The organism is Corynebacterium marquesiae (assembly GCF_030229635.1).
In the GTDB taxonomy this organism is placed as follows: Bacteria; Actinomycetota; Actinomycetes; order Mycobacteriales; family Mycobacteriaceae; genus Corynebacterium; species Corynebacterium marquesiae.
Map to the genome: position 1 here is coordinate 1 of NZ_JASPII010000002.1, position 114532 is coordinate 114532.

The 114532-nt window shown below is 58.1% G+C and carries 112 protein-coding genes and 2 tRNA genes (1 of these 114 cut by a window edge); 46 read left to right on the forward strand and 68 right to left on the reverse strand.

The genetic code is table 11. From position 1 onward, the window contains the following. The 14 genes from QP971_RS01480 to QP971_RS01545 form a co-directional block, all read left to right on the forward strand. A partial coding sequence (locus QP971_RS01480) for a hypothetical protein (protein WP_284810652.1) occupies positions 1-218 on the forward strand: 218 nt, incomplete at its 5' end. 79 nt (positions 219-297) lie between these two features. Then, on the forward strand, positions 298-1107 hold the full coding sequence (locus QP971_RS01485; protein WP_049378090.1) for a tetratricopeptide repeat protein: 810 nt from the start codon (positions 298-300) through the stop codon (positions 1105-1107). After that, positions 1107-2090, forward strand: coding sequence for an HAD-IIA family hydrolase (locus tag QP971_RS01490; protein WP_284788713.1), 984 nt, complete (start codon positions 1107-1109; stop codon positions 2088-2090). Before QP971_RS01485 ends, QP971_RS01490 begins: the two co-directional genes overlap by 1 nt. Continuing rightward, on the forward strand, positions 2081-2242 hold the full coding sequence (locus QP971_RS01495) for a hypothetical protein (protein ID WP_162837280.1): 162 nt from the start codon (positions 2081-2083) through the stop codon (positions 2240-2242). The genes QP971_RS01490 and QP971_RS01495 overlap by 10 nt, the downstream gene beginning before the upstream one ends. Beyond that, positions 2242-3048, forward strand: a complete 807-nt coding sequence (locus QP971_RS01500) for a TlyA family RNA methyltransferase (RefSeq protein WP_269954268.1) — start codon at positions 2242-2244, stop codon at positions 3046-3048. Before QP971_RS01495 ends, QP971_RS01500 begins: the two co-directional genes overlap by 1 nt. After that, positions 3045-3929 carry an NAD kinase gene (locus QP971_RS01505; RefSeq protein WP_049378093.1) on the forward strand — a complete coding sequence of 295 codons (885 nt, stop codon included), beginning with the start codon at positions 3045-3047 and terminating at the stop codon, positions 3927-3929. The genes QP971_RS01500 and QP971_RS01505 overlap by 4 nt, the downstream gene beginning before the upstream one ends. Continuing rightward, positions 3929-5599, forward strand: coding sequence for a DNA repair protein RecN (gene recN / locus QP971_RS01510; protein ID WP_049378094.1), 1671 nt, complete (start codon positions 3929-3931; stop codon positions 5597-5599). Before QP971_RS01505 ends, recN begins: the two co-directional genes overlap by 1 nt. A gap of 19 nt (positions 5600-5618) precedes the next feature. Further along, positions 5619-6770 carry a putative cytokinetic ring protein SteA gene (steA, locus tag QP971_RS01515; protein ID WP_284810654.1) on the forward strand — a complete coding sequence of 384 codons (1152 nt, stop codon included), beginning with the start codon at positions 5619-5621 and terminating at the stop codon, positions 6768-6770. A 3-nt stretch (positions 6771-6773) separates the two neighbouring features. Beyond that, positions 6774-7676: a copper transporter gene (locus QP971_RS01520; protein WP_284788709.1), complete on the forward strand. Its 903-nt coding sequence runs from the start codon at positions 6774-6776 to the stop codon at positions 7674-7676. Positions 7677-7679: 3 nt separating this feature from the next. Next, positions 7680-8318 (forward strand): NUDIX domain-containing protein, encoded by a 639-nt coding sequence (locus QP971_RS01525; protein WP_284810657.1) that lies wholly within the window; start codon positions 7680-7682, stop codon positions 8316-8318. Next, positions 8315-9205 (forward strand): site-specific tyrosine recombinase XerD, encoded by an 891-nt coding sequence (xerD, locus tag QP971_RS01530; RefSeq protein WP_225746990.1) that lies wholly within the window; start codon positions 8315-8317, stop codon positions 9203-9205. Before QP971_RS01525 ends, xerD begins: the two co-directional genes overlap by 4 nt. Positions 9206-9217: 12 nt before the next feature. Next, positions 9218-10225: a hypothetical protein gene (locus QP971_RS01535; protein WP_049378099.1), complete on the forward strand. Its 1008-nt coding sequence runs from the start codon at positions 9218-9220 to the stop codon at positions 10223-10225. A 127-nt stretch (positions 10226-10352) separates the two neighbouring features. After that, the gene (locus tag QP971_RS01540; RefSeq protein ID WP_049378276.1) at positions 10353-11225 is read left to right on the forward strand and encodes a ParA family protein; all 873 of its coding nucleotides are present in this window, start codon (positions 10353-10355) and stop codon (positions 11223-11225) included. 6 nt (positions 11226-11231) lie between these two features. Next, positions 11232-12029: a segregation and condensation protein A gene (locus tag QP971_RS01545; RefSeq protein WP_049378100.1), complete on the forward strand. Its 798-nt coding sequence runs from the start codon at positions 11232-11234 to the stop codon at positions 12027-12029. Here QP971_RS01545 and QP971_RS01550 read toward each other — a convergent pair. Then, positions 12026-12592, reverse strand: coding sequence for a GNAT family N-acetyltransferase (locus QP971_RS01550; protein ID WP_049378101.1), 567 nt, complete (start codon positions 12590-12592; stop codon positions 12026-12028). The two genes, QP971_RS01545 and QP971_RS01550, sit on opposite strands and share 4 nt — an antisense overlap. A gap of 88 nt (positions 12593-12680) precedes the next feature. Between QP971_RS01550 and scpB the strand changes: the two genes are divergently transcribed. The 5 genes from scpB to QP971_RS01575 all read left to right on the forward strand — a co-directional run bounded on the left by scpB (position 12681) and on the right by QP971_RS01575 (position 18012). After that, a complete protein-coding gene (gene scpB, locus QP971_RS01555) occupies positions 12681-13235 on the forward strand; it encodes an SMC-Scp complex subunit ScpB (protein WP_049378102.1) in 555 nt (184 codons plus the stop codon). 55 nt (positions 13236-13290) lie between these two features. Beyond that, the gene (locus QP971_RS01560; protein WP_284810659.1) at positions 13291-14202 is read left to right on the forward strand and encodes a pseudouridine synthase; all 912 of its coding nucleotides are present in this window, start codon (positions 13291-13293) and stop codon (positions 14200-14202) included. Next, on the forward strand, positions 14202-14897 hold the full coding sequence (cmk, locus tag QP971_RS01565) for a (d)CMP kinase (protein ID WP_049378104.1): 696 nt from the start codon (positions 14202-14204) through the stop codon (positions 14895-14897). The genes QP971_RS01560 and cmk overlap by 1 nt, the downstream gene beginning before the upstream one ends. Further along, a complete protein-coding gene (gene der / locus QP971_RS01570) occupies positions 14890-16470 on the forward strand; it encodes a ribosome biogenesis GTPase Der (protein WP_049378105.1) in 1581 nt (526 codons plus the stop codon). Before cmk ends, der begins: the two co-directional genes overlap by 8 nt. A gap of 156 nt (positions 16471-16626) precedes the next feature. Further along, positions 16627-18012 carry an anaerobic C4-dicarboxylate transporter gene (locus tag QP971_RS01575; protein ID WP_284810660.1) on the forward strand — a complete coding sequence of 462 codons (1386 nt, stop codon included), beginning with the start codon at positions 16627-16629 and terminating at the stop codon, positions 18010-18012. A gap of 2 nt (positions 18013-18014) precedes the next feature. Here QP971_RS01575 and QP971_RS01580 read toward each other — a convergent pair whose 3' ends face one another. Next, positions 18015-18815, reverse strand: coding sequence for a class I SAM-dependent methyltransferase (locus QP971_RS01580; protein WP_284810661.1), 801 nt, complete (start codon positions 18813-18815; stop codon positions 18015-18017). A gap of 127 nt (positions 18816-18942) precedes the next feature. Between QP971_RS01580 and QP971_RS01585 the strand changes: the two genes are divergently transcribed. The 3 genes from QP971_RS01585 to QP971_RS01595 are packed head-to-tail and all read left to right on the forward strand — an operon-like array spanning position 18943 to position 22981. After that, positions 18943-20283 carry an ABC transporter transmembrane domain-containing protein gene (locus tag QP971_RS01585; protein WP_349010344.1) on the forward strand — a complete coding sequence of 447 codons (1341 nt, stop codon included), beginning with the start codon at positions 18943-18945 and terminating at the stop codon, positions 20281-20283. After that, positions 20283-22025, forward strand: coding sequence for an ABC transporter ATP-binding protein (locus QP971_RS01590; protein ID WP_284791933.1), 1743 nt, complete (start codon positions 20283-20285; stop codon positions 22023-22025). The genes QP971_RS01585 and QP971_RS01590 overlap by 1 nt, the downstream gene beginning before the upstream one ends. Continuing rightward, on the forward strand, positions 22001-22981 hold the full coding sequence (locus tag QP971_RS01595; protein ID WP_239274552.1) for a CE1 family esterase: 981 nt from the start codon (positions 22001-22003) through the stop codon (positions 22979-22981). Before QP971_RS01590 ends, QP971_RS01595 begins: the two co-directional genes overlap by 25 nt. Here the strand turns inward: QP971_RS01595 and QP971_RS01600 are convergent. Beyond that, positions 22978-24237 (reverse strand): site-specific DNA-methyltransferase, encoded by a 1260-nt coding sequence (locus QP971_RS01600; RefSeq protein ID WP_284791921.1) that lies wholly within the window; start codon positions 24235-24237, stop codon positions 22978-22980. The two genes, QP971_RS01595 and QP971_RS01600, sit on opposite strands and share 4 nt — an antisense overlap. A gap of 335 nt (positions 24238-24572) precedes the next feature. On the opposite strand from QP971_RS01600, the gene QP971_RS01605 reads away from it, so the two are divergent. Together QP971_RS01605 and QP971_RS01610 are read left to right on the forward strand one after the other, a co-directional pair. Beyond that, the gene (locus QP971_RS01605; protein WP_080970414.1) at positions 24573-24746 is read left to right on the forward strand and encodes an antitoxin; all 174 of its coding nucleotides are present in this window, start codon (positions 24573-24575) and stop codon (positions 24744-24746) included. A gap of 206 nt (positions 24747-24952) precedes the next feature. Further along, the gene (locus QP971_RS01610; protein WP_284810665.1) at positions 24953-26335 is read left to right on the forward strand and encodes a hypothetical protein; all 1383 of its coding nucleotides are present in this window, start codon (positions 24953-24955) and stop codon (positions 26333-26335) included. A gap of 43 nt (positions 26336-26378) precedes the next feature. On the opposite strand, the gene QP971_RS01615 is transcribed toward QP971_RS01610, so the two are convergent. Genes QP971_RS01615 through QP971_RS01630 form a run of 4 tightly spaced genes read right to left on the reverse strand, consistent with a single transcriptional unit; the run spans position 26379 to position 29879 of the window. Beyond that, the gene (locus tag QP971_RS01615; protein ID WP_284791919.1) at positions 26379-26987 is read right to left on the reverse strand and encodes a response regulator transcription factor; all 609 of its coding nucleotides are present in this window, start codon (positions 26985-26987) and stop codon (positions 26379-26381) included. Continuing rightward, on the reverse strand, positions 26980-28125 hold the full coding sequence (locus QP971_RS01620) for a sensor histidine kinase (protein ID WP_284810667.1): 1146 nt from the start codon (positions 28123-28125) through the stop codon (positions 26980-26982). Before QP971_RS01620 ends, QP971_RS01615 begins: the two co-directional genes overlap by 8 nt. Continuing rightward, on the reverse strand, positions 28125-28916 hold the full coding sequence (locus QP971_RS01625) for an ABC transporter permease (RefSeq protein WP_284788677.1): 792 nt from the start codon (positions 28914-28916) through the stop codon (positions 28125-28127). Before QP971_RS01625 ends, QP971_RS01620 begins: the two co-directional genes overlap by 1 nt. A gap of 39 nt (positions 28917-28955) precedes the next feature. Then, positions 28956-29879, reverse strand: a complete 924-nt coding sequence (locus QP971_RS01630) for an ABC transporter ATP-binding protein (RefSeq protein WP_284810668.1) — start codon at positions 29877-29879, stop codon at positions 28956-28958. A 70-nt stretch (positions 29880-29949) separates the two neighbouring features. Here QP971_RS01630 and QP971_RS01635 point away from each other — a divergent pair, with 70 nt between their 5' ends. Continuing rightward, positions 29950-30543 (forward strand): cadmium resistance transporter, encoded by a 594-nt coding sequence (locus QP971_RS01635; RefSeq protein WP_431831070.1) that lies wholly within the window; start codon positions 29950-29952, stop codon positions 30541-30543. Between the two features lie 50 nt (positions 30544-30593). Here the strand turns inward: QP971_RS01635 and QP971_RS01640 are convergent. From QP971_RS01640 to QP971_RS01650, 3 genes are all read right to left on the reverse strand, one after another. After that, positions 30594-30667: transfer RNA gene (locus QP971_RS01640), tRNA-Pro, on the reverse strand. 71 nt (positions 30668-30738) lie between these two features. Beyond that, entirely contained in the window at positions 30739-31128 is a 390-nt protein-coding gene (locus tag QP971_RS01645; protein ID WP_239274287.1) for a YchJ family protein, read from the reverse strand. Then, entirely contained in the window at positions 31128-32285 is a 1158-nt protein-coding gene (locus tag QP971_RS01650) for an alpha/beta hydrolase family protein (protein WP_239274286.1), read from the reverse strand. Before QP971_RS01650 ends, QP971_RS01645 begins: the two co-directional genes overlap by 1 nt. An 87-nt stretch (positions 32286-32372) precedes the next feature. Here QP971_RS01650 and secA2 point away from each other — a divergent pair, with 87 nt between their 5' ends. The 5 genes from secA2 (at position 32373) to QP971_RS01675 (ending at position 37372) form a co-directional block, all read left to right on the forward strand. Next, positions 32373-34664, forward strand: coding sequence for an accessory Sec system translocase SecA2 (secA2, locus tag QP971_RS01655; protein ID WP_284810670.1), 2292 nt, complete (start codon positions 32373-32375; stop codon positions 34662-34664). Between the two features lie 85 nt (positions 34665-34749). Continuing rightward, positions 34750-35184, forward strand: coding sequence for an oxoglutarate dehydrogenase inhibitor Odhl (gene odhI, locus QP971_RS01660; RefSeq protein WP_239274284.1), 435 nt, complete (start codon positions 34750-34752; stop codon positions 35182-35184). A 99-nt stretch (positions 35185-35283) separates the two neighbouring features. After that, positions 35284-36030 carry a transcriptional regulator FtsR gene (gene ftsR, locus QP971_RS01665; RefSeq protein ID WP_269954259.1) on the forward strand — a complete coding sequence of 249 codons (747 nt, stop codon included), beginning with the start codon at positions 35284-35286 and terminating at the stop codon, positions 36028-36030. Positions 36031-36068: 38 nt separating this feature from the next. Further along, a complete protein-coding gene (locus QP971_RS01670) occupies positions 36069-36662 on the forward strand; it encodes a bifunctional nuclease family protein (RefSeq protein WP_284788664.1) in 594 nt (197 codons plus the stop codon). 146 nt (positions 36663-36808) lie between these two features. Next, a complete protein-coding gene (locus QP971_RS01675; RefSeq protein WP_198493025.1) occupies positions 36809-37372 on the forward strand; it encodes a MerR family transcriptional regulator in 564 nt (187 codons plus the stop codon). A 284-nt stretch (positions 37373-37656) separates the two neighbouring features. Here QP971_RS01675 and QP971_RS01680 read toward each other — a convergent pair whose 3' ends face one another. The 4 genes from QP971_RS01680 to gndA all read right to left on the reverse strand — a co-directional run bounded on the left by QP971_RS01680 (position 37657) and on the right by gndA (position 42278). Further along, on the reverse strand, positions 37657-38511 hold the full coding sequence (locus QP971_RS01680) for a hypothetical protein (protein ID WP_284810671.1): 855 nt from the start codon (positions 38509-38511) through the stop codon (positions 37657-37659). Positions 38512-38551: 40 nt separating this feature from the next. After that, positions 38552-39400, reverse strand: a complete 849-nt coding sequence (locus tag QP971_RS01685) for a 3-methyladenine DNA glycosylase (protein ID WP_284810672.1) — start codon at positions 39398-39400, stop codon at positions 38552-38554. A gap of 19 nt (positions 39401-39419) precedes the next feature. Beyond that, positions 39420-40718 carry a DEAD/DEAH box helicase gene (locus QP971_RS01690; RefSeq protein WP_239274278.1) on the reverse strand — a complete coding sequence of 433 codons (1299 nt, stop codon included), beginning with the start codon at positions 40716-40718 and terminating at the stop codon, positions 39420-39422. Positions 40719-40826: 108 nt separating this feature from the next. Beyond that, a complete protein-coding gene (gndA, locus tag QP971_RS01695; RefSeq protein WP_005324746.1) occupies positions 40827-42278 on the reverse strand; it encodes an NADP-dependent phosphogluconate dehydrogenase in 1452 nt (483 codons plus the stop codon). A 59-nt stretch (positions 42279-42337) separates the two neighbouring features. Here gndA and QP971_RS01700 point away from each other — a divergent pair, with 59 nt between their 5' ends. Further along, positions 42338-42784, forward strand: coding sequence for a PaaI family thioesterase (locus QP971_RS01700; protein WP_198493027.1), 447 nt, complete (start codon positions 42338-42340; stop codon positions 42782-42784). Here QP971_RS01700 and QP971_RS01705 read toward each other — a convergent pair. Further along, positions 42781-43947 (reverse strand): saccharopine dehydrogenase family protein, encoded by a 1167-nt coding sequence (locus QP971_RS01705; protein ID WP_284810675.1) that lies wholly within the window; start codon positions 43945-43947, stop codon positions 42781-42783. The two genes, QP971_RS01700 and QP971_RS01705, sit on opposite strands and share 4 nt — an antisense overlap. A gap of 23 nt (positions 43948-43970) precedes the next feature. Further along, the gene (locus tag QP971_RS01710) at positions 43971-45044 is read right to left on the reverse strand and encodes a magnesium and cobalt transport protein CorA (RefSeq protein ID WP_284810676.1); all 1074 of its coding nucleotides are present in this window, start codon (positions 45042-45044) and stop codon (positions 43971-43973) included. A 108-nt stretch (positions 45045-45152) separates the two neighbouring features. Here QP971_RS01710 and QP971_RS01715 point away from each other — a divergent pair, with 108 nt between their 5' ends. Beyond that, a complete protein-coding gene (locus QP971_RS01715) occupies positions 45153-45755 on the forward strand; it encodes a class I SAM-dependent methyltransferase (protein WP_198493029.1) in 603 nt (200 codons plus the stop codon). Here the strand turns inward: QP971_RS01715 and QP971_RS01720 are convergent. The 4 genes from QP971_RS01720 to QP971_RS01735 form a co-directional block, all read right to left on the reverse strand. Then, positions 45752-47287, reverse strand: a complete 1536-nt coding sequence (locus QP971_RS01720) for a bifunctional hydroxymethylpyrimidine kinase/phosphomethylpyrimidine kinase (RefSeq protein ID WP_284810679.1) — start codon at positions 47285-47287, stop codon at positions 45752-45754. The genes QP971_RS01715 and QP971_RS01720 overlap by 4 nt on opposite strands. Next, complete coding sequence (gene thiE, locus QP971_RS01725; RefSeq protein ID WP_284810680.1) at positions 47280-47909, reverse strand: thiamine phosphate synthase; 630 nt, start codon at positions 47907-47909, stop codon at positions 47280-47282. The genes QP971_RS01720 and thiE overlap by 8 nt, the downstream gene beginning before the upstream one ends. After that, on the reverse strand, positions 47910-48722 hold the full coding sequence (gene thiM, locus QP971_RS01730; protein WP_284810681.1) for a hydroxyethylthiazole kinase: 813 nt from the start codon (positions 48720-48722) through the stop codon (positions 47910-47912). Between the two features lie 244 nt (positions 48723-48966). Continuing rightward, the gene (locus QP971_RS01735) at positions 48967-50310 is read right to left on the reverse strand and encodes an NAD(P)/FAD-dependent oxidoreductase (RefSeq protein WP_005324756.1); all 1344 of its coding nucleotides are present in this window, start codon (positions 50308-50310) and stop codon (positions 48967-48969) included. A gap of 233 nt (positions 50311-50543) precedes the next feature. Here QP971_RS01735 and QP971_RS01740 point away from each other — a divergent pair, with 233 nt between their 5' ends. Next, positions 50544-51857: a class I SAM-dependent methyltransferase gene (locus QP971_RS01740; RefSeq protein WP_284810683.1), complete on the forward strand. Its 1314-nt coding sequence runs from the start codon at positions 50544-50546 to the stop codon at positions 51855-51857. A 26-nt stretch (positions 51858-51883) separates the two neighbouring features. Here QP971_RS01740 and QP971_RS01745 read toward each other — a convergent pair whose 3' ends face one another. The 4 genes from QP971_RS01745 to QP971_RS01760 all read right to left on the reverse strand — a co-directional run bounded on the left by QP971_RS01745 (position 51884) and on the right by QP971_RS01760 (position 54608). Continuing rightward, a complete protein-coding gene (locus QP971_RS01745) occupies positions 51884-52792 on the reverse strand; it encodes a Dyp-type peroxidase (protein ID WP_284810685.1) in 909 nt (302 codons plus the stop codon). Between the two features lie 589 nt (positions 52793-53381). Further along, complete coding sequence (locus tag QP971_RS01750) at positions 53382-53546, reverse strand: hypothetical protein (protein WP_204611469.1); 165 nt, start codon at positions 53544-53546, stop codon at positions 53382-53384. 15 nt (positions 53547-53561) lie between these two features. Then, positions 53562-54263: a YceI family protein gene (locus QP971_RS01755; protein ID WP_284810686.1), complete on the reverse strand. Its 702-nt coding sequence runs from the start codon at positions 54261-54263 to the stop codon at positions 53562-53564. Positions 54264-54266: 3 nt separating this feature from the next. Continuing rightward, complete coding sequence (locus QP971_RS01760) at positions 54267-54608, reverse strand: hypothetical protein (RefSeq protein WP_284788148.1); 342 nt, start codon at positions 54606-54608, stop codon at positions 54267-54269. 130 nt (positions 54609-54738) lie between these two features. On the opposite strand from QP971_RS01760, the gene QP971_RS01765 reads away from it, so the two are divergent. Next, complete coding sequence (locus QP971_RS01765) at positions 54739-55122, forward strand: RNA polymerase-binding protein RbpA (RefSeq protein WP_023021567.1); 384 nt, start codon at positions 54739-54741, stop codon at positions 55120-55122. 78 nt (positions 55123-55200) lie between these two features. On the opposite strand, the gene QP971_RS01770 is transcribed toward QP971_RS01765, so the two are convergent. Genes QP971_RS01770 through QP971_RS01780 form a run of 3 tightly spaced genes read right to left on the reverse strand, consistent with a single transcriptional unit; the run spans position 55201 to position 58231 of the window. Next, positions 55201-56094, reverse strand: a complete 894-nt coding sequence (locus QP971_RS01770) for a polyprenol monophosphomannose synthase (protein WP_284788150.1) — start codon at positions 56092-56094, stop codon at positions 55201-55203. 5 nt (positions 56095-56099) lie between these two features. Further along, a complete protein-coding gene (gene lnt / locus QP971_RS01775; RefSeq protein WP_431831071.1) occupies positions 56100-57626 on the reverse strand; it encodes an apolipoprotein N-acyltransferase in 1527 nt (508 codons plus the stop codon). Between the two features lie 2 nt (positions 57627-57628). Further along, positions 57629-58231 carry an FxsA family protein gene (locus tag QP971_RS01780; RefSeq protein ID WP_239274263.1) on the reverse strand — a complete coding sequence of 201 codons (603 nt, stop codon included), beginning with the start codon at positions 58229-58231 and terminating at the stop codon, positions 57629-57631. Between the two features lie 85 nt (positions 58232-58316). Between QP971_RS01780 and QP971_RS01785 the strand changes: the two genes are divergently transcribed. Further along, the gene (locus tag QP971_RS01785) at positions 58317-59102 is read left to right on the forward strand and encodes a precorrin-3B synthase (RefSeq protein WP_284810689.1); all 786 of its coding nucleotides are present in this window, start codon (positions 58317-58319) and stop codon (positions 59100-59102) included. A gap of 14 nt (positions 59103-59116) precedes the next feature. Here the strand turns inward: QP971_RS01785 and QP971_RS01790 are convergent, their stop codons facing one another. The 13 genes from QP971_RS01790 to QP971_RS01850 all read right to left on the reverse strand — a co-directional run bounded on the left by QP971_RS01790 (position 59117) and on the right by QP971_RS01850 (position 74359). Continuing rightward, positions 59117-59863: an SDR family oxidoreductase gene (locus QP971_RS01790; protein ID WP_284810690.1), complete on the reverse strand. Its 747-nt coding sequence runs from the start codon at positions 59861-59863 to the stop codon at positions 59117-59119. Continuing rightward, entirely contained in the window at positions 59863-60990 is a 1128-nt protein-coding gene (locus QP971_RS01795) for a M24 family metallopeptidase (RefSeq protein WP_284810692.1), read from the reverse strand. The genes QP971_RS01790 and QP971_RS01795 overlap by 1 nt, the downstream gene beginning before the upstream one ends. A 32-nt stretch (positions 60991-61022) precedes the next feature. Further along, positions 61023-63839, reverse strand: coding sequence for a DEAD/DEAH box helicase (locus QP971_RS01800; RefSeq protein ID WP_284810693.1), 2817 nt, complete (start codon positions 63837-63839; stop codon positions 61023-61025). 21 nt (positions 63840-63860) lie between these two features. Further along, positions 63861-64955 (reverse strand): twin-arginine translocase subunit TatC, encoded by a 1095-nt coding sequence (gene tatC / locus QP971_RS01805; RefSeq protein ID WP_431831068.1) that lies wholly within the window; start codon positions 64953-64955, stop codon positions 63861-63863. A gap of 108 nt (positions 64956-65063) precedes the next feature. Then, entirely contained in the window at positions 65064-65327 is a 264-nt protein-coding gene (gene tatA, locus QP971_RS01810; protein WP_269954239.1) for a Sec-independent protein translocase subunit TatA, read from the reverse strand. Positions 65328-65424: 97 nt separating this feature from the next. Further along, positions 65425-66381 (reverse strand): helix-turn-helix transcriptional regulator, encoded by a 957-nt coding sequence (locus QP971_RS01815; RefSeq protein WP_284810695.1) that lies wholly within the window; start codon positions 66379-66381, stop codon positions 65425-65427. A gap of 2 nt (positions 66382-66383) precedes the next feature. Next, on the reverse strand, positions 66384-67370 hold the full coding sequence (locus tag QP971_RS01820) for a helix-turn-helix transcriptional regulator (RefSeq protein WP_284810696.1): 987 nt from the start codon (positions 67368-67370) through the stop codon (positions 66384-66386). A gap of 36 nt (positions 67371-67406) precedes the next feature. Then, positions 67407-68786 (reverse strand): Pup--protein ligase, encoded by a 1380-nt coding sequence (gene pafA / locus QP971_RS01825; RefSeq protein ID WP_284791932.1) that lies wholly within the window; start codon positions 68784-68786, stop codon positions 67407-67409. 38 nt (positions 68787-68824) lie between these two features. After that, positions 68825-69016 carry a ubiquitin-like protein Pup gene (locus QP971_RS01830; RefSeq protein WP_239274256.1) on the reverse strand — a complete coding sequence of 64 codons (192 nt, stop codon included), beginning with the start codon at positions 69014-69016 and terminating at the stop codon, positions 68825-68827. A gap of 44 nt (positions 69017-69060) precedes the next feature. After that, a complete protein-coding gene (gene dop / locus QP971_RS01835) occupies positions 69061-70593 on the reverse strand; it encodes a depupylase/deamidase Dop (protein ID WP_284810698.1) in 1533 nt (510 codons plus the stop codon). Beyond that, on the reverse strand, positions 70590-72155 hold the full coding sequence (gene arc / locus QP971_RS01840; protein WP_284810699.1) for a proteasome ATPase: 1566 nt from the start codon (positions 72153-72155) through the stop codon (positions 70590-70592). Before arc ends, dop begins: the two co-directional genes overlap by 4 nt. A gap of 85 nt (positions 72156-72240) precedes the next feature. Then, complete coding sequence (locus tag QP971_RS01845; protein WP_239274252.1) at positions 72241-73077, reverse strand: tRNA (adenine-N1)-methyltransferase; 837 nt, start codon at positions 73075-73077, stop codon at positions 72241-72243. A gap of 28 nt (positions 73078-73105) precedes the next feature. Continuing rightward, entirely contained in the window at positions 73106-74359 is a 1254-nt protein-coding gene (locus tag QP971_RS01850; RefSeq protein WP_284810700.1) for a M18 family aminopeptidase, read from the reverse strand. 46 nt (positions 74360-74405) lie between these two features. Here QP971_RS01850 and QP971_RS01855 point away from each other — a divergent pair, with 46 nt between their 5' ends. Further along, entirely contained in the window at positions 74406-75236 is an 831-nt protein-coding gene (locus tag QP971_RS01855) for a RecB family exonuclease (protein ID WP_239274250.1), read from the forward strand. 12 nt (positions 75237-75248) lie between these two features. On the opposite strand, the gene QP971_RS01860 is transcribed toward QP971_RS01855, so the two are convergent. The 9 genes from QP971_RS01860 to QP971_RS01900 form a co-directional block, all read right to left on the reverse strand. After that, entirely contained in the window at positions 75249-76916 is a 1668-nt protein-coding gene (locus tag QP971_RS01860) for a formate--tetrahydrofolate ligase (protein WP_284810701.1), read from the reverse strand. Between the two features lie 139 nt (positions 76917-77055). Beyond that, positions 77056-78363, reverse strand: coding sequence for an anaerobic C4-dicarboxylate transporter (locus QP971_RS01865; protein WP_239278806.1), 1308 nt, complete (start codon positions 78361-78363; stop codon positions 77056-77058). A gap of 354 nt (positions 78364-78717) precedes the next feature. After that, the gene (gene aspA / locus QP971_RS01870; protein WP_239282871.1) at positions 78718-80277 is read right to left on the reverse strand and encodes an aspartate ammonia-lyase; all 1560 of its coding nucleotides are present in this window, start codon (positions 80275-80277) and stop codon (positions 78718-78720) included. 110 nt (positions 80278-80387) lie between these two features. After that, the gene (gene hisG / locus QP971_RS01875; RefSeq protein ID WP_284788189.1) at positions 80388-81233 is read right to left on the reverse strand and encodes an ATP phosphoribosyltransferase; all 846 of its coding nucleotides are present in this window, start codon (positions 81231-81233) and stop codon (positions 80388-80390) included. Between the two features lie 29 nt (positions 81234-81262). Further along, positions 81263-81526, reverse strand: a complete 264-nt coding sequence (locus QP971_RS01880; protein ID WP_198493055.1) for a phosphoribosyl-ATP diphosphatase — start codon at positions 81524-81526, stop codon at positions 81263-81265. Positions 81527-81578: 52 nt separating this feature from the next. After that, a complete protein-coding gene (locus QP971_RS01885; protein WP_269953202.1) occupies positions 81579-82244 on the reverse strand; it encodes an HAD family hydrolase in 666 nt (221 codons plus the stop codon). Positions 82245-82428: 184 nt separating this feature from the next. Beyond that, on the reverse strand, positions 82429-82812 hold the full coding sequence (locus tag QP971_RS01890) for a hypothetical protein (RefSeq protein ID WP_284788191.1): 384 nt from the start codon (positions 82810-82812) through the stop codon (positions 82429-82431). A 24-nt stretch (positions 82813-82836) separates the two neighbouring features. After that, positions 82837-84075 carry a cysteine--1-D-myo-inosityl 2-amino-2-deoxy-alpha-D-glucopyranoside ligase gene (gene mshC / locus QP971_RS01895; RefSeq protein WP_284788193.1) on the reverse strand — a complete coding sequence of 413 codons (1239 nt, stop codon included), beginning with the start codon at positions 84073-84075 and terminating at the stop codon, positions 82837-82839. 25 nt (positions 84076-84100) lie between these two features. Beyond that, on the reverse strand, positions 84101-84955 hold the full coding sequence (locus QP971_RS01900) for an undecaprenyl-diphosphate phosphatase (protein WP_284810703.1): 855 nt from the start codon (positions 84953-84955) through the stop codon (positions 84101-84103). A 66-nt stretch (positions 84956-85021) separates the two neighbouring features. Between QP971_RS01900 and QP971_RS01905 the strand changes: the two genes are divergently transcribed. Beyond that, a complete protein-coding gene (locus QP971_RS01905; protein ID WP_284810705.1) occupies positions 85022-86068 on the forward strand; it encodes an NHL repeat-containing protein in 1047 nt (348 codons plus the stop codon). A 4-nt stretch (positions 86069-86072) separates the two neighbouring features. Further along, on the forward strand, positions 86073-87188 hold the full coding sequence (locus QP971_RS01910) for a quinone-dependent dihydroorotate dehydrogenase (protein WP_284810707.1): 1116 nt from the start codon (positions 86073-86075) through the stop codon (positions 87186-87188). A 90-nt stretch (positions 87189-87278) separates the two neighbouring features. On the opposite strand, the gene QP971_RS01915 is transcribed toward QP971_RS01910, so the two are convergent. Together QP971_RS01915 and QP971_RS01920 are read right to left on the reverse strand one after the other, a co-directional pair. Further along, positions 87279-87671 carry a hypothetical protein gene (locus QP971_RS01915; protein ID WP_284810709.1) on the reverse strand — a complete coding sequence of 131 codons (393 nt, stop codon included), beginning with the start codon at positions 87669-87671 and terminating at the stop codon, positions 87279-87281. Then, entirely contained in the window at positions 87671-88210 is a 540-nt protein-coding gene (locus QP971_RS01920; protein WP_005324806.1) for a YbhB/YbcL family Raf kinase inhibitor-like protein, read from the reverse strand. The genes QP971_RS01915 and QP971_RS01920 overlap by 1 nt, the downstream gene beginning before the upstream one ends. Before the next feature lie 227 nt (positions 88211-88437). Here QP971_RS01920 and QP971_RS01925 point away from each other — a divergent pair. From QP971_RS01925 to QP971_RS01935, 3 genes are all read left to right on the forward strand, one after another. Then, positions 88438-88523, forward strand: a tRNA-Leu gene (locus QP971_RS01925). 77 nt (positions 88524-88600) lie between these two features. Further along, positions 88601-89317 (forward strand): TVP38/TMEM64 family protein, encoded by a 717-nt coding sequence (locus QP971_RS01930; protein WP_284810711.1) that lies wholly within the window; start codon positions 88601-88603, stop codon positions 89315-89317. A 54-nt stretch (positions 89318-89371) separates the two neighbouring features. After that, on the forward strand, positions 89372-89950 hold the full coding sequence (locus QP971_RS01935) for a MarR family transcriptional regulator (RefSeq protein ID WP_198493063.1): 579 nt from the start codon (positions 89372-89374) through the stop codon (positions 89948-89950). Here the strand turns inward: QP971_RS01935 and QP971_RS01940 are convergent. Then, on the reverse strand, positions 89947-90786 hold the full coding sequence (locus tag QP971_RS01940) for a DUF3097 domain-containing protein (protein WP_200435636.1): 840 nt from the start codon (positions 90784-90786) through the stop codon (positions 89947-89949). The genes QP971_RS01935 and QP971_RS01940 overlap by 4 nt on opposite strands. 33 nt (positions 90787-90819) lie before the next feature. On the opposite strand from QP971_RS01940, the gene QP971_RS01945 reads away from it, so the two are divergent. After that, positions 90820-91593, forward strand: coding sequence for an Rv1486c family protein (locus QP971_RS01945; protein ID WP_284810713.1), 774 nt, complete (start codon positions 90820-90822; stop codon positions 91591-91593). On the opposite strand, the gene QP971_RS01950 is transcribed toward QP971_RS01945, so the two are convergent. From QP971_RS01950 to QP971_RS01960, 3 genes are all read right to left on the reverse strand, one after another. Continuing rightward, positions 91590-92663, reverse strand: a complete 1074-nt coding sequence (locus tag QP971_RS01950; protein ID WP_284810715.1) for a ferrochelatase — start codon at positions 92661-92663, stop codon at positions 91590-91592. The genes QP971_RS01945 and QP971_RS01950 overlap by 4 nt on opposite strands. A 31-nt stretch (positions 92664-92694) precedes the next feature. Then, positions 92695-94149 (reverse strand): NlpC/P60 family protein, encoded by a 1455-nt coding sequence (locus QP971_RS01955; protein ID WP_284810717.1) that lies wholly within the window; start codon positions 94147-94149, stop codon positions 92695-92697. 1718 nt (positions 94150-95867) lie between these two features. Then, entirely contained in the window at positions 95868-96332 is a 465-nt protein-coding gene (locus tag QP971_RS01960; RefSeq protein WP_284810719.1) for an Rv1476 family membrane protein, read from the reverse strand. Positions 96333-96660: 328 nt separating this feature from the next. Between QP971_RS01960 and acnA the strand changes: the two genes are divergently transcribed. Both acnA and QP971_RS01970 read left to right on the forward strand, forming a co-directional pair. Further along, positions 96661-99474, forward strand: a complete 2814-nt coding sequence (gene acnA / locus QP971_RS01965; protein ID WP_269952978.1) for an aconitate hydratase AcnA — start codon at positions 96661-96663, stop codon at positions 99472-99474. Positions 99475-99665: 191 nt separating this feature from the next. Continuing rightward, entirely contained in the window at positions 99666-100241 is a 576-nt protein-coding gene (locus tag QP971_RS01970) for a TetR/AcrR family transcriptional regulator (RefSeq protein ID WP_269952979.1), read from the forward strand. A gap of 77 nt (positions 100242-100318) precedes the next feature. Here QP971_RS01970 and QP971_RS01975 read toward each other — a convergent pair whose 3' ends face one another. The 5 genes from QP971_RS01975 to QP971_RS01995 all read right to left on the reverse strand — a co-directional run bounded on the left by QP971_RS01975 (position 100319) and on the right by QP971_RS01995 (position 104699). Further along, the gene (locus tag QP971_RS01975; RefSeq protein WP_284810720.1) at positions 100319-101455 is read right to left on the reverse strand and encodes an ATP-binding cassette domain-containing protein; all 1137 of its coding nucleotides are present in this window, start codon (positions 101453-101455) and stop codon (positions 100319-100321) included. Next, on the reverse strand, positions 101446-102138 hold the full coding sequence (locus tag QP971_RS01980) for an energy-coupling factor transporter transmembrane component T family protein (RefSeq protein ID WP_284810722.1): 693 nt from the start codon (positions 102136-102138) through the stop codon (positions 101446-101448). The genes QP971_RS01975 and QP971_RS01980 overlap by 10 nt, the downstream gene beginning before the upstream one ends. Further along, positions 102138-102905, reverse strand: a complete 768-nt coding sequence (locus tag QP971_RS01985; RefSeq protein WP_431831069.1) for an ECF transporter S component — start codon at positions 102903-102905, stop codon at positions 102138-102140. Before QP971_RS01985 ends, QP971_RS01980 begins: the two co-directional genes overlap by 1 nt. 126 nt (positions 102906-103031) lie before the next feature. Further along, the gene (locus tag QP971_RS01990; protein ID WP_284810723.1) at positions 103032-104003 is read right to left on the reverse strand and encodes a nucleoside hydrolase; all 972 of its coding nucleotides are present in this window, start codon (positions 104001-104003) and stop codon (positions 103032-103034) included. Between the two features lie 21 nt (positions 104004-104024). After that, positions 104025-104699, reverse strand: coding sequence for an NAD(P)H-binding protein (locus QP971_RS01995; RefSeq protein WP_284810725.1), 675 nt, complete (start codon positions 104697-104699; stop codon positions 104025-104027). 104 nt (positions 104700-104803) lie between these two features. On the opposite strand from QP971_RS01995, the gene QP971_RS02000 reads away from it, so the two are divergent. Together QP971_RS02000 and QP971_RS02005 are read left to right on the forward strand one after the other, a co-directional pair. After that, positions 104804-105073: an ACT domain-containing protein gene (locus QP971_RS02000; protein ID WP_284810726.1), complete on the forward strand. Its 270-nt coding sequence runs from the start codon at positions 104804-104806 to the stop codon at positions 105071-105073. Between the two features lies 1 nt (position 105074). Continuing rightward, on the forward strand, positions 105075-106439 hold the full coding sequence (locus QP971_RS02005; RefSeq protein WP_250408547.1) for a PFL family protein: 1365 nt from the start codon (positions 105075-105077) through the stop codon (positions 106437-106439). Between the two features lie 24 nt (positions 106440-106463). Here QP971_RS02005 and QP971_RS02010 read toward each other — a convergent pair whose 3' ends face one another. The 8 genes from QP971_RS02010 to sufB all read right to left on the reverse strand — a co-directional run. Further along, positions 106464-107786, reverse strand: coding sequence for a DUF2254 domain-containing protein (locus QP971_RS02010; protein ID WP_239273158.1), 1323 nt, complete (start codon positions 107784-107786; stop codon positions 106464-106466). Between the two features lie 6 nt (positions 107787-107792). Further along, the gene (locus QP971_RS02015) at positions 107793-109424 is read right to left on the reverse strand and encodes an ABC-F family ATP-binding cassette domain-containing protein (RefSeq protein ID WP_284810729.1); all 1632 of its coding nucleotides are present in this window, start codon (positions 109422-109424) and stop codon (positions 107793-107795) included. A gap of 114 nt (positions 109425-109538) precedes the next feature. After that, on the reverse strand, positions 109539-109946 hold the full coding sequence (locus QP971_RS02020; protein ID WP_005324830.1) for a metal-sulfur cluster assembly factor: 408 nt from the start codon (positions 109944-109946) through the stop codon (positions 109539-109541). Then, entirely contained in the window at positions 109947-110399 is a 453-nt protein-coding gene (gene sufU / locus QP971_RS02025; RefSeq protein ID WP_005324831.1) for a Fe-S cluster assembly sulfur transfer protein SufU, read from the reverse strand. Next, positions 110396-111643: a cysteine desulfurase gene (locus QP971_RS02030; protein ID WP_284788231.1), complete on the reverse strand. Its 1248-nt coding sequence runs from the start codon at positions 111641-111643 to the stop codon at positions 110396-110398. The genes sufU and QP971_RS02030 overlap by 4 nt, the downstream gene beginning before the upstream one ends. 45 nt (positions 111644-111688) lie before the next feature. Next, positions 111689-112447 carry a Fe-S cluster assembly ATPase SufC gene (sufC, locus tag QP971_RS02035; protein ID WP_198493085.1) on the reverse strand — a complete coding sequence of 253 codons (759 nt, stop codon included), beginning with the start codon at positions 112445-112447 and terminating at the stop codon, positions 111689-111691. Positions 112448-112477: 30 nt separating this feature from the next. Further along, positions 112478-113632, reverse strand: a complete 1155-nt coding sequence (gene sufD / locus QP971_RS02040) for a Fe-S cluster assembly protein SufD (RefSeq protein ID WP_005328395.1) — start codon at positions 113630-113632, stop codon at positions 112478-112480. Positions 113633-113637: 5 nt separating this feature from the next. After that, positions 113638-114532: the 3' portion of a Fe-S cluster assembly protein SufB gene (gene sufB / locus QP971_RS02045; protein ID WP_005324837.1), read on the reverse strand. 545 nt of this gene lie beyond the right edge of the window; the window shows 895 of its 1440 coding nt (coding positions 546-1440); its start codon lies beyond the right edge, outside the window; it ends in the stop codon at positions 113638-113640.

Sequence of the window (114532 nt, forward strand, 5' to 3'; positions counted from 1 at the left end):
CGCATCCTGGTCAAATTTTCTTGGCATATTCCAGATTTTCCCATCTACTCAAACGGAACAAAACCTGGGACACTTCATGGGGCCTGCTATTCGTTGTCTACGGCATTCTAGGCGCGCTGCTTGTTCCTTTTGGTATCACCCGCTTTTTTACGGCGTGTGTTTGGGTTGGTGTAATGAGCAATGTTTGGGTAACGCTGCGGCAGTCCGTAAGGATCTAAATTCCGGCTTTTTGTTTGTGGGTTGTAGAATAGGGCGGGTATTTCTGTGCTAGTTCCAACCAAGAAAGGGTAGGGCTGAATGTCGGAGCGCAATCACAATGGGCGGGGCGGACGTGACCGTAAGCCACGCAATAACAAGGGCCGTGATTTTAAGGGCGGTTCCCGGAAGAAGAAGTCTTTTTCGCCGCAGCGCTCCGGTTACCGTGAGGAACGCATTAACCGTCGCATGAGCGACCCAGACATCCCGGCAGAGGTAGATGTCAACGACCTAGACCCGATGGTGCTGCAGGACCTGAAGTCGCTATCGAAGGAGAACTCCGAGGCCGTCGCTAAGCATATGATCATGGCTGCGACCTGGATGGAGGATGATCCTAAGCTCGCATTGCGGCATGCGCGTGCCGCTAAAGACCGCGCTGGCCGAGTCGCAATTGCCCGTGAAGTCAACGGAATTGCCGCGTATCGCGCCGGCGAGTGGAAAGAAGCTTTGGCTGAGCTGCGTGCCGCGCGCCGCATTTCCGGTGGCCCCGGAATGCTCGCTGTAATGGCTGATTGCGAGCGCGGCTTGGGCCGCCCGGAAAAGGCGCTCGAACTAGGCCGTGCGGAGGAAGCATCGGAACTTGATGAAGAGTCCAAGATTGAGCTGGCCATTGTTTTGGCCGGCGCCCGCCTAGACATGGGTCAAGCTGAGTCCGCGGTTGTCACCATTCAGCGCGCACATCCCGACCGCGATGCCCGCGGGGTAAGCGCGTGCCGTCTCGCTTATGCCTACGGTAATGCTCTGCTAGAAGCAGGCCGGAAGGAAGAGGCTCGGGATTGGTTTGAGCACGCAGTTTCTATTGATGAAGGCGACTGGACCGATGCTGCCGAGCGCCTTGAGGAGTGCAAGTAGTGACAGTCCTAAGCAAGCACGATGCTCTTCTTCTCGATCTCGATGGCACCGTGTGGGAAGGTGGTCGCCCGCTTTCTAACGTGGTGGACGTCATCAACACCTGCGGCGTGCCGGCAGTGTATGTGACCAACAATGCTTCGCGCAGCCCACAGGCAGTGGCGAAGATGCTGGAGGACATCGGTCTCACCGCGGGTACGGAACAGATCGTTACCTCTGCGCAAGCGGTTCTCCAACTAGCAGCGGAAGAGGTCCCAGCTGGGGCGAAGCTGCTTATCATCGGTGCCGATCCCCTCCGTGACTTGGCCCGCGACATGGGCTTTAAGGTAGTCTCCAGCGCCGATGACAAGCCTGCTGCCGTAGTGCAAGGCTTTGACCGCTCGGTTGGCTGGGAGCACTTGACTGAAGGTGCCTTGGCTATCCGCCAGGGAGCCAAGTTCTTTGCTTCGAATCTCGATACCTCTCTGCCAATTGAGAGAGGTCTTGCTGTGGGAAATGGTTCTTTGGTTGCCGCCATCCAGTCAGCCACCGGGGTAGAGCCGGTATCTGCTGGCAAGCCCGAGCCGGCCATGTTTACTTTTGCGGCAAAGCAAATCGGCGCGAAGAAGCCACTTGCTGTGGGCGACCGTCTGGATACTGATATTGCAGGTGGTAACTCTGCTGCAATGGATACCTTCCATGTGCTCACCGGCGTTTCTGGTGAGTTAGAGCTGATCGAGGCACCTGTGGAGGCACGCCCCAACTTCATTGGAGCAGGGATGCACGAGCTGGCCCTTCCTGTCTCCGTTGCTCGTCCCGGAGCACAGGGTGGATTTACGGCGCGGTGCGATGGCCATGACCTTCTGCTTGAGGGCGGCGACGAAAAGTCTACCTCCGTTCAAGCATTGCGCACCGTGTTGGAAGTCGCATGGGCCATGCCGTCACCGCCGCGCTATATTCAGCCGCGTAGCGAACGTGCGGAAAAGGTTGTTGCGCAATGGCGGTAAAGCCACACGACTTTCGAGCCGTCAAGGAGCCGGCAGAGATCGATGCGGAAGTAGCAGAGATCCTTGGAGAAGACGCAGCGGATTTGTCCGCTGAAGTAGATCAGCTTGATCGCGCTCACAATGTGTTGCGCGATGCATTGCAGGAGAATTAATGCCCCCTCAACGTCGTAGGTTAGATGCGGAGCTGGTGCGCCGAAAGATTGCGCGGTCACGTGAGCAGGCACGGGAGATGATTAAGTCCGGCCGTGTCACGGTTGGTGGCTTCAAGGCGCACAAGCCGGCGTCGATTGTAGAGCCCGAGGTTTCCATCAAGGTAGAGGAAGCCGAAGAAGACAAGTGGGCTTCACGTGGCGCTCACAAGCTTTTGGGCGCCTTGGCGGCGTTCGACGTCGACATGAACGGCCGCATCCTCGATGCCGGCGCTTCTACCGGTGGTTTTACGGACGTGTGCCTTGAACACGGTGCGCAGGAAGTGCTGTCTGTCGACGTTGGCTATGGGCAGCTGCTATGGCGCCTGCAAAACGATGATCGCGTAACCGTTTTAGACCGTACGAATATCCGGAATTTAACGCTGGAGCTTACCGACGGCCCCTGCGACGGCATGGTAGGCGACTTGTCCTTCATTTCCCTCCGCTTGGTTTTGCCGGCCATTGTGGATTGTCTGAAGGACGGCGCTTGGTTGTTGCCTATGGTGAAGCCGCAATTTGAAGTGGGCAAAGAGCGCCTCGGAAGCGGTGGAGTGGTTCGTTCGCCGGAGTTGCGTAAAGAAGTTACTAGGGAAGTCGCTGAATTTGCGTTGTCCCTGGGGCTTAGCATGCATGGGGCTGTTGCATCCCCGCTGCCTGGGCCAAGCGGCAATGTGGAGTACTTCCTGTGGCTGAAAAAGGACGGTCAGCCAACAGATCTGGCTAGAGTGGAAGAAATGATTGACCGCGCAGTCGAGGAAGGCCCGCAATGACACGTGAGATCCTGTTGGTGCCTCATGCCAACCGGCAACAGAACTTGGAGGCTACGTCGCGTGCGGCAGAACTCCTACAAAGTGCGGGAATTACTGTTCGAGTGTGCGCGGACGAAAAGGTACTGCCGGGATTAAAGCATGTACCTCACACTGAAGATGCGGCCGCAGGGTGCGAATTGGTGTTGGTTTTAGGCGGCGATGGAACCTTCCTCCGTGCCGCCGACATGGCGCGTGCCGTAGATATTCCGGTGCTGGGCATCAATCTAGGCCACGTGGGGTTTCTGGCTGAGTGGGAGGTCGAATCCCTAGATCAGGCCCTAGTGCGGGTCATAGATAAGAGGTACCGCATTGAGGATCGACTCACCATCGATGTCACTATCTTTGATGAGGAAGGGACCCTTCTTAACCGCAGCTGGGCTTTGAATGAGGCTTCGGTAGAAAACCAAAACCGATCCGGCGTGCTAGATGCAATCTTGGAAGTTGACCGCCGGCCGGTGTCGTCCTTTGGTTGCGATGGGGTGCTAATTTCCACGCCTACTGGGTCGACTGCCTATGCGTTTTCGGCTGGCGGCCCAGTGCTGTGGCCCTCCCTCGATGCGATTTTGGTAGTACCGAATAACGCGCATGCGCTGTTTACCAAGCCATTGGTTGTATCTCCCAATTCTTTAGTAGCCGTCGAATCAACTATGCGTACGACACCGGCGACCGTGATTTTGGACGGTTTTCGTGAGCTCGCAATGCCCCCAGGAGCTCGTGTGGAGGTCGTGCGAGGCGCGCGTCCGGTGCGGTGGGTACGCTTGGATGACCAACCTTTTACTGACCGTCTAGTCTCGAAGCTGCGCCTGCCCGTAGAAGGGTGGCGCGGGCCGAAGGAGAAGTAGTGCTCGTCGATATTTCCATCAATGATCTGGGTGTTATTAGCCAGAGCTCTGCGGAACTATCCGCGGGCCTTACCGTGCTTACCGGTGAAACCGGTGCGGGTAAGACCATGGTGGTTACTGGTTTAAGGCTCTTAGCCGGTGGTCGCGCGGACGCCTCCCGGGTGCGCGATGGCGCGAAAAAGGCCGCAGTAGAGGGGCATTTTTCTTCCGCAAAGGACTCGATCCGTGAGTTGGTGGATTCGGTAGGCGGAGAGCCCGACGAAAACGGAGAATATATCGTTTCGCGCACAGTCTCCGCCGCGGGAAGATCGCGGGCCTATTTAGGCGGCCGCGCAGTACCGGCTGCAACCCTGGGCGAGTTCGCGCGCGAGCTTATCACGGTCCACGGGCAAAATGATCAGCTGCGTTTGCTCGCGCCCGAAGAACAACTGGGCGCGGTAGACCGTGCGGATCCGAAATTGGCCCGTGTGCGGGAGCGCTATACCGAGGCCTTCAAAGAGTGGCGCAGCCTCGCCAAGGACTATAAGCGGCGTACGGAGCAGCGCCGCGAGTTGGCGCAGGAGGTTGACCGCCTGCAATTCGCCGTCGATGAGATCGATGGCATCGCCCCAGAACCCGGCGAGGACGAGGAACTGGTGCAGCTGGTTCGCAAGCTGCAAGACGTCGATGGGCTGCGCGAGTCCGCGGAAATCGCGTTGGCTTCCATCGATGGTACCGAGGAACTGGAAGAGGCCGCCTCGGCACTGCTAGGCCGGGCGGTTTCTGCCTTGGCGGGATCCACCGATAAGGAATTGGCAGCCCTGGGCGAACGGCTCGGTGAGATCTCGTCGCAACTGGGCGATATCTCCGGCGAGCTCGGTGGGTATCTAGCCGGGCTGCCGGCGGATCCACACCTGTTGGAAAAGTCCCTCCAGCGGCAGCAGGAACTGCGCACGTTGACCAGGAAGTACGCGGGGGATATTGATGGAGTCGTAGCTTGGCGCAATGAGGCTGCGGCAAAGCTCGAGTCTATGGATACCTCTACAGAAGCCCTAGAGGAGCTGAAAAAGCAGGTCAAAGACGCTGAATCGGTGATGATTGAGCGGGCAGGGGAGCTGACAAGGGGGCGTCGGAAAGCGGCGAAGGCCCTAGGCGAGCAGGTAACGCAGGAGCTCCACGGCTTGGCCATGCCAAATTCGACCTTGACGGTCGAGCTTACGCAAGCGAAATATTCTAAGTCCGGCGCAGACGCGGCCGAGCTGCAGTTGAATGGTAAGCCGATTGCCTCTGCTGCCTCGGGCGGCGAGCTCTCTCGCGTCATGCTGGCCTTGGAGGTCGTGCTGGCAGACGAGGACGGCGCCACCTTGGTCTTCGATGAGGTCGATGCCGGCGTGGGCGGACGCGCAGCGGTAGAGATCGGCCGCCGCCTGGCGCGCTTGGCCGTGCATAACCAAGTGATTGTGGTAACACACCTGCCACAGGTCGCAGCGTACGCGGATGCGCACCTGCATGTATCGAAGGAGAAATTTACCTCTGGCGTGGCCGAGCTTTCACAGGAGGAGCGCGTAGAGGAATTGGCCCGCATGCTGGCGGGGTTGGACGATACCGAGACCGGGCGCGCGCACGCACAGGAGCTTTTTGACCGCGCGCAGGAAGAAGCATCCGCGCGCCTCGCCCACTCGAAACCATAATCACGCCACAATAGGGTTCATGGCTCTGTTTTCCCGTAACCCCGAGCAGCCTGGTGCACTGCGCGATTGCACTCCAGGCGCTAAGGGGATGAAAAAGTTTAGTGAAGGCGATGTCGCCGTAATTGATGCGGCCAATATCTCTCGCCACGAGGCTCAAACTCTCGTAGACCTTAAGCCCTCCGCCGTCATTAACGTGGCGGAATTTTCTACCGGCACAGTCCCTAATTATGGCCCGCACATGTTGCTTGACGCCGACGTTACCCTCCTTGAAGGCGTGGGGCAGTCCTTTGTTTCCGAGTTCAAAGACGGCAAAAAGGCGCGCATCGGGGAAGACGGCACCGTCTTTAGCGGCGATAAAGCACTCGGCACCGGCCGCGTGGTAACCCGCGAGCGAGCAGAAAAGAACTTCACCGCAGCGCAGGGCGCGCTGATTGACCATATGGAATCCTTCTTTGGCAATTCCATTGATTTCATTAACTCGGAAGGCCCGCTGCTTATCGACGGCCTCGGCGTCCCTGCTTCCGGTTCCGAAATCGCCGGCCGGAAGGTTGTCCTCTTTTCGCCTACCGATAGGCACCGCGAACAGCTCAAGCAGCTGCGCAACTTTATTCGCGAGTATGAGCCGCTGCTGATCGCAGTGGGAACGGCGGCAGATTCCTTGCTGGCCCAAGGGTATAAGCCAGATTTCATTATCGGGGATCCCAATGGCGTGAGCGATGAAGCTCTGCGTTGCGGCGCCCGCGTAATCGTTCCTGCGAACCCGGAAGGGGAGGTAGAAGGCCTCGACCGCATCCAGGACCTCGGCATCGGCGCGATGACTTTCCCCGCAGCAACACACTCAGGTACCGACCTAGGCCTGCTCTTTGCTGATTACCACGGCGCGGGTCTCATCGTGCAGGCCGGCGGCGGGGTAGACCTCGATGATATCTTTGCTGACCGCACCAACCCCTCGGCCGTGCTGTCTCGCCTCAAGGCCGGTACGAAGGTGGTAGACGCCGATGCAGTGATCAATCTCTACAGTGCGCCGTCCTCCAACCTCGGCTGGTTGTGGGCAGTACTGGGAATCCTGGTTGCCATTGCGGCAGTCATCCTCATCGTCGGTTTCGGCGGCAGCCAGGACTTTGCCAGCAACCTTAGCGAAACCTGGTCTAGCCTCTTTGGGGGCGCATAAGGCATGGCAAAGACTGAGCTTGTAGCAGGCTTGGGCTTCGGCGCCGCGGTAGGCGTAGCCTTGGGCGCCCTGGTGATTGCGCCAAACCTGACCACCAGCATGGCAGACGACGACCCAATCCGCGAGGAGCACCGCAAGGTGGTCCAAGACAATAAGATTCTGCAGACCCAGAATGAGGCCAGCGACAAGATCGTGGCCGATTCTGGTGCGGAAATGGTTGACGGGACATTGTCGCAGCGCCCAGTACTCATCGTGACCACCGATGACGCCAATGGCGGAGACGTGGACGCGATTCGGAAGCTCTTGGAGTCTTCCGATGCCACGGAGGCCGGCGAGATTAAGCTGACCAAGGACTTCTTGCGCCCCGAAACTAAGGACAAGCTGCTTCCCATCTTGAAAGATATTGCGCCCAAGAAGGCAGATATCAAGGACTTGGATTCTGCAGGAGCCCTCAGCGGTGAGGTCCTGGGTACTGCGCTGTCTATGGATCCTGAGAGCACGAAACCTTTGGCCTCGGTAGACGAGCGTGCAGACGTGCTCCATAAGCTGCGCGACGAGGGCTTTATTGATTACGAGGACGGCACCATCGTGCCTGCCCAGGCCATCATCGTGGTCTCTGGAAATGGCCTGCGAGGTTACCCGTCAACCGCGCTGGCAGAATTTGCCACCGGGTTGGATGAGGTCAATGGGTCCGTGGTGTTGAGCGGGCGCACCAAGCAGACCCAGGATGATAAGGCGCTAGCCCAAGTGCGTGATCAGGACGCGGAGCTGTCTACGGTCGATAGCACAGAACGGGCAGTGGAGCGCATTGCGGTCATTCTGGCCACCCAGGAACAACTTGATGGTGGCCAGGGTGACTATGGCGCCACCGAAACTGCTGACTCCGCCTTGCCGGGAAAGGAATAGCCCATGGCGCATGATTTCAAGGTGCTTGATTCGCAGCTGCTTGTCGACGCCCCCATTCTCGCCCTCCGCCGCGACGAGGTAGTCATGCCCGGTGGCGTTTCTGCCTCCCGGGAAGTAGTCGAGCACCTAGGTGCTGTGGCCGTCGTGGCAGTGGACTCAGACGAGCGTATTGCGATGGTGTATCAGTACCGCCACAGCGTAGGAAAGCGCCTGTGGGAACTGCCAGCGGGATTACTCGACGTACGCGGTGAGGATGAGTTGACCGGCGCCCAGCGTGAACTGCAGGAGGAGGCCGGCCTGAGCGCGCAGACGTGGTCCGTGTTGACGGACCTTGTGACTTCGCCGGGTTTCTGCGAGGAGGCGGTTCGCGTATTCCTTGCCTCGGAGCTTTCCGACGTCCCCCGTATGGAGGCTACCGGTGACGAAGAAGCCGATATGGAAATCGCCTGGGTGGGCCTCGATGAGGCCGTTGAGAAGGTACTGCGCGGTGACATCGTCAATTCCATCGCCTGCAGCGGTATCTTGGCCGCCTACGCGGTGCTGCGCGGCGGCAAGAGAACCCGCAGCGTGGAGGAGCCGTTCGACCTTCGACCGACCTCAATGAGCTCCCGCCGCACGGGCGCGGACCTAAAACAGCTGTGAGTGCGCTCGAAAGCATTGCGCAGACCTGGCTTAATCATCTAGCAGTCGAGCGCGGCGTTTCCGCCAATACCTTGAGCAACTATCGCCGCGATGTCCGCCGCTACCTTGCCTGGCTGGGGGATAACGGGGTAGAGGATTTGCGGTCGGTGACGCGACCGATGGTAGAGGCTTATCTTAAAGACCTGCGCGCACACATGGCTGTGTCCTCAGCCAACCGAGCGCTCATCGTTGCTCGCGGGCTGCATAAATTTGCCGTGTCAGAGGGCATAGTGGACGTCGATGTCGCGGTTGAGGTAACTCCTCCGTCAACCGGGCAGCATTTGCCTGAGACATTATCGGTAGGCGAGGTCACCGCCCTCATTGAAGCGACTACTACTGAGACCCCAGTAGATGTGCGCGACCGTGCCCTGCTGGAGATGCTCTATGGCACCGGCGCGCGAATCTCGGAAATTATCTCCCTAAACGTTGATGACGTGTCCGCCGCGCAAGAGGTAATACGCCTGCGGGGCAAGGGAGACAAAGAGCGGATTGTGCCAGTGGGCTCGCATGCCCGCCAGGCTCTCGATGCCTACTTGGTGCGGGCTCGTCCAGCGCTGAGCAAAGGGAAGACGCCGGCGCTGTTTCTCAATACCCGCGGTGGGGCTCTATCGCGTCAAAGTGCATGGACTGTGTTGAAGACGGCAGCGCAGCGGGCGCAATTGGGAAAGTCCATTTCTCCGCACACGTTGCGGCATTCTTTTGCGACGCACCTGCTTGAAGGCGGCGCAGATGTGCGCACCGTGCAAGAATTGCTGGGACATTCCTCGGTGACAACAACGCAAATATATACTCACGTCACTGCCGATTCCTTGCGCGAGGTGTGGCGCACTGCGCATCCCCGTGCCTAAGAAAGGACCTATATGTTTTCAACTCGTGTAGCTGGTGCGGTGCTATCTACCGCCTTGTTTTTCCCAGCGGTGGCACACGCCCAGCTGCCGCCGGAAGTAGAGGCTGCTATTGCCGCTCCCATTTCGGTTCCTGCCGGCCAGACCACGACTGTAAGCTTGCCCGTGCCGGCCGAAGCTAGCTACTCCGGCGATGGATGGAGCGTGTCTGCCTCTGGTACCTCCGCTACCATCACCGCCCCAGCAGAAGGCGGCCAAGTCTCGGTTCCTGTCTCCGCCCAAGGCATGAATGCGACCCTGACGCTGGTAGCCGATGGGTCGGTTGCGCAGGAGGACATTCAGGAAGAAATTGATGGCGCGGAAGGCGGACCGGCCCCAGCTCCAGCGCCGGATTCGGGCTCTGATAAGCCGACTGGAGGTGACAATGCTCCAGCAGGAAAAGATGCCGAGAGCGGAGATGGCAAGCCCGCGCCGTCGAAGGAAAATAGCAACTTGCCGGTTGTTCCAGGTGAAAAGCCGGAGCGCAAGCCTGCTGGGGAAGCCAACCTTGAAGGCGCGGAATACGTCAACCTTGAATCCAAAATCGAAGGCAATACTATTACCGCGAAGATGGGCTTCAAGCAGGCCTTTGACCTCTACCAGCAGTTCAAGGACACGCAAGAAAACGACGTCACGCTGCGTTACCTCGATGGCGAGGGCAATATCATCCAAGGCGTAAAGCGTGACGTGGATGCCTCTTCTCGAACCCTCACCTTGACTTATCCGGAGGGCGAGGCGCCTGATAATCCCTTTATCATGCAGTTGCTTCGCAATGACGGTTCTGGGGCCGCACTCATCGTCACCCTACAGGACCCTAACTATCAATCCGCCGCGGAAAACCTCGATGAGCGCCAGCGAAAGGAACCCAAAGAAGAAGACGGCGGCTCACATTTGGGCTGGATTATTGGAGGGGCAGCTGCGGCGGTACTCATCGCGCTCATAGCTCTGGTGGCAATCCGCAAACGCCGTTCCAGTCAACGCTAAACACTTGATATAGACTAAGTCTCGGTACTTTTAACCTGTAACGGGTACGCTTTAATGACAACGTTGTAATCAACCCTAAGCCAAGTGTCATGGTCCGGAACTTGGCGTCAAGGAAGCAGGTGTGACTGTGAGCGAAGAGGGTCTATTTTCTGCCTCTGACGTAGAGGTGGGGCTGACCGGTCGTCCTATCCGTGAGTTACCGGAACCCGCACCCTTGGAAAAACATGGGCCGGCCACCATCATTTCGATGTGTAACCAAAAGGGTGGCGTAGGTAAAACCACCTCAACCATCAATATGGGTGCCTGCTTGGCGGAATACGGCCGTAAAGTCCTCTTGGTTGACCTTGACCCCCAGGGTGCGCTTTCGGCGGGTCTCGGGCTCACGCATGACGATATCGAGGACACCATCTATGACGTGATGCTCGATAGTCACACTTCTATTCATTCCGCTATCCAGCACACTGGGGTACCGGGCTTGGATCTGGTGCCGGCGAATATCGACCTTTCCGCCGCGGAAATTCAGATGGTCAATGAAGTCGGTCGCGAGCACACCCTTGCCCGCGCCTTGCGTCCGGTGCGCCGCGATTATGATTTCATCATTATTGACTGCCAGCCCTCCTTGGGCTTGCTTACCGTCAACGCCCTTGCTTGCTCACAGGGTGTGATCATCCCTATGGAGTGCGAGTTCTTCTCCCTGCGCGGTTTGGCGCTGTTGACCGATACCGTGGAGAAGGTTTCTGATCGCATTAACTTTGACCTTGAGGTCATGGGAATCCTAGTGACCATGTTCGATCGCCGGACCAAGCACGCCCGAGAAGTGATGTCCCGAGTGGTGGATTACTTTGGCGATAAGGTCTTTGACACAGTCATTACCCGGACTGTTCGATTCCCAGAGACTTCGGTAGCCGGAGAGCCGATTACTACCTGGGCACCCAGCTCCCCGGCCACACAGCAGTACCGGAACCTGGCCAAAGAGGTCATCGAGCGCTCGACCGTTTAAGGTATCGTGACCCAGCCGGAGATTACGGGCTTTCGCATTGCACTGCGAAATTTTGAAGGCCCTTTTGACCTGCTATTGCAGCTTATTCAGTCCAAGAAGATGGACGTGACGGAGGTTGCGCTGTCAGAAGTAACGGACGAATTTGTGGCGTATACACGCCAGTTGGGCGCATCTGCTGATCTGGATGAGACCACTGATTTTTTATTGGTGGCAGCCACGCTTTTGGATTTGAAGGCAGCGCGGCTTCTGCCGCGCGGTGATGTCGACGATATTGAAGACTTGGAACTGCTGGAGTCGCGAGACCTCCTTTTTGCCCGTCTGTTGCAGTACAAGGCTTATAAGCAAGCAGCGGACCAATTCTCCGTGTGGCAGCGCGAGGCGCAGCGCAGCTATCCGCGTGCGGTTTCCATCGAGGAGAAGTTTGCGGAACTTTTGCCTCCAGTTTCGCTCGGCCATACGCCGGCCAGTTTTGCCGAGCTAGCGGCGGGCGTGTTCCGTCCCAAGCCGCCGGAGGAGGTGGCAACCGGTCACGTGCACGCTGTAGCAGTATCGGTACCAGAGCAGGCCGGCAAGATTTTGGAAACACTCAAGCTACTCGGCGCAGGTCAATGGACCAGCTTTGGTGCACTAACCCGCGACTGTACGGTTTCTATGCAGGTAGTGGGGCGTTTCTTGGCCCTGTTGGAGTTGTACAAAGCCAAGGCGGTTGATGCACAACAAGAAGAAGCGCTGGGTCAGCTGGACCTATCGTGGACAGGCCTAGATGTTGACCCAGCGGTAGTTGCCGCAGCGAACTGGGACTAACGGCGCTGCTGGATGAATTTCAGCGTCTCGGGGGAGAGCTCGCGGTCTGAGTAGACACGTACGTCTGGTTCCTCGGGGTTGTCCTCGGTTCCTATGCGGCGCCCTTCCCATACCTGTTGGAGCCCTTGCTTTTCGATGACCCGGATGGACGCCGGGTGGTTTGTCGTAACGCGGGCCGTGATGGGGGAGTCGGGATCAACTTGGCGGATACTCTTTAACCCCGCCGAGGTGATCTCTGTGGCAAAGCCTGAACCCCAATGGGCGGGGCGCAGGCGGTATTTGATGTCCCAGAAGTTTCCATCTTCGACGAAGATGGCGCCGCCAACGCCGACGAATTCCGAAGGGTTATGGCGCAAATAGGCGGCCCAAGGCCCGAAGTGGTGGGCATCCCATGACTGGGAGGATGCTTGTGCGAGTGCGCGGGTGGTGCGGATATCGGCGAAGCGCCCGTTGGGGCGGTGGCTCCAGATGCGTCCGTCGCTGTAGACCTTGTGGGTCTCTTCGGTATTTGCGGCGGACAGCGGGATGAGGATGAGTCTGTCGGTGCGAGTGATAGTTTCCATGACAATATGTTACACGCGTCACAGACGGAACCGAAAGTGATTTGGAGAATTTTCAGCAATATTTTCTTCTCCAGTAAACTCGGGCGCTATGGATCTTCCCCTCATCTCGCAGCTGCGTTCCCGTCTTGAGTCCATATTGCTCGTGCTCGACTCCCCAGCCTCTGTGGAGTCATTGGCGCGTGCGCTGGGGGCGGAAAGGGACGTCGTCAGTGATTGCCTGCGTTCTATTCAGCGGGAGTTGGATAGTCGCGGTTCTGGTATTGACCTGCGCGAGACCCAGGAGGGGTGGCGCTTTTATACGCGCACCGACAATGCCGGGGCAGTCGAAGAATTTCTCTTGGATGGCGCCCAAACCAAACTCTCCCGCGCTGCCCTGGAGACTTTGGCGGTAGTGGCCTATCGCCAGCCCGTTACTCGCCAGCAGGTGGCGGCGGTTCGCGGCGTCAACGTTGACGGTGTTATGCGAACCCTTAACCTGCGTGGATTGGTCCGAGAGTTGCCGCAGGATGATTTTGAGGGCTCCGCTCACCGGTACGAGACAACAGAATTGTTCCTCGAGCTATTGGGGATCGATTCTTTGGAGCGCCTGCCAGACTTGGCGCCGCTGTTGCCTGACGTAGAGGCGATCGACGAAGAGTACTAGCGTGGGGTAGGATTGCCCAGGTAATTTCATATCTTCGAGAGAAAAGGACACGTACGTGACTCCTCCCGCTCGCCGTGACGGCACACCGGATAAGAAGCAGCGAGACAGTGACATCATTGTCTCCAATGCTAAGCCGGCCCGTCACCAGCATGTGTCAAAGAAAAAGCAGAAGGCTACCGCAGAATCCGTAGCCCGCGAATTGGGCGCCGATTGGCTGGTCGATGAAGACAAGCCCAAGGGAGAGCGCCTCCAAAAGGTGCTCGCCAAGGCGGGCGTCGCTTCCCGCCGCCACGCAGAAATCCTCATCGATGCCGGCCGAGTTGAGGTCAACGGCAAGATCATCGCCAAACAAGGCGTCAAGGTAAATCCCTCCGTTGATGTCATCCGAGTAGATGGTGTGCGCGTCAATGTCAATGAAAAGCACGAATATTTTGTGCTCAATAAGCCGCGCGGCATGCAGTCCACCATGTCTGATGACCTAGGGCGCCCGTGCGTGGGTGACGTGGTTTCAGAAAAGGTCGCAGCCGGCCAGCGACTCTTTCATGTCGGCCGCCTCGACGCTGATACGGAAGGCCTGCTCATCCTCACTAATGATGGCGAGTTAGCCAACCGCTTGATGCATCCTAAGTACGAGGTGACTAAGACCTACCTCGCCACTGTATTGGGTGAGGCCGATAGGAAGCTCGTGCGACAGCTCAAGGAAGGCATCGAGCTGGAAGACGGACTGGCAAAGGCCGACTTTGCTCAGGTAGTTGATACCAACCAGGGGTATTCGCTGGTGCGTCTCGAGCTGCATGAAGGCCGCAAGCATATCGTGCGCCGCATGTTGAAGGAAGCGGGCTTCCCCGTGCAGCGCTTGGTGCGCACCAAGCTGCATACAGTCCAGCTGGGCGATATGAAGCCTGGCGGCCTGCGTGCCCTCAATTCCAGCGAGCTGACTAGCCTGTACAAGGCGGTGGAGATGTAATGATTTCTAATATGCCGAATGAGGGTCTCATCCTAGCCGTGGATGGCCCATCTGGAACTGGAAAGTCGACCACGTGCCGTGCGCTGGCCAAGCAGCTGGATGCAAAGTACGTCGACACTGGTGCTATGTACCGAGTGGCAACGCTTGCTGTGCTGCGTGAAGGCGTCGACCCTGCTGACACCGCCGCGGTTATTGCGGCTACGGCCAATCTGCCCTTGGGGGTATCCGATGACCCGGACTCCACCGAGGTTCTCCTCGGTGGCGAGGACGTCTCGCGCGTTATTCGAGAAGACGAAGTCACCCGTAATGTTTCCGCCGTATCTGCCATTCCGGAGGTGCGCGAGAATCTGGTTGCGCTGCAGCGCAAGCTTGCCCGCGAGGCTCACCGCGCGATTGTAGAAGGACGCGATATTGGCACTGTGGTGCTTGCCGACGCCCCCGCAAAGGCATTCATGACTGCCTCTGCCGAGGTCCGCGCGCAGCGCCGCCAAGCCCAGAATGAAAAGGCGGGCATCGCTTCGGATTACGAGACGGTACTTGCGGATGTCCAGCGCCGGGACGCTGCGGATTCTTCCCGCAAGACCTCACCACTGCGCCCAGCGGAAGACGCAACCCTAGTCGATACCTCCAATATGAGCCCAGAGGATGTGCTGGAAGCTCTGATTAACGTGGTAAAGGAGTCTGCCAATGACTAATCACGATCCCCAGGAAGAGTCGGAGACTCAGTTTCATTACCCAGCCGGTAAGTTCGATGATGAGGTGGTAGAAGCCTCTCCTGGTTGGGCCGCCGATGATTTCAATACCGAGGAATTCGACTATGACTTCGATGACTCGGAATTCGGAGAGGCCGATTATGGCGACGATGCGCACGCAGAAGAACCTCTGAGCGAAGAGGAGTGGGAAGAACTCTCCCGTGCTTTCGGTGTGGAATCCGATGATCACACCGAGGAAGCATTGTGCACGGTGGCCGTAGTCGGGCGCCCAAATGTAGGTAAGTCCTCCTTGGTTAACCGTTTCCTTGGCCGCCGCGAAGCGGTGGTAGAGGACCACCCAGGCGTTACCCGTGACCGTATCTCCTATGTTGCGGACTGGAATGGCCAGCGCTTTTTGGTGCAGGACACCGGTGGCTGGGATCCCAACGTGAAGGGTATCCATGCGGCGATTGCCCGCCAGGCAGAAGTCGCCATGGAAACTGCCGATGTCATCGTTATGGTGGTTGACACCAAGGTGGGCATCACGGAGACGGATGAGGTTATGGCCCGCCGCTTGCAGAAATCGCCTGTGCCAGTGATTTTGGTATCGAATAAGTTCGATTCCGATAATCAGTACGCAGATATGGCGGAATTTTATGCCTTGGGTTTGGGCGATCCGTGGCCCGTATCCGCCCAGCATGGCCGCGGCGGTGCGGACGTGCTCGATGAGATTCTGCGGGTCTTCCCTGAAGAACCTCGGCAGACCGCGATTACCTCTGGACCTCGCCGCGTCGCATTGGTGGGCAAGCCTAACGTCGGCAAGTCCTCGCTGCTGAATAAGCTCACCAGCGAGGAGCGCTCCGTGGTCGACAACGTCGCGGGAACCACCGTGGATCCGGTGGACTCTCTAGTGCAGCTGGATGAGCAGCTGTGGAAGTTCATTGATACCGCGGGCCTGCGCAAGAAGGTAAAGAATGCGCAGGGGCATGAGTACTATGCGTCCTTGCGCACCCGCGGCGTAATCGATGCTGCTGAGGTCTGCATCATGCTTATCGACGCCTCTGAGGAGATCTCCGAGCAAGACCAGCGCGTGCTCAATATGGTGCTCGAGGCGGGTAAGGCACTGGTGATTGCGTTTAATAAGTGGGACCTCATGGATGAGGATCGCCGCTACTACCTGGACCGCGAGATTGATCAGCAGCTGAGCCACTTGCCGTGGGTTACGCGTGTGAATATCTCCGCGGAAACGGGCCGCGCGCTGCAGAAGCTGGAGCCGGCCATGATTGAGGCACTGGAAAGCTGGGATCAGCGTGTGTCCACGGGCCAGCTGAATAACTGGCTGCGTGAGGCTATCGCGGCTAACCCGCCGCCGATGAAGAATAACCGCCTGCCGCGCGTATTGTTCGCCACGCAGGCCTCGACTCAGCCGCCGACCATCGTCTTGTTTACGACGGGCTTCTTGGACGCGGCGTATCGCCGCTACCTCGAGCGCAAGTTCCGCGAGCGGTTTGGCTTCCACGGAACGCCTATCCGCATCGCCGTGCGAGTGAGGGAGAGGCGCGGAAAGAAGCGGTAGCAGTATGCCCGTTACGCTGGGATTATAGCATCCAGGCGAGCGATTTTTACACCGGACACGGTGTGAGAATTCGCTCGCCTTTCCGTTTATGTCCGGTTATGTGGGGCTGAATAGGATATAACCAGTTAATCATTCTCTCGTGATGGAAGGCTCAGCATGCTAGCCAGCGTAATTGCGCCAGATTCAATTCTGGCCATCGTGCTCCAGGTCATCATCATCCTCAGCGCCCTGCTATTGGGCACTCGCTATGGTGGTATAGGACTTGGTCTTATTTCCGGCATCGGTTTGATGCTCATGGTCTTTGTCTTCGGCCTCGCCCCGGGTGAGCCGCCGGTGTCCGTGATGCTGACCATCATTGCGGTCATTGGTTGCGCGGCCACCTTGCAACAGGCGCGCGGCCTGGAAGTGATGATGCAATTTGCCGAGAAGTTTCTCCGTGCCCACCCAGAGCGCATTACCATCCTCGCGCCGCTGACCACTTGGTTCCTGACGGTACTGTGCGGTACGGGTCACGTGGTGTACACGATGTTTCCGATCATCGAGGATATTGCCCTGAAGAAGGGCATCCGTCCAGAGCGTCCCATGGCCGTGGCATCGACGTCGGCTCAAATGGGTATTACGGCTTCTCCAGTGTCTGTGGCCACCGTATCCCTAGCGTCCATCATCGCGGAAAATGCCGGCGCTATCGATCACGCCTATTCCATTCCGCAGATCCTCATGGTGGCTATGCCCGCCTCGCTTGCCGGTGTCATTCTTGCCTCGCTGTGGTCGCTGCGCCGCGGCAAGGACTTGGACGAGAACCCAGCATTCCAGGAGCGAATGAAGGACCCGGAGTTTGCAGAAAGCATTCACCAGTCCACCGGGTCGCTCATGGATGAGGAATTTTCGCCAGAAGCAAAACGAGCGGTAGTTATCTTCCTCGTGGCTATCGCCAGCGTGGTGGCGCTCGGTGCGTTCGAATTCCTGCGCCCGCTGGTCCCTGGCGATGATGGCGAGTTGAGCCCGCTTTCGATGAACCTGGCTATCCAAATGGTCATGCTTGTTGCCGGCGCAATCATCCTGCTTAGCTGCAAGGCTGACCCGAAGAAGATCGCGTCCACGCCAGTCTTTAAGGCCGGTATGACCGCAGTATTCTCGGTCTTTGGTGTGGCATGGATGGCAGATACCTTCTTCGAAGCCCATATCGATGCCCTGGAGTCCAACCTCGGGTCCGTAGTGGAGGCCGCCCCGTGGGCCTACGCGGTGGTACTGGTCATCGTGTCCAAGCTGGTTAACTCCCAGGCAGCCGCCCTAGTTGCCATCGCTCCGATTGGCCTGCAGCTCGGCATCGATCCCGCCATCATCGTTGGTTTCTACGGCGCAGCATACGGCTACTTCATCTTGCCAACCTACCCTTCCGATCTAGCCTGCATCGGCTTCGACCGCACGGGCACTACCCACATTGGCAAGTTCGTCATCAACCACTCCTTCCTTGTGCCTGGAGCGATTTCGGTCTTCACCTCCTGCGTGGTGGGCTCGCTATTGGCGCAGGTCCTGCTCTAATCCTAATCCCGTACCAGCACGAAGGCATCCGTGCGGTACGGGATGCGTAGTTTTTGCCCCGGTTTAAACCCCATGTGCTCGTAGAGGTACCAATCCAGGTTGTGGGTCATGCGTTCATGGATGGCCTCGCCATTGCGCAGCCAATAGGATCGGGTGTGCATCAGCTGGTGAAGCTGTTCGGGGGTAAGTTCGTGTTCCCAGGTCAAGCGCAATTCACGGTCTAAAACCCACGGTGCGGTGTAGGTGGGGTAAAAACCCGGTTTGTGCACGTCGCCAGAGTGCATTATGCGCGAGAGCCGCAGGATCCAGGGGTCCGCGTTGACATCAAGCGTGTTCCACACCAGGAGAATCTTCCCGCCCGGCGCGAGGACGCGGTCAAGCTCTGCACAGACGGCTGGTACGTCGACCCAGTGCCAGGTTTGGGCGAGGCAGGCGGCGTCTAAGGAGGCGTCGGCAAGCGCGGTGTTTTCGGCCGTAGCACGAAGGACTGGCAGGTGGAGCTGCGCTGCGAGGATTCCAGCCATATCGGCGGAAGGCTCTAGCGCAAAAACCTGAGCATTGGGGAGGGACGCGGTGAGTTTTCCAGTTCCGGCCCCGATATCGGCAACGGTATGGGCGTCAGCGATAAGGGCAGAAACCTCGTCCGGATAGCCGGGGCGCACATCGTGATAGGTGCTCGCGCCGTGACGGAAGGCCTGAGCGGAAGCGGTGCGTTGTGCGGCATCGCGGAAGCCAGGGCCTTGTCTAGTGGAGGGCTTGCGGTAGCTAGGGAAGTGGCTGGGATTGGGGCGGCGAGTCGACATAACCCATCTAACCTACCGCGAATTAGAATGGCTGCCTATGAGGACACTTCCTGCACCATCAGATCCCAGGTGGCTGCTAAAGACTGTCTTTTCTCGTCCATCCCTCACTGTGCCGGCCGCACTCTGCATGGCTGTATCTTTTCTGCTTAACGGATCGACTCCAGTGATAGTGGGACATGCCATTGATGAAGCTGTCTCGGAAGGTGACGTTGACCGACTAGGCATGTGGCTGGTGGTATTGGGAGCAGCTTTTGGTCTTAATGCCATAGCCGCATGGTTCGGACGCGGCCTTAACGCGCGAGCCATGCTAGTAATTGGGCACGATGTTCGCATGGCCATCACGGATAGGATTCAGGATCCGCGGGGCATTGCAGGCGAGCCCCGCAGCGCCGGCGAGCTGCTGGCCATCGCCTCCACGGACGCACGGCGCGTGCAGAATGCCGTAATGATGACGGTCTTTCCCGTCGCTGAGATCACCGCCATTGTGTATGTGGCGATCATGGCTAGCCGTATTAACCTGCCTTTAGGCATCGCTATTTTGTGTGGCGGGCCGTTAATGGTGTGGGGCTCTGTGCGGGCGGCAAAGCCTCTGCGTACGCGTTCCGGAGTCCGCCAAGCGGCGTTGGCGAAGGCCAGTTCCATGGCCACCGATGTGGTCCAGGGCCTGCGGCTCCTTAAGGGCCTGGGTGCAGTAGCCACTGTCAGTAACCGATATTCCACGGTGTCTGGAGCTACCTTCGAACGAACAGTAGAGGCCAATGCTGCCCAAGCGCGACTTAATGCGACTACGGAGATTGTGGGCTCGGTGTATGTCATTGCGGTGGGCATTGGTGCAGGCGTGATGGCCATGCACTCCATGGTGAGCGTAGGTGAACTCATTACGGTTATCGGCCTCACGCAATTCATTATCACCCCGATGACGATGCTGGGCCGAAATATCGCTTCGCGGTGGGCGGCCGCACAGTCAAGCGCAGAGCGTATTATTGCCGTCCTCGCCGCACCCGGGGTAGAGAAAAGTGAACCGCAGGTTCCGGCCCTCGCTCCTGGGGTCAACGTGGTGCCCGAGCCTATTCCAGAGGATCTCATCTTCTTGCCGCGCGAGCGGTTCCTGGTTGTTCCACACGAAACTATGCTTTTTGAGGGGACTGTGCGGGACAATATTCATCCGGATAGCGCAAGGGCACAACGAGCCCTCTTCGTAGCTGCGGGCGAAGATATACCGGGCGGGTTGGACCGCCAGGCGGGAGAAGGCGGCCGAAACCTCTCCGGCGGACAACAACAGCGCGTAGCGCTGGCACGAGCCATTGCGGCGGACGCGGAGATCTTAGTTTTAGCCGATCCAACAACCGCCGTGGACTCGGTGACCGAGCAGGAAATTGCCCAGCGGGTGGCGCATCACCGCGGGCCTAAGCCCACGCTTGTCTTCACCACCTCGCCGGCGTGGGCAGCAGTAGGGGCAGAGCTATGATGCGGTTTCCTACGGCCTCCTGGCCTCAAGTGCGTAAGGAAGTGGGTCGCCAGCTTTCCGGCGTCCCCGGTGCCCGCTGCCAAGCCGCAGCGGCCTTAGCCTTGCTTACCGCAGGGGCCGGCAGCAATGTAGCGATTCCCATCCTGTTGGGAAAGATCGTCGACGCAGTCATTACTCAGGGCGCCATTGTACCCATTGGTATTTCCTTAGTTCTGGTGGCCGCGGTCTCGGCATTGTTTTCCGCGGCAGGGTTCTATGTCCTTTCGCGCCTGAGCGAACGCGTGATCTCCGCTTTGCGCGAAGATATGGTTTCTACCGCTCTCCGCCTGCCTACCCACCGTGTGGAGGAAGCCGGCACTGGGGATTTGGTCTCTCGCTCTACCGATGATGTAGCAGAACTCTCTGCTGCCGTCACCGAGACCGTCCCCGTGCTGGCCAAATCTGCCTTCGCTATCGCAACTACGGGGGTGGCACTAATCAGCCTCAATTGGCAATACCTACTGGTCGTAGGTGCAGTTGCGCCGCTTTATGTATTTGCCGCGCGCCAGTACCTGCAGCGCGCTCCGCAGCGCTATACCGACGAACGCGCTGCCATGGCGGAACGGGCGCGCAGACTCCTGGAGGCAATTCGCGGGCGAAAGACTGTGCGCGCCTTTGGCATGGAAGATCAGATGCACGTTGGGATTGAACGTGCCTCCGCACAGGTGGTGGACAAGGGGTACGCCGCGCGAAGGACAATGATGGTCTTGCAGCTATGGATGACGGTCATCGAGTTAGTTATGCTGGTCTGCGGTTTGCTCATCAGCTTTTGGGTGGTGCAGGCTGGGGCGCTCACCGTTGGCGCAGTCACCGCGGCCATGCTCCTTCTTATTCGCTTGCGGGGCCCGCTTATGGGATTGATGCGAGTAATCGATACCGTTCAATCCGGCTATGCGTCTCTGTCTCGAATAGTTGGGGTGGTCATGGATCCGCCACGGGCGGTGCCAGACTTCGGCGCGCCGACCCCAGGTGGGGTTGCCGAATTAAAAGAAGTGAGCTTCAGCTACGATGACGGCGGCTGGGCTGTGCAAGACGTGAACCTTAAGCTTCCCGCTGGACACACCGTAGCTTTAGTGGGAGCCTCTGGTGCGGGAAAGACCACGGTCGCTGCTCTTCTGGCCGGACTGCGAGTCCCGGCTACCGGAACAGTCTTGGTGGATGGAGTAGAGGTATCGGCCCTTTCTGATTCCGAAAGGGTGGCGCGTTTAGCGATGATTTCCCAAGAGGTTCACGTATTCTCAGGAACCCTGCGCGAAGATTTGTCCTTGGCCGCCCCGCAAGCCTCAGACGCACAAATGGAAGATGCACTACAGCGCGTCGGCGCACAGTGGTATGCGCGGTTAGAGGAGGGCCTAGATACGGTCATTGGAGCTCGGGGAATCCGCCTTGACCCAGTAGCAGCACAGCAGCTTGCGCTGGCGCGAATATTGCTTTTAGATCCCAAGATCGTCATCATGGATGAGGCCACCGCAGAGGCCGGTTCGGTGGGGGCGGAAGCTCTGGAAGAAGTCGCGACAGAGGTCACCCGTAGGCGAACCGCACTGATAGTGGCGCACCGATTAGACCAAGCCGCACGAGCCGATAGCATCGCCGTGATGGCTAACGGGCGGGTGGTGGAGCAAGGCAGTCACCACGAACTGTTAGATTATGGTGGCCGTTATAAGCAACTATGGACCGCATGGCAGAAGGGACGACAGAGATGAACGCGAGGTCGCTACGGGCCCTAGTTGGTGCGGTAGCAGTGAGTTTCCTTGCGGTTGCCGGCGCATCATGTTCGGCCGATTCGCCCGACTCCGCGCCCCAAGCAGGCCCAACTGAGACGAAAAACCTAGGGATTCCAACCTCCGCACCGCTAAGCGGACCCGAACCAGGAAGCTATACCACCGTTAATCTGCCATCGGGCCGTTCCTTTATCCTCAGCGTGCCCAAGGACTACACGGGGGAGAAAAAGTGGCCCATCGTCCTGGCCTTTCCAGGCTGGGGTCAATCTGCCGAAAATCTCCGTGGCTATTCCCGCCTCGATGCCGCTGATGCCATCACTGTTTTCGCAGAAGGTAAAAAGAAGGCTTGGAGCCCAGCTCCTTATGCCAAGACGTCAACCGCAGAAGACAAAAAATTTGTTCGCGACATCATTGATGCCGTTCGAGCAACGTATAGGGTAGATGACTCCCGGATTTTTGCTACCGGCATGTCGAACGGCGGCGGGTTTGCCGCCTACCTGGCCTGTCAGATGCCCGATGTTTTTAAGTCCGTGGCTACCGTTTCCGCTGCCTACTACCAAGATATTCTTAAAGACTGTGCCCATTCCCCCGTGGGGCGATTGGATATTCACGGCACCGTGGATCCCGTGGTGGGTTACTACGGTGGAACGCGCCATAAGACCAAGTACTATTCCGTGGAATCCGTGCTGGAACAAGACCGTAAACGCAATGGTTGCTCTACCAAGGTCGATACGACCCGCCTGGTCAACAATGCACTCGATATGAAGTGGAGCGGCTGTACCGCACCGCTTGAACACATCCGTATCGCCGGAGGCTCACACGTATGGCCCGGTGGTACAGCAGACGCGCACAATGAGGTAGGCAAATTCTTTGCTACCGACCGCGTCCTAGACTTCTTCGGTATTCCCGGTCGCCCGTCCGGTACCGCACAGACTTAGTCCGGTCTATAGACATGAAAGCTAGCGCCTGGAACCTTGCGTACCCTTTCAATGCAAATGTCTGCCACGGTAGAAAAGCCCGCGCGATGCGCAGCGCTACGCGGGGAGGTAGGCTCGGGAATTTGCACAAGGTGAAAAGACCGAGTGCCCCCATCGTCGTTATTGAGTTCTACTACTGCCTGCGCAGTGGTGCCGGATCCCGCAAAAAAGTCTAGGACGCGCGCATCCTTTCCACCCGCAATGGAAATGAGGTGCTTAATCAAGCGCACCGGCTTGGGAAACTCGAAAACGCCCTCTAGCCCCATGATGTCCTCAGCATCGCGGCGGCCGGTACGGGTCACTCCAAAGCGCTCCCCGTCAAGGATAGAGCGTGGGCGCGCTCCCACCTTCTGATAGTTCTTGGTATAGACAAAACCTCGCCGGAAGACGAGCTCATCGAAGCGCTGCTCAACCTTATCTCGGCCCCAGCGCCAACGGGCGACCTTTTCTTTTCCCGCCGGCTGGTGCGGCCAATACTCCTTGCCATCGGGACCGGAGATAGGGAAGTCGAGGGAGGGAAGATATCCAAGGGTTTTAGAGTCCAAACGCACCAAGGAATACTTCCCTTTGTCGTCCTCATGGTTGTATTTGGTGGAAGTATGGCCTTGGAGATCGACATTGAAACCGGGATTGTTAGGAGTACGGGCGTAGCACAGAATATATTCATGCTCTACCACCGCGTACTTAGAATCGTTCTTACCGGTGCCGGCCTTTTTCCAAATCAATTGGCCGGCAAAGCACTCCTCTCCAAAAACTTCATCGAGTACCTTGCGGGTATTGGCTACTTCGTCCTCTCCAATGGATACGAAAATAAAACCATTTGTTGACAATACTTGCCGGGCCAAGATGAGCCGGGGAAGCATCATAGACAACCATTGCGAGTGCCACTCTGCATAGCTCCCCGAGCGCATCTGCCGGCGCAAACGGTAATTGTCGCGGTAGACAAAGTCTTTTCCGGTGTTATAGGGAGGATCTATGTAAATGACGTCAAAGAGCTCTCCGCGGCTGGCAAGTTCCTGAAGTACTGGAAGATTATCTGCGGCAATAATCGCGTTGTCAGCGCCGACAGCTGTACTGAGCGCAGAATCACGCGTGAAATGGCGTGGCAGAGGGGTGCTAGCAGCTGCTCGAGCTGCCTCCTTGCCCGGCCATACTAAGCCAAAGAATTCCATGCCCGTCTCCGGAGTAGATAGTCGCGCTGGGTTAGTGGAAGCCATGGTGCAGTGCCTTCGTCGGAGAATCGTCGATACCGTCTAACGCTATCATTTGCAAGACTTAGGAAAATTGGCCTTTGGCTAAAATACTTCACCGCTTTTCCTTAAGCATAGCTAGGGCCGGGCTAAAGCAGCAGGCCCTATTGGGTGGTCGTTAGGCTGCGGGGGTGTCCACATACCCCTGAGGGCAACTTGGATATGGAGTAGTAAAACTTATTTGGTCTAGTGACCCAAAGAACTTTTCGGTGGCATGTTGGCCCAAGTGTCGGTACGTTGGGGCGTGTTGCCGGACACGGCAGCTATTAGATAAAGCTACAACTAGAAGAAAGGATAACCACATGGGTATCTTCGATAAGGCAAAGGATGCACTGAATTCCGACAAGGGCGAAGAGCTTAGCGACAAGGGCCTGGACAAGGCAGCTGACGCAGCTAAGGGCAAGCTGGGCGAAGACAAGGCTGACCAGATCGACAAGGCTCGTGACGCAGCTGACGGCAAGATCGGTAACGAGTAAATAGCTTCGCCCACTTAAAGGGCGAATGGCTACCTTCTATTTTGGCCCCCCAGCCCGCCAGGGCAGGGGGGCCAAAGCTATATAAAGACCAGCGGCATAAAGCTGGTAAAGGACTATATAGGTGCTCCCGCCTTTTTGTGAGAGACTCAACTTATAAAGTGAACGTATCCCAAGCAATTTTGCATGAGAGCGCTAGGATTATATTTGTGAACAATCTTGAAGGCGCCGTTTCCCATGCGGGCTCCACTAAGCAGCGCTTGTTGGAGCAGAGTGCCCGTATCCTGGCTAAGGGTGGGCGCGACGCTTTAAAGGTTTGTGCTGTGGCGGAGCAGATCGCTGTTCCAGTCGATGAAGCTAAGTCTTTCTTTGAAGATGACCACGACCTTTACATTCAGACCAGCCGGTTCTTGGATGAGCGTCTCCGAGTAGCGGCCTACGATGCACTCAATAAATTGCCGGATGACGCGACCGCGCTTCAGAAACTTCGCGAGTCTGCCAAGGTCTACTTCAACTGGGCAGTTGATAACCCCACTTACTTTGCAGCCTATAACAACTGCGAGACGGTAACGAGCTTTCCCAACTTTGAGGACGGCATCGAAGAGGTGAAAAGCTTTGATGCCTTCCCGCCCACCTTCCGCTGGATGCTTGAGCACATGCGGGAAGCAGCTATTGCAGCACGCGGCGATTTTGAGCACCGCCTGGTAGTGATCCAATCACTTACTTACTTGTCTGAGCTGCAGGGTATTACGCACTTGGCCACGTTCGGCATTATGCGTCATCTCTCGCCTGCGGCGAAGAAGCAGACCTTCAATGCTTGCATTGAGACTTTATTCTCTGGGTTGGAAGATAGCTTGCGTGACGGGGAGATTGCGCCCTTTGAACCGCTAGCACCCGTCGGGGATCCAGCGGAACCGTTTACTACAGCAGCAAAGGACATGCCAAAGTCTACGGCTGAGGAAAAGCGTGCAGCCATCTTCCGTGGTGCGGCCGAAAAGATTGCCTATAACGGTCTTCCTGGCTTGTATCTCGGCTCAGCTGCTGCGCGAGCAGGCGTAGATTTGGCAGACGCGGAGCATCTTTTCGATGGTGTTTCTCACCTGCTGCGTTCTTTGGAAGAGTCTTTGGATGAAGCCAATACGCTAGCGATCATGCGCCAGAACCAGGCCGTGCCAGAAGGATCCCACGGGCTGGATTATATTAAGGCAACCGGCTTCGGATATCTGGAGTATGCGCTGGAAGACCCTGTCGGCTTCGTCGCTCTCATTGAAGTATCAAGCCGCTCGATTGTCCCCGTCTCTTTCGATGAGTCCAGCGATACTGAGCAGCCATTTGATATGAGTAAGGCCTTTACCTTCATCATGAATCTGGCGCGCGATGCCATTTCTGAGTCGAATGGACCTCGATCGCCATGGATTCTTTTTACCCAGATTGCGGTGCTGTGGGCCTGCATCCACGGCCTCTCGCAGTTGAGTACCGTAGGAGCCCTGCGCCATCACTCGGCTAATTTCTACTTCAACCTAGCTTCCAAGGTGATGGACGTGGTTCTTCAGGGCATGGTCAATGTCCTCGAGCTAAAGAAGCCAGAATAGGAAACCAAGCAATAAAGGGGACCCGCAGCGGGCTCCCCTTTTTCTATATCCACCCCCGGGCATGTGCCGTAGTTGCTGCCTCAAAACGGTTCCCAGTTCCTGTTTTGGCGATGAGCGAAGAGACAATATTGCGCACTGTGCCAGTGCTCAGGTGAAGGTGTCCGGCAATCCGGCGGGTGTCGCTTCCCTCCAAGACATGACATGCGATCTCCTTTTCGCGTGCGGTTAGTGGATTGTCGGGCGTGAAAATAGTCTCTTGGGCCAGCGCAGGGTCGATGACCTTTAGACCGGCGTGCACTCGCCTAATGGCTTCGGCAAGTTGTTCGGGTGGGGTGTCCTTGACCACGAAGCCAGCTACGCCCGTTTCCAAAGCACGTTTGACGTAGCCACTGCGACCAAAGGTCGTGACAATCAGGCTGCGGCAACCCGTGCCCTCAAGTTCAGCGGCCGCATCAAGACCGTTCTTACCGGACATTTCAATATCAAGTAGCGCAACGTCGACGCCATGCTTGGCGACGAGCCCCGCAACCTCCGCGCCCGTTGCGCACTCAGCCACAACGCTGATATCTGGCTCTGTATCTAAGAGGGCAACTAGCGCCCCACGCACCAATGATTGGTCCTCAGCAATGAGAACTCGGATGGGATCAGTCATTACCTGAGCCTCCGGCGGTAGTAAGAGGAAGAAAGTCCGTGTCGCCATTCATAGTAACCAGGGCCAGAGTACAGCCATTGCGGTGCGCAAAGAGCAGCTGTCCGCCAGCATCTGTTATACGTTTGCGCAAACCGACAATCCCACCGTGGGCACGAGAAAGACTTTCGTCAGCGTCAAACCCGCAGCCATCGTCCACCACTTGGAGTTGGTGGTCTGTCACCTGGACCCAACAGTGCGCTGCGCCTGAGTGGCGGACCACGTTTGTGCTTAGCTCGCGCAGGGCCCAGGAAAATTCGGCGTCGTAAAGCCCAGCACTTTTGGCCGCAGATGGCAAGTGCGATGCAATGCCTGCAGTCTCGAGTGCCCTTTGGGCTGCGTGGATTTCTCCTTCAAAAGTGGGCATGCGCATCCGGGTTACTGTGGAGCGGACTTCCGCCAAGCCTCTCCGAGAAAGCGTGCTCACCTCCTGGAGCTCCTGCTGCGCCCGTTGCGGATCCGAATCTATTAGACGGCGGGCAAGCTCTGATTTGAGGTTGATAACGGTTAAAGAGTGGCCCAAGAGATCGTGAACATCGGTAGCGATATCCTCGCGTTGGCGTGCCAAGTCCAATTCATGCTCCAATTCAGCGCGGCTATCTTCGCGCTGGGAAAATGTACCTAGCAGCACTAGTAGTATTGGCCAGACGAAGAGGACTATCAGGGCCCAGCCGGTGCTTTCAGGAGCGAAGAACCACGTGGTGGTGGCGAGCACGGTCCCCACGAGCAGGGTAAGCGCTAATGCTCGGCGTAGCGGAAGGTTAAAGCCGAGCAGCGCCGCAAGGTAAGGCACAAACGTGACGGCTATTATCCCGAAGAAACCAATTGATATCGCTGCAATGGCCGCGAGCGACACCCAGTAAAGCCCGATCCGCTGTCCTAACCGCCATCCGCGTGGGTAGTAGCCCACTGCGCCAAAAGAAAAGAAGTAGACAGCACTAAACGCTAAAACGCACGCAGAAGCCCCAATTCGTTCAGTGAGCGTCGTGCCCGGCGCGGCAAAGGTCATCACCAACCCGGGAACGAGGAAGACCAACCATACGCTGGCGAAAAGAGCGCTATTGAGGCTAAAACCGCGCCACGGCTCGCGAAAGGGGTCCATTAACGGCGCGCCTTGTCGCGGGAGCGCAGCACCAGGCAAGCGGTGAGAAAGATGGTCGTCCATACCGCGAAGTTTAACCATGCGGCCCACATGGGGTGCGACACTGTGCCTTCCTCCCCGTTAAGAAACTGCATGCCTTCTGCAAGGGGCCACTGGGCGAGTACAACCGGGCCAAAGAGGGGAGTGAAGCGGCCCAATTCCATTAGCGGCTCGGTAAGTGGAGTGAATACATTGGCGGCAAAGAGGAAGAGGACAACGGAGGTCGAGGCGATTGCGACAGAATTGTCGGTGGGCAAAGCCATGGCCCACACCAAGCCATAAAAGCCAAAGGGAATGGAAACTAGGACGCAGGCGATAATGGCTAAAACCCATTGCTGTGGTTGCATTGCAGCTTGTGTCATGGCACCGGTGATAAACACCGCGGTGATGGGGAGCAGTGCCTGAAAGCCGATTGATGTGAGGTTTGCCCACAGAATCTGCCGTGGGTGTAGGGGAGTAAGTGCTAATTGGCGCGCCCACCCAGTCTTGGTATCTGTCACGGCGGAGCCAGCGGCAGATACGGATCCTGCCACGCCGCCGTAGAGGGCCATGCTAATCATCTCTAAGGCGGCGAAGTTTCCTCCTTTAAAGGAGGCATCGCCAAAATCCATCATGGTGCCAAAGAGCAGGTAGAAAAATACCGGCAAGAACGTGCTGAAAAACAGCGGAGTAAGGTTTCGGCGAAGGCGCAACAAGTTATGGATGGCAAACCCGAAAGTGCGCGCACTGGTTGTTGCTGACTGTGCAGTCATTGCATGTTCCTTTCACGAAGTAGCCAACGGAGAGACGGGTTAGGACTGGGATGATGTCAAAGCAAGAAATGCGTCCTCTAAAGAGTGTGTGCGAATAGTCAGGTCATGGGCCGAGGTGTGATTGAGAAGATAGCTCGCAAGTGCATCGGAGTCACGGGTGGTCATCCGAGCGTAGCCGCCAGACAAGGAAAACTCGGCGACGGTGGGTAGCTCTTTCGCATTTAGAGGTGTGCTGTCGAATTTCGCCTCGACTATGCGCTTGCCCGACTGTTCGCGCAGTTCTGTGGCCTTAGCATCTGCGCGCAGCTTTCCTTCATGCAGGAGAATTATTCTTTCTGCAAAATTATCTGCCTCTTCGAGGAAGTGCGTAGCGAAGACAATGGTGCGTCCCTGGTCTGCTTGTCTGTGCATGGTGGACCAGAATTCACGACGTGTATGAGCATCCATTCCAACAGTCGGCTCATCGAGTAATAAGATTTGGGGATTGCCCACAAGAGCGAGGGCGAATCGCACGCGTTGTTGCTCGCCACCAGAGCATTTTCCTACTGGGCGGTGCAGGATAAGGTCTAGTCCGGCCTGTCTGACAATTTCCTCGACTGGCAGGGGGTCAGGAAAGGTAGAGGAAATCATCTTGAGGGTGTCCAAGACTGTGAGCTCAGGTAGCAGGCCACCGGTTTGCAGCACGGCGCCAATCTGTGCCGCGCGGATCGCAGCGTGCGGTGTGTGTCCGAGCACGGAAATGTTGCCGGAGGTGGGTGTGGTGAGCCCGAGGATGAGATCGAATAGGGTGGTTTTGCCTGCTCCATTGGTGCCTAATAGGCCTACGATCTCGCCTTGGGCGATGCTGAAGGAAATATCGCTGAGCGCATGGACGGGGTGGGAGGACCCCGTGGCAAAGACTTTACTGACCCCGGATACGTCTATAGCCAGGGGTTGTGCAGTAGATGGATCTGTAGTTCTCATACCTGAAAAGTATCCGTAGCCAGAAAAAATAATGAATAGGCTCTGTCATCACATTTTCATGACAAGTGTCATGACGCGATCAGGTAGGAGAGTGCTTACTACTCTCGCAGCCGCTGCTGGACTATTCGTGGCCACCAACATCGATGACATTGTGGTGTTGTCCCTCTTCTTCGCCCGGGGTGCTGGACGCAAGGGCACGGCGCCCGCGATTCTGGCCGGGCAGTATTTGGGGTTTCTCGGCATACTAGCGGCCTCTGCCATTGTCGGATTGGGATTTAATGCCGTTTTACCTGAGGAATTGATTCGCTACTTCGGGCTCATCCCATTGCTTCTGGGCCTCTGGGCAGCGGGGCAAGCATTCCGGGGTGAAGATGACGATGAGGACGTTTCGGGCAAAAGGCTGAGCGCACTTGCTGTAGCCGGGGTGACTTTTGCCAATGGTGGCGACAATATCGGCGTTTATGTACCAGTGTTTACCACCTCTACGCCAGCTGAGGTAGCGATCTATTGCGTGGTCTTCTTAATCCTCGTGGCGCCCCTAGTGTGGGCAGCGCGGTTTGTGGCCACGCGGCCGGGCATTGCAGAAGCACTGGAAGAGTGGGAAAGCGTACTGTTTCCAGCGGTCTTAATTCTTTTAGGAATTGCGATCTTGCTTGTGGTGTAAACGCAGAATAGAAAAAGCCGGCACCGTGAAGGTGCCGGCTGAACTTTCTGTCGGGCTAACAGGATTTGAACCTGCGACCCCTACACCCCCAGTGTAGTGCGCTACCAAACTGCGCCATAGCCCGCCGTCGAACTGTGCGACTCGTCTAGATTACATCAGTAGGATTCTACTGTGAAATCTGGGGCGTAACCTGCGCTAAAACTCGCCGCTGGAGTAGACCCACGCGCCGCCGACACGGCGAAACGAAGAACGTTCGCGTTGTGAGCCAATGGCCGCGCCTTTATAAAAGGCCTCAAACTCCACTACGCCGGAATTATCGAGCAATCCGCCTGCTTGGGTGGCCAGGATATCGAGGCGATAAAACCGGACGGGAGAATCAGCCAAATCGAGTGTTGCAGGGCGAGTATCGGGATCCCACGTACGGAGGAGATAGGCTTCGTCGCCAGTAACAAAGGCGCTAAAGCGAGAGCGCATGAGCGCCTCCGCGGTAGGGGCATTGGTGCCGGCATGGTACTTGCCGCAGCACTCGCCGTAGGTCAGGCCGGCGCCGCACGGGCAGCGGCGCGAGGAATCATAAGCCGCCATTAGAGCGCGTCCACGTCCACGATGGTGACGTTGCCAAGCATGCGCTCAACATCGGTGTCCTTCGCGGCAGAGCGCAGCGTGGTTTCTTCTGACGCAGACAGGTTCCCTTTAAGCTCGATGCGGCGCTCAAAGCTGGCGGGGCCGGTTTGGGTGATGCTCACGTGGACGTCGTCAAGCGCAAGCCTCTTGCCGGCATCCTTGACTGCTTGGGTAGCGGCCGTGGCCAGCGCGGACATAATTAGGCCCTCGGCGGTAAAGCCCTTACCCTTGCCGCCATTCTTCTTCGTGCGGTCGGCACTGAGGCTGTGGTCATTGTGGCGGACGACCACGCCGAATTTGGTGCCGGTTGCCGGCTGCGCAACTGCGGCGTCGGTTCCTACTTCTTCTGGCCGATAGTCAGGAACGATAAACTGCTCGGCCCACGCACCGATGAGATCCGCAGCGCGAGCTGCCGTGCCCTGCTTGGTGAGCAGATGATCGGTCTTGTCCAAGGAAACCAAGGATTTGGGGTAGCGCGTGAGCAGAAAGATATTTTGCGCATTGTCTATGCCCACCGTTTGATCAATGGGCGAGTGCAATACCATCAGTGGCTTCCGGAGCTTGGGCAGGTATTCCTCGGGGTTAGTATCCGCCAAGTCCTCGAGGAACTTGCGGGAAATGATAAGGCCGCGGCCGCCGAGGATGACTTCCACCTCGCCGTTGGCATCGACCTCGCCGATTTTGTCCGCATAGTGCAGCACGGAGTGGGCAGGATCAAAGGGCGCGCCAATGGTGGCTACCGCCTTGAGTGATTTCATGGTGGTGGCCGCCTTCAACGCGGCGGCGCCACCTAGGGAGTGGCCCATGAGTAATTGTGGGGCAGAGTAGTTCTCCGTCAGCCAGGCGGCAGCGGCATGGATATCATCAACGTTTTGGCTAAAGGTAGTATCGCCAAATTCGCCGGCGGACTGGCCAAGGCCGGGAAAATCGAAACGCAAAGTGGCTATGCCGAACTCTGTGAGCTGTTTCGCAGTGCGGGCGGCGCCGGGAGTGTGGCGGGAGCCGGCGAAGCAATGGGCAAAAATGGCATAGGCGATCGGGGGAGAATCCGGGAAGTCGATGGTTCCGGCCATCTCAGTACCCCGGCTCGAAGGCAGCTTAACGTTGACGGATTGCATGAGAACTACAATAACGGGCCTCTTACCCGCAAGCCATACCAGGTTGACTACAGTCGATAAGAGCAATCCAAATAAGGAGGATGAGGTATGGGCGCGTTCGATTGGTTCTGGAAGGCAATGGGCTCGCAAAGCGAGCGTAACGATAAGAAATCCAAGGCCATCGTGGGTTCAGCCGATGAAGCGGCCCGGGCATTGGGCCAGCAGGACGACGCAGCTGTAGCCCAAGCTGCACGCGATGCCGTTGCAGGCGGCGAAATTGCAGATAAGGCACAGTTCCTCGCGGCCTTAGCAGTAGCGTGCGAGCGTACCCTGGGGATGCATCCCTTTAACGTCCAGTCCCAGGCCGTCCTGCGCCTACTTACCGGAGACGTTATCCAGATGGCAACCGGTGAAGGCAAGACTTTGGTAGGCGCCATGGCGGCTACAGGTTTCGCGTTGACTGGCAAACGCGTCCACGTTGTCACTGTCAATAACTATCTCGCCGCCCGCGACGCCGAATGGATGCGCCCTGTCGTGGAGTTCTTTGGCTTAAGCGTTGCCTCGGTAACTGAGAGCATGTCACCGGATGAGCGCCGCGCTGCCTACGCGCAGGATATTATCTACGCACCGGTCAACGAGCTGGGCTTTGACTTGTTGCGCGATAACCAAATTACCGACCGCTCTCACACGGTGCAGGCAGCCGGCGACGTTGCCCTCGTAGATGAAGCCGATTCCGTCCTAGTGGATGAGGCCCTTGTGCCCCTAGTGCTGGCCGGTAATCGGCCAGGTGAGGCCCCCACTGGGCACATCACCAATGTGGTTTCCCGGCTGCGCGAAAAGCTGGACTACTCCATCTCTGAGGACGGCCGCACCGTTCAACTGACCGAGACTGGTGCCCGCCGCGTGGAGCAGGAATTGGGCATTGATTCGCTTTATTCGGAGGAGAATATCGGCACCATCTTGGTGAAGGTCAACCTCGCCCTGCATGCCAAAGCCCTGCTTATCCGGGACATCCACTACATCGTGGTGGATGGCAAGCTACAGCTTATCGACGCCTCCCGGGGCCGCGTTGCCGACCTACAACGCTGGCCCGACGGGCTCCAAGCGGCAGTAGAAGCCAAGGAAGGCCTAGAGGTTTCTGAAGGCGGGCGCATCCTCGACACCATCACGCTGCAAGAACTTATGCGGCGTTATCCACGTGTGTGCGGCATGACTGGTACCGCGGTGGAAGCGACCGATCAGCTGCGGCAGTTCTATGGTCTTCATGTATCCGTGATCGGCCGCAATAAGCCGCTGCAACGCTTTGATGAGCAAGACCGCATTTTCGCGACAGTAGATGATAAATCCGCCGCCATCGTGGAGGAAATTGCCACCATTCATGCCACGGGGCAGCCCATCCTCGTGGGCACGCAGGATGTCGCCGAGTCGGAAGATCTGGCGCATGCTCTCCGCGATCGGGGAATTGAGGTCAATGTGCTCAACGCCAAAAATGATGAGCAGGAGGCACAGATCGTCGCCGAGGCCGGCGATATTGGACGCGTCACCGTCTCTACACAGATGGCCGGACGCGGCACCGATATTAAGCTGGGCGGTGCTCACGAGGCTGACCACGATGCTGTAGCGGAAATGGGGGGCTTGGCGGTTATCGGTACCTCCCGCCACCGCACCGCCCGCTTAGATAACCAGTTGCGCGGCCGTGCAGGCCGACAAGGTGATCCGGGCCTGTCCCTATTCTTCGTCTCCCTTGAAGACGATGTGGTCCAGCAAGGCGGCGACGGAGAGACTGTGCGTGCCCAACCAGCAGAAGACGGACGCATTCAATCCAAGCGAGTTAGCGATTTTGTGGCACACTGCCAGCGAGTGACCGAGGGCCAACTACTCGAAATTCATGCCCAGACCTGGAAGTACAATCAGCTCCTAGCCGATCAGCGCATCATTATTGATGAGCGCCGAGCCAAACTATTGGATACCGATCAAGCTTGGCAGGAACTATCCCAACGCGCTCCGGAGCGCACAGCAGAGCTACGGGAGGTCCCTGAGGAAGCACGCATCAAGGCCGCGCGCGAAATCATGCTCTATCACTTGGACTTGGCCTGGGCCGACCACCTAGAGCTTATGGACGATGTGCGCGAGTCGATCCACCTGCGCGCCATCGCACGAGAGACGCCGATCGATGAGTACCACCGCATTGCGGTGAGGGAGTTTAAGGACTTGGCCCAGCGGGCCGTCGACAAGTCTGTGGAGACTTTCCGCACCGTGCTTATCGACGCCGCTGGGGCGCACCTCGATGACGCTGGCCTTGCTCGTCCGAGTGCTACATGGACCTACATGGTGTCCGATAACCCCCTTGCGGGCAAGGGAAATTCCGTGCTGAGCGGCATCGGAAACATTTTCCGGTGAAATAATTCCCCGCGAAGGGGCCACGGACTCACATGAGTCGCTAGTATTGTTATAAGTAACTCGTAACTAATCCCCGGAGGTAACAATGAGCGAGAACACCGGAACCCCGGAACCACAGGTAGAGACCACATCTGTATTCCGCGCAGACCTGCTCAAGGAGATGGAAAACGGCGCGAATGGCAACGATACTCCCACTGCCGGCACCGACAACCTGGCGGAAGGTCAGGCCCTCCTCGTGGTAAAGCGTGGCCCGAACGCGGGTGCCCGCTTCTTGCTGGATCAGGCGACTACTACCGCCGGCCGCCACCCTGAGGCAGACATCTTCCTCGATGACGTTACGGTGTCCCGCCGCCACGCGGAGTTTCGCAAGAATGATGACGGCAAGTTTGAGGTAGTTGATGTGGGATCTCTGAACGGAACCTACGTTAACCGCGAGCCCCGCAACTCCCAGGTGCTCGAGGTGGGAGACGAAATCCAGATTGGCAAGTTCCGCTTGGTTTTCATCGCTAACCAGAGCTAATTTTTTCACGTAGACTAGCCGCGCTTCCTTATTAGGAGGGGCGGTGTAGTCTGCTTATGGCACGATAAGAACTTTCAGTACCCCTAAGAGATAGACACAGTGAGCGCAGCAGATTCTTCGGCAGCAGCAGTACGCCGCACCAGCCCTAAAGCTAAGAAGCCAAAGACCATGTCCATTGGCGTGGTTTTGGAGACGTTGAATCAGCAATTCCCAGACGTCACGGTGTCTAAGATTCGCTTCCTTGAATCTGAGGGGCTCATCAGTCCACAGCGCACGGCCTCGGGCTACCGCCGCTTCACCCAAGAAGACGTGGACCGGCTGCGGTATATTCTCACCACTCAGCGTGATAACTATACGCCGCTAAAGGTTATTCGTGAGCAGCTAGAAGCCATGGATTCCGGCCAAGTTACCGCGATCGTTTCCGCAGGAAATGCGGACACTCTGCTCTCGCCGCAGCAGTTTAAGGCCCCTGTGGTCACCCGTCTGACAGATGTGGAGGTAGCTACCCAGGCTAGTGCCAGCGAAGATGATGTAGCCTCCTTGGTTAAATATGGCCTCATCCGCCCGGATGCCGCCGGATTTTTCAATACCGACGACGTAGCCATCGTCTCTGCCGCCGTGGCGCTTAAGGCCTTCGGTTTTGGCGCCCGTGAACTTAAGTCCCTGCGCAATAACGCCCGCCGTCAGGCGGATCTGATCTCCCAGGCGGCGGCTCCCGTGGCGCACTCAAACTCTGATACCGCGCATCAGAAGGCGGAGGAAATCTCTCAGCAAATGACCGCTCTCGTGGTCTCCTTGCATGCGACGCTGGTGAAGTCGGATCTGCGCGAGGAATACCACTCCTAATACACACGTCCTCCCGTCTTTGTGGGAGAGTGGTATTTATGAGCGATGTATCCCTAGAGTTTCACGGTATCCACCAAGTCGGCCCCGAAGACGATGTGTGCGCTTTGCTGCGCTGGCCCGAAGAAGAGCGTTTGATTCCCGTGTGGATTTCTCCCATCGAGGGCATGCAACTGGCTGCAGTCTTAGACGGACACCAGCCAAACCGTCCCACCTCGCACGATCTTATCTGCGAGGTGCTAGAGGGCACTGGCGGGGTAGAGGCGATTGAAATTGCCAACTACCACCAGGGAACCTTCATGGTGGATATTAAGGCTCCGAACGGGGAAGTTTATGACTCTCGGTTAATCGATGCACTCGCGGTATCCGAATATTTCAACGTCCCTATTTCAGCCGAAGCAGATCTCCTTGCCCAGGTATCTGTTTATGCCAGCGATGCGGATGTGAAAGAGTACTTCGACCTAGAAATTTCCACCCCCGGCGCAGGCGATAATCTACCGACCAGCGAAAGCAGTGAATCCTCGACCTCAGCATCGGGAAATGCGCAGGCAGATGCCGATTTTGAAGCCATGATGAGGTCTTTGGGTATGGAGGAAAAGGATTTCCTTTCAGGGGATGATGACGAAAAAAGTTAATGACACGCGTGTGACTAATGGTGACAATGGGGTTTGAGAAGTCTAAAGTTGTACTTGACAGTTGAGCAAGCAGCGCTTGACGGGCGTATGCGCTTGGCTTTTAATTGATCTTTAGAACTTCCAACAAACCCCATTGGAGTAATTACGTGAGCATTAACGAGGACTCCCAGTCCGGATCCACCTATGTGCAGGAGTCGCTTTTTGACGTCGGGCCCGACGAAGAAGTGGGCTACCGCGTTCCCATCGCTTGCCAGGTAGCGGGCATCACCTACCGCCAGCTGGACTATTGGGCTCGCACCAACCTGGTCAACCCTTCGATCCGTACAGCGCGCGGCTCGGGTTCCCAGCGCCTGTACTCCTTCAAGGATGTACTGGTACTCAAGATCGTTAAGCGCCTGCTGGACACAGGCATCTCCCTGCAGAATATCCGTTTGGCAGTTGAGTCCCTTCGGGATCGTGGTGTCAATGACTTGGCAAAACTCACCCTCGTATCCGATGGCACTACCGTTTATGAATGCCGTTCCAACGATGAGGTGATTGACTTGCTCGCTGGCGGTCAAGGCGTCTTCGGCATTGCGGTTCCGGGCATCTTGAAGGAACTATCCGGCACCATTTCTTCCTTCCCTTCGGAGCGCATCGAAGACTTCGCCGAAGACAATGTAGTCGGCCTCGACGAGTTGGCTGCTCGTCGCAAGCGCAAGAGCTCCTAAGCTCGTCCACACAGAACCCACCCTGCTTCCCAGCTCACGGGGAAGAAGGGTGGATTTTTGATCTCTATCGCCATAAGAGCACCATGCAAAATAGTACTTTTCCGCGCTGTGTGGCTCGCAGGATTGAGGTCGAGCTCTGACTTAGAGCCCGAGCCGCCTCTGAGCTAATAACTGGTGAAGTACCCGTAGGTTCGCAGTGTAGGAGAGCACTAGTTACTATGGGCCGACAATAAAGACACCGAACGAGTCGTCGTTCGGTGCCGTGAAAAAGAAAGAGGCGCGTATTAGACTCCTGCGGCCTTAGTAATTGCTTCAGAGACCGTGGCCTTATCGGCTGAGTCAACGGAGGTGAAGCTATCAGCTGCGGACTTCAGTGCGGCATCGACATTACCTTCACCGACATGGATGACGCTGAGGGAAACGTCCTTGGAGGCGGCGTCTTCAAGAGCGGACGTGAATTGCGCCTCATCCATGTCTTGCTCGGTGCCAGTAGTTACTACGACTACCCGTGCTTTGTCGCCAGTTCCTGCGGCTTGATCGGCGGCATTCGCGACAGCTGCTACAACGGCGCTGCGCGTTTGCGGAACACCGCCGGTTCCAAAGCCACCGAGCGTGCCGGATACAGCGTTGCCATCGCCAAAGCCTAGGTTTTGGCGGAAACCAACCGCGGCGGTCTCAGAGATAGGAGAGGAGTAGTTCCACAACGAGACTGCCCCGCCGTCCGCGGCTAGGTCAGAAGCAGTGGTGCTCAAGGCTTCGGACACAGGGCCGTACATCGGCGCCATTGCCGAAGAGGTATCCAAGAGTAGGAGCGTATTTGCCGCCATCGTCACATCGGGTTTGGGAGCTGCTGCGGAATTCTTCGCTGGAGCGGAGCTCTTCGGGGAAGAAGAGCTCGTGGGCGCGGCGGACGTGGAAGCACTGGAGGCAGCTGTCGTGCTGGTCTCCGGTGCAGATTCGGTGCTGCTTTCCACTGCGGCGGGTGCGGCGGGTGCGGCGGAGTCTTCGCCGTCGTCGTTGCCCGCGTCGCGCAATAGGAAGACCACCAAGGCGACTATGGCCAGCAGAGCGATAATAGCCACCGCGATAACCCATCCCGCTACTGCGAAGCTATTTTTCCCGTTTGAATGCCGTGCCATGTGGTATTTTCCTCCCAAGCAAACTGCCGTTGTTAGTGGCTCATTCTAGCGGGGCAAGTGCCTGATCTATCACAGCGACAAGCCGGTCTCGCAGCGGCTTGGCTTTCTGTGCCAAGGTTCTCTGGCGAGAGACGTACTCGGCCTTGCCCTCAGGGGTTTCGATAGGCACGACGCCAAGTCCCCAATCACGGCAGTCATAAGGAGATGCCTCCATGTCAAGGATGCGTGCTTCAATCGCCAGATCCAGGCACTCAAGGAAAAGTTTGCCTGGAACTAGTGGTCCCAGCTTCCAGGCCCACTTATATAAATCCATTGTGACGTGTACGCAGCCTGCTTGGTCATTGTCGGGCTGATCTTCACGGTGCAGGACAGTGAGGTTAAGAGGCCGAGCGGGAGGAGTAAAGAACCGGAAGGCATCGTAGTGAGAACACTTAATTGAGTGCTCATCGACAACCCGGTTGGTGCCGTCCGCACCGAGCCGCAAGGGCAGCGAATGACGCGGGGAATCCGTGTGGTAAACCATTGCCCATTCATGCAGACCGAAGCAGTCAAAGTGGGCCGGATTGGTGGCAGAGCGCCGGAGCAGATTGGATATATAGCGAACCGTGTCACCACGACGCTCTAGAAAGCTGGCGAGGTCAACGGTGATGCCTTCTGGGGTGGCGTGGTAATTCCGCCATTCGGCGTGTGGAGGAGCGCCTTTAAGCGCTGTTCCAACACCTGGGTGCCAACGCTTTAGGTGAGAAGGTCGCACGGGGTAGTACTCAAAGAGAAAGTCGAAAACAGGGTGGTAGCTGCCAGGATGCCGGAAGCGCTCCAAGCGGTCGGTGGCTTGCTTTTCATGTTCATGCTGTTGAGCACTCCAGTCCTCAGGGCTCAAGATGCGCATGAGCGTTTACCTCCTTGACTTAGCGGCGACGGCGGCGGGCGACTTTGCCGCCCGAGCGGCGGCGTTGGGAATTGGACTTCTTGACAGGCTGTGCCGGCTTCTGGGGTGCGGCATGCCCTGGTGGGGGAAGGGCGGGGCCATTGGGTTTGCGAGCGCCCGTAACTTCCTTGAGTATTGGAGAGCCTGCAGGATTGTCACGGTGAGAAATATCGTGCTCCGTAGCTGTGACTCCGGCTTTCTTTATGAGCGCGGCTACTTCCTTGCGTTGTTCATCCATGACCAAAGTGACTACGGTACCCGCAGCGCCGCCGCGTGCCGTGCGGCCGGCGCGATGGAGATAGGCTTTGTGCTCTGCGGGCGGATCGACGTGCACGACGAGTGAAACGTCTGCAATATCGATACCGCGGGCGGCAATATCGGTGGCGACCACAACTGGAATGCTGCCATCGGCGAAGCCTTCGATTGCGCGGGTACGCGCGCCTTGGCCTTTATCGCCATGCAATGGATAAGCGTTGATGCCGGAGCGACGCAATTTCTTGACCTGCCTGTCCACGCCGTGCTTGGTGCGCATGAACATGATGGTTTTGCCTTGGCGGGCAGCAATGCGCAGCACCACCTCGTTGCGGGTGGGCCGCTCGCCGACGAAAAAGAGGTGATGGGACATGGAATCCACTGCAGCTTGCACCGGGGCAGTGGAGTGGACCACCGGATCGTGGAGGAATTGCTCCACCAGTTTGTTGACGTCGCCGTCAAGCGTCGCCGAGAACAGCAAGCGCTGGCCTTGAGCCGGAGTCAGGCGCAGAAGCTTGCGTACCTGGGGCAAAAAGCCCATATCGGCCATCTGGTCAGCTTCATCCAGTGCAGTAATCTGGACCGCATCCAAATGCAGTTTGCCCTGGTCAATTAGATCCTGGGCACGGCCAGGGGTAGCGACAAGAACATCAACGGGGCGGGCGAGGGAGCGGATATGGTGATTAATATTTACCCCACCCACGACAGCAAGCACTCTTAAGCCCAGCGTTGCCGCAGGTTCATCAAGGCGCTGATGAATCTGAGTAGCCAACTCGCGGGTCGGGGCGAGGATAAGCGCCCGGGGATGAGCAGGCTTGGAAGCACCGATTCCGGCAAGGCGGGCGAGCAGGGGCAAGCCAAAAGTATAGGTCTTGCCCGACCCGGTAGGGCCGCGGCCGAGTACGTCTTTGCCTGCAAGGGCGTCGGGAATCGCGGCTTTTTGAATAGGAAACGGTTCGGTAATGCCTTCGTTGTGCAGAACGTGTACCAGGCGCTGGGGAAGGCCGAGATCGGCAAAGGTAGTCATCGCTTTCCTATCCTATCGGCAGCGTGGCGGATCGCCGCATTCCACGAGAAAGACCTGCTTGGAAAAGGCGAAAGGGCCCCGAAGGGCCCCGATTACGTCACTGCGAATCTAGTCGGTTTGGGTCAGGCTGCGGTCACCGGACCACTCAATGTGGAAGGTGCCTGGCTTGTCGGTGCGCTTGAAGGTGTGGGCGCCGAAGAAATCGCGCTGGCCCTGAATGAGAGCGGCCGGCAGACGCTCGGCACGCAGGCTGTCGTAGTAGGAGAGAGATGACGCAAAGACCGGTGCCGGCAGTCCCAGCTGGGTAGCGGCGACGACCACGCGGCGCCATGGGTCGATGAGGTCTTCCAGCTCGCCCTTGAAGTAGGGATCGAGGATGAGGGCGGGCAAGTCCGCATTATTGTCATAGGCTGCGCGGATGCGATCCAAGAACTTGGCGCGGATGATGCAGCCGCCGCGCCAGATGGTTGCTAGATCGCGCGGGTCAACGTCCCAACCGAATTCTTCGGACCCAGCCTTAATCTCGTCAAAGCCCTGGGAGTAGGCAATGAGCTTGGCGGCATAGAGCGCGCGGCGCACATCCTCGATGAACTCGGCCTTGTCCACATCGAGCGCCTTGATGGTGCCGGCGGGAAGCTGGCCTTCTTGGGCGGCACTGCGCTGCGCGGTGGAGGAGGACAGCGCGCGGGCGAAGACGGATTCGGCAATACCGGTAATCGGAACGCCGAGTTCCAATCCATTGATGGCAGTCCAGCGACCGGTGCCCTTCTGGCCGGCGGCGTCCACGATGATGTCGACCAGCGGAGCGCCAGTCTCCGGATCCTTTTGGGCCAGAACCTCGGCGGTGATTTCAATGAGGTAGGAATCAAGGTCGCCGGAATTCCATTCGCGGAATACCTCTGCGATCTCGGCCGGCTCCATGCCTGCGCCATAGCGCAGCAGCTGATAAGCCTCGCCGATGACCTGCATATCGGCATACTCGATACCATTGTGGACCATCTTCACAAAGTGGCCGGCGCCGTCCGCACCAATGTGGGTTACGCACGGAGTGCCGTCCACGTTGGCAGCGATGGACTCAAGAATCGGGCCGAGGGTCTCCCACGACTCCTTGGGGCCGCCGGGCATGATGGCCGGACCGTTGAGCGCGCCTTCCTCGCCACCGGAGATTCCGGCACCGACGAAGTGCTTGCCGCGGGCGGCTACGTCCTTCTCGCGGCGAATGGTGTCAGTGAACAAGGCATTGCCGCCGTCGATGATGATATCGCCATCATCCATGGCCTCGGCCAGCTGATCGATGACGGCATCGGTGGCCTTGCCAGCCTTGACCATAATGATTGCCTTGCGCGGGCGCTCCAAGGAAGCCACAAAGTCTTCGATGGTTTCCGAGGGCACGAAGTTGCCTTCCTCACCGTGGGCCTCAATGAGTGCATGAGTCTTTTCAGGGCTGCGGTTATACACCGCTACGGTATTGCCGTTGCGGGCAAAGTTACGGGCCAAATTAGAGCCCATGACCGCCAATCCCACGACGCCAATCTGAGCAAGTTCATTCTTATCAGTCATGCTGCCTATCCTACGTCACTAGGCTGCGAGGCTGGCATCAATGGCTAGGCTGGTGGACTATGTCGGATACGCAGAAACTCAATGACTTGCTCCACCTCGCGCACACGCGAGTGCTCAACGCAGAAGAACTGGAGTCTCTCAATGCCTTAAACGGTGGCCTTGCGGAATTGCTAGGACTGCAGTTCACCCACGTGGGCCCGCGCGAGGTCCGTGCGAAACTGCAGGTGCTGCCGGAGCATCACCAACCTTGGGGAGTAGCCAACGGCGGGTTGTATTGCTCCATCGCAGAAACCGTGGCCTCCATTGCCAGCGTGGCGGCTGCCGACGCCCCCGCAGTCGGCGTCAATAACTCCAGCGACTTCATTCGCTCCACAGGCGAAGGCGAGTTAGAAGCCGTGGCCACGCCGGTGCAGCTGGGCGGCCGCACCCATGTGTGGAGCGTCGAGATGCGGCAAGGCCGCGAGCTTATCGCCCGCACCACCTTGCGCACTATGATTCTGCGCTAGTTCATCCGAGCGGCGGTAAAAGACATGCCGTGGGCGGAAAGCCGCTGCAGATAGGTCTTTCCAAGTCCGGTGGCCGGGGTGAGTACGCCGCCTGCGCGGCTAGTACCGGAGCGCGAATCGAGCAAGCAGAGCGCAGCCTGGCTCAGCATCATTGCGGTGACTTCATAGCCCGGGTCGCCTTGTGCCGACACGGTTGCTCGCCAGCGTTGGCCATCTTCGGTAATGCCGTGGTGGCTGACCTGGAAATGTGCGCCGTTAGGTCCGGGGGTGGGCAAGACCTTTTCCACTAGTGGGCGCAGGCGCGACTGAGTGCCATCAAAAAGTAGCTTGGTGGCGAGCGCCAGCCCATAGGCGCGGGCGCGACCGGGAAGACCGGTGCCAGCCCACCATGCTTCCTTGTAAAACAGGCGTGTGCCCCACGCGCGCCCGAGCAGAGCGTTAGAGCGGCGCACCACGCGGGTATTGAACATGGACATGAAAAATGGTCCTACCCAGCCCACGCCGTCGATTTCTTTGATTTCGAAGTCATTCTGGAGGCCGTCTAAGTGTGGCCCGGCCTTGGGATCCGGGTCCAGTGAGTAAGGATTGTGCAGGTTGCGGGCTACATCTTTATCCGCGTGCGCGGCATGCGAGACCTGCAGGGAAGACTCGATGGTGCCTGGTGAGATTCCGCCTTTGAGCTTGTCGACGACCATCTGCACCCGTGCAAACGGCTTTCCTGCCGCCTGGTAGAGATTGAGCATGCCAATATCCGAAGGGACGGAATCAAAGCCGCAGGAGTGAACGATGCGCGCACCCGTGGATTGGGCGGTGGCGTGGTGGGAATCGATGCTGCGGCGAATAAAGGGAACCTCACCGCAGAGGTCAACATAATCTACGCCATGGCGCGCGCAGGCGGCAACGACGTGGCCGCCATACAGGCTGTAGGGTCCGACCACGGTGATTAGTACCTTGGTATTTTCCACCATGTGCTCCACAGCGTCGGCATCATCGGCGGCGGCGATGGCGATGTCCCAGTGCTGATTGAGTTCATCGCGCAGCGCGGCGAGCACCGGTCGGTTCCGGCCGGCCAGAGTCACAGAGGGCGCGTTAATCGAGGCAAGGTAGCGCGCCACCAATTGGCCGACCAGCCCGGTAGCGCCGTAAACAGTGATATCGCTCATAGTGCACGAGCGTACCGGATGGATTAAAGCCAGTGGTTCTTTCGGAACCAAGCCCACAGGCCCACAACGACCAAGATCATAATGATAATCGCCATGGGGTATCCCAGCGCCCAGTGTAGCTCCGGCATGATGTCGAAGTTCATCCCGTAGATACCCGCCACCAGGGTAGGCGCGGCCCACATACCAACGACCGCGGAAATCGTGCGCATGTCGGAGTTCTGCTGCATGGTTACCTTGGCTACCGAGGCGTCGATAAGCGAAGTAAGACGCTCATCGAAGCTGGAGACCTGGTCCTTGACCACAAGCTCATGGTCGTTGACATCGCGCAGGTAGGAGCGCAATTGTTTGGAAATTAAATCCTTGTGGTCAGAAACCATGGACTTCAGCGCCACTGAGAGCGGGTCAATTGCATGCTTCATCTCCAGCACCTCACGCTTAAACATGTAGATGCGGTCCACATCAAACTTGAGGTTCGGGGTGAAGATTTCTTCTTCCAGCTCATCGACCTCGATACTGATAAGGCGGGAAATCTCCGAGTAGCGGTCCACCATCATATCCAGGATCTTCCAGGCCATGGCCACCGGGCCAAGCTCTACCAAATCCTGCTCATCTTCTACCGTATAAGCCAGGTTGGGCAGTTTTGCGCCGTGGCGCACGGTGATGATGAAGTTGGACCCCATGATCATCTGGATCTCACCCGTGGAAATGATCTGGCGCTTATCCGTGACCTCATCGTGATCGCGGTAGTTCACGGAACGCGCGACCACGAAGAGCTGATCATCGTAACGCTCGAGCTTAGGGCGCTGGTGGGCCATAACGGCGTCTTCCACGATAAGTTCGTGGATGCCGAACTGGGCGGCCACTTTGGTCATTTGGGACTCGTAGGGCTCATGGAGGCCCACCCAAATGAATCCGCGGCCGTATTCCTCTATGGCTTCCAGCGCGGAGCTGGTGGAATACTCCCCGGGAAGCGCCTCGCCATCCACAAAGACGCGGCAATGTTCGATGGCGCGCTCCGGTGGTACCGCCAGGGAAGTGGGCTTACTAGGAGGCTCGGATTTCTTGCGGCCCCTAAAGGGTGAAGGTACGGATGGCATCTTTTCAGCCTCCTTTGCGCGGTAGTGCGGGTATTTTCCCAATGGGCAGGCGGCGATTTTACGCAGCGGGTAAATCTTACACCGAAGTCGGGTAATATAATCGAATCTATGCCTACGTGGAAAGAAGTAACCGAAGCTAATCCCGAGCACTCCCATAACTTTGCCCGCAAATGGAAGGTGCTTGCCGCACAGGGCAAAGACATCAATGGCGAGGCTCGGCTTATCGACGCCATGGTGGAGCGCAACTCCACCATCCTTGATGCCGGCTGTGGCACCGGCCGCGTCGGCGGCGAGCTGCTTCGCCGTGGCCACAGCGTTGTGGGCGTCGACGTAGACCCCATTCTCATCGAGCACGCTGAGCACGATTTCCCAGAGGGGCAATGGTTCGTGGGAGATCTGTGCGAGGAAGAGGTGCCAGAAGGCCCCTTTGATATCGCCGTATCCGCGGGCAATGTCATGGGCTTTCTAGCGAAGGACGGCCGCGAACCCGCGCTGCGCAATATCTATAATTCCCTAAAACCAGGCGGTCGCCTCGTCAGCGGCTTTGGCGAGGGCCGTGGGTGGGAATTTGCTGATTTCCTCGACATGGCGCAGAAGGTGGGCTACCGAGTCGACTTCACTTTCTCCTCGTGGGACATGAAGCTCTTCTCGGAGCATTCCACCTTCCTCGTCGCCGTTCTGTCGCGCCCTGGGTCAGACTTACTGGCCTAAAAGCGCCTATCGGCTTGGTCGAAGAAGTCGACCTCATGGTGGCTGGCGGTGATATAGGCGCGCTCGGCCCGCAGGCGAGTGCGCTCATCCGCCTCGGAGAGAGCTTGTTCGACGATGTCGAGGCTAGCGCGAACCCCGTTGAGGAAGTCCTCGCCGCCGTACATGGACAGCCATGAGTGATAGGGGTGTTCGGGGGAATCAAATTCTGCGAGGTGGAGGCCTACTTCTGCATATAGCCAGTAGCAGGGCAGTACCGCCGCCGCGCCCACCACGTAGTCATCCGTGTGCGTCGAACGGATCAGGAAATCCGTATAGGCGCTAGTTACCCGGGAGGCTGCAGTCGTAATATCGCTCTCGAGCCAGCCGCGGTGCAGCTCCGCCTCTACCGCCAAGCAATCATGCGCTCCCTCAGCCCAGTGCAGTTGCTGTGCCGCTTCTGGGGCTTGGCTGGCGAGGCGAGCCAACGCCTTGGAGTAAGCATTCAGGTACTGGGCATCTTGGTCGAGGTAGAAGCCAAAGGCATCCTTCTCCAACGCTCCCGTGCCCAAGGCCCGAATAAAGGGCAGCGCCTTGATTGCCTCCCAGTGATCCCCGGCTAGGTTCCACAGGCGTTGCGTATGCGGGCCGGTCGCGGGAACGCGGGGCTGGTCGACGTCTGCCGGTTCTACCAGGTTGCCGGATAAGTACGGCTGGGGCAGGGTAGACGCTGCCTGCATGAGACGCTGCGAGCGGTGCAGGTGGTCCACGGGCCCGTGTCCCTTGCCCACGTGAAGCGCATCCGCATGGGCAATGGCCTCGTGCAGCCACTGGGTGGACCACGTTAGAGCTGCCGCGGGGCTATCGCCGGCTCCCAGGCGGGTGGCCAGGGCAGAGGAAAGGGAACAGCCAGTGCCATGCGTATTCTTCGTGTCCACTCGGCTTGCGGCAACGCGGTGCACGGACCCATCCGGATTGACCACCGCATTATCGGCGATGTCACCATCGAGGTGCCCGCCCTTAACGACGACCGCGGTATTAGCAGCCTTCGCCCATTCCTTTGCCGTGGCAATGGCCTCTTCTAGGTCGCTCGCCTCGTTCGTGTGAGTAAGGACTGCCAATTCTTTTAAGTTCGGGGTGATGAGATCCACCTGGGAGCAGAGATCGCGCACGGCCTGTTCTGCTTCCTCTTCCAGCAGGCGATCTCCGCTGGTAGCCACCATGACCGGATCAAGTACCACGGGAACATCGGCCGGCAGGCGGCGCAGGAAGGCTGCGACCTTGGCGGTAATGGCGGCGTCGGCAAGCATGCCAATCTTTACCGCATCAATCTCCACATCGTCGATGACGGAGTCTAGCTGCTCCTGCAGAAAGTCCACCGGTGGTACGTGGACGCTGCGGACACCCTGGGTGTTTTGAGCCACCAACGCCGTCACGACGCTCATACCGTAGCCGCCTGCGGCAGAGATGGATTTCAGATCGGCTTGAATTCCTGCTCCGCCGGTGGGATCAGTACCGGCAATGGATAGTACTCGGGGATAGATGCCTTCAGCCATGGAAAGCCTCCTTAAGGTGGGCGGCGGCTGCTGCGGGGTCCTCGGCCGCCATGATGTCGCTGACTACGCAAATTCCGGCAAACTCGCTGCCCGCCAGCTCGTGCGCATTATGGGTCTTGATTCCGCCGATGGCGACGGACTCGATGCCACGCTCATGTGCGGTGTGAGCGAGTGCTGCGGCCACAGCCGTACCCATGCCGGCTGGGGCGTTTTTCTTCGTAGCAGTCGAATGCACGGGCCCGATGCCGATGACGTCTGGGCGCGCATCGTCCGCAATAGCAGCAAGCTCCTCGTTACTGCCGATGGATAAGCCAATAAGCTGTCCCTTACCCAGCTTCTCTCGGGCCTCGCGAAAAGCCATATCATCCTGCCCAATGTGCAGGTGGCAGCCGAGCTTTGCTGCCACCTCTACGCGGTCATTGATAAATAGTGGGACATCGCCCAGTACGTCAAGCAATTCGCGTGCGGTGCGCTCGATCTGTTCGTCGCTAGCTTCCTTGTCCCGGAGCTGGACAACGGTAACACCGCCGCGTACAGCCTCCTGCACGGTGGGGACCACGTTGTCTCGCCCGCCAGCCAGATCTGGATCGGTGACCAGGTAGAGCGTCCAGTCAATAGCCACTTAAACCTCCTCCACATCAGTGAGCCTGACTAGGCCCTCGATATCCGCGGTCGGAACATCGTAGAGCGCATCCAGCCACGCAACGGCAAAGGAGCCGGGGGCGTGGTGCTTCTCGGCGGCCACGCTTCCCGCCGCACCAACGTGCGCGTGGGCGGCCATGATCGCTTCGAAAGGATCCTCCCACGCGGCCAGATATGCGGCGCAGATAGCACCGAGGGAACAGCCAGTACCGATGACGTTTTGGAGCATCGGGTGCCCTGATTCGAGGTAGACGGCACGCGTTGTAGCGCCGACGTGGACGATAAGGTCTCGCGGGCCGGAAATGGCCACGACGGCGCCGGTATCCCTGGAAAGTGCTACTGCCGAATCTAGGGCGGCTTCTACGCCATCGGTAGATTCGACGCCTCGGCCGCCCCGTCCGGTTCCTGCAAGGGCAATGATTTCTGAGGCATTGCCACGGATTGCGCCCGGGCCAAGTGGCAGCACCTCGCGCATGAAGTCGGTGCGGTGGCTCAGGCCGCCGGCGCCTACCGGATCGAGTACCCAGGGGGTGTGCGCGGAGTTCGCCCCAGTGATGGCCTCGCGCATGCCGCCGTATTGCTCTGAGCTGGGCGTACCGCAATTGATGAGTACGCCGCTGGCTACCTGCGCAAATTCGCGCGATTCCTCTGGCGTATCGACCATTGCCGGGCTAGCCCCGATGGCCAGCAGGGCATTGGCGGTGACGTTGCTGACGACCTTATTGGTCAAACATTGAATAAGCGGCGTGGACTCGCGCACAGCGTCGTGTGCGCGCAGAAAAGCATAATCCACAACTATCCCTTCGCTAGTTCTAACTGAGTGCAGGTTCGATGGGTATTTCTCAGCCGCACCGTGTGTGGCACCCCATGTTGCGTGTCTCAGCCTAACAAAGGTCACGGAAACTATATGCGAAAACCAGCGTCCGGGTATCCAGTTGTGGAATCGCCGGCGCTAATAACGGGTAGTCCGGGAAAATAAAAATCGCCGCCCGCAGCCTGCGTGCAGCAGGTGGGGCGGCGATGCGAGCGAGGAGATATTACTTCTCGTTCTTGTTAATGATATTGCGTGCGATGCGCTGCTGGGTGGTGATTTCCAGATTGCCGCGGTCGCGGGAGAGGATATTGGTTGCCCAGTTAACCAGCACGGCCAAACGGCTGCGCAGACCAATGACGTAGGTCAGGTGCAAGCCGAGCCATGCTACCCAACCTGCAAAGCCACCGAATTCGGTCTTGCCCAGCTTAACGACGGCGTTGAAGCGCTTGACGATGGCCATGGAGCCCTTGTCGAAGTAGTCGAAGGCTTCCTTCTCATTAGCGGTAGATTCCTCATCCACCTTGGCCTGAATGAGCTTAGCGACGTGCGCGCCACCCTGGATTGCAACCTGTGCCAGACCCGGCAGGCGGTTGAGGGAGATCATGTCACCGACCATGTAGACGTTATTGTGCTCGCCTACGGTCAGGTCCTCGTTGACGGAGACGCGACCTGCGCGGTCTGCCTCGACACCAGCCTGCTCTGCAACCATCTTGCCCAGTGGGGAAGCGGCCACACCGGCGGACCAGATCTTGGTAGCACCCGTCAGGGTGGTCTCTTCCTCGGTCTTCATGTCCTTGTAGGTGACGGTGTCCGCGGTTACATCGGTCACCATGGCGTTGAGGTGAACCTGTACGCCTTCCTTTTCCAAGGTGCGCTGCGCCTTGCGGCCTAGGCGCTTGCCAAATGGTGGCAGTACCTGTGGGGCGCCATCGAGCAGGTAGATCTTGGCGGAGGTGGTGCCGTAGTTGGAGTAGACATCGTTGAGGGTACGGTTTGCCAGTTCGGCAATCTGGCCGGTGAGCTCAACGCCGGTTGGGCCGGCACCAACGATGATGAAGGTGAGCAGGCGCTCGCGCTCTGCGGGGTCGTCAGTAAGCTCAGCCTTTTCAAACGCCGAGATGATGCGGGAACGCAGCTCCAAGGCATCGTCCAAGGTCTTCATGCCAGGGGCGAACTCGGCGAAGTGGTCGTTGCCAAAGTAGGACTGACCGGAACCTGCGGCGACAACCAGGGAGTCATAAGCATAGGTGCGGGAGAACTCGTCCTGCTCGGCGGTCACCGTCTGATCCGCCAGATTGATATCAGTTACCTCAGCGTTGACGAAGTGGACGTTGTCCTGATCACGCAGCAGCTGGCGGGTGGAAGGGGCAACCTCACCGGCGGAAATCATGCCGGTAGCTACCTGGTACAGCATCGGCTGGAACAGGTGGTGGTTCTTCTTATCGATGAGGGTGATTTCCACATCGGCGTTCTTCAGCTTCTGAACGGTGTTGAGACCACCGAAGCCGGCGCCTACCACGACGACGTGGTGGCGGCCACCGTTGGGGCGATAAGGGGTATCAGTCATGGATTTAATGCTACCTTCCTTAAGAAAGCTAATGTTTAGTACCCATACAGTCTAAACACTTCAAACAGAACGCGCATACTTAATGACTGATAAACTTCCGCCGCTGCGTTGCAGATTCCGCGGGAAGAACCGGCGCGGCTGTGCGGAGCGCCTAAACCGGGGTGCGCACAAAGCTGACTAAGGTTGTTCCGGATAGTGACTTCCTCCGCCCACCAAGGAGCGCACCTGGCATTATGTCTTTTACCCGCCCTGAGCATTTGAGCTCTATCGATGCAGAATCCTGGCCCAATGTGGCTACGGTTCCCGCGCCTCGTTGGCCTGGAATGAAAGCCCGCCGGGCAGAGGCTGAATTTGCCAAGGCTTGCGATGATGCCGGTCTAGAACTTGACCTCGAAGCCGAAGGAGAACCAGATCTCAAGGTGGGGCATGATGCCTTGTTTGAGCGCATTGCCGCTAGCGGTTGGCTAGGATTTGCGGAAAGTTATATGGCAGGAGAGTGGACCGTCACCTCCTCCTCGCAGCTGGTAAAGGTGCTCGGCCGCCTATTGGGAGCAGGCTACCTCCCCAAGGCCAAAATGCTTGGTACTGGTAAGTCGGAGCCAGGGGAGCTGCCACTGGAATTGGTTCGGCTCTATGCCGGCGATGGATTAAGCCATGTAGGTGGGATTTTTTCCAGTGGCGTACCGACCACCATTAGGGAAACGGTGGAAAGCTATAGCCCCAAGGCCGGCCGCAAGGAGCCGAAGAGCCACTTCGTCGATGTCACGACGCTGAGTGAGCCCACGAGTGTGGATAGGGATGACCTAGGAGATGCGCAGCGTCGCGCGGCGGATTGGCTGCTTGACGTCACCCGTACCGGCGCCGGAACCCATCTGTTGGTATACCCGGCTGCCGGAATGCAGCCGGCGATGCGGGCGACTAAGCGGCGCGCTACGGTAGACGTTTTGACCAGTGATGTGGACCAAATGAGCCATATGCGCGAGGCCCTCGTACTAGAGGGGGCGGACGATTCCATCCATATCGAGCGCATTCCCGGCGTCGTCCCGAACCCCAAGCAGTGGCACGGTCACTATGACGCCATCGTCACCGTAGAAAAGGTAGAACAACTCAGCGCTAGTGAGCGCAAAGAGTACATTCGCGCAGTCGACCGGTTCTTGACGCCTAATGGGCGGGCAGGAATCCAATCCATCGTGGCGACCGAGTCGATGACGGAGGCCGGTAAGGCCTCGCTTCAGGCCTTGCGAGCCTATGTGTGGCCGGGGTTGGACTATCCACGCACCACGGAGATGCACCAGCTAGTAGATAAGAACTCCAATTTGCGCATCGTGTCCGAAACTCACGTGGGCACTCATTATTTGGAGTCCCTGCGTCAGCAGCGTTCCTTTTTCGACGGGCACCTGCGAGAGGCAGCGGCCGCTGGGTTCGACCCAGTCTTCCGCCGCTTGTGGACCTTCCAATTTGCCCTCCGCGAGGCCCTTATGACGCTCGGGATGATTGACTCGGTGCAATTTGGGTTGGCCCACCGCAACCGCGGGGGACGGCGTTAGGCGGCCGGCCGTTAAGCGGGTGGCCCTTAGGCCGGCGGCAGCTCGTCGAAGTTCTTCATCAGATCCGCGCTGGGCACAAAGAAATTGGTGCCTGTAAGCGCGGTGGAGAAGTCCAAGATACGGTCGTAGTTTCCCTCCGGCTTGCCGATGAACATATTGCGCAGGCGCTCCATTACGTTTTCTGGATCCTTGGCATAGCCAATGAAGTAGGTGCCCATCTCACCCGCGGCGAAAGAGCCGAAGACCATGTTCTCGCGGTAAATATCTTCCTCTAAGTCGTTGAGTGCGACGTGGGAATTTGATGGCTTAGTGTCATCGTCCAATTCGATATCGTCGGCTTTGGTGCGCCCGATGACCTTCTCTTGTTCTTCAGTGCTTAGCTCATTCCACTTGGCAAGGTCATGGATATATTTTTGAACGGTGACATAGGAGCCGCGGGGGTAGTCGGCGTCATCGCCAAGCAGCACAGTATCTAATGCCTCTTCGGCAAGGGGATTGGCGGTGCCATCCACAAAGCCCAGCAAGTCGCGCTGATCCAGGTACTTGAAACCTTGGGTCTCATCGATAACCGTTGCGGCTTCACCGAGCTGATCGAGAACCTGGCGGGCCATCTCGTGGCACAGGTCATAGTTATTTGCGCGGAAGTGGAGAAGAATATCACCTGGCGTGGCTGGGGCCTTATGTGCGGCATCGATTGCCTCAAATTCCTTCAGGCGTTCAGGCATAGGTGCGCTGGTCAAACGCGGCCACATGGAAGCTCCGATGCCAACTACGGTATAAAGCTCACCTTCGTTGTAGCGGAAGTTCACGGACTTGAAAAGCCCGGCGAACCCCGTGAGCATATCGCGGGTGGCTTGCTCGCCGCCGTCATTGATTTCAAGGACAAGAAAGAGAGCTGCGCGGGAAGGCTTATCTACTACGTGCTGAATCGTCATGGTGCCGATTTTACGCACCCGGTCGATTCACAGAAGGCTAGTGGGGCGGAAATGCCCCTTGTTGGAGATCGTCTCTGCAACGCGCCGGTAAGCGGTGTACGGGATAGACCACCGGGAGGGACTCGCACCTATCTTTAGAATGACATAATGTACATTATCGGACAACTACTGATATCTAGCGGACCTTCATATGTCGCCCTCAATAGCGCCCGGGCGCTAACACATCTTCCCGGCTCATCTATTGGGCCCCGATTCAGCTTCGTTAAATCTCCACGCGATATTACGGCGCTTTGCTTGGCGACGGCCCGCGGTCTCTACCGCGCCATCCGCCAGCCGCCGGCCGCCAGACTTAGGCGCAGGTATCGATTCCGGCTGTAGCTCATTGGAGTTCGGATTTGCGGCAGCCGACCCCATTTGCCTTTCGGGACTTTTTAGTCCGGGGTCAACCGTTGGCGACGGTGTTTCGCTCGGCGACCGAAAAACCTGATATCGGGCGAAAATAGACCCTACTGGCGGGACTCACTGCACCACTACATAAAGTCACACTGACTTTAATCGAGGAAGTACACCCAACGCCGTGAAGGTCTAATTAGCGGTTCCGGTAAGCGCTCCATAGCTGCCAGATAGTCAACAGCGCCAAAAGGACCGAGATGGCTACAATGACCCACATCTGTTGAACGGCTACGAAAATGGTAAAGCCGATGACCACGATGAGGCGCAGCCACATAAACGGAATAATCTGACGGGAATTCACAGGCTTAAGCCCTCGTTAGTTCTTCTCGAAGGAAATGCGGAGATTTACCTCGCCGTTTTCCTCGACCTTCGCGGCGAGCATCTCTGGGGTCTCCACGCCGTAATCAAGGCGATTAACTGGCACGGTGCCGCCGATGACGATCTGATCGCCATCGCGAAGAACGTCGAAGTCTTGGGAAATCTCGTGCGTTTTATCCTTGATAGTCAGATCTCCGGTGAGCTTGACTTTGCCAATGGAGCCGTCATCCGGGACGTCGGCAAGCGAGGTCGGCTTAGTCAGCTCAAAGGATCCCTCTGGGAAAAGCTGAGTCTCAAAGAGCTTGGACTTCATGTTCTCATCGCGGACCTTCTTATCCGTGGTCAGTTCATCCATATCAACGGTGACCGTGGCGGTTTTCAGGGTGGAATCAGAAATATCCGCCTGGCCGGTTACCTCCGTGGTTGAACCCGATGTGGTGGTCTTTTCCGCAGGTAGAACCTCATTAAAGGTAAAACCAACCGAGGTATGGTTATTAGCGCGGCCCTTGGCTACCTCCCAGGTGCCATCGAGCCCCGTTGATGCGGCCTTTGCGCCGTCGGCGGAAACTGGTTCGGTCTTTACTCCGGCGCCCTTGAGGAGCGAATACACCATCGGGCCAATGGCTACGGCGGTGAGCAACACAATCAGCACCACAAAGATGGTGATGACGAGCTTGCGATTATAAAAAAGCTTTTTCATCTTCTATCGAAGTCCTTCTAGGCGTCGCGCCAGGGCAACAAGCTCTTCGCACAAACCGGCAAGCTCCTGCGCACTAGCGCCTTCCTCCGCGGCGGTATTGATATCTTCTGCGGAACAACGTAGTTCAAAAAGTCCGTCGCGCAAACTCTCTGCCTTTTCTGGAGTAAGGATGACGGCATCGGCGGGAATCCCCGTGCCACTGACGTTGTTTCTTTGCTCATAAGCACGCTGTTTACAGGAGGCGCTGCAAAACTTCCGTGGCCGTCCCCTACCGCCTTGGTCAATGTCCTTCCCACACCATTGGCAGGAACCGACGTTGCGTTCACGACTAGCTGTACGGATCACCTGATACACTTTAGTCCATTTTAGGCGGGCTGGGAACAAAGACGCGTGGGTGTTCGTTATACTTAGTAGCTCTTAGGCGAAGTTTTGCTTCGCACTCAATCAGGGATCTCTTTGAAAAGGATGATGTTGCATGGCAGATCGCGTACTCCGTGGCAGCCGTATGGGCGCAGTCAGCTACGAAACCGACCGCGACCACGACCTCGCACCGCGCCAGATGGTGAAGTACCGCACCGAAGACGGCGAGATTTATGAGGTACCTTTCGCGGATGATGCTGAAATCCCTGAAGAATGGATGTGCAAGAACGGCAAGCTGGGCCACCTGGTAGAAGGTGAAGGTGTTGAGTCTAAGCCCGCTAAGCCACCACGCACCCACTGGGATATGCTGCGTGAGCGCCGCTCCATCGAGGAGCTCGATGAGCTGCTTGAAGAGCGCATTAACCACCTGCGCTCCCGCCGCCGTTCCGCAGCCCGCCTCCTGAAGGAACAGCAGGAGCAGCAGCAAAAGAACTCTTAAAGTTCTACGGTAGCAAAAGGCCCGTACCTCCCTAGTCTGGCTAAGAGACGGTACGGGCCTTATGCGTTGCGGTGGCGCCTACTTCTTCAGTTGCGCAATCTGGTGCTTTGCCAGATGGCCGATCTCGCTGGCGAAGTCAGACACCCAGCCGGCGCCCTTGCGAGCTTGAACGCCTAGGTCATGAATGGAGCCGTCCTTGACTTCTCGGTTGACCAACTTGGATACGGCGTCACTGAAGTCCTGCAGCTGCTCAGCGCGATGAGCAACGCCCCACTTGGTGACCTCGAGCAAGGAATCCTTCACGAAGGAACCATCAAGCTTAGATTCGCCATATTCGCGCTCGGTAAAGGTAATGGGAACCTCGCGGACGTCAAAGCCGGCCTTGACCGCACGGAAGGCCAAATCCACCTGGAAGATGTAGCCGGCCTTGGACAGCTCATCAAAGTCGATGGACTCGAGGAGTTCGCGGCGGAACGCACGGTAACCGGCGGTCATATCGGACAGGCCAGCGCCCAGCGCGACGGAAATGTAGATATTGCCCAAGCGGGACAGGTACTCGCGGGATGCTGGCCAGTTGACGGTCTCGCCACCCGGAATATAGCGGGAGCCGATAACTAGGTCCGCGCCCTTGTCCACCTCTTCTAACAGCAGGTGAAGCTGTTCCGGGGCATGGGAGCCGTCTGCATCCATCTCGCACAGCACTTGGTAGTCGCGCTCCAATCCCCATTCAAAGCCGGCGATATAAGCGCCTAGCAGGCCACCTTTGCCCTCGCGGTGAAGAACGTGGATGTGGTCATCTTGCGCTGCGAACTCATCGGCCTTGGCACCAGTTCCATCGGGAGAGTTATCGTCCACGATCAGGATATGTACCTCCGGGATTGCCGCGCGGACGCGTCCGGTGATAAGAGGCAGATTTTCGATCTCGTTATAAGTCGGGATGATAACCAAGGTCGAGGATTCAAGCGTGCTCACAGTGTTTATGCTCCTACGTATGTATCTGTGCCGGGGCGGCGCGGGGTGCGTCGCAGGCGGTTTGTGCGCAAAGCTACCAGTGCGCAGACTGTTCCAATAATAACCATGAGCCAGTGCAGGGGCGAACCAAACCTGACGGAAAAGGTCTCGCCACTACGCAAGGGCAACTGCTCTACTAAGGCGTCCGGCGTGAAAATCTCCGTGGACTGGCTAACGTGTCCATCTGGGTGAACGATGGCGGATACTCCAGAAGTCGCCGCCACCACCACGGCTCGATCCGTCTCCATGGCACGCAATCGGCTCATGGCCAATTGCTGGTAGGTCATATCGGAATAGCCAAAGGTGGCGTTATTGGTGGGAGTAGTCAGCAGTTCTGCGCCATTCTTCACCGACTCCCTAAAGGCGCTATCGAAGGAGACCTCGTAGCACGTTGCCACGCCAACCGGCACGCCCGCCATGGAGACCACGCCTGGGCCGTCGCCGGGCTGAAAATCGCCGGCGAGGTCCACATAGTCAGAAAACTTGGCAAAGAGATCCCGCATGGGCATAGTTTCGCCGAAAGGTTGTAGGTACTTCTTATAGTGATGGTCTCCCACCGTATGACCAGGAGCGAATACCTGCATTGTATTGCGGGCTCCCACCTCATCCCGCGTAGCGGTGCCAACCAAAACAGGTGCGTCTATCGCATCGACGGCGCCGCTGATCGCCGAGGCTGCCTTGCCGTCACGGAATGGGTTGATATCAGAGGAGTTTTCGGGCCAGATGACTAGGTCAATGTCTTTTTCGCGGGCGGCCAGCTTTTTTGTTTCGGCCACGTGATTGTTGAGGACCGCTTGGCGTTGCCCGGCAAAGTCTAGGCCCATGCGAGGTACGTTTCCTTGGATTGCGGCAACCTTTGCTTCCCCGACAGTGGAATCGTCTCGGTTGATTCCCAAGCCTGCCACCGTCGCGCTTGCGAGGGGAAGAATCGCTGCTAGGAGTGCGGCGCTCTTTGCCTTCCATCCGCGTTGAATCAGCAGCGCAGCGAGACCGCAGCCGCACAGAACAGTGGCTGCGGTAATGAGCGAGGTTCCACCCCACGGCGCCAGGTTGGCTAGCGGTCCGTCGATTTGTCCCCAAGCCAATTTCACCCAAGAGAAACCGCCGAAAGGTACCGAAGAACGCAGCACCTCCACCGCGAGGTAGAAGAACGGGAAGGCAATAAAACCGTATTTCCACCGCGCTACTGCTGCGCCGCCAAGGCCCAGCACAATGGCGTATACCGAAAGCCATACGGCCAAAGCGATGTATGGCCCGCTGCCCACCAATTCGCCGATCCATGGCAGCGTCAGCAGATACAGCACAAGCGAATGTGTTACTGCAAGAAGCGCACCCACACGGGCAGATACGTGCCTAGTTCCCCACGGCAGCAAGCTCGCGTACAGCAAGCCCACGCCCACAACGGCAGCCCACCACCAACCACGGGGCTGTATGGCGGCATACGTGAGCAGACCAGAAAGGCCCGCCACAACGAGACGGGCAAGCGTCAGCATCACTAGCTCTTTCCGTCCTTGGACTCGCCACCGGAGGGTCCGAAGTCATCTGGATCCAGGTTTTCGCTCCAGCGGCGGATCTCTTCCTCATCCAACACCTCATGCAGGCCAGCATCCTGCGTGCTGGGGTGCCCACTTTGTGTTGCTTGGCCACGACCAAAGGAGCCAAAGTCGCCATAAGAGTCGTGCTGCTGCGCCATCGGGGTGGCCTCGTAGATCTTAACGCCCATGTTTTCGATCTTGCGGTACAAGGAGGCGGCCATCACCGTGCGGAAGACGGCGCGGGTCGGCGAGAAAATAAAGAGGGCTCCGAGGATCGTCGTCAAGAAGCCCGGCAAAGAAAGCAACATGCCGCCTACCAAGGTAAGGCCCACATTGCTGGCGGTCTTGCCCACATTGCCGCCGCGAACGACGTATGTACCGTCCCCTGTGCGTTCGACCTGCTTTCCCATCAAGCGGCGCACTTCAATGCCAGCGATGGACATTCCGAAAAACATGGTGACAAAGAGGGCGATAAGCGCCCAGCCAACACCGATCCATTGAGACACGGCCCAGAAGGTCAGGGTCTCTGCGACCATGTAGAGAGCAAAATACATAAACGGCATGGCCTCAGTCTAACGAGGCAGACTGATAAAGTGCTGGCAACACTCATGCGCGAAAGTGCAACCGCGGCAGGTTAAACTAGTGCGCATGTTTACTCCTGCGCGTTTTGAAGACCCCCAGTACGGCACGTGCATCCGCATCCACGCTGCCGGCGGCAGCACCCACGCCCAGGATTGGGTCATTTTGGCGCAGTGTGCCAGTGATGTTGCGGATGGGTATGTCTACATCGACCGGTTCTCTGCAATCGAGCTGCGCGGTATTAAGGATGCGGAGGCGCTCAATCAGCAGCTCCAGGAGTTGCACTTGCGCGCCACGGCGATGCCGATGCTGGCTTCGCCTTTGTCGGCGGTAGCCAAGCAAACGGCCCAGGACATCGCGGCTGAGCTGGGCGCGGTGGAAGGCGGTCCCGGACTGGCAGTTATCGCCCACAACGACGTACCGACCGGCGCGACCGCAGTCAGCCTTAGCATTGACGGGGACGGAGCCCTGCGCCTTGAGCGTTCCCCGCTTGGCGACGCCCCCTCGGCCCCACTGACTCCACGCGCTGCCGCCCATCACTATGCGGAGGCGCTCCAAGACACCGAATCCCTAGAGCATAATGCCTCCGCCCTGGTTGAACCAGGCCCTATTGGCTGGCTGGATGATCATTTGCCTGCGGGCGTAGTTGACCTTGGCGCGGGCGTGCACCGCGGCGCCATCCCTGCCGAGTTTGCGCAACTTGTCGGCCAGTTAGAGGTAGACATCACCGTCACCCCGTGGGGCGGATTAGTCTTTCACAATATTGCCGAGGGTGACGCCGAAGTGGTACTGCGTGTACTCGCCCCACGGGGTTTTATCTTCGACATCAACTCTCCCCTACTACGCGCAGAGTAAAAAGAACGCAAAGTTTAGCGCGGCATGTGCCGCCAGAGGGGGCGCGGTACAAGCCGCATGACCCACGCTAGGCCCTGCAGAGCCCGAGGGATCCACATGGTGCGCGAACGCGGTTTTCCCCGCCGTGCATCTCGGGCAATGCAGTCGACAACTGCCTCAGCCACATCTGCCGGACGCACGGACAGTGGTGCCGGCTTCATTCCTTCGGTCATGCTGCCGATGACAAAGCCAGGGCGCGCGGTAATAAGGCCTACCTGGCTGCCGTGCAGCTTGTCCGCCAGCCCCTGACAAAAGGCATCAAGACCGGCCTTGGTAGATCCGTACACGTAGTTTGCCCGGCGGGCCCTCCAGCCTGCTATCGAGGAAAACGCGACGATATGGCCGCGGTGCATACGCTGGGAAACGAGCGTAAGCAGTGAAATCTGCGCGGCATAATCGATTGTGGCGATGTCGACCGCGTGGGAAGCATCGCGTTCTGCCCGCTGCTGATCGCCTAAGATACCAAAGGCTACGACAGCTAGCTCAAGGGGGCCTGCCAGCTCTATGGCGCGATCGACCACACCGGCATGGGACGGAAAATCTGCGGCGTCAAAATCAAGCAGATGCACGCTGCGCGCACCCGCCGCCCGGAGCCGACTTACTACGCCTTCCATACCGTGGGTGCCACGAGCGGCGAGCACAATATCTTGGCCAGGGGCTACTCTCCTAGCGATTTCTCCGCCAATATCGCTACGGCCGCCTAGAATCAGTACGCCAGCCATTAACGGACGTCACGCGGAGCTAGGTTCAGGGACTCGTAGCCATCGTTGGTTAGCACCACGATGTCTTCCAAACGCATGCCCCACTTGCCTTCCAAGTAGATGCCCGGCTCAATGGAAAATGCCATGCCCTCCTCCAAGGCGAGATCGTTGCCTTCCATGATGAAGGGCTCCTCGTGCGTGGACAGGCCGATGCCATGGCCGGTGCGGTGGACAAAGTAATCGCCCCAGCCGGCTGCCGAGATCGCCTGACGGACGATGGCATCGATGTCTGCGGCGGTGCTGCCGGGGTGGGCTGCAGCTCGGCCGGCGGCTTGGGCGTCGGCAAGCACGGCATAGGCATCCTGAAAATCCTGCGGAGCCTTGGAAATATCCCCGCCCACTACGTAGGTGCGGGTGCAATCGGAGTGGTAGCCGGAAGGCAAAGTGCCGCCGATATCGACGACGACTGGCTCGCCCTCAGCCAACACGCGATCCGAAAAGCTATGGTGCGGGTTGGCGCCATTCGGGCCCGATCCGACAATGACGAAATCGATAACGGAGTGCTCCCGTAAGATGAGCTTTTCGAGTTCATGGGCTACCTCGACCTCAGTACGACCGGCCTGCAAAAGCTGCGGTACCTGCGCGTGGACCGCGTCGATGGCACGGCCAGCCTTGCGCAGCTCAGCAATCTCAGCCTCGTCTTTGCGGGTAAAGAGCTCGGCCAATGCATAAGTGGCCAGTTCATAGCTGGCGCGTGGAAGCAGATCTTGGAAACGCAGCACGTGGTCTGCAGTCAGCGACTGTCCCAGCGCTACCTTGCCTAGTCCGTCGCCTGCACCATGCAGAGCCAACTTGTATGGGTCCTCGCCGTCATTCCAGCCACGCAACTCTACATCCAGCTCACCTACTGGAGCAGCCTTGATATCGGTGATATCGGTATTAGGCGCGGCGATCCATGCAGTGCCCCGCTGCGGCACGACCAAGACCGTCAAGCGTTCGTGGGAAGAAACCCAGGAGCCGGTGAGGTAGGCAAAGTCTGGTCCCGTGCCAATGAGGAGCAGGTCGATGCCCTTGTCTGCAGCTGCCTTTTGGGCGGCGTGCAGGCGCTGGGCGTAGACATCAGCGGAAAAAGTCTGAGTATCAGTCATGCCCCAGAGTCTACTCGTCCGCGCCGCGGATTTTAGGCGCCAATGGCTACGACACCGCGCTGAATTGCGTCGATAGCCCGGCGAGCGTTGCGTTGAATTTCGCCGTCATACCCAGTCTTAGCCACTTGTTGGAGCAAGTCGATAACTTGCCGGCACCAACGGACAAAATCACCGGGGGTGAGCTCGGCCCCGGCTTCATTTGCCGCGGCCATGCAGTAGCCCAACGGCGCCCCAGCCGCCCATTGGTGTACCGCCAATGCGAATCCGGCCTCTGGTTCACGTGTGGGCGGCAGCCGGTGGCGCTGCTCATCAGCGGTAAGTTCGGTATACACGCGCCACGTGGCATTCATAGCGTCAGCCATGCGCTCGGTGGCTGCTTCCGGTTGCCCACTGGTGGCCTTGCGGTTTTCGAAACAGCACAGGGAGGCAACGCCGGCAAGCTCTGCGGGATCGAGTTCATCCCAAATTCCGCGCTTAAGGCATTGGGCGACGAGCAGATCGGATTCGCTGTGAATTTTGGCAAGGCGTTCACCTTCCTCCGTGATCACCGGTGTGCGACCTGCACCGACCCCGGTGAACTCTACGTAATTCATCTCTGCGAGGAGGTCCACAATACGCTCGAAGGTGCGGCCCAATGTATCCGTTGCTTTATTGACCTTGGATTGCAGCTTGTCCCGATCACGCTCGCGCCGTGCAAGCTTTTGTGCCAAGCCCGCCAGCTGTTCGCGGTCAGTAGCCGGCCAATCGTGAGCTGGATGAGCACGCAGTGCGTCGCGCAACTGGCCTACCCGCTTATTTGGCCGAGCGCGGGTTTGGGACTTCATGCGCTTAGGCCGGTCGAAGTGTTCACGGTGCAAGACATCCTGCACATATCGGGTATTGCGGCGCGGGTTCTTGCGCACCGGCTTGGGGATCTTGATGCTACCGACTTGGATCGGTGGGTTATTGATTCCGGCTGCATCGATACGTCCAGACCACCCGGACTCAGTGGTAATCCACGGGCGGGGATCCGCAGTTTGGTTAGCGGGAGTAACAACTGCGGCGAGAATAGGACGCTTCTTGCCGGGCATGGCAATAACATCGCCCAGCTGCAGGCGCCCCAGTACCGCGATAACCTCTTGGTTTCGTTGATTGGCACTATCGATTTTTGATTGCTTTTCTTCAACCGTGAGCTCGCGGCGCAGGCGGACATAGTCCATGAGAACCTCGGCGGGATCTTCCCCGTCTTTAGCAGGTGGTGCAAGCGACGCCACGGCATCATCGAGCTGGTTGCGCAGTTCTCGCACGCGATGCTCGGCGCGTTCAATCTCGCGAGTTTCCTCCACCACGGAGCCATCGGCTTGGAACTGTGCGAAGGACTTTTCCAAAAGGCGGAGAGATTCCTCGAAACCAAGCATTCCCAGCAAATTGATCGCCATATTGTAGCCCGGTGCAAAAGTGGAAATGAGAGGATACGTACGGGTAGAAGCAAGGCCAGCTACTTGACGCGGATCCATGGCGGGGGCCCACTGCACGACTGCATTGCCCAACGTATCGATGCCACGGCGTCCTGCGCGGCCCGTCAGCTGCGTGTACTGGCCTGCGGTGAGATCGACGTGCGCCTCACCATTGAACTTGATGAGCTTTTCTAGCACCACGGTGCGCGCCGGCATGTTGATGCCGAGTGCGAGCGTTTCAGTAGCAAACACGGCGCGGACGAGCCCGCGTACGAATAGGTCTTCCACGATGTGCCGGAAGGCGGGTAGCATACCTGCATGGTGCGCGGCAAAGCCGCGGGACAGGGCTTCGCGCCAGCGCTTAAAGTCTAGGACCTGCAGATCTTCTTCAGGGATACCTTCTACACCCGCATCGACGATATCCTTAATTTCCTGTGCTTCCTCCTGAGAGGTAAGCACCATGCGGCTGCGCAGGCACTGATAAAGAGCGCCGTCGCAGCCCGCGCGCGAGAAAATGAAGGTGATCGCCGGAAGCATGTCCTGCGATTGCAATACCTTCAATACCTCTGGGCGGCCCAAGGGGCGATAACGATCCTGCTTCCGGGCCGCGCCGGAGCGTCCCCTTCCCTTACCGTGGAATTCGCTGCGTCCGCCACCCTTGTGACGGGCACGCGCGCGAAAGCCCTTGCCGGACTTATAGTCTGCGCGACCATCGTCGGTATCACCGGCCTCAAGGCGGTGGATCCTACGCTCGAGCTCGGCGTTGACCTGTCCGCCGGATTCTGGCTCGAAGAGCGGATAAATCTTGCGCCCCAGCATCATCCACTGGTCGAGGGGAACTGGGCGGTGTTCGGAAACGATGACGGTGGTATCGCCGCGCACGGTAGACAGCCAGTCGCCGAATTCTTCCGAATTGGACACGGTGGCAGATAGGCCAATGATGGAGACATGATCCGCGAGGTTGAGAATGACCTCTTCCCACACAGCACCGCGGGAAGCATCGGCCAAAAAGTGGATCTCATCCATGACCACGTGGGTCAAGCGATCGAGGGCCGCGGATTCGGCGTAAATCATATTGCGCAGCACCTCGGTGGTCATGACGACGATCTCTGCATCAGAGTTGATCGATACGTCACCGGTGAGCAGGCCAACGGCCTCTTCACCATGCTCTTCCACCAAGTCGTGGTACTTCTGGTTGCTCAAGGCTTTAATTGGCGTCGTATAAAAGCACTTGGTTCCCCGGCTCAGCGCCAAAGAGACAGCAAATTCGCCCACGATGGTTTTGCCGGCGCCGGTCGGCGCGCAAACCAGTACGCCATGACCGTCCTCCACGGCCTGGCAGCCCTTTACCTGGAACTCATCCAACGGGTATGGCAGGGCTGCGGTAAAAGAATCCAGATGAGTTTCAGTCATGACTCCCCAGGCTACCCGTGCCTAGAGGACATCGTCGAAAAAGCCGCCGCTAGTCGACGAAGTCCCACTGGCGCCGGTGCTCCATGTCTGCCGCGGCTGCTGCTGTGCCTGTTGTACTGGCTGTGAAACGGGCTGAGAGGGGCCCGGTGAAGGGTGTACTCTGCTCGGCGCCTCGACAGGGGTTGGCCCGCCAATGGCTCCTGGTCCAGCGCCAAGCGGCGAAGCAGTCTCATCATCGAGATCCATCCACTCGGGGCGTTCACGCTGCATGCGCTTATCGTGGAGGCGGCAGAACTGGAATGCTATCTCGATGAGCAAGATCAGTGAACCAGCCAGTACCACCATCGAGAAAGGATCCTGGCCCGGGGTGACGAAGGCGGCGAAAATCATCACGACGACAATGATGATGCGACGCTTGTCTTTGACGTGTTCATATTCGAGCACGCCAATAAGGTTCAGAGACACGATAAGCAGTGGGATTTCAAAGCTGATGCCAAAGATGAGCAGCAGGGCCAAGAGAAAGTAGAAATAGCGCTCACCGGTCAGGGCCGCTGTTTGATACTCGGCGCCGATACCCATGAGGAATTCCAAACCCACGGACAAGATGAAATAGGCCAGCACGGCACCCGCAACAAATAGGCCCACCGCGGCACTGACAAAGCTCAACGTGTAGCGGCGCTCGTTCTTATGGAGACCAGGCACAACGAAGGCCCAGACCTGATACAGCCACACCGGAGAAGACAATACGGTGCCGGCCAAAGCGCCTACCTTCAAGCGCAGCAGGAGCATTTCAAACGGGCTGGTGGCCAGTAGTCGGCACTCGCCGTCCGCGCTAAAGGAGGCGCGCTTATCTGGGGGCAGCGCACAATACGGTTCTCGTAGAATTTCGCCCAACGGAGAAAGCCCGAATGGTGCTCGTTGGTACCAAATGAACCCAATGATGGCCCCGACGACAACCGCTAGCACGGAAATAATGATGCGGCGGCGCAGCTCCTGCAGGTGCTCCACCAAGGTCATCTCCCCGGTAGGGTTCTTCTGTTTGCGCGAAAAGCGCAATTTACCCTTCACGCTCTTGCTTGTTTTCTGGGGAGATAGAGGCTGTGACTGTGACGACATCAGTGTGGCTCTTTCAACGCAAAGAAGCGAACACTTCCCTACTGCACGGATTGCGGGTGCATATCCGCGCACTGCAGGGGTGTTCGCGCGACGACAGGTTAGGGGCGTTTACTGCTGAGTATTGGTGTTGCTCTGCTGGCCTGGTTGCATGTCTGGGCGGTTCCAGAACTCCTCATCGGACTGCTGCTTCTGGTTCAGCTGCGCTTGAGACTGAGAACGCTGGGCATCCTCGGAATGCATCTCATTGACCTCAGACTTGAAGATGCGCGCGGAACGGCCAATAGAGCGTGCCAATTCCGGCAACTTCTTTGCACCGAATAGCAAGACGATGACAAGAACGATTAGGCCAATTTCCATAGGTCCTATACTCATGGAGAAACCTCTTTCAACTAGTGCACCAGCATGCCGGAAAGCATCACCGTCGGCTTATTTGCCAGCGAGCAGGCGCAGTAAACGGGCAAGTAACTGGCTACAGAGTATAGCCGCTCAATGCGGTGTTTCCTCGCTCCGCAATGAGGTTTACCACGGATTGAGGAGCCACTACCCGCAACCTATCAGCTTGACCCAAAGCAAAGCGAATAAGCCAATCCACTGATCCCATAGGCATTGTTGCAGCTACTTCCCCATTTCCTAAGTCTTCACCCAAGCGCATATCGTAATACTCAGCCAGCCACGTGAATTCTTGGTTAATTGCTAGTTGCACGGTGTCCCCATCGCCCAAATTAAAGGGTGAAGAGGCATCAAAGTCGAGGTCTTTCAGGTGTGGCTGGGATTTTTCCTCCACGATACGAGCCTTCCTAATGCGGTCGATGCGGAAAGTGCGATGCGCTTGTTTTGCTTCCTCCCAAGCGGCCAAGTAGGGCTCGGAATCAACGATGAAAATGCGGGCTGGATCCACCACCCTCTCGGATTCAGCATTTGAGGAAGCGCTCCAGTAACGCAGCCGTACCCGTTTTCTCTCATTGATTGCTTGGGTCAAAAGCGCCTGGATATCAGTCTCTTCAGGGGCTGGAGTAGACAGCGACTCATAGATGGCGACTGTCTTTTCATCCATGATGCCGCGCAGCTTAGCAGCGGCGGATTCGACCGCATGGGCGTCGATTAGCCCTGGCATCGCCTGCAAAGACTCCAAGGTAAGGAGCAAAGCACCGGCCTCCGTCGGGGTAAGGCGCAGCGCCTGGCTCAAACCCTGATCGTTGTGAATGGTTACCCCATCGCGATAACTAACGGTGAGATCAATGAGATCTTCGGTATTGCGCCCAGTGCCGGAACAAAAGAGCCGATCGAGGGCCTCTTTTAATTCGCCAAGATCCATGCCCAAATCTTTGGCCGCTTCCATGGGCGTCTTGTCGGGGTGATTTTTGAAGTATGGAATCAGGTTTAAAGAGCGCACGAGCGCCTGAAGCTTTAGTGAACCGTCAGCCATGACTAGCCTTCCTCCTGCGATTGTGACGCTTTGTGCAAAAGGGAGATGACTTCTTGGCGGATCCCGGCTGGTTCGAGCACCTGTACCTCTGGGGCATAGCCGGCCGCAGTCCGCACGAGCCAATCCTTATCCACCTTGTGCAACAACACCGTGCCATCGGTTTGTTGCTCGCCGGAATCTAAAAGCTCGCGCGCCTGCCCGTCAGGGATAACGAGGCGCGCATCGACTTTTTCCCCACGCTGCAGTACACGCTCTACCAACACCTGCAGGTTTTCAGTTGGATTGGGATGCTCCGCGGGGTCGTGCGAGCGTTTGATGTCAGAGACGCGGAGGGCGCGAAAGACGCGCGGTTCGTTGCGGTCCACATCGAATCCTACGAGGTAGATGCGGCTGTCCCGGTTGACCACTCCCCAAGGGTCCATTACACGGCGTACCGGCTCAGTAGCCGGATTAGCACGGTAGGAAAACGTAATGCGGAGCTGATTGCGCACCGCAGCGAGCACCGCGGTGATGATTTCTGGGGCGAGTCGCGTGATGTCATTGACCGCCGTGTATACCGGTGCGCCTGCGAGGTTGCGCGAGGCGCCGCTGGCGGCAATTTTGGTCCAACCGGACAAGGAGAAATCACTCAGGCCTCCGGTGGTACCCACTCCCCCTGCAATGCCTAAAACCATGGCCTCCTCAGGGGAAAATTCTACCGGCGGCAGCTGGTAGCTACTCGCGTCGAGGCGATAGCGCGCCCCGTCTTCGCCGCCAGAATGAACAATGGGCACCCCGGCGCGCTGGAGGGTTGCGATATCTCGTGCCAGCGATTTGGCGAAGGCTTCGTCTGATTTATCGCCGTATCCTGCCACGTGACTGCGAATCCAAGCGGCGGTGCGATCCGGGCTACCGCCGGAATTGGCGGCGCCCTGTAGCGCGAAAGAGAGGTTGGTCAGTCTTTCTACCGCTTCATCATGCCGTTTCGGCGCGGGGTTGTGTGCTGCCACGTGGTGTGTTGTCTCCCTGGTGCGGCTCGTTTGCTTCTAGCTGTGGTGTAGACGCATATAGTCTAGCAACGCCTCGACCCGATCATCGTCGGCCACGAAGGGATTAAGTAGCTCCTCGGTGCGCGGCTCTGGGCGGTTGACCTTAAGGCGCGTCCAGTCAACGGTGACGTTGGCCCCAAGGCTACGGGCAGCGGCAAGGAACTGCCCACGCAGCGCGGCGCGGGTGGTCGGTGGTGCTGTGTCCATGGCGCGTTCGATGTCGGCGTCCGAAATCCACCGTTCAATAAGTCCCTTGCGCAGCAAGACATGGTAAAGCCCGCGGTTCGGACGGATATCGTGATAGGTCATATCAATCTGGGCGAGCTTGGGGTGGCCCCAGTGACCACCCAGCCGTGCGCGGTAGCGCTCGAGCAGTCCCAATTTAATGACCCAGTCGATTTCTCGGTCCACGCCGGAGAAGTCTTGAGTCTCAATGGCCTGCAGCATGCGCTGCCAGAGATCCACCACGCGCCGCATTTCTGCCGTGGGAGTGCCGGCGTCCTCCCGCTTGTCCAACCACTGGCTCGCGCGCTGACATAGTTGTTGCTGGACCTCGAGTGCGGTGACGGATCCCCCTCCTGTGAGCGGCAGTTCGGTCGAGCCCGTCATATCACGTGCGATGGCGCGGATATGGTGAATTGGCTTGTCGATGTCGAACTCTGGCAACTCAAATCCAGCCTCCAGCATCTCCAACATGAGCAGCGTGGAGCCAACTTTTAGCGCCATAGTGGGCTCGGCCATGTTGGAGTCCCCCACGATGACGTGCATGCGGCGGAAGCGTTTCGAATCGCCGTGCGGTTCATCCCGGGTATTGATGATGGGACGCGAGCGGGTGGTGGCAGAAGACACGCCTTCCCAGACCTGGTCTGCGCGTTGCGAGAGCAGGAATTGGGCAGGCTTATCGCCCTTAGCGGGCTGGATCATGCCGGCGCCGCAGATGAGCTGGCGGGTAATAAGGAACGGAAGGAGCGCCAGCCCCAAATCCTTGAGCACCATGTGGCGGCTGATGAGGTAGTTTTCGTGGCAGCCAAAAGAATTGCCGGCTGAATCCACATTGTTTTTAAACAGGTACACCGCGCGCGGGTGTCCCTCGGCAGCAAAGGTTCGCTCCGCTTTTTCGCCCAGCCGGTTGACTATCGCATCGCCGGCGCATTCATAGGCTAGAAGCTGGCTTAGGCTATCGCACTCGGCGGTGGCTACCTCGGGATGAGAGCCGACATCGAGGTACAGGCGGCTGGCATTGGTAGAAAAGATATTGGACGAGGAATGCTCCTTGACGATGGGCCGGAAAAGCACGCGCGCCACTTCATCTGGGCTCAAGGCGCGTTCTCCAGGGCCCGCGCTGGTGGTTAAGCCATATTCCGTCTCGATGCCCATGATGCGACGGGCGAAGACAGGATGCTGGTCACTCACCCTTACTGCCCGCCCTTTTGGACATAGGAGCGCACGAATTCCTCGGCGTTGTTTTCGAGCAGGCCATCGATCTCATCGAGCAATTCATCGGTGCCGGTGGTATTGATGCTCAGCTGCGTGGAGGTAAACTCCTCCTCCCGCGTGGAGTCATCGCCGCCGTTACCGCCGGTGACCTGCGACTGGTGGGTTGACATGGTATGAACGTCCTTTCCTTCGCTTCTGGCTCGATGCTTGACTATTAGTTACGGTACTCGGGCTGGATACCGCTGTCAGTTAGTCCCTGAAGAAGATCCTCCACCGTACGTGCGGCGTCGATGATCTCCTCGCACTGGGAGCGGGTCAGGCCGGTGGTCTCATCCATAGGAACCGTGGCCCAGGGTGCCGTTGTTGCCTCACCTACCCGCACCGTGAGGCTTTGCCAGCTCGCGGCAATGATGTCCTCCCCGAATTTCTGCGTCACTCGCCCGCGGAAATACGCCCGGGAGTCCTCTGGCGGAATGGTGGCGGCGTTTTCAATTTCTGCAGCGCTAAAGAGCTGCCGCATCTGGCCCTTGCGCACCAGCGCGTGGTGTAGCGACTTTGCCGGATCGATCTCCGCGTATTGCAGGTCAATGAGCCGCAGCTTTGGGTCTGCCGGATCGATACCGCGGTCGAGGTAGCCCTTAATCAAGCGATACTTCGCCACCCAATCCAACAGGTGCGCGGCCTGAATGGGATCTTCCGCCAAGAGTGCAACTGCCTCGTCCCAAGCCGCGAGAACCTTGTGGTCTGCGTCGGTGCGTGGGGTGACGCGAGCGCGGTATTCGCCGAGGATTTCTAGGGCGGTGAGCTGGCGGGCGTCGGCAAGCTCGAGGCGATGTTGAAGGGAGAGATCGCGGCTGACGCGGGGGACCTCCGCCACGGCATCCTGCAAGCGGAGATCGCTAAAGTCCACACCCTGCTCAATCGCATCGAGCACCAGCGAGGTCATGCCCAGTTTGAGCAGCGTGGAGGTCTGCGACATATTCGCGTCTCCGATGATGACGTGGAGGCGCCCATAGTCCGCGTGCACCGCATGCGGCTCGTCGCGGGTATTGATGATGCCGCGATTGAGGGTGGTCTCCAGAGAAATTTCCTGCTCAATATAGTCAGCGCGCTGGGAGATCTGGAATCCCGGCTCCTCGCCAAACTCGCCGATCCCCATGCGCCCGGCGCCGATGACTACTTGGCGGGCCACGAAAAACGGGATAAGGGCCTGCGCCAGAGTGTCAAAGTCCGTGGCACGGGAGTACTGATAGTTCTCGTGCGAGCCATAAGACGCGCCCTTGCCGTCCACGTTGTTTTTGTAGAAGCGCAAGGCAGGGCACGGGTCGTGGTTGGCAAGGACGGACTTTCCTTGCGCGCTCAGCCCCGCTACGGACGCGGCGGCTTGCAGGAGCGTGGCGTCACCTGCGGCGTCGTAAAGCGTGGCGTCCCAAGCATTAGTGCATTCCGGCGCGGAATATTCTGGGTGGGCGTGGTCCACATAGAAGCGCGCGCCATTGGCCGTGACCACATTGGCCACACCGATGGCGTTGGGATCCACCACGGGCACGGTGTGGTAGCGCTTGAGATCGAATCCGCGGGAATCGCGCAGCGGGTGCTCCTCTGCAAAGTCCCACCGCGAGCGCGCCCCAGTGTGCAGCGCGGCATACGCTACCACCGCGTGCGTGGACGAAATGATGGGCGAATATTCCGGCAGCTCCGGGGTGGCAATGCCGTACTCGGTCTCGGTGCCTACTACGCGACTCATGCGCTCCTCCTTGCAGTCAGTAGCTCCACCCGTTCTACGCGGGCTCCAGCATGGTCTTGGGAGATGATCTTGGTCCACTCCTCCGGGTTGGTAGAGGTGGGCACGTACTCGGATTCGGCGCGCTCGGCCGCGATGGCCTGGAGCAGATGCTGCTTGGCGATGCCCCCACGGCGCCCGCCTATCCCCTTCTCACTGCCCGCACGCTGTTGCAGTTCGTCCTTAATAGCCAGCTTTTTGGCGCGGGAGAGGATATTGGCAATCATCGCGCCGGAGACAAAGTCCCGGTAGTGCAAAATTTCGCGCTCTCCGCTGGAAAAATGCAGCTGCACAAAGGGGCGATCGGCATAGAGCTCATCCACCGCGGCGCCGATGAGTTCCTCTAACGTGCCCTGGTGTGGCACGGATTGTGCAAAGTGGCGGGCAAAGATCTCGCGGGCGCCCTCTTTATTCGGCCGGTTGACCCGGATCTTGATATCCAGCCGGCCGGGACGCATGATGGCGGGATCGATGAGCTCCTCACGGTTGGTCGCGCCGATGACTATCACATTGGATAGGCTTTCTACTCCGTCGAGTTCTGTGAGCAGCTGCGGCACCACCGTGGTTTCCATATCCGAAGATACGCCTGAGCCACGGGTGCGGAAGATTGATTCCATCTCATCAAAAAAGATGACCACCGGCTTATCAGAGCTCAGCTGGGCTAATTCACGAGCGCCCTCGAAGATGAGGCGAATGCGGCGTTCCGTCTCTCCTACATACTTATTGAGTAACTCTGGGCCCTTGATATTGAGGAAGTAGCTCGACCCATCACTGCCCAACTGCTGCGCTAAAGAATGGGCCACGGCCTTGGCAATGAGCGTCTTACCGCACCCCGGAGGGCCATAGAGGAGGACACCCTTAGGCGGCTGTAGCTCGTATTGCTGGTAGAGGTCCGGATGGATAAACGGCAGTTCTACGGAATCGCGGATCTGGGAAATCTGCTCATCGAGCCCGCCGATGTCCTCGTAGCGCACATCAGGGACCTCCTCAAGGGAGAGCTGGGAGACTTCCGTCTTTGCCACCTTTTCCAGCGCGACGGCAGCCTTGGGATCAACCAGCACGATTTCTCCTGCTGCCACGCGGGTTTCTTCGCGCAGTGTCTGCGATAGCAGCACCACTTTTTCCTCGCCAGAGGAATTTGCCACGATGAGGCGTCTATCTCCTAGGCGCTCGACCACGGTGGCGAGCTCGCCGGTGCGCTCGGGTGCACACCCTTCCACCACCACGAAGCCATCGCCCAAGCGAACCTGCTGGCCGGCTACTAGGCTTCCTGGTTCCACATTGGGCGAGACTTTAAGCTGCATCACGCGGCCGTTGGTGTAGACCTCCGCGGTGGTTCCCACCTCGCTGTGGGTAGGCGAATAGCCTAAGAAAACGCCGTAGGTCGATGCCGGCTCAGCCAGCGCGTTAAGCTCCGCAAAAAGCTGTTCCAGCTTCCCACGCGATTCTTTTAATAAGCCCGCCAACTTCTGATTGCGGGCAGCAAGCTGGCTGATCTGCCGCTTATAGTCCGTGGCTTCATCCATGCCCACTACTCTAACGCGACCCAGTCGGCGAAAGAGGGTACTTGCGCTTTAAATTCTGGGTGCTGAGGTGAGCCTATTTCCAACTTTACTTGCGGGCACGGCGCTGCGGGCGCGGCGGAGTGACGCCATCGGCCAAGCGGCGGGTCCAGATAAGGAAGGCGGTATGCGCATTCATACGGTGCTCCGGGCGCGTAGCAAGGCCTTCGACCTTCCATTCGCGCACCAGCGATTCCCACGCCTTAGGCTCGGTAAAGCACTTGAGATCACGGATTCCTTCCATGACCTTCATCAACTGCGGCACCGTTGCTACGTAGGTCATGAACACACCACCGGGGATGAGGAGATCGCGCACGGTCTCCAGGTGCTCCCAGGGCTCGAGCATATCGAGGATTACGCGGTCTACCGGCCCACCCAAGTCCGCGGCGGTGACGTCTCCTAAATCGCCGAGGCGCGGCGACCACCACTCAGGCTGCTCGCCAAAATATTCCTTGACGTTATCGACCGCATACTCGAGGTGGTCATCGCGCACCTCATAGGAATACACATGACCTTCTGGCCCCACGGCGCGCAGGAGGGACATGGACAATGCACCCGAACCGGCGCCGGCCTCGAGCACGCGCGCGCCCATGAAGATATCGCCCTCTACCAAAATCTGCGCCGCATCCTTGGGATAGATCACCGCAGCACCACGTGGCATCGACAGCACGTGGTCCACCATCAAGTGGCGGAAAAGGAGGAAGGAGGAGCCAAGGGTGGACTCGATAACCGAGCCTTCGTCCATGCCCACGATGTCATCATGGTTAATGATGCCCTTGTGGGAGTGGAACTGGCCTCCTTCTTCCAGAATGACCGTGTAATGGCGCCGCTTGGCATCGGTAAGCTGCACGCGGTCGCCATAGGCAAAGGGGCCGGAATAAGCCATGTCTCAAGACTCCTCGAGGTTGCGGTTACTATCCCACCAAGTATGCCTCAAGAGCCTGCGCGAGCCATACTTGGTCCCGCTCGCCTACCATTTCACGCGCCGAGTGCATAGACAGCATGGGCACGCCTACATCGACGGTATCGATGCCCAAACGCGTCGCTGTAATCGGACCAATGGTCGAGCCACAGGGCACATCATTATTGCCCACAAACCGCTGCACCGGCACACCTGCCTTCTCGCATGCTGCTTCCCATAACGCCACCGTGGTGGCATCGGAGGCATAGCGCTGATTGCCATTGATCTTGGTCACTGGTCCCTTGCCGATGATCGGATGGTGCGTGGGATCGTGCTTGCCCACGTAGTTCGGGTGCACCGAATGCGCGGCATCGGCCGAAACACAGCTCGAGCGGGAAAACATCTGGAAGCGTTCCTCCTCGTTGGCACCCAGCGCCCGCGCTGTGCGGGTAAGTACATCCGCTAGGATGGGACCGCCCGCACCGTAGCGCGAGCTGGAGCCCACCTCTTCGTGATCAAAGGCCATCATGACCAAGACATCCTTGCCCTGATAGCCTTGGGCGGCCTTCTTCATCGCCGCTAGCGAGGCGTATACAGAAGACAGGTTATCCATGCGGCCAGCCGCAATGAACTGCTCGCCGGCGCCAAAGACTTCGCCGCGAGCGGCATCGGCCGTAATCAGGTTAAAGGAAGCAATATCCTGCTTGGCGACGCCCACCTTCTCCCCCACTACCTGCACGATGGACGCCTCTGGGTCACCGACGCTCAAAATTGGCTGCATGTTGTGCTGGCGGTCCGGCTTAAACTCATCCTTGCGGTAGAGGTGAATGGCAAGCGACGGCAGGCGCAGCACTGGGCCAGTATTGACCAAGTGGCGCGAGCCGTCCTTGGTGACAATCTGCCCGGCCACGGTCAGCTCTCGGTCAAACCAGGTATGCAGTAGCGCCCCGCCATAGATCTCTACTGCCACCTGTTGCCAGCCGGCCGCGGAAAAGTCCGGCGTGGGTTTAAGAACCAAGCCCGGCGAATCTGTATGGGACCCCACGATGCGGAAACCAGAATTCTTATCCGCGCCCTCTGGCACGTACCACGCCGCTACCGCGCCGCCGCGCACCATAACGTGGCCGCCAGGTGCAGCGGACCACTGCGTTCCCTCATCCTGTACCTCAAATCCCACCTCGCACAACTGGCGGGATACCTCATCGGCAGCGTGGTACGAAGAAGGAGAAGCAGCAATGAAATCTAGGAAATCTGCGGTATAACTCATACCTCCTAGCTTGCCACGAATTGCGCGGCGATAGGCTAGATACACCATGGCTACTTCATCGACACCCCGCCCACTCGCCCTGTCGCCCTCGCGCGCCTCCGACTATAAGCAGTGCCCGCTGCTCTATCGCTTCCGCGCCATTGACAAGTTGCCCGAGCCCAAGACCATCGCGCAGGTCAAAGGAACCCTCGTGCACGCTGTGCTGGAAGAGATGCACAAGCTACCGCGCGACGAGCGGACCTATCCTGCCGCGGTAAAGATGATTAAGCCTTCCTGGGCAGAAATGACCGCCAAAGACGAGGAACTTTTAGAGCTCGTGCCAGAAGAAGACACCTACGACTTCTTCGTCGCTGCCAGGGAACTGCTCAAAGGCTATTTCCAGATGGAAAATCCGCAGGGCTTTGATTGCCAAGAAACAGAGATGTACGTCAACACGGTCCTGCCCAATGGCGTCCCCGTCCGTGGCTTCATCGACCGCGTGGACCGCGCCCCAACCGGCGAGGTCCGAGTCGTGGATTATAAAACCGGCAAGAAGCCACTTCCCCGCTATTCCCACGATGCACAGTTCCAGATGCGCTTTTATGCGCTGGTCTACTGGCGCATTCTAGGCACCATTCCCCACCAGTTGCGCCTGATGTACCTCAAGGTATTGGACTCGATGTTTCTTACGCCTAACCGAGAGGAGCTCGAATACTTCGAGCGCGATCTCGGCGAGCTGTGGGCAAAGATTGAGGCCGACGGGCGCGCCGGGAACTTCCGTCCGAAGCCATCCAAGCTCTGCGGTTGGTGCGCCCACCAGGATCTCTGCCCGGAGTTTGGCGGCACTCCGCCGCAGTACCCGGGCTGGCCGGGTTCCGCGGCAGATACAAAGGACTAGCGCCCCACCTGCCTAGAAAAGGCCCGAAATGGTGCCCTGCTTATCGACATCGATATTATTGGCCGCAGGCTTCTTCGGCAGCCCCGGCATCGTCATGACGTTGCCCGTGAGCACGACGACAAACCCCGAACCGGTGCGCGGCAGCAATTCGCGCACATGCAGCGTATGGCCTTCCGGCGCCCCCAGAGCAGAGGCATCATCGCTGAAGGAATACTGCGTCTTAGAGATGACCACCGGCAGCTTGTCCCAGCCATTGTCTTGGATGTACTTCAGATCCTTGAGCGCCTTTGCCCCGTATTCCACACGGTCTGCGCGATAGATCTCGCGAGCGATGGTCTCGATGGAGGCCTCGATTCCCTCCTGCGGATCGTAAAGCTGCTTGGCTCCGCCCTGCAGGTTCTCCAGCAAGGTCTCTGCCAGCTTGGTAGCGCCCGCGCCACCCTCGGACCAGACATTGGCTTCCTCCAATGCCACCCCGAAGTCTTCGGCCCACTGCCGCATGAACTCGCGTTCTGCCTCGGTATCGGACCAAAATAGGTTGAGCGCAACAACTGGCTTGATCCCGAACTTGCGCAGGTTTTCTACGTGGCGCTCTAGGTTGACTATGCCCGCCTTGAGGGCATCCAGGTTTTCCTCAGTGAGCTTATCCTTGGCCACACCGCCGTTGTATTTCTGCGAGCGGATGGTGGCAACGACCACGGCGCCAGCAACATCTAGGTCGCCAAAGCGCGCCTTGATGTCGACGAACTTTTCTCCGCCGAGGTCGGAGCCGAACCCGGCCTCGCTTAAGACGATATCGCCAAATTGCAGTGCGGTGTGGGTTGCCAACAGGGAGTTGCAGCCGTGCGCAATATTGGCGAACGGACCACCGTGCACCAAGGCCGGCACGCCGCCAAGGGTCTGTACAAGGTTCGGGTTGAGGGCATCACGCATGAGCGCCGCGAGGGCACCTTCCGCATCCAAATCACGGGCGGTAACAGGGCGCTGATCATAGGTGAACCCAATAGTGATATCGCCGAGGCGCTTCTTTAGGTCCTCGAGGTTCGTGGACAAGCACAAGATGGCCATGATTTCGGAGGCCGCGGTAATGGTGAAACCGGTTTCTGCAGGCACACCGTGAGCTGGCCCACCCAGACCGGTCACCACGTTACGCAGGGCACGGTCGTTGACGTCCATGCACCGCTGCCATGTCACGCGCCGCGGGTCGATGCCCAGGGCGTTGCCTTGGTGGATGTGGTTATCAATGATGGCGGCCAGGGTGTTGGTTGCAGAGGTAATGGCATGAAAATCGCCGGTGAAGTGAAGGTTGATGTCTTCCATGGGGACAATCTGTGCATAGCCGCCGCCAGCCGCGCCGCCCTTAATACCCATCACTGGTCCTTGGGAGGGCTCACGCAGGGCAACGATGGCCTTCTTGCCCAACTGATCCAGGGCGTCGGTAAGGCCGATGAGCACGGTGGACTTGCCCTCGCCGGCAGGTGTAGGCGATACGCCGGTGACAAGCACCAGCTTGCCCTGGTTTTCCTTGGAATAGTCCACCTTGGTGATATCGACTTTGGCTTTGGTGCTGCCATAGGGACTCACGGCGTCGGCAGGAATGCCTGCCTTGGCCGCGATCTCCGCGATTGGCTGCAGGTGGTGGGCTTGGGCGATTTCAACATCGGATGGCTGAGTAGTCATGTCCTTAGCCTACCGAGCTCGCGAGTTAAATAACCCGCATTTTTGAAAGAAAGTGAATTGAATCAATCCTCCTGTCCACGCTGCGATCCAAAAAGGCGCCCTGCAGGGGCGCCTTCCGGGTGGACTTGTCGTCTACCTCTTAAAGGATGACGAGGCCGAATGCGTAGCCTAAGAGGACAGAAACCGCGATGCTGACCGTGCCTGGGATAAGGAATGGGTGGTTGAATACAGCCTTGCCGATTCGAGTCGAGCCGGTATCGTCCATCTCCACCGCTGCCAGCAGCGTTGGGTAGGTCGGCAGGATAAATAGAGCCGAGACGGCTGGGAAAGCAGCGACTGCGGTAAGGGGGCTTACGCCCAGAGCCAGGGCTGCTGGCATGAGGGCCTTGGTCGTAGCGGCCTGCGAGTACAGCAGCGCTGCGGCGAAGAACAAGACCACCGCGAGCAGCCACGGCGAAGACTCAATAACGCTACCAGCCATAGACTGAATATCGTCCATGTAGTGGTTGATAAGGCTGGTACCCAACCAAGCAACGCCTAGCACACAAATACATGCGGACATACCGGACTTAAATACCGGCGTATTGAGAACATCCCCCGCCGGGAACTTCGTCATCATGACGATGATGGTGGCCGCGGTAAGCATAACCGTCATAATTGCCTCATTACGTGGCAAGGTTGGTTCTGCGATTAGCCCGACCTGCTCCGAGGTCAGCGTGGCCCATGCCATCACGATGACGATGGCTACCAGGAACACCAGAACAGAAGCCTTGGCACCCTTCGGCGGCTGGAAGTTCTCAGCCCCCAGTGGTTGCTTAACCAAGCCTTGCGCCTTGCGCTCCTGGTACACCGGGTCATCATCTAGTTCCTTGCCAAACTTATTAGCAATCCACGCAGCTGGGAAAATAGACAGGAACGTTGCCGGAATGACGACTGCTAGCACCTGCAAATAGCCCACTCCAGCTGGCTCCAACAGGCTGGCTAGGAGAACCACTGCGGCAGAAATAGGCGAGGCACAAATTGCCATCTGAGAGGCAACTACCGCAATGGAAAGCGGGCGTGAAGGGCGAACCTTGCCTTCTTTAGCTACCTCAACAATGACTGGTAGCGTGGAGAATGCAGTGTGGCCGGTACCGGCCAGCACCGTCATCAACCAAGTAACGATGGGCGCGTAGAACGTAATCCGCTTCGGGTTTTTGCGCAGAAACTTTTCTGCAATGTGCACCAAGTAGTCCATGCCACCAGCCCTCTGCATCGCGGCGATGGCGGCAATGACGGTCATGATGATACCGATGACGTCGAACGGGATGTCTTCCCTAGTAATGGGGACACCGGTGAGACCAAGGGCCAACACACCGAGGCCGCCGGCCATACCGATACCAATTGAACCAATCCTCGCGCCCAAGAAGATGGCGGCGAGAACGATGACTATATGAACAATAACCATGGACATACTCCATACGCTCTGTATGCAAACTAAGGGCACGCGTCTCCATACAGAGTGCATGCCGTCCTCAACATCTTCTATTGTGCACCTATCACGTCGATTTATTCACTCGAATTGTCCGTTTGTGTTGATTCCCACATGTATTAAGCGTCTCGCTATAAGACGGTCGGTATCCTTCTCCGCATTCGCCCAGCACAGGGCCGTAAAAGGAAACTAGCTACCGCCGATTCCATGCACGCAAAAGACCCCTACAGCCTTCGCCAGTTTTCCTTGTACATCAAGAGAAAATGGCAGAGACCGTGGGGGTCTACTATGCGGGGCGCTATGCCCTACTGCTTCTCAAAAGCCGAGTCTTTAGTCCTCGTCGATGAAGAGCTGACCGCGGAACTCTGGGTGCATGAGGTTTTCAACGGACAGAACCTTGTTCAAGGTAGCCTCATCGAGCAAGCCCTTCTCCAAGACGAGTTCCTTGACGCCCTTGCCGGTCTCCAGGGACTCCTTGGCAATCAGGTCACCGTTGTGGTGGCCGATGAACGGGTTGAGGTAGGTGACGATACCAATGGAGTTCTCCACGTAGGCGCGGCACACATCAGCGTTGGCGGTAATGCCAGTGACGCACTTCTCGCGCAGAGCATCGACGGCGTTGCCCATGATGCGGATGGACTGGAACAGTGCTTCGCCGATGACTGGCTCCATGACGTTGAGCTGCAGCTGGCCTGCCTCAGCGGCCATGGTGACGACGTGGTCATTGCCGAAGATCTTGAAGCAGGTCTGGTTTACAACCTCCGGGATAACCGGGTTTACCTTACCCGGCATGATGGAGGATCCAGCCTGGCGGGCAGGCAGGTTGATCTCAGCAAGGCCAGCGCGTGGACCGGAAGACAGCAGGCGCAGGTCATTACAGATCTTGGCAAGCTTCATTGCTGCGCGCTTGATGGTGGCGTGCAGCAGCACGTAAGCGCCACAGTCAGAGGTTGCTTCGATGAGATCGCGAGCGGTCTTCATCTCCAGGCCGGTGACCTCAGACAAGGCTGCGGTGACTTGGTGACGGTAGCCAGCCGGGGTGTTCACGCCGGTGCCGATTGCGGTTGCACCCAGGTTGATCTCGAGCAGGCGGCGCTGGGCATCGCGCAGCAATGCCTGCTCCTCGTTCAGGTTATTGGCAAAGCCCTTGAACTCATCACCCAAGGTCATCGGAACGGCATCCTGAAGCTGAGTACGGCCCATCTTCAGGATGTCCTGGAACTCATTGCCCTTGACCTGGAATGCGGCACGCAGACCATCCATGCGCTCAATGAGGTGATCAACTGCTGCGTGCAGACCCAAGCGGAAGCCGGTCGGGTAAGCATCGTTGGTGGACTGGGACATGTTCACATCATCATTCGGGTTGATGATGTCATAGGAGCCCTTCTCCTCACCGAGGTACTCCAGTGCGAGGTTGGCAACAACCTCGTTGGTGTTCATGTTCAGCGAGGTACCAGCACCACCCTGGAAGACGTCCAGCGGGAACTGATCCATGCAGCGACCCTCTTCTAGGATCTGGTCACAGGCCCAGATGATGGCTTCAGCCTTCTTCTTGGGCAGTACGTGCAGGCGGCGGTTTGCCATGGCGGCCGCCTTTTTGACCTGGACCATGCCGCGAATGAAGTGCGGGATGGTGTTGATGGTCACGTAAGAGATCTGGAAATTCTCCATCGCGCGTACGGTGTGCACACCGTAGTAAGCGTCAGCGGGTACCTCCAAAGAACCAAGAAGGTCGGTCTCGGTGCGAGTCTTCTTGCTGGAGTTCTTCGGTGCCTTTTGTTCGGCCACCTTCTGCTGTGCGGCGTGAGTGGAAGTGTCAGCTTCCTTCTTCTTCACGTCCTTTGCTGCAGACTTGGTGTCCTTTTCTTCTTTCTTAGAGGACTTTGCCATGATGGCTCGGCTCCTTTGCCTGTCGAGACTTATATTCGAATGAGTAACCTCAACCGCTAATGTTAGCCGCGACTGAATCTATTTGGGCCGACCCAGAAAAACCACTCCCCCTAAAAGCGGGCGATACGTAAATCAGAGGCCAAAATTGCTTCCGCGCCAAGTTGGGAAAGTCGGTCCATGACTTGGTTAGCTTGCTTCTTCGGAACCATCGCTCGCACTGCCACCCAGTTCTCACGCGCTAACGGCGACACCGTTGGACCGGTCAATCCTGGAGTAATACCAGCGGCTGCGTCCAGGTTTGATTGAGCGATGTTGTAGTCGATCATTAGATAAGTGCGAGCGTGCAGAATTCCCTGAATGCGGTCGAGAACTACCTGCTCTTCTTCAGTGACCTCTACCCCTGTGCGCTTAATAACTACCGCCTCGGACACAATGATCGGCTCCCCGAACGGCGCTAATCCTTGCTGACGCAAAGTAGTACCAGTTGACACGACATCAGCAATAACATCGGCAACCCCGAGCCGGATGGAGATCTCTACGGCCCCGTCCAATCGAATAACATCGGCCTCAAATCCCTGTGCGGCGAGGTTTGCGCGGACAAGATTGGGGTACGATGTCGCAATCCGCCGCCCGGCCAGTTGAGAGATATCCCACTCCTCCCCTTGCGGCGCTGCGTACCGGAACGTGGAGCCACCGAAGCCTAACGGCAAAACTTCATCAAAGCTCGCTTTAGAGTCAAGTGCCAAGTCCCGGCCAGTAATGCCTAGGTCTAAGACCCCGCGGGAGACGTAGATGGCGATATCTTTCGGCCGCAGGAAAAAGAACTCAACCCCGTTATTGGAATCCACTACGTTGAGCGCCTTGGAATGCCCGCGGCCCTTGTAACCGGCCTCTGCAAGGATCTCCACGGCGGCTTCTGACAACGAGCCCTTATTGGGGACAGCTATCTTGATCATGCGGTTCCTTCCATCCTGTGGGGTGTTGCCTAGAGGTACTTATAAAGGTCTTCAGGGGTAAGTCCGCGCTTAAGCATCATGACCTGAGTCCAATAAAGCAGCTGGGACATCTCTTCCGCCAGCTCATCGTTGGACTGATATTCAGCGGCGATCCATACCTCCCCGGCTTCTTCGATGATCTTTTTACCGATGAAATGCTCGCCTTTATCCAGCGCAGCAACGGTGCCAGAACCAGCTGGACGCTGGTCGGCCTTCTCGGCTAGTTCCGTAAAAAGAGTCTCAAAGTTCTTCACGCCTACCTATTGTTCCACAGGTAGTTAGGGAATGTAGGGGAACTCTAAATTTCTATTGCCGCACCGAAATCTTAGCGAACCACTCATAGACATCAGCGGCCTTAGCTCCCGCGAGATGCCGCGAATCGCGGAGGCTAGAAATTTCGGTGACCTCGGTCGGTACCTCAACCTGGTCACCTTCGGGCAAACCGATAACCGCACAGCCGGCGTCAACTGCGGCGCGCATGCCGGTTGCGGAATCTTCGAAAACTAAGCAATCCGCGGGATCTGCTCCAATGCGGCGGGCGGCCTCGCGGTACATATCCGGCGCTGGTTTGCCGGCAGGAACCTCATCCCCGCAGATAGTATCGACGAAATAATGCCGCCCCAGAGAATCGATAGCAGCGTCAGCGACATTGCGCTCGGTATTGGTAGTGACCATCATGGGCACCCCATCGGCTTTTAGTTCCTGAAGCAGCGCAGGGATTCCCGGGAAGATCTCCAGCTGACGAGCAAAAAGGCCCTTGACATAGTCAAACATTCGGGCGCGGTAACGCTCGCTGTCACCGGGTTGTAGCGTCACCCCCGCATTATCCGCGCAGATTGCCAAGGTGGTATCAAAGGTTGCGCCCACAGTAGCTAGGCGTTGGGTGGGAGTGAGCCGTTTGCCCAGCAGTTCTGAAAGATAAAATGTTGCCTCCGCCCAGAGAGGCTCCGAATTGGTGAGGGTCCCATCCATATCCCAGAAGATGGCGGCGGGCTTAGTCAGGCTGGAAGCAGCGGTGGGGTGCGGCACAAGAATAAAGCTAGCTTTCTCTGTCGGGAAGGAAATAGTTTCGCCGTCCACGCTGTGGGCACACGGCGGCAAGCGCCAGCTGCGCAGTTGATGCCAGCTGGCGCTTACTAAGGCGCGAGGGTCAGATCTAAAAGTCCAGTTCCGGAATCTGCGACAGGGCTTCGTCGTCTGCTCCGGTGGCGGCGCTGGCGTTATAGATAAGCTCAGAGAGCTCTTCCTTTTCCTCTGGCTCGAGAACGGCATCGTGCTGAGCGCGATTAAAATCTGCCAACGTACGAACGGTCTTGGACAAGACGGTGACCAACTGCGGTCCGTCAGGATCGTCCGGAAGAGCATCCAGCCCATCGAGCATCTGCTCAAGATGGCCGCGCAGTTCTGGGAGGACGTTGGGGTCAAACGGTGCCTGCCAGAACTCCTTTTCATCTTCCTTGAGGTAATCGCCGGTGGCGAAGGATTTCAGGTCACTAATGAACTCATCTACGGTGGGCTGGAAATCGGCGCGAATGCTCATGCTGTAGATACTGCCCTATCTTGCCTAAGCCTGCACGCCGAGGAGCGAATTTAGTGCGGCGCGAACCAAATCGGCCGCACCGTCCTCGTCCGTGCCACGGTCGACCTCTGCCCACTCATCCACGGCAGCGAGCGCGGCCGGGGTATCAAGGTCGTTCGCGATTGCGGCACGCAGCTTGGCGACGACCTCTTCGGCCCCTGCCATGCTTCCCGGCTGCGCCAAGGCCTCCCGCCATGCGGCGAGGCGGCGTTTAGCGGCGTCGAGCACCTCGTCGGACCAGTCGCGCTCGTCGCGGTAATGGCCTGAGAAAACGCCCAAGCGGATAGCGGAGGGATCTTCACCCGCTTCTACGAGCTTGTGAACGAAGACGAGATTGCCCAAGGACTTAGACATCTTGACGCCCTCGAGCCCAATCATGCCGGTATGCACGTAGAACTGTGCCATGCGGTCTACTCGTAGGGCAGCCTCTGCGTGGGCGGCGGAAAACTCGTGATGCGGGAACTTCAGGTCGCTGCCGCCACCCTGAATATCAAAGGAAGAACCCAAGCGGTTGGTAGCGATGGCGGAACATTCAATATGCCACCCCGGGCGACCAGGCCCAAAGGGCGACTCCCAGGCTGGTTCGCCCTCGCGGTGGGCACGCCAGATGAGTGCGTCGAGCGGATTCTTCTTCCCTGGGCGGTCGGGATCGCCGCCGCGCTCAGCAAAGAACGTGCGCATCTCTTCGGCAGAGTAATTGGACTCATACCCAAAGCGCTCGGTGGCCTCGACGGAGGCATAGATATCTGGGTGCTCGGGGTCGTCTACGACGTAGGCCGCTCCGGCGTCAAGCAGCTTGTGCACCATCTCCACGATCTCATCAATGGCCTCCATGGCGCCGATATAGTCCTGCGGCGGGAAAACGGAGAGTAACTCCATATCGGAACGGAAGAGATCAATTTGAGAAGTGCCGAGCTCACGCCAATCCACGCCGTCACGTTCGGCACGTTCGAATAGCGGATCATCGACGTCGGTGATGTTTTGGACGTAGTGAACCTTCTTCCCGGCATCCAGGAACGCACGGTAGATGAGGTCAAAGGTCAGGTACGTAGCGGCATGGCCCAAGTGGGTGGAGTCATAGGGCGTGATGCCACACACGTACATGGTGGCGGTATCCCCTGCGACCTCTACGGGAGCGATGGTTTGGTTCGCAGAATCGTACAAGCGCAGCTGTTCCGCGTCACCCGGCACAGGGCGGTAGGAAGGTATTGGCCAAGAATGCATAGCCACCATATTAACGCGGTGAGCCTTAGAGCGGCTGCAGGACTCCCAATGCCAGGAGGAGCATGACGAGCACGCCGACCGGGATGCGGTAAGCGGCAAACCAAGAGAAGGAGTGGTTGCCCACGAACTTTAGTAGCCACGCAATGGAGGCGTATCCCAGTACAAAGGCGATGCCAGTGCCGACCAGAAGCTGCAGGCCGGAGGCGGCTTGGCCGGATTCGGGAGAAAAGGCGTCGGGAAGCGAAAAAAGCCCCGAAGCCAGCACAGCCGGAATGGCCAGCAAGAAGCTAAAGCGTGTGGCTACCTCGCGGTCCAGCCCTAGGAACAGACCGCCGGAAATGGTGCCGCCGGAGCGAGAAACACCCGGAATGAGCGCCAAGCACTGGCACAAACCCATAACAATGGCGTCTTTCATGGTTAGCTCCTCAAAGCCGCGCTCCTTCCTACCCATCTTTTCTGCAGCGATGAAGACAAAGGAGAAGAGGATGAGCATTGCGGCGGTAACCCACAGGTTGCGCAGGGCGCCGCGGATCGCATCCTCGAATGCGAGGCCGATAACTCCGATGGGAATGGAACCCACGATGACCATCCACCCCATGCGCCAGTCCTGGCCACGAGAGGACTTATCGTCCCAGCCGCGGAACCAGCCGGAGAGAATCTGCCAAATCATTGGGGCGAAATAGACCAGCACAGCCAGCTCCGTACCCAGCTGGATAACTGCGGTGAAGGACGCGCCGGCGTCGTTGCCCCAAAAAAGTTCGGAAACAATGCGCAGGTGACCGGAGGAACTTACCGGAAGAAACTCGGTAAGCCCCTGCACGATGGACAAAACAATGACCTGCGCCCAAGAAACAGCGTCAGTTGCGGTATTAGAAATCACCCGCTTCACACTACAGCCGCGCTGGGCTTCGAGTTTTTACAACGCGCGCTGTTAGGATTAGTAGCCGTGAAATCTCAATCTGGCTCCGCACTTATCCTTTCCAGTTTGCTGGCGCTTAGCGCCACCGCGTTGGCCGCCTGCCAGCCCGAAGTGGGCGTGGGCGCCGATCCAGAGACCGCGGTCAAGGGCAATGCCACCCCAGCGGCCTCCCCGGCTAAGGCGGATCCGGAAGGCACTGTGGTCGACCTTAAGAGTGACATCACTGACCTTGCCGCCTTTGATGACTCGCTGGCAGTGCGCACCAAAGACGAGCTTCTCATCGGTAGCCAGAAGGATTTTGAAGAGAAGAAGGCTACCTCGCTAGACATTTCTGCGGAGTGTGGTGACCTCAGTTCTTCGGAGTCGGGTTTCGTCCTCGCCTGCCCAGATAAGGTTCTCCTGATCGATCCTGCATCTGCGGATTCTCCTCAGGAGGTCCACATGGAGGAGGACTCCCCAGTTACCGCCGCCACCCAGCTATCCAGCGGCGAGATCTTTGCCACCTCGGCCGATTCCACCACGGTAGGCATCTATAAGGACGGAAAGCGCGACGGAGATATCGAGGTGGAAGCCGGCTCGGACCAGCTATTGGCCGTGCCCAATTCCTCAGGCGATGACGGAGTGGTGCGCATCCGCCGAGAGGATTCCACTATCCAAAACGTGGACTGGACGAATGATCGCGCGGGCGGCCGACTGCGCGTTGGCCAGGGGGTCGGCAGCATCGCCGTGGGCGATAACGGCGTGGTCCTCGCCTCCGATGCCGAGGGCGGCCGCTTGGCCGTCTACACTTCCGATGACGTTGTCCGCCTGCATCAATACGGCAACGTAGAGGGCACCCCATGGGGCGTAGCCTGGGATAATAAGCGCAATCTGGCGTGGGTGAGCGCCACCGATACCAATAAGGCTCATGCCTTTGAGATTGGCAAAGGCGTCCCCGAGCTGCGCGGAGATCTCTCGACCGTGCCGGATGCGCAAAATATTGCCATGCTTGGCGACGGCACCTTTGTCGCCGCCTCCGCCACCGGCCACGGGCTGCAGTTCGTGGACGCCCCGCACCTGAAGAAGGAGTCTTAAGAAGATGACCAGCACTATTGACCAATTGCGCGCGCAGGCCTACCAGCTTGCTTTGCGGGGCATGTTCACACTGAGCCCGGAGCGCATCCACGACATTATCAACACTGCACTCAGCGGACTCCAAGCCGCCGGGCCGGCCAACCGAGCCCTAGCAAAGATCCTGCCGGTCAACGATCCAGTGCTGCGCCAAGAGGTCTTCGGAGTAGAATTCCCCCGCCCGTTGGGACTTGCCGCCGGGTTCGATAAAAACGCCGCAGCTGCTGATACGTGGACTCCCATTGGCTTTGGTTATGCAGAGTTGGGCACCGTCACCGCCCAAGCACAGCCCGGCAATCCTGCGCCGCGGCTCTTCCGTCTGAAGGCCGATAAAGCCATCTTGAACCGGATGGGCTTTAACAATGAAGGTGCAGCAGCCGCCGCAGAAAACCTGCGCAAGCGTCGCTACAGCGATGTCATTGGCATCAATATTGGCAAAACCAAAGTCACCCCTGCCGAGCATGCAGTAGAAGACTACCGCCGCTCCGCGTCGGTGTTGGGCGACTTGGCAGATTTCCTGGTGGTCAACGTTTCTTCCCCGAATACCCCGGGCCTGCGCGACCTGCAAGCAGTGGAATCGCTGCGTCCCATTCTCTCCGCCGTGCAAGAATGCACCGCGGTTCCGGTGCTGGTGAAAATTGCCCCAGATCTTTCGAATGCCGACGTCGACGCCGTGGCAGACCTAGCCCTCGAACTCGGCCTCGGCGGAATCGTAGCGACAAATACCACCATTTCCCGCGAGGGACTCAAGACCCCAGCCGCCGAGGTAAAGGAGATGGGTGCCGGTGGCGTATCCGGCCCTCCGGTAGCCGAGCGCTCCCTAGAAGTACTGCGCCGCCTCAATGAGCGAGTCGGCGGCCAGCTCACCCTCATCTCCGTGGGCGGCATCTCCACGCCGGAGCAAGCATGGGAACGCATCACTTCCGGAGCTTCCCTGCTGCAAGGCTACACCGGTCTCATCTACGGCGGTCCGGACTGGATCCGCGATATTCACCGCGGCATTGCCGCTCAAATCCGTGCCCACGGTATGAGCAATATTTCCCAGGCGGTTGGCTCCGGTCTTCCTTGGAAGCCCTTAGATTAGTCCAGCCCAAGGTTGCTCAACACAAGGTCCGCCTACTTCTCCTGCTGCACGCAGATGAAATAGGCGGACCCTTTGTTTCTTCGGTATTGACTAGGTCTGCGACATGGTGCTGCGCTTGAGGACCAGTGCGCACAACACCGCGAAACCGGCGTAGAACACGACCCAAAACTGTGGTTGAGTGAATAGGGTATCGCCGGGCAGAAAGCGGCTTGCTGCAATGATCACAATAGCGATGACCAATGCTGTAACCTGCGCGCGGCTTCCCGCCTGACTCTTGCTCATGGTGCTAAAGGCCCCGACGATGACCGCGGCGACAATAATCGCCACTTTGGAATACGTCCATTCGAAATCGACACCCCAACCATCCGTGAAGACGGAGATTAGCGCAAAGAGCACCAGCACGAATGCGACCACCATGAAGGCGCCGCCGACCCGCAGCGCCGTCGGCGGACTAGACAGCGATGAAGTAGAGCTACTCGCCATTACTTCGCCTCGTACCAGCCCCACAAAATGGCGCGGCCGAGAGCGTGGAAATGCAGGTTGAACCCAAGCACGGTCGGCGAAGCATCTGGGTCGATGTCGAGCTTTTCTACGTCGACTGCATGGACGGCATAGAGGTAGCGGTGCGGGGCGTGGCCGGCAGGCGGGTTTGCACCGAAGTAGGTGCGCTCGCCCGAATCGTTGCGCAAGCTAATGACGCCGTCAATCCCCAAGTCCTCGGCGGCGCCGGCATTGGTAGGCAGCTCGCTTACCTCAACGGGGATATTGAACGCCGCCCAGTGCCAGAAACCAGAAGCCGTTGGCGCATCCGGGTCGAAACAGGTCACGGCCAGGGACTTAGTGCCTTCCGGCAGTCCGGACCACGCAAGCTGAGGCGATACACTCTCTGGGGCGCGGAGCTTCTCCTGGAGCTCGTCTCCTTCCACCACATCAGTGGACGAGAGAACGAAGGACGGGACATCGCGCAGTGGTGCGTAAGGATCTGGACCAGGAAAGCGGGAATCATCTGCGTAAGAAGTCATAGACCCATTTGTACCCCACCTCACAAGCCGATGTCGATGTGGTGTAACCTCCGCAGCCTGCATAAATTTTGCCGCACATGTGGAAAGCCCCCAACCAGACTTACAACCATGTATTTTTACACGCCGCTAACGGTACCTTTTTCACGCCACACGCAGGCGATTTGTAAAGCAAGCCTCGAGCAGGATACAGTATCGGAGTGCCCAGCCGAGAGGCTGATAAACACCCTGCCCGGGTGGCGGAATGGCAGACGCGCTAGCTTGAGGTGCTAGTGTCCTATTAACGGACGTGGGGGTTCAAGTCCCCCCTCGGGCACAACGGACCGGCGGTTACCACTAAGGTAGCCGCCGGATTTTCTATTCAGTACTCCTACAAGGACTACGATCTCCCCCATGACCACACTTTTGAGTTGGGCGCGCAGCTTCGGCCATTTCCTCAAATCGCTCGCTCAGTCCGCTTGGCGGTCAATTTCCCAGTGGTCGATACGTCGTTGGGTAGCCGTCCTCACCGCCATCGTCACCGGCGTCACCCTCCTTTACTTCTTCGATCTGCCGGACGTGTCCCAGCTTCGCGACGCCTCTACCCGCTATGGCGCGTGGTTCCCCCTCCTTTTCACCCTAGGTTATGTCATATTTACGCAGCTTCCATTCCCCCGGACGTTTTGGACGGTAGCCGCAGGAATACTTTTTGGCCCATGGAAGGGCCTCGCCCTCTCTTTGTGCGCCTTGACGGTGTCTGCGGCCCTGTCGCTCCTCATCGTCCGCACGCTCCTCGGAGACTGGATCCGGCCGCACCTAACTCACTCCGCAGTGTTTAAAATCAATGCCCACTTGGAGCGGCGCGGCTGGCTGGCCATCGCTTCGCTGCGAATGGTGGCCGGCGTCCCCTTCAGTCTCCTGAATTATGTTGCCGCACTAACGCCCGTGAAGCTTAGCCATTTCACCGTGGCCACCCTCCTCGGTTCCATCCCGACTACTGCCCTCGGCGTCTTCTTCGGCGATGCCCTCACAGGCCACACCTCGCCCAGCATCATTGTCGCCATGGTAGCTTTTGCCGCCATCGGTATGGGCGGGCTGTATATGGATTCACGTCTACCCACTCGCCCATAAGTCAAGTACGAGCGGTAGACTATTTCGCAATTGGTTCCTGAAGGAGGATTTTCTGTGCTTGCTGTCCACGCTCGCTACCGGGGCCGCTCCGTGCGTCGCGCAGAGTTGGTCCAACGCTCTGCAACGGCTCTATCCACCCTCAATGGTGTGGGCGAGTTCCACGTGCTCGGCGTGGAAGATATTTGCGCCGTAGTTGATTCAGCAACAGCAGTGTGCGACGTGGTCATGGCCTTGCTTGCCGACGGCGACTGGGCCATCGGCATCGGCATTAGCCCCGGCAACCAGGAAGATGAGGAAGGCGCGCGCCAGGTAGCAACCGCTGCATTGCGGAAATCCGCCCGCATGGGGCAGGTCTACGCCAAACTCAATAAGCGCGGCCGCGCCTCGGAGGCGAGCGACATCGCGGCCACCTTTGCCCTGCTTGGCTACGTTTTGCACAAGCGCACCATCGAAGGGCGCGAAGCAACCTCGCTTGTCCGCGCAGGACTCAACCAGAATGAGGCCGCCGAAGAGCTAGGAATTTCCAAGCAAGCCATGTCGCAACGCCTCCAGGCGGCCGGCTGGAGCGCGGAGATGGCGGGGTGGCAGTTGGCCGTCAACCTAATTGAACGCGCCAACCTTGCCCACCCCTAGAGCAAGTCGGACTTGCTCAACTCAGGTGTAGTAACGAAGTCCACGAGGCGCTCCACGGCGCCGATTAGGCTGGAGTCTAGGTCGCGGAAGGAATGTACGGCGTTATAGACATGACGCCACCCATCCTTCGGGTCGCTCCACCCTACGCGGCGGCAAATACCGGTCTTCCAATCCTCACCGTAGGGTACATCTGGCCATTCACGCAGGCCAACGCGCTGCGGCTTTACCGCCGCCCAGATATCGATGAAGGGGTGCCCAGTTACCAGGACATGCTCTCCCACGGTTTCCGTTAATCGGGTTTCCTTAGAGCCTTGAACCAAGTGATCCGCCAATACGCCGACCCTGCGGCCCGGCCCTGGCTGAAACTCTGCGAGGCGCGCCTCCAAGTTGTCCAAACCCTCGAGGTATTCGACTACCACGCCTTCCACACGCAGGTCGTGACCCCACACTTTTTCCACAATGGCGGCATCATGCACGCCTTCTACCCAAATGCGCGATGGCGCGGCAACCTTGGCCTCCACGTTCTCTACGCGGCGGGAGCCGGAGTTGGACTTACGGGGAGCCTGCTTTTCGACGTACCGGGTAAGCGTTACTGGCTTGCCTTCCACTAGGAACCCGCCTTTAACCAGGTTAAAGACCCGTTCTACGCCATGGCGATCTTCAAGGCGTACCACCTCACCGAAAACGGTTTTATCCACGCCCATAACAGCGCCCACAAAGTCATCGCCGCGCACTTCCACTACCATTCCGGGCTCGGCTGGCACTTCTGGGTACTGGCGCGGCTTCGACCGCGAGTGGCCAGCAAAAATATCTCCGCCATAAGGATCAAAACTCATGGCCCGTTAGTCTATCTACTAGACTGGCTCGCCATGGATATGCGCGCCGAAGTATGGTCACCTTTACAAAACACCGCCGTCTGGCTTGGCTCGTGGCTGTGGGGACATGAAACCACCGATGACTTGCTGGACGCGCTTACGGAACTAGGCGGACGTCCAGAATGCTTAGACGAATCCCCCTTCGTCGATGTGTTAGCCATGCTGCGCGCGGAGACCTCCGAGCTTACCGCTCATCGCGGTGTACGTGCAGAACCTATCGTGCGCCTCGCACTGTCCGGGCCAGGCGAGCCGCCTGCATTGCCGGCGGGATCGGACTCCTATCGCGCGGCTACACAAAGTTCTACCGGAGCAATCATAGTTCGCACCAATGATCCCCTGCGTAACTTAGTCCTCATCCCCCACATTCGCCACAGCCATACGGCGTGGCAAGTGGTCGTCGAAAAGCAGCAGCTCCCCGCGCCCGCCTGGCTAAGCCCCGGTGAAGCCGACGCACTCCTTTCTCAAGCAACCAATGAGTCCGCCGAGCTCATAGCGGCAACCGGGTATAGCACCGAGGCCTTGCCCAACCCACGCCTCACCGTGGGAACTCTGAGCGACTTCTATGACGCCCCCGGGCTCCCCCGTTCAACGCCAGCCCGGTCAGCCAAGCTCTTTGCCCGGGCTGACCGAGTAGCCGCGATCATCGAAACCGTCACTGACCGCATCAATGACCACAGCCTTGATCCACAATTGCTTCGCTTGTGGCGTCACATCCGCCAGGCCCGCATGACGGGCGTGTCTTATGCGCTTGGAGAATTTGCCCGTTAACGGGACCGAATATCGCAGCACCCCGCTGCACACGGCGCGCCATTGACTGTGCACCCTTGCACCGTGACACTCCCGCTGGTCTCCCACTCGCGGCTCTGCTCAAGCTCATCGATGAGATCAACAACCATCTCCGCAAAACGTGGAGTCGGACCCGCTGTACGGGTGCGCAGGACCTTGACACCCATCTCTTCGGCTGCCTTCTGCAACTCGGAATCAAGGTCCCAGATAACCTCCATATGATCGGAGATGAAGCCAATCGGGCATACCACGATCGTGTCGATGCCCTCGTTGTGGTGGATATCAGTGGTGTGATCAACAATGTCTGGCTCGAGCCACGGAGTGCGGGGATTACCCGAACGTGACTGCCATACAAGGTCGTAATCAGAAATACCAGCCCGTGCGGCCACCAACCGCGACGCCTCAGCCACCTGGCGGGAGTAAAGGTTTTTATCCCCTTCCGCTCCGCCCACGTTATCGTGCGCAACGGGAACCGAATGGGCGGTAAATAGCAAGCGAGTGGATTTCTTCTTTTCTTCCGGAACCTCTCCCCAGACCTCCGTGACAGCGGCTGCCATTTCGGCCACGAACTTCGGATGATCGAAGAATTGGCGAATCTTAGTAAATTCAATATCCGGCAAACCCTGCTCCGCCAGATGCTCGCGCATCTGCTGAATGTCCTCATCATATTGCCGGCATGCGGAGTACCCACCCCATGCAGAGGTAGCGAAGACAGCTACCTTGCGCACCCCGTCCTGAGACATCTTCTCCGCAGTCTCACTGGCAAAGGGATGCCAATTTCGATTGCCAAAGTATACCGATAGATTATGTCCGCGTTTGTTCAGCTCCCCTTCGAGATGATCGATGATTTCGCGGTTAAGAGCGTTGAGCGGACTTACCCCTCCGAAGTGGTAATAATGCTCGCCCACCACTTCTAGCCGCTCGCGAGGGATACCTCGACCTCGGGTAACGTTCTCCAAAAAAGGAACGACCTCCTCGTTTCCTTCCGGGCCACCGAAAGAAAGAACGAGGAGGGCGTCGAAGTTTTGGGCATTCTGTTGTGCGTCAGTCATGCCCTAAACCATACCAACCAAAAGTTGGAGATTAGAGAAGGCGCACGACATCGGGAGTAGCGCCACCCCAGCGAACCGGAACTACTGAAACAGTCTGACCCGACTGTGGCGCTTCAATCATTTGGCCGTCGCCTAGGTAGATAGCTACGTGCTGGCTTCCACCAGGTCCGTAGAAGATAAGGTCACCGCGCTGTGCGTTCTCGCGGGGAACCTTCTTGCCCTGCTGGTACTGCGCACCAGTGTAGTGAGGAAGGTCCAGGCCGGCTGCCGCGTAGGCGTACTTTACTAGCCCCGAGCAATCGAAGCCAGACTGCCCAAAGTCCCCGAAGGAATCAGCCACGCCACCATCGCGAAGCCCACCAGTAGGACCATTATTATCGCCGCCACCCCACACATAAGGGACGCCGACCTGAGACTCAGCGCGAGAAATGACGGCCTCGATCTGAGCGTCTCGGCCCGCGTCTACACCGGTGGTGCTTTCCTCTACTTCAGCCACCTCATCCACCTCGGGAGCGTCAACACTGGCGGCAGGTGCAGTATTCGGGCTGCCCAAACCTAGTAGGTCAGACGAGCCCTGCATGAGGGTGCGCACATCGTCCTCATCAACGGCTGCAGCGATATCATTCGCAAGTCCGAGCGCATCGTTCACAGAGGACCCAGTGCCGAAATCGACGTTCTGGAACGTAGGCGTTGTACCCTTATTGAGGGCGTTTTCGAAGTCCGCTTCTGGAGTAGTCTTCTCCTGCTCAGCAACGGATGGATCCTCCGGATTATCGGCAACGTCCGCACTGCCCGGAACCTCGGACGGCCCCTGATCCACTACCTCATCCGTAAAGTCTTGCGGCTTGACCTCACCCGTCAAGTCATGAGGGTTGACCGAGAAAGCATTTGTTGACAGCTCAGAATCAAGATTATCGCCTTGATTTGGCGCAACTGGAAGAGAATCCTGCTGCGAGAGCTGCACCCCGCTTGCTACCTCCCCTTGGGACGCAGCCTGCTGCTGGCGGGCAAAAGTGGCTTCCGCAAATCTTTGGGTAGCGTTTAGTCGCGCTTCATTCTGGGCCAGCTCTCGGCGCTCCTGCGCAACACGGTTCTCGGCTTCTCGCTTTTCCTCACCCGCCTGGCGCAGCTCATCTTCCAAGCTGGCAACATACTCTTCATTAGTACCCGGCTCGCCGTTCACTTGTTCCAATTGGGTTCGAATCTGAGCAATACGGTCTTCCGCTCCGGAAACATCTGCTTCCGCGCGACCTAGCTCTGCCCGGGATTCCTCTACAGCGCCCTGCAGTGAATCTGCGTTAGCAACCGCACGGTCAATTGCTACGTGGTCTGAGTTTTGGTCCTGGACCGTACCTGGGTTTGGCGCTGATACTTCATCGGCGCCCGCTGGGGCTACGGTGGAAAGCGTTGAAATAGCTGCGGTACCTGCTACTGCAGCAATGAAAGCGCGAACATGTCGAATGCGCGGAAGGCGAATGGTGGCCACTGAAATACTCCTAGTTTGGGCCCACGCTGCTCCTTTAGTGAGGGTCCATGAAGACCTCCGGACATAGGTATGCCCGGGCTCCCCGCCTGCATATTTCGCACAAACACAGGCGTTATCGCATGCCTTATTGGGTGGCCCAGAGGTTCGCCTCGAGTCAGTATCAATAGATACACGAAGCTAACCCCCCGCTGCCCTCAGACACTAGAGCGGTAATTATTGATGGACTGCCTACTTCGGCTGAGACTTCACTCCGGGTGTGCACTTTCGGTGGACCCTCAGCAGCCTTAGGGCTTCCATGTAGGAACTAGAGAAAGTTGTGGACTTGCCGCGCCAAATTTTGGCCGCCTCAAATCGCTACTGTTTCCCCACAACAGCGACATCCAGACAATTCGTACCCCGGCAAGAAAGCCTAAAGGTCTACTTGCACGAGCCCGACAAGTCGGACACAGATGGTCTACAACTATCCTCTGTTCAAACAAAGTCCCACGGACTGTGAAATCCACTTCTACTCTTGCGCTGCGCGCGACATACGCTCCAGGGTGCGTTTTACAACCCGCGGTTCCGTATGCCCCGATCACGTCTTCGTTGCACTGAGCACTGTGAGAACTGCTCTACGGGTTCTGGCGGACCTCGCCGCGGCGCCAACTGGAGTCCAAAAGGTCTAACCTTTTGAGCACTACCGAGCCGTCGAGGGCAAGCAGCCACAAACCATGAACAGGCCACACGAGGCTGACCCTTGTGGAGTGATTCGGTGTTCCCGGACCCTATCCCTATGGACCTCTCCGTACGCACCTTCTGTAACAACAGGCTTTCAGCCTTAGCCATATAAAGGTTCGCACCAAAATTTCCACACGGTGGAGTTCTAATGAACCCGTCTCACCTCATAAACGGAAGGTGGGTTGATGTGTAATTTTTCGAACATTGTAATCGCTCAAGTTCTTTGCCTGCGTCCCAATCGTTATCGAAAGGTCCCGGTTCATTGACTTCCAAGAACGGCCACTCGACGTAATAACTTTCGCTCGAGGCGTGCTTCCCCACATACCCGTGCGAGTTCTCTCGTGACAGTCAAGGCTAAGCCCATGAACCCAGGAAGCAAGAAATGTCTCCTGAGTCGACAACCGAACCTTACGTCACGACACGCCCGTTTCGCACAATTTTCCCGCAATTCACGTGAGTCAAGTTAATTCACATGACTCAACATGTGCACCTAACCTGCAATGATTTTGTTACCATCCCGTTATTGTGACTTTAATCACTATCTAACCAGAGTTCCATACGCCCTACCGACCCCCAACTCGACCACAACTAGAGCTATAGAACCACTCCCCCACCGGAAGTCAACCCCTAAGGGTTTACTTTGACCCCTCCCCCGCCCTTCTTACGATCCCCGCTTAGGCACCCGGTCCGCTAGAGGGTCAGACTGGATCCCTGTCGCCCAAGTTAGTAGCCGAGCCTCTCGCCACGCCGCGAATGAACGAAACCGCGCCACCCCGGTTCAACCGGCCCCCTCGGCACACACCCTCGGGACAGTTGCCCGAAATTGTTGCTCCTCAAAAGATCGCAAATGTTCCACCATTTAACGCGATACTTTCTCGAACAAATTCAATTTTTCAGAAGGCATTTGCCAGATTTAAGGATTCGAAGTTCATCGTTGCTCGTCCGGTTTTCTTGGCCCGGCCGACACTCGCGCCCGATTTCCGCAGAACCTCTTTAGGGTTCTAAACCTTGCCACGGCCAGCCGCCAGGAAAGAGCTGACCAAAACGATCACGGCAATTACAGCAACGGCCCCCACTACCGCGCCCACCGGGAAGCTGATTTGGTCTACTCCCCCATAGTACTCAGACAGAAGGTCCACTTGGTCAGTTCCAGGCGCGATCTGCGCCTGCACCGACTCAATGTCGGCACGGCTATAAGTGTCACTGACGGAAGAAACATGGCGCGGAGTTTGAACAATGACGGTGTTCAACCCTGTCGCATCCTGGAGCTCTTGGGCGATGTCCCGGACGTCAGGCGCCCGATCCGCCACTACGTCAACCACGGCTATGCCATCACCGTCTCGCAAGCCTTGAGCCACATCAGTATTGAGTTGCGCATCTTCACGGAGCTCTGGGGTCGTGTAGGCCACGCCATCCTCTTCGAGCTGGCCTGCCAAATCGGCTATATCTACGCCCGCGGGAACCATGTGTATCTCTTCCTTATATATAGGGCTCCTAAATTTCTTCTCCCCCAAGATACGGGCGGGCCGCAGACGTCTATCTCCTCAACTCGCCGAATTTCTAGAAAAGGTGAAAACAGAACGCTTGTACTGTTACAATGGCAGCGACCGAAGGTTTTAGCCTCTACAATATCTAGGTGAACCATCGCGTTCTTTGTCGCCTTCAACACAGCGGGCCCCATGGTCGCGTCGAGTCACACTCGTGACCGTTGACGCTGAGCACTGCCCCGCGGTGACGATTGGCGGCGAGTACCAAACAGAACACACTGTTTACTAACAAGGAATGGAGCTCCCTGTGACTGAAAGCTTGAACTCCTTCGAGGCCAAGAAGACCCTTGATGTCAACGGTAAGTCTTATGACTACTTTGACATCAACACCGTCTCCGGCTTGGAGAAGTTGCCTTACTCCCTCAAGGTGCTGGCAGAAAACCTGCTGCGTAACGAGGACGGCAAGAACGTAACCAAGGATCACATTAACGCCTTGGCAAACTGGGATCCGGAGGCAGAGCCGGACACCGAAATCCAGTTCACCCCAGCGCGCGTCCTCATGCAGGACTTTACCGGTGTTCCTTGCGTTGTTGACCTCGCCACCATGCGTGAGGCCGTCTCCGCACTGGGTGGTACCCCAGATCAGGTTAACCCTCTCAACCCGGCCGAAATGGTCATTGACCACTCCGTCATCGTTGAGGCTTTCGGCTCTACCGATGCACTGGAAAAGAACGTTGAAATCGAGTACCAGCGCAACGAAGAGCGCTACCAGTTCCTTCGCTGGGGTGCTGAGAACTTCTCCAACTTCCGCGTAGTTCCTCCGGGAACCGGCATCGTCCACCAGGTAAATATCGAGTACCTGTCCCGCGTTGTATTCGACAACGAGGGCCTTGCTTACCCGGATACCTGTATCGGTACCGACTCCCACACGACCATGGAAAACGGCCTGGGCATTCTGGGCTGGGGCGTCGGCGGCATCGAGGCAGAGGCTGCCATGCTCGGCCAGCCGGTATCCATGCTCATCCCGAAGGTCGTAGGCTTCAAGCTGACCGGTGAGATTCCTACCGGCGTTACTGCAACCGACGTCGTTCTTACCATCACCGAAATGCTGCGCGAGCACGGCGTTGTTCAGAAGTTCGTTGAGTTCTATGGCAACGGCGTTAAGTCTGTCCCGCTGGCAAACCGCGCCACCATCGGCAACATGTCCCCTGAGTTCGGTTCCACCGCTGCGATCTTCCCGATTGACGAGGAGACCACCAAGTACCTCGAGCTCACCGGCCGCCCACAGGAGCAGATCGACCGCGTCGAGGCCTACGCCAAGGCACAGGGAATGTGGCTGGAGGAGGACGCTCCAGAGGCAAAGTACTCCGAGTACCTCGAGCTGGACCTGTCCACCGTTGTTCCTTCCATCGCTGGCCCGAAGCGCCCGCAGGACCGCATCCTGCTGACCGAGGCCAAGGAGCAGTTCCGCAAGGATCTGGCTAACTACACCACCGACGAGGTTTGCGTTGACGAATCCTCTGTCGAGGCAAAGCGCATGTCCGCAGAAGGCGGCGCCCCAGCTATGGAGGACGTCACCGGCGGCTTGAACAAGGCTCGTGAGGGTCACGGCGAGTCCTCGGCTACTGGCGCTAAGGGCCGTCACTCCAACCCAATTACCGTTGAGTCCCAAAACGGTGGCGAGTTCACCCTGGACCACGGCATGGTTGCCATTGCCTCCATCACTTCCTGCACCAACACCTCTAACCCATCCGTTATGGTGGGCGCAGGTCTTATCGCACGTAAGGCAGCAGAAAAGGGCCTCCAGTCCAAGCCATGGGTTAAGACCATCTGCGCTCCTGGCTCCCAGGTTGTTGATGGCTACTTCCAGCGTGCAGACCTGTGGAAGGATCTCGAAGCCATGGGCTTCTACCTCTCCGGCTTTGGTTGCACCACCTGTATTGGTAACTCCGGCCCACTGCCGGACGAGGTTTCCGCAGCCATCAACGAGAATGACCTCGCTGCCACCGCGGTACTTTCCGGTAACCGCAACTTCGAGGGTCGTATCTCCCCGGATGTCAAGATGAACTACTTGGCTTCTCCAATCATGGTCATCGCCTACGCCATCGCCGGCACCATGGACTTTGACTTTGATGCACAGCCGCTGGGCCAGGATAAGGAAGGCAACGATGTCTTCTTGAAGGACATCTGGCCATCCCCGCAGGAAATTGAGGACACCATCCAGTCCGCTATCTCCCGCGAGATGTACGAAGCTGACTACGCCGACGTCTTCAAGGGCGACGACGCTTGGCGCAACCTCGATGTGCCGGAGGGCGAGACCTTTAAGTGGGATGAGGATTCCACCTACATCCGCAAGGCTCCTTACTTCGATGGCATGCCTACCGAGCCGAACCCGGTTGAAGACATCAAGGGTGCACGCGTTCTGGCAAAGCTGGGCGATTCCGTCACCACTGACCACATCTCCCCTGCTTCCGCTATTAAGCCGGGCACCCCGGCTGCGCAGTACCTCGATGAAAACGGCGTTGCCCGCCAGGACTACAACTCCTTGGGCTCCCGTCGCGGTAACCACGAGGTTATGATGCGCGGTACCTTCGCGAATATTCGCCTGGCTAACCAGCTGGTCGACGTCACCGGTGGCTACACCCGTGACTTCACCCAGGAAGGCGGCCCGCAGGCCTTCATCTTCGATGCTTGCCAGAACTATAGGGAAGCCGGCATCCCGCTCGTTGTCATCGCCGGCAAGGAGTACGGCACTGGCTCTTCCCGTGACTGGGCAGCCAAGGGCACCAACCTGCTTGGCGTGAAGGCTGTTATTACTGAGTCCTTCGAGCGCATCCACCGCTCCAACCTGATTGGTATGGGCGTTATCCCACTGCAGTTCCCACAGGGCGAGTCCCACGAGTCCTTGGGCCTGGATGGTACGGAAACCTTCGACATCGAGGGCATCTCCGCATTCAACGATGGCTCCATCCCGAAGACCGTCCACGTCACCGCTACCAAGGAGTCCGGCGAGACCGTCGAGTTCGATGCCGACGTCCGCATCGACACCCCGGGTGAGGCTGACTACTTCCGCCACGGCGGCATCTTGCAGTACGTTCTGCGTCAGATGGTCAAGAACTAAGCGTCTTCGCGCAGTCCTTTAGCCCAACCGATGGGTTAAAGGACTAAGTTCAGTCGACAACGCGGGGTTGCACCGCCCTCTCTCAGGAAGGGCAATGCGGCCCCGCGTTTCGTCACGTCGATTTTATTTCTTATTTAAAATTACTGATTAAACAACCTTTAGATATCCCCCATTAAGGAGAGTTCCCTACTATGCCCATCGTGAGCGAATCTGAACTTAGCCGCCGCCGGCACGACATTCTCGTAGGTGCCCGCCGCTGCTTTGCAGAGCACGGGTACGAGGGAGCTACTGTTCGGCTACTCGAACAAGCGACGGGTAAGTCACGAGGTGCAATTTTTCACCACTTCGGTGACAAAGAGTCTCTATTTCTTGCCTTGGCGCAAGAAGATGCCGCACGCCAGGCCGAAGTCGTGGCTCAAAATGGCTTGGTAGAAGTCATGCGCGAAATGCTCCAACATCCTGAGCGCCACGATTGGCTAGCCACTCGCTTGGAAATCACCTCCCTGCTACGCACTGACCCCTCCTTCGCCGCTCGGTGGAAAGAGAATCAGTCGGTTCGTGATGAAGCCGTTCGCGCACGATTGGCATCTAATGCGGATAAGGGCCGTCTACGAGATGATGTAGAAATCGATACCTTGGCCATTTATCTTGAAGTGTTCATGGACGGATTTATTAATCGGCTTGCCTTGGGCGATACCGCGGAACTGGAAAAGGTTCTTGACTTAGTAGAGCAATCCATCCGCGGTGCTCAGGCGAGCCCACAGTAATCCCCCGTACATCCAATCCTGCTCCCGGCTGCTTCTTAACTGATCTTGGAAAGAGCCGGGAGCAGTTTTGTATGCGCTTATAGCTTCGGCGCCGGCAGTGTCTTTTCCGTTACTTGGGCATAGGTTTCTATTTCTGCCACAAACTTAGGATCGTGGCAGGTAACTGCGAGGGCGCTGCCGGACTGCAGTGCGTGGTGGATAAGTTGGTGCATGAGCCAGCGGTCGGCAGCTGAAAGCAAGGTGTCTGGTTCGTCGAGCAGGACCACCGGGTGCTGCTGTCCAATCACATGGGCAACTTGCGCAAGCCGCAGGCGAGACGATGATAGATCGAGAGGATGGTCTGCCGGATTTAGTCCCAGCAGGTTGCGCAAGGTGTCATTAGGGACGAGTTCGTCCACCGTTGGAAATATCGCCTGATCAAACGGCGATTGCAAGGCAAGAGCGGGTGGATTCGGGACAGCTCCGGCGCCATCGAGCCCAGCAGCAGCGCGCAGGAGCGTGGTCTTGCCACTGCCATTATCGCCTCGCAGCCACGTAACCGCAGATTTCGCGATAGGGATTTCTACCGGTCCGACGCTGAAGGAAGTGCCACGGGGCTGAGAAAAGTGCCACCATTTTTTCTTTGCTGCACCCCGGCGAGCCGTTAGCGGACCGATACTCCCCGTCCGGAGGCTCACAGAAACCCGCGGTAAGTCGACGGCCGCTACGAGTGGGTCTGTGCCAATGATGTCGCCACCCAATTCTGGCCAGGAGGAACTAGAAACGGAAATGACGCAAGTCTCCGGCATTGCCTGCAAGAGGCGAACCACTTGCGTGCGCGAGTTAGCGTCCAGCCCGGCTGCAGGCTCGCACACAATCATGACTTCCGGCTCGCGAATGGCAACACAAGCAGCCGCAAGCCTGCGTGTTTGGCCACCGGATAGCTGTGTTGGGTCATGTTCACAGTAGTCAGACAGTCCTACAGCGCGAAGCATTCGCTCCCCGCGCCGCTGCATCTCTGCGGCAGGCACGCCGGCATTTTCGAGCCCTAGAACCACTTCTTCGATGCACGTTTCCCGCAGGAAGCTAATCTGTGCTGAGGCATCCGTACCGATGATGGCTTCGGTAGATAGGTGCTCGGCTAGGTGCGCGGCAATGTCTTCGACGGCTGTGTCAGGTTCGACGAGTACTTGATAAATGGCCCCAAGGGTGGGCTTAATGCGGGCTAGATCCATGCAGCAATCACCACCACAAGGCTAACTAGCGGAATGAACAGGCGGACGACGCGGGAGACCATGGAATCGGAAACGGGACGCAGTAGGGTGCGTTGCCCTTCTTGGTCGAATCCGACGGCGGCGAGGGCCTGGCCACGTTGGGTTCCTTGGGTAAGGAGGCGAGCGATGACGGGAATAATGACGCGCGAGATGGTATTGCGCCAAGTCACGGTGATGCCGGCGAGCTGGTTGGCTTCACGGACGCAACGCCATGCGTGCGCGCCTTGGGGCAGGGTTTGTAGGGACGCTCCAACGATATACGCGACCTTGTGGCCTGCGCGCGAAACTTGCAGCCACTTGGCGATATCAGCAATGCGCAGCACTGCCATGGCCGCGATGAAGCAGGCCATGAGGGCGCAGAACCGCAGGGTGAGGGTGGCGGCGAGCACCAGGCCGTCGCTTGTTACCAGCGGCAGCACTGGGTCATCACCGTAGGGGGCGTGAATGACCAGCATGGAAAGGGCCGCTGGGGCGCTTAGCGCCACAGTTGTCAAAATTACGGAGGCGTTGCGGGTAGCGGCAGTACCGCAGGCTAGGGCGATGAGCACTACGCTTGCCGACGCCACCGGGGTATTCAGCGCCAAAGTAAGAATCCAGCCGCAGGCCGCGATCGTGACAACGGTGGCGGGATGAAGGCCTTGCATTAACGTGGCTGGAGGGATTCTCGGGTGCGCTGCGGCAGTGCTTTGACCGCTGCCCAGACAATGAGGAAGACCAGTGCCTTATCCAGGGGATCAGAAATAAAGGACTGCAGCGTGACCGAGGCGATGAGGGAATTGCCCAGTTCTCGGAAGAGCGAAACAACCGCGCCCGTACCAAGACCTGCGGTACCGCCATAAACAAAGGCAGCTACTGGTGCGGCGAGCATGCCGGAAATGATTCCGATGATGGCGCCGCTGAGAATGACCCACCACGCCTTAGTGAAAGCGCCCTTCTTGATTACCAGTCCGGAGAGGAACCCCGTAGCGGCGGACACGGCGGCGAAGGGCAGAGCGGCAGGGTTCAACAGCCCCCATACGACGGAGGACAATGTACCGGTAGCCAAGCCAGCGATGGGTCCGGCGAGCGCGGCTACCAGGATTGTTCCTACGGAGTCGATATACAGCGGAACGCCGATAGAACCGATGATTTCGCCGACAACAATATTGAGCACTAGCGCTACCGGGATGATGGCGATGGTTCGCGCCGGTAGTGCCGGAACGGTGCCGGCTAGAAGAAGAGCGGCGCCAACGAGGTAGCCGGCGAGGGTAATGAGCGCCTCTGTCGAGCCGGCAACGGATTCCCAATCAGTAGGACGCAGAAGAACTAGATAAATCCAGGTTGCGGCGACGATGAGTGCACCCGCGATGACCATAGCCTTGCGGGCGGGGGTGAGAGAAAGCTGTGACACAGTAAAAGTCCAAATCCACATACCGAAAAAATGGGCAAAGTAAGCGCCGACCGCGGATGGTGCTGCTTTCCTATGTCACCTCGGAAAGCGATCTCGCACGGCACGTGCGCCGCGGATAATAGTAGAGGCTCTGCGTGTTAAAAGCCACTAATGCGAAGCCAATAGCGTCAATCCCCGCGCGCATTCGTGGTGTGCGGCCTCCATGTCTGCGCTTGTTACCAGCCGCGCGTTGTGGGCGCGATCCCAGTGATTACGCAAATCTGCAACACTCGTGCCACGCAGCAGTGGCGATTCCGCCTCGACGTCCACGGTGGTTTCTATCGCGTCGACATTGATGCGTCCGAGAGCAATCATGCAGGTCAAGAGATCGTGGATTTGAGCTTGATATCCCTCGCCCTGTGCCTGGTGGAATTCAAAATAAAATCGCAACACGTCAGGCAGGATTTGTGCCGTGGGGTGCTCCCCCAACAATTCCATGGCCGCGTCTAGGCGCTGCGGGGTGATGAGAAACTGTTCCGTTACTTCGAGGGAACACAGCGTGGTGAGAACGCGTGGGGTAGTTGAATGAAAATGTTGGGCAGCTGCGTGGGGATCCACCCAAAAGTTCCACTCGGCAGTTGGCGTGGTGTTTCCGCGGTAATTGACCGCGCCGCCCATGATTGTGATGGCACCGAAGCGCGCGGCAACCTCGCGATGGGTTGCCTCAAAAGCAGCAAGGTTGGTGACCGGTCCAGTAACGATTAGCTGCAGATCGTCGTGGGTGGCTAATGCCTCTTCCCATACCTGCTGCCAATCGCGCTGTTGCAGCCTGGCGGCGGCAGCGGGGGCATGTGCGTAGCCCAACCCTGTCGGGCCATGAGTCTCAGGGGTGGTGGTGAGATCCACCTTGAGGGGTTGGGGTACGCCGGGGGCTACGGGGACGTCGGCAAGCGAGCAAAGATCCATAATCCAGCGAGCATTAGCCGCGGTCTGGTGGACCTCGACGTTGCCGGCCGTGGTGGTAACGCCCACCAGCTCGATCTCACCGGCATGATGCAGGCCCGCCAAGTACATGAGGGCGAGGCAATCATCGATGCCGGGATCGCAATCAATAAGGACAGCTGGTGGCTTAACAGTCATAATGCCAGCCAGTCTAGCGCCTTATTTGATGGAGCTTACGGGATTGTCGCCATCAACGAAGGCAAGCGGGGATTCCGGCAGGTTTTCGCGGCCAAGGGCCTCGACGATGACGTCCGCAACCAGCTCGCGGGAAGAAGTCAAAGACTCCTTCAGCATCTTATCCTCAATCTGCTCAATGCCCTTTGCTGGCTCCTCGGTCAGCATCGCTGGCTTGAGGATGAGGTGCGGGTAGCTGGCCTGTACAAGGCGGTTGTCTACCTCCTTCTTCGACTCCACATAGGCATACCACTTCTCATCGGCAGGATCCGTGGTTGCTACCTGGGAGCCGACGTAAGAGATCATCACATAGGCAGGCACCTTCTTGCCCTCCTGCTGCAACTTGTCCATCGCGTCGAGGGTAGCGAGGGCGCCATCGCGGTCGACGGCCCAGGTGAGGTCTGCCCCACCTCGGCCGCCATTGCCGGCGCCCCAGACTACAGCGTCATAAACGGCGAAAAGCTCTGCCCACTGACCCACGGTTTGTTCAGTAATATCCGCCATAACCGGGGTCGCGCCGAGCTTTTCAATCTCGGCCTTCTGCTCTGGGTTGCGGATGAGGGAGTGGACGTCGTGGCCGGCATCAACAAGCTTAGGGGTGGTGAGCTGTCCGACCTTGCCGTGTCCACCGATGTACAGAATTTTCTTCTTATCAGTCATACCTCCCCACCGTAACAACGGCGCGGCCGGGGTGAAGACGCCCTCACCTATCTGACACGCACAAACCATCGCGGCGGGCCCGGCAAGAAGATAGAATTGCATGCATGTATGCCATTATGACCGTCACCGGTGCCGATAGCACCGGCATCATCGCCGCGGTGACCACTACCCTTGCAGAACTCGATATCAACGTCATCGACGTCTCCCAGACGCTCATGGGCGGATACTTCACCATGATCCTGCGCGTCGGATTCGATGCGGACAAAGTCACGATCCAGACCATCAAGGAGCGCATGCGCCCCGTGGCGGAGGAAAAGCACCAGTCCATCCGCATTCAGTCCGAAGACCTTTTCACCGCCATGAACGAAATTTAATATGAGTACGCGATTTAATACCACCAATATCTTGGACACCATCGAGATGATTGAGAACTATCGTCTCGATATCCGCACCGTGACCATGGGCATCTCCCTCCTCGGATGCACCCGCTCCACCATGGAGGCTACCTGCCAGGCCATCTATGACCGCGTCACCCAGCAGGCAGGGCGCCTCGTCGAGGTTTGCGAAGGCATCGAGGGCGAGCTCGGTATCCCCATCGTCAATAAGCGCATCTCCGTAACCCCCATCTCGTTGGTGGTGGCCGGCGTAGAGGGAAACCCCGTTGATGCGGCAAAGGCGCTGGACAAGGCAGCAAAAGAGGTTGGCGTCAACTTCGTGGGCGGCTATTCCGCCTTGGTAGAAAAGGGTGCTACCACCGCGGAACAGAAACTCATCAGCTCCATTCCGGAGGCGCTGGCTACTACGGACGTCGTGTGTTCCTCCGTAAACATCGCCAGCTCTCGCGCTGGCATCAACATGGATGCAGCCAAGAAGATGGGCGAGGTCATCAAGGAAGCAGCCGAGCTAACTAAGGATGATTCCGCCATTGCGTGCGCCAAGCTCGTGGTCTTTGCTAACTCCGTTGGAGATAACCCCTTCATGGCCGGCGCCTTCCACGGCATTGAAGAGCCCGATTGTGTGGTCTCCGTGGGCGTTTCTGGCCCGGGTGTGGTCGACCGTGCCTTAGGCTCGCTCGAGGGAGCCAGCTTGGACCAGGTTGCAGAAGAGGTGAAGAAGGCTGCTTTCAAGATCACTCGCGCCGGGCAGCTAGTAGGCACCATGGCCTCGGAGCGCCTGGGCGTTCCTTTCGGCATCATCGACCTTTCGCTTGCCCCCACCGCCGAATTAGGCGATTCGGTTGCGCACATCTTGGAGCACATGGGCCTAGACCAAGTGGGCACCCACGGCACCACAGCAGCGTTGGCTCTGCTTAACGACGCCGTTAAGAAGGGCGGCATGATGGCTTGTTCCCGCGTGGGCGGATTGTCTGGTTCCTTCATCCCCGTTTCCGAGGACAAAGGCATGATCGATGCGGTCAAGTCCGGCTCCATTTCCATGGACAAGCTGGAGGCCATGACCGCTATTTGCTCGGTTGGCTTCGACATGATTGCCCTGCCGGGCGATACCTCTGCCGCGACGATCTCGGGCATGATCGCTGATGAGGCCGCCATTGGGGTGATGAACCATAAAACCACCGCCGTACGCGTCATTCCGGTACCTGGCGCCCAGGTAGGCGACGAGGTCAGCTTCGGTGGGCTTCTTGGCTACGCCCCTGTCATCCCGGTCAATCAAGTGGGAAATACGCAGTTCATTAACCGCGGCGGTTTCATCCCCGCGCCGGTGCATGGATTCCGCAACTAGCGCCAACGACAACCGCGCCGCGGGCTACTCCGCGGCGTGCTCTTCGCCCGGCTTATCGGATTCCGCCCACGCAGCTAGGTTGGCCTGGAAGTGCTGGTAGGAATCCTCTAACTGTTGCAGCTCCACCTCGCCGCCTACCTGGCGGCGGGCATCGGAGTAGATGGCCTGGGCGGCGTCGTCAAGCACGCGCCGGCGTTCGGCTGTGCGAAGAAGGGCAACCACCTTAGCGAGGTTATCCAGCATGCTGAGGTAAATCTCCGCATTATCGGCCGCGTCGCGCCGAATCTGAGTAAACATCGCCTCGACGATTTCGGCATAGCTAAAGGTCTGATAATCCAGCCGAAACTCGCCGCCCACATGCACAATGCCCTGCGGAAGCCGCTTATCCCCAATCACGGTGAGGATCTGGGTAAAGCGGTCAATGATATCAATCACAGTAAATGGATCATTAACGCCGGTGCTCAAAGCGCGGGCAGCAATTTCTGCAAGGTGCCGGGCGGTAAACCGAGGGTCGTGGGCAGAGGCGTTTTCGCGGTGCTGGGTGAGCACGATGTGACGCTCCATATCTTCCGGCAAACGCGGCACGCCGTGGGCAATGACCTCGCCTTCCAGCACTAGATCTCCCGGTGCCACGCCCAGATGCACCGCGCAATTCTCCCGCGCCGCAGCCTGAGCAATGGCGTCATAGTCCACGAACTTGAGATAGCCAGTCCCACTACTGCGGCGCTCTTGCGCGTTCGTGTAGAACTCTGGACCTGGCGCTTTTACTTTCTCTTCCTCCTCGCCGCGGCGGATGAGCCGGCGCATGTGGCTTTCTACGTCTTGGGCAACGACGTGTACCACGTGGGACATGCTGATCGATTGCGCAATGTGCACGATGAAGTAGATAAGGAAGACAACGCAGGCGATGGCCAGCAGCACCGTGACGGCTACATTGAGGGAAGGAACATATTCTTCTTCCCCTCCGCCGCCGGTTCGGACCGCGCGCAAGGATAGGAGCGCAAAAATAAAGGTTGCCAGGTAGATCGCCAACGTGGATTGAATGGAGCGATCCTTTAAAAACTCGTGCAGTAGGCGCGGGCCCATCACCGTGACGACACCGGATAGCGCGGTCAGCGTGATGAAAAAGACGGTGCCGGCCAAGGAGAGTGACGAAGTTGCTACCGCGCTTAAAATCCCTTGCGCACTATCGGCGCTGCCGTCATAAAAGGGCGTGGCCGTCACATCAAAATTGCTACCAACCGCAATGAGCAATTCCGCGCCTATCGCGGCCATGGCCACCGCCACGGCGGGGATGAGCCAAAACTTCTCCCGCCAGGCGGGCATCCTCTCCAGCAGTGTCTTCATAAATCCCTAAGCTAGCTCCACGATCTCCATATAGTCATCGGACCACAGGTCCTCATCACCGTCGGGCATGATGATCACGCGTTCCGGATCCAGTGCCTTAACCGCACCCGGATCGTGCGTCACCAGCACCACAGCGCCCGTATACGTTTTCAGTGCATCAAGCACCTGCTCGCGCGAAATTGGGTCCAAGTTATTGGTCGGCTCGTCTAGCAACAGGACATTCGCGCGGCTGGAGACCAAGGCGGCCAGTGCAAGGCGCGTCTTCTCGCCGCCGGAGAGGGTGCCCGCAGGTTGCTCCAACTTCTCGCCGGAAAACATAAAGGCGCCAAGCAGGCCGCGCAACTCCTGCTGATCCGCGTCAGGACAGGCATCGATGGTGTTTTGCCACACGGACTTATCCGGGTCGATGGTGTCATGTTCCTGCGCGAAGTAGCCGATACGCAGGCCGTGGCCGCTGACGATGCCACCTTCACCATCGGTGCGCTCCACACCGGCCAGCAATTTCAACAGGGTGGTCTTACCTGCACCGTTATAGCCGAGAACGACCACCCTAGAACCTTTGTCGATAGCGAGGTCTACGCCCACGAAGACCTCCAGCGAGCCATACATCTTGGTCAGGCCCTTGGCATTCATTGGCGTCTTGCCGCACGGCGCCGGCTCGGGGAACTTGATATTGGCCACCTTATCGGCCACGCGGACCTCATCGAGCTCGCTCATCATGCGTTCAGCACGGTGGAGCATCTGCTTTGCCGCGGCGGCCTTGGTTGCCTTGGCACCGAGTTTGGCCGCCTGCTTTTGCAGTGCAGAGGCCTTCTTCTCCGCATTGGCGCGCTCTCGGCGACGCCGCGCTTCATCGGTCGCGCGCGCATCAAGGTACTTCTTATAGCCCATGTTGTATACATCGGCCTCGCCGCGGACCGCATCGAGGAACCATACTTTATTGCACACGGCCTCAAGCAGTTCGACGTCGTGGGAAATCATAATGAGCCCGCCCTCGTGCTTGGACAGGAATTGGCGCAACCACGTAATGGAGTCCGCATCCAGATGGTTGGTCGGCTCATCCAAGAGCAGAGTGGTCTGGGACTTGCCAGATCCTTCGGTAGCGGCAAAGAGGATCTGTGCCAGCTCCACGCGGCGGCGCTGGCCGCCCGAAAGAGTCTTAAGCCTCTGATCTAAAACACGCTGCGGCAAGCCCAAATTATCGCAAATCTGCGCACACTCGGAATCAGCCTCATAGCCACCGAGCGACTCGAACTGCTCCTCTAAGCGGGAATACTTACGGATAGCCTTATCCCGAAACTTTTCGTCCGTGGCCGATTCCATGAGCTCTTGTTGCTTCGCCATTCGGCGCTTGAGGTCATCTAGACCGCGTGCGGAAAGAACACGCTCGCGCGCCGTTTGCTCGATATTTCCCTCACGGGAATCCTGGGGCAAATAACCAATGGGCCCCGAGCGGGTCACAGAACCACCATAAGGCTCCGTCTCCCCTGCCAAAATGCGCATGGTCGTCGTCTTGCCCGCGCCGTTGCGGCCGATGAGGCCGATGCGGTCGCCGGGCTGCACGCGGAGGTGCTGCCCAGGGGCGTCGAGAAGCGTGCGCGCTCCTACCCTGACTTCGAAATCATTGGTTACAATCACGAAAAAATAGTCTAGCAATTGACGCGGCCAACGCTAAGACGCACTAACGCCCCCAACAGCCACTTCCCTAATCCGAGAAATGCCCTGCTGGGGGCGTGTGATCAATACGCGATTTTAGACCGCGAAGCCGAGGGCCTGAAGCTGCTCGCGGCCCTCCTCAGTGATCATCTGCGGGCCCCATGGCGGCATCCATACCCAGTTGATGCGGACGGCGTCAGCCAGCTTATTGGCCTTGACGATGTCCTCGACCTGCTCTGCAATGACATCGGTCAACGGGCACGCCGGCGAGGTCAACGTCATATTGATCATGACGATTTCCTTGCCATTGTCCTCTTCGAACCAAAGGTCATAGACGAGGCCCAGGTCAACGACGTTAATGCCGAGCTCGGGATCAATGACGTCACGCATGAATTCGGTGACATCAAAGGCCTTAGAAATCTGCTCTTCGGTCTGCTCCGGGCGCTCGCCGCTGCCGGAGAATGAAGAGTTCTCGTTCTGATAAGGATCTACGGGTTCGGTCATCTAGTTCTCCACTTCAGTTAGTGCATCGGCGGATGCAGCCTGGAAAGCCTTCCATCCGAGGAGCGCACACTTTACGCGCGCTGGGTACTGGGACACACCGGCGAAGGCGACGCCGTCACCGATGAGGTCTTCATCGCCCTCTTCTTGGCCACGAGAGGTAATCATCTTTTCGAACTCGGCCAGCTTCTCATTGGCTTCCGCAAGCGGCAGCCCCACGATCTCTTCAGCCATAACCGAGGTGGAAGCCTGCGAAATGGAGCAGCCTTCCGCGTCATAGGAGACGTCCTCTACGGTCTTGCCGTCGTCCGAAAGGCGCACGCGCAGGGTGAGCTCATCGCCGCAGGACGGGTTCACGTGGTGGACCTCGGCCTGATATGGCTCCCTCAGGCCGGCGTGTTGGGGGTTCTTATAGTGATCCAGGATGACGTCCTGGTACATGGAATCTAGGTTCATGAGGCAACTCCAAAGAATTCGCGGGCAGCCTTGATTGCGTCCACCAGCTTATCTACTTCTTCCTCGGTGTTATAAAGGTAGAAGCTAGCGCGGGCGGTGGACTGTGCGCCGCAGGCACGGTGCAGTGGCCACGCACAGTGGTGGCCAACGCGAATGGACACACCATGGTCATCGAGGACCTGGCCCAAGTCGTGCGGGTGAACGCCTTCCACAGTGAAGGAAATGGCGCCACCGCGATTTTCGGTGGTCTCTGGACCAATGATGCGCAGACCAGGGATTTCCTTGAGCTGGCGCAATGCGCGGTCGGTGAGCTTCTTTTCGTGGGCGTGGATATTGTCCATGCCCACTTCTTCCAAGAACTTCACCGCTGCGCCAAGGCCAACCACCTGGCTGGTCATCTGCGTGCCCGCTTCAAAGCGCGTCGGGGGCTCGGCAAAGGTGGTCTCTTCCATCTTGACGATCTCAATCATGGAGCCACCGGTCAGGAAGGGCGGCAGCTTTTTAAGCAGTTCATCCTTGCCGTACAGCACACCCACGCCGCTGGGCCCGCACATCTTATGGCCGGAAAAGGCCGCGAAATCCACATCCAAGGCGTGGAAATCCACCGCCATATGTGGCACCGACTGGCAGGCGTCGAGGACGACCATGGCGTCCACCGCGCGGGCTCGGCGCACCAGTTCAACCACGTCCGCCACGGTACCCGTGACATTGGATTGGTGAGTAAACGCAACTACCTTGACGGAATCATCGAGCTCGAGCGAGTCAAGATCGATACGGCCGTCTTCGGTCATGGAATACCACTTCAACGTAGCGCCAGTGCGAGCGCAGAGCTCCTGCCACGGCACCAAGTTGGCGTGGTGCTCCAATTCGGTGATCACGACGGTGTCGCCCTCGCCCACGTAGAGGTCTCCCGCACGCTCGTCGCTCAGCACATAGGCAACTTCGTTCAGGGCCTCGGTGGCGTTCTTGGTAAAGGCGATTTCGTCGCGGTCCGCACCCACGAATGCGGCGATAGCTTGCCGCGCCGATTCGTAGGCATCATCGGCCTCTTCTGCCAGTTGATAGGAACCGCGGTGAACAGGGGCGTTCGTGTGCAGCACAAACTCCTCTTCCGCCTTCCATACCGGCAGCGGGCGCTGGGAGGTAGCACCCGAATCCAGGTACACCAGTGGCTTATCGCCGCGCACGGTGCGCTGGAGGATCGGGAACTGTTCCCTAATTGCGTTTACATCAAATCCAGTCATGAATCTTCTTTAGATAGTCGCGGTTGACCGGCCCGTGGTCGGTCCTTACTTCAGGAACTGGTCGTAGCCGTCAGACTCGAGCTGATCTGCCAATTCAGCGCCACCGGTCTTGATGACTTGACCGTCTGCAAAGACGTGCACAAAGTCCGGCTTAACGTAGTTCAGGATGCGCTTGTAGTGGGTAATCATCAAGATGCCACCATTGGTTTCCTTCTGGTAGCTATTGATGCCCTCAGACACGATGCGCAGAGCGTCGACGTCTAGGCCGGAGTCGGTCTCGTCCATAACTGCGAACTTCGGCTTCAGGATATCCAGCTGCATGACTTCGTGGCGCTTCTTCTCACCGCCGGAGAAGCCTTCGTTGACGGAGCGGGAGATGAAGGACTTATCAATCTTCAAATTCTCGCGGGCCTGGGTAAGCTCCTTGTTCCATTCACGCAGCTTCGGTGCTTCACCGCGAATGGAGGTGACTGCAGAGCGCATGAACTGAGAAACCTTTACGCCTGGTACCTCAGTTGGGTACTGCATCGCCAAGAAGAGGCCGGCGCGAGCGCGCTCGTCGACGGGCATCTCCAGCAGATTTTCGCCGTCGAGAAGCACCTCGCCCTCGGTGACCTCATACTTTGGGTGGCCGGCGATGGTGTAAGACAAGGTGGACTTGCCGGAACCGTTCGGACCCATGATCGCATGGATCTCGCCGGAGTTGATAGTCAGGTTAACGCCCTTGAGGATTTCCTTCGGCTCGCCGCCTTCTTCCGTCGGCAGCACCTGGGCGTGGAGGTTCTTAATTTCCAGAGTAGACATAATGTGTGTGGTTTTCCTTCTATGAAAGATTTAGGCGGAGATCTTTTCCAGTTCTTCGGAAATACGGTTTTCCAATTCCTCGGACAGGGACTGCACCGGAATACGGTGGATGACCTCATTGAAGAAGCCACGGATGATGAGGCGGCGGGCTTCAGCCTCTGGAATGCCGCGAGACATCAGGTAGAACAACTCGATGTCATCGAAGCGACCAACGGTGGCCGCGTGGCCTGCACCGGTAATTTCACCGGTCTCAATCTCCAAGTTAGGGATTGCGTCCGCGCGAGCGCCCTCGGTCAGAATCAGGTTGTTGTTGGTCTCGTAGGTATCGGTGCCCTGTGCATTGGAGCGGATAAGGACATCGCCCACCCAGCAGGTGCGGGCCTCATTGTCCTTGGTGCCCTGCAGTGCGCCCTTGTAAAGGACGTGGGAGCGGCAATTAGGGACGGAGTGATCCACCAGCATCCGGTTTTCAAAGTACTGGCCTTCGTCAGCGAAGTAGACGCCCAGCAGCTCTGCGTCGCCGCCTTGCTCGGTGAAGTTCACGCGAGGCACGATGCGTACCACCTCGCCGCCAAAGATGGCGGAGTTGTGGCGCAGCACAGAATCGCGGCCGAGCTGTGCCACGTGGTTAGACAGGTGTACGGCATCGTCTTCCCAATCAACGTCAACAACGACGGTCAGGTGAGCGCCATCGCCCACGATAAACTCGACGTTATCCGCGTGGGTGCCAGAACCGACGTACTTCAAGATAACGGTGGCTTCCGCATGGTGGCCTACCTCGATGGAGGTGGCACCAAAGGAAGTTACGCCCTCGCCCTTGCCGGTGTAGGTAATGACCACGGGCTCTTCCACCTGAGCCTCGGCGTCAATGGTGACAACCTGGCCTTCAGGCATAGAAGTCCACGCCTGTGCCGCAACGCGGTCAGACGGGGTACCAACGCGGCCCAAGCGCTCGTCATCGCGAGCGACGGTCTCGGAGCTTACGCCGGGATGTTCGCTCACGGTGACGTCCTGTGCCACTGCCTCAGCGAACTCGCCATTGTGCAGTCCACGGAGCTTGCGCAGGGAGACAAAGCGCCACACCTCATCGCGGCCGTGCGGCACCGGGAAGTCCTCCACGTTGGTGGAGGTAAAGACATCACCCTTGGTAATCTTATCCGGATTGAATTCGTTCGAAGCGACCATTTTCTTTAGCCGACCGATCCTTCCATTTGCAGTTCGATGAGGCGGTTGAGCTCGAGGGCGTACTCCATCGGCAGCTCCTTAGCAATCGGCTCAACGAAGCCACGCACGATCATCGCCATTGCTTCTTCTTCCGCGATACCGCGGGACATCAGGTAGAACAGCTGCTCCTCAGAAACCTGGGAAACGGTTGCCTCATGGCCCAGCGTGACGTGGTCATTGCGGATGTCGTTATACGGGTATGTATCCGAACGCGAGATATTGTCCACCAGCAACGCGTCGCACTCGACGTTAGAGGTGGAATGGTGCGCGTTCTGATTAACCTGCACCAGGCCGCGGTACGCGGCGCGACCGCCGGCACGGGCAACCGACTTAGACACGATATTGGAAGAGGTGTGTGGAGCCATGTGAGTCATCTTGGCGCCCGTGTCCTGGAACTGGTTCTCACCAGCAAAGGCAACGGAGAGAACCTCACCCTTGGCGTAAGGACCGGTCATCCATACGGCCGGGTACTTCATGGTGACCTTGGAGCCAATGTTGCCGTCGACCCATTCCATGGTGCCGCCTTCTTCTACCTTGGTGCGCTTGGTCACCAAGTTGTAGACGTTGCTGGACCAGTTCTGAATGGTGGTGTAGCGGCAGCGGCCGCCCTTCTTCACGATGATCTCCACTACTGCGGAGTGCAGGGAATCAGACTTGTAGATAGGAGCGGTACAGCCCTCGACGTAGTGAACATAAGCGTCCTCGTCGACGATGATGAGGGTGCGCTCGAACTGGCCCATATTTTCCGTGTTGATGCGGAAATAAGCCTGCAGTGGAATGTCTACGTGCACACCCTTGGGCACGTAGATAAAGGAGCCACCGGACCACACAGCGGAGTTCAGCGCGGAAAACTTATTGTCA

Bases quoted from the DNA above. Each gene is read 5' to 3' on its own strand.
- QP971_RS01485 (WP_049378090.1), top strand. From the start codon at position 298: ATGTCGGAGCGCAATCACAATGGGCGGGGCGGACGTGACCGTAAGCCA.
- QP971_RS01495 (WP_162837280.1), top strand. From the start codon at position 2,081: ATGGCGGTAAAGCCACACGACTTTCGAGCCGTCAAGGAGCCGGCAGAG.
- QP971_RS01500 (WP_269954268.1), top strand. From the start codon at position 2,242: ATGCCCCCTCAACGTCGTAGGTTAGATGCGGAGCTGGTGCGCCGAAAG.
- QP971_RS01505 (WP_049378093.1), top strand. From the start codon at position 3,045: ATGACACGTGAGATCCTGTTGGTGCCTCATGCCAACCGGCAACAGAAC.
- steA (WP_284810654.1), top strand. From the start codon at position 5,619: ATGGCTCTGTTTTCCCGTAACCCCGAGCAGCCTGGTGCACTGCGCGAT.
- QP971_RS01520 (WP_284788709.1), top strand. From the start codon at position 6,774: ATGGCAAAGACTGAGCTTGTAGCAGGCTTGGGCTTCGGCGCCGCGGTA.
- QP971_RS01525 (WP_284810657.1), top strand. From the start codon at position 7,680: ATGGCGCATGATTTCAAGGTGCTTGATTCGCAGCTGCTTGTCGACGCC.
- QP971_RS01535 (WP_049378099.1), top strand. From the start codon at position 9,218: ATGTTTTCAACTCGTGTAGCTGGTGCGGTGCTATCTACCGCCTTGTTT.
- QP971_RS01550 (WP_049378101.1), bottom strand. From the start codon at position 12,592: ATGGAAACTATCACTCGCACCGACAGACTCATCCTCATCCCGCTGTCC.
- scpB (WP_049378102.1), top strand. From the start codon at position 12,681: ATGGATCTTCCCCTCATCTCGCAGCTGCGTTCCCGTCTTGAGTCCATA.
- cmk (WP_049378104.1), top strand. From the start codon at position 14,202: ATGATTTCTAATATGCCGAATGAGGGTCTCATCCTAGCCGTGGATGGC.
- der (WP_049378105.1), top strand. From the start codon at position 14,890: ATGACTAATCACGATCCCCAGGAAGAGTCGGAGACTCAGTTTCATTAC.
- QP971_RS01575 (WP_284810660.1), top strand. From the start codon at position 16,627: ATGCTAGCCAGCGTAATTGCGCCAGATTCAATTCTGGCCATCGTGCTC.
- QP971_RS01580 (WP_284810661.1), bottom strand. From the start codon at position 18,815: ATGTCGACTCGCCGCCCCAATCCCAGCCACTTCCCTAGCTACCGCAAG.
- QP971_RS01585 (WP_349010344.1), top strand. From the start codon at position 18,943: ATGGCTGTATCTTTTCTGCTTAACGGATCGACTCCAGTGATAGTGGGA.
- QP971_RS01590 (WP_284791933.1), top strand. From the start codon at position 20,283: ATGCGGTTTCCTACGGCCTCCTGGCCTCAAGTGCGTAAGGAAGTGGGT.
- QP971_RS01595 (WP_239274552.1), top strand. From the start codon at position 22,001: ATGGCAGAAGGGACGACAGAGATGAACGCGAGGTCGCTACGGGCCCTA.
- QP971_RS01600 (WP_284791921.1), bottom strand. From the start codon at position 24,237: ATGGCTTCCACTAACCCAGCGCGACTATCTACTCCGGAGACGGGCATG.
- QP971_RS01605 (WP_080970414.1), top strand. From the start codon at position 24,573: ATGGGTATCTTCGATAAGGCAAAGGATGCACTGAATTCCGACAAGGGC.
- QP971_RS01615 (WP_284791919.1), bottom strand. From the start codon at position 26,987: ATGACTGATCCCATCCGAGTTCTCATTGCTGAGGACCAATCATTGGTG.
- QP971_RS01620 (WP_284810667.1), bottom strand. From the start codon at position 28,125: ATGGACCCCTTTCGCGAGCCGTGGCGCGGTTTTAGCCTCAATAGCGCT.
- QP971_RS01625 (WP_284788677.1), bottom strand. From the start codon at position 28,916: ATGACTGCACAGTCAGCAACAACCAGTGCGCGCACTTTCGGGTTTGCC.
- QP971_RS01630 (WP_284810668.1), bottom strand. From the start codon at position 29,879: ATGAGAACTACAGATCCATCTACTGCACAACCCCTGGCTATAGACGTA.
- QP971_RS01635 (WP_431831070.1), top strand. From the start codon at position 29,950: ATGACGCGATCAGGTAGGAGAGTGCTTACTACTCTCGCAGCCGCTGCT.
- QP971_RS01645 (WP_239274287.1), bottom strand. From the start codon at position 31,128: ATGGCGGCTTATGATTCCTCGCGCCGCTGCCCGTGCGGCGCCGGCCTG.
- QP971_RS01650 (WP_239274286.1), bottom strand. From the start codon at position 32,285: ATGCAATCCGTCAACGTTAAGCTGCCTTCGAGCCGGGGTACTGAGATG.
- secA2 (WP_284810670.1), top strand. From the start codon at position 32,373: ATGGGCGCGTTCGATTGGTTCTGGAAGGCAATGGGCTCGCAAAGCGAG.
- odhI (WP_239274284.1), top strand. From the start codon at position 34,750: ATGAGCGAGAACACCGGAACCCCGGAACCACAGGTAGAGACCACATCT.
- QP971_RS01670 (WP_284788664.1), top strand. From the start codon at position 36,069: ATGAGCGATGTATCCCTAGAGTTTCACGGTATCCACCAAGTCGGCCCC.
- QP971_RS01680 (WP_284810671.1), bottom strand. From the start codon at position 38,511: ATGGCACGGCATTCAAACGGGAAAAATAGCTTCGCAGTAGCGGGATGG.
- QP971_RS01685 (WP_284810672.1), bottom strand. From the start codon at position 39,400: ATGCGCATCTTGAGCCCTGAGGACTGGAGTGCTCAACAGCATGAACAT.
- QP971_RS01690 (WP_239274278.1), bottom strand. From the start codon at position 40,718: ATGACTACCTTTGCCGATCTCGGCCTTCCCCAGCGCCTGGTACACGTT.
- gndA (WP_005324746.1), bottom strand. From the start codon at position 42,278: ATGACTGATAAGAATGAACTTGCTCAGATTGGCGTCGTGGGATTGGCG.
- QP971_RS01700 (WP_198493027.1), top strand. From the start codon at position 42,338: ATGTCGGATACGCAGAAACTCAATGACTTGCTCCACCTCGCGCACACG.
- QP971_RS01705 (WP_284810675.1), bottom strand. From the start codon at position 43,947: ATGAGCGATATCACTGTTTACGGCGCTACCGGGCTGGTCGGCCAATTG.
- QP971_RS01710 (WP_284810676.1), bottom strand. From the start codon at position 45,044: ATGCCATCCGTACCTTCACCCTTTAGGGGCCGCAAGAAATCCGAGCCT.
- QP971_RS01715 (WP_198493029.1), top strand. From the start codon at position 45,153: ATGCCTACGTGGAAAGAAGTAACCGAAGCTAATCCCGAGCACTCCCAT.
- QP971_RS01720 (WP_284810679.1), bottom strand. From the start codon at position 47,287: ATGGCTGAAGGCATCTATCCCCGAGTACTATCCATTGCCGGTACTGAT.
- QP971_RS01735 (WP_005324756.1), bottom strand. From the start codon at position 50,310: ATGACTGATACCCCTTATCGCCCCAACGGTGGCCGCCACCACGTCGTC.
- QP971_RS01740 (WP_284810683.1), top strand. From the start codon at position 50,544: ATGTCTTTTACCCGCCCTGAGCATTTGAGCTCTATCGATGCAGAATCC.
- QP971_RS01745 (WP_284810685.1), bottom strand. From the start codon at position 52,792: ATGACGATTCAGCACGTAGTAGATAAGCCTTCCCGCGCAGCTCTCTTT.
- QP971_RS01755 (WP_284810686.1), bottom strand. From the start codon at position 54,263: ATGAAAAAGCTTTTTTATAATCGCAAGCTCGTCATCACCATCTTTGTG.
- QP971_RS01765 (WP_023021567.1), top strand. From the start codon at position 54,739: ATGGCAGATCGCGTACTCCGTGGCAGCCGTATGGGCGCAGTCAGCTAC.
- lnt (WP_431831071.1), bottom strand. From the start codon at position 57,626: ATGCTGACGCTTGCCCGTCTCGTTGTGGCGGGCCTTTCTGGTCTGCTC.
- QP971_RS01780 (WP_239274263.1), bottom strand. From the start codon at position 58,231: ATGCCGTTTATGTATTTTGCTCTCTACATGGTCGCAGAGACCCTGACC.
- QP971_RS01785 (WP_284810689.1), top strand. From the start codon at position 58,317: ATGTTTACTCCTGCGCGTTTTGAAGACCCCCAGTACGGCACGTGCATC.
- QP971_RS01790 (WP_284810690.1), bottom strand. From the start codon at position 59,863: ATGGCTGGCGTACTGATTCTAGGCGGCCGTAGCGATATTGGCGGAGAA.
- QP971_RS01795 (WP_284810692.1), bottom strand. From the start codon at position 60,990: ATGACTGATACTCAGACTTTTTCCGCTGATGTCTACGCCCAGCGCCTG.
- QP971_RS01800 (WP_284810693.1), bottom strand. From the start codon at position 63,839: ATGACTGAAACTCATCTGGATTCTTTTACCGCAGCCCTGCCATACCCG.
- tatC (WP_431831068.1), bottom strand. From the start codon at position 64,955: ATGTCGTCACAGTCACAGCCTCTATCTCCCCAGAAAACAAGCAAGAGC.
- tatA (WP_269954239.1), bottom strand. From the start codon at position 65,327: ATGAGTATAGGACCTATGGAAATTGGCCTAATCGTTCTTGTCATCGTC.
- QP971_RS01815 (WP_284810695.1), bottom strand. From the start codon at position 66,381: ATGGCTGACGGTTCACTAAAGCTTCAGGCGCTCGTGCGCTCTTTAAAC.
- pafA (WP_284791932.1), bottom strand. From the start codon at position 68,786: ATGGGCATCGAGACGGAATATGGCTTAACCACCAGCGCGGGCCCTGGA.
- QP971_RS01830 (WP_239274256.1), bottom strand. From the start codon at position 69,016: ATGTCAACCCACCAGTCGCAGGTCACCGGCGGTAACGGCGGCGATGAC.
- dop (WP_284810698.1), bottom strand. From the start codon at position 70,593: ATGAGTCGCGTAGTAGGCACCGAGACCGAGTACGGCATTGCCACCCCG.
- arc (WP_284810699.1), bottom strand. From the start codon at position 72,155: ATGGATGAAGCCACGGACTATAAGCGGCAGATCAGCCAGCTTGCTGCC.
- QP971_RS01845 (WP_239274252.1), bottom strand. From the start codon at position 73,077: ATGGCTTATTCCGGCCCCTTTGCCTATGGCGACCGCGTGCAGCTTACC.
- QP971_RS01850 (WP_284810700.1), bottom strand. From the start codon at position 74,359: ATGAGTTATACCGCAGATTTCCTAGATTTCATTGCTGCTTCTCCTTCT.
- QP971_RS01855 (WP_239274250.1), top strand. From the start codon at position 74,406: ATGGCTACTTCATCGACACCCCGCCCACTCGCCCTGTCGCCCTCGCGC.
- QP971_RS01860 (WP_284810701.1), bottom strand. From the start codon at position 76,916: ATGACTACTCAGCCATCCGATGTTGAAATCGCCCAAGCCCACCACCTG.
- QP971_RS01865 (WP_239278806.1), bottom strand. From the start codon at position 78,363: ATGGTTATTGTTCATATAGTCATCGTTCTCGCCGCCATCTTCTTGGGC.
- aspA (WP_239282871.1), bottom strand. From the start codon at position 80,277: ATGGCAAAGTCCTCTAAGAAAGAAGAAAAGGACACCAAGTCTGCAGCA.
- hisG (WP_284788189.1), bottom strand. From the start codon at position 81,233: ATGATCAAGATAGCTGTCCCCAATAAGGGCTCGTTGTCAGAAGCCGCC.
- QP971_RS01885 (WP_269953202.1), bottom strand. From the start codon at position 82,244: ATGGATGGGACCCTCACCAATTCGGAGCCTCTCTGGGCGGAGGCAACA.
- QP971_RS01890 (WP_284788191.1), bottom strand. From the start codon at position 82,812: ATGAGCATTCGCGCCGATTTCCAGCCCACCGTAGATGAGTTCATTAGT.
- mshC (WP_284788193.1), bottom strand. From the start codon at position 84,075: ATGCATTCTTGGCCAATACCTTCCTACCGCCCTGTGCCGGGTGACGCG.
- QP971_RS01910 (WP_284810707.1), top strand. From the start codon at position 86,073: ATGACCAGCACTATTGACCAATTGCGCGCGCAGGCCTACCAGCTTGCT.
- QP971_RS01915 (WP_284810709.1), bottom strand. From the start codon at position 87,671: ATGGCGAGTAGCTCTACTTCATCGCTGTCTAGTCCGCCGACGGCGCTG.
- QP971_RS01920 (WP_005324806.1), bottom strand. From the start codon at position 88,210: ATGACTTCTTACGCAGATGATTCCCGCTTTCCTGGTCCAGATCCTTAC.
- QP971_RS01930 (WP_284810711.1), top strand. From the start codon at position 88,601: ATGACCACACTTTTGAGTTGGGCGCGCAGCTTCGGCCATTTCCTCAAA.
- QP971_RS01940 (WP_200435636.1), bottom strand. From the start codon at position 90,786: ATGAGTTTTGATCCTTATGGCGGAGATATTTTTGCTGGCCACTCGCGG.
- QP971_RS01945 (WP_284810713.1), top strand. From the start codon at position 90,820: ATGGATATGCGCGCCGAAGTATGGTCACCTTTACAAAACACCGCCGTC.
- QP971_RS01950 (WP_284810715.1), bottom strand. From the start codon at position 92,663: ATGACTGACGCACAACAGAATGCCCAAAACTTCGACGCCCTCCTCGTT.
- QP971_RS01960 (WP_284810719.1), bottom strand. From the start codon at position 96,332: ATGGTTCCCGCGGGCGTAGATATAGCCGATTTGGCAGGCCAGCTCGAA.
- QP971_RS01970 (WP_269952979.1), top strand. From the start codon at position 99,666: ATGCCCATCGTGAGCGAATCTGAACTTAGCCGCCGCCGGCACGACATT.
- QP971_RS01975 (WP_284810720.1), bottom strand. From the start codon at position 101,455: ATGGATCTAGCCCGCATTAAGCCCACCCTTGGGGCCATTTATCAAGTA.
- QP971_RS01980 (WP_284810722.1), bottom strand. From the start codon at position 102,138: ATGCAAGGCCTTCATCCCGCCACCGTTGTCACGATCGCGGCCTGCGGC.
- QP971_RS01985 (WP_431831069.1), bottom strand. From the start codon at position 102,905: ATGTGGATTTGGACTTTTACTGTGTCACAGCTTTCTCTCACCCCCGCC.
- QP971_RS01990 (WP_284810723.1), bottom strand. From the start codon at position 104,003: ATGACTGTTAAGCCACCAGCTGTCCTTATTGATTGCGATCCCGGCATC.
- QP971_RS01995 (WP_284810725.1), bottom strand. From the start codon at position 104,699: ATGACTGATAAGAAGAAAATTCTGTACATCGGTGGACACGGCAAGGTC.
- QP971_RS02000 (WP_284810726.1), top strand. From the start codon at position 104,804: ATGTATGCCATTATGACCGTCACCGGTGCCGATAGCACCGGCATCATC.
- QP971_RS02005 (WP_250408547.1), top strand. From the start codon at position 105,075: ATGAGTACGCGATTTAATACCACCAATATCTTGGACACCATCGAGATG.
- QP971_RS02010 (WP_239273158.1), bottom strand. From the start codon at position 107,786: ATGAAGACACTGCTGGAGAGGATGCCCGCCTGGCGGGAGAAGTTTTGG.
- QP971_RS02020 (WP_005324830.1), bottom strand. From the start codon at position 109,946: ATGACCGAACCCGTAGATCCTTATCAGAACGAGAACTCTTCATTCTCC.
- sufU (WP_005324831.1), bottom strand. From the start codon at position 110,399: ATGAACCTAGATTCCATGTACCAGGACGTCATCCTGGATCACTATAAG.
- QP971_RS02030 (WP_284788231.1), bottom strand. From the start codon at position 111,643: ATGACTGGATTTGATGTAAACGCAATTAGGGAACAGTTCCCGATCCTC.
- sufC (WP_198493085.1), bottom strand. From the start codon at position 112,447: ATGTCTACTCTGGAAATTAAGAACCTCCACGCCCAGGTGCTGCCGACG.
- sufD (WP_005328395.1), bottom strand. From the start codon at position 113,632: ATGGTCGCTTCGAACGAATTCAATCCGGATAAGATTACCAAGGGTGAT.